The organism is Streptomyces sp. NPDC033216 (assembly GCF_055577115.1).
Genome location: NZ_JBVIQK010000012.1, coordinates 1 through 111575, shown reverse-complemented (window position 1 = coordinate 111575; position 111575 = coordinate 1). Strand labels below are relative to the sequence as shown.

96 protein-coding genes, 4 tRNA genes and 2 pseudogenes (1 of these 102 running past the window's edge) are annotated in these 111575 nt (G+C 71.2%); 53 read left to right on the top strand and 49 right to left on the bottom strand.

Annotated features, from left to right (window positions below):
- Together ACZ5Y0_RS22420 and ACZ5Y0_RS22415 are read right to left on the bottom strand one after the other, a co-directional pair.
- On the bottom strand, positions 1-512 hold the start of the coding sequence (locus ACZ5Y0_RS22420) for an FtsK/SpoIIIE domain-containing protein (RefSeq protein WP_469130458.1). The gene continues 829 nt to the left of window position 1, outside the view; the window shows 512 of its 1341 coding nt (coding positions 1-512); it begins with the start codon at positions 510-512; its stop codon lies beyond the left edge, outside the window.
- Between the two features lie 2 nt (positions 513-514).
- Entirely contained in the window at positions 515-844 is a 330-nt protein-coding gene (locus ACZ5Y0_RS22415; protein WP_397647263.1) for an SCO3933 family regulatory protein, read from the bottom strand.
- Positions 845-1034: 190 nt separating this feature from the next.
- Between ACZ5Y0_RS22415 and ACZ5Y0_RS22410 the strand changes: the two genes are divergently transcribed.
- The 6 genes from ACZ5Y0_RS22410 (at position 1035) to ACZ5Y0_RS22385 (ending at position 6564) form a co-directional block, all read left to right on the top strand.
- The gene (locus ACZ5Y0_RS22410; RefSeq protein ID WP_469130457.1) at positions 1035-1355 is read left to right on the top strand and encodes a putative quinol monooxygenase; all 321 of its coding nucleotides are present in this window, start codon (positions 1035-1037) and stop codon (positions 1353-1355) included.
- Entirely contained in the window at positions 1352-2590 is a 1239-nt protein-coding gene (locus tag ACZ5Y0_RS22405; RefSeq protein WP_469130456.1) for a helix-turn-helix domain-containing protein, read from the top strand. Before ACZ5Y0_RS22410 ends, ACZ5Y0_RS22405 begins: the two co-directional genes overlap by 4 nt.
- Before the next feature lie 588 nt (positions 2591-3178).
- Entirely contained in the window at positions 3179-3808 is a 630-nt protein-coding gene (locus ACZ5Y0_RS22400) for a hypothetical protein (RefSeq protein WP_469130455.1), read from the top strand.
- Entirely contained in the window at positions 3805-4848 is a 1044-nt protein-coding gene (locus ACZ5Y0_RS22395; protein ID WP_469130454.1) for a helix-turn-helix domain-containing protein, read from the top strand. Before ACZ5Y0_RS22400 ends, ACZ5Y0_RS22395 begins: the two co-directional genes overlap by 4 nt.
- Positions 4849-5495: 647 nt before the next feature.
- Positions 5496-6080: an ALF repeat-containing protein gene (locus tag ACZ5Y0_RS22390; RefSeq protein WP_469130453.1), complete on the top strand. Its 585-nt coding sequence runs from the start codon at positions 5496-5498 to the stop codon at positions 6078-6080.
- A 211-nt stretch (positions 6081-6291) separates the two neighbouring features.
- A complete protein-coding gene (locus tag ACZ5Y0_RS22385) occupies positions 6292-6564 on the top strand; it encodes a hypothetical protein (protein WP_469130452.1) in 273 nt (90 codons plus the stop codon).
- Positions 6565-6988: 424 nt separating this feature from the next.
- Here the strand turns inward: ACZ5Y0_RS22385 and ACZ5Y0_RS22380 are convergent, their stop codons facing one another.
- Complete coding sequence (locus tag ACZ5Y0_RS22380; RefSeq protein ID WP_469130451.1) at positions 6989-7357, bottom strand: DUF6344 domain-containing protein; 369 nt, start codon at positions 7355-7357, stop codon at positions 6989-6991.
- Positions 7358-7695: 338 nt separating this feature from the next.
- Between ACZ5Y0_RS22380 and ACZ5Y0_RS22375 the strand changes: the two genes are divergently transcribed.
- Positions 7696-7824, top strand: coding sequence for a DLW-39 family protein (locus ACZ5Y0_RS22375; protein ID WP_003999697.1), 129 nt, complete (start codon positions 7696-7698; stop codon positions 7822-7824).
- A 212-nt stretch (positions 7825-8036) separates the two neighbouring features.
- Positions 8037-9407, top strand: a complete 1371-nt coding sequence (locus ACZ5Y0_RS22370; protein WP_469130450.1) for a hypothetical protein — start codon at positions 8037-8039, stop codon at positions 9405-9407.
- Here the strand turns inward: ACZ5Y0_RS22370 and ACZ5Y0_RS22365 are convergent.
- Together ACZ5Y0_RS22365 and ACZ5Y0_RS22360 are read right to left on the bottom strand one after the other, a co-directional pair.
- Positions 9371-11032, bottom strand: coding sequence for a serine/threonine-protein kinase (locus tag ACZ5Y0_RS22365; RefSeq protein ID WP_469130449.1), 1662 nt, complete (start codon positions 11030-11032; stop codon positions 9371-9373). The genes ACZ5Y0_RS22370 and ACZ5Y0_RS22365 overlap by 37 nt on opposite strands.
- Positions 11033-11232: 200 nt before the next feature.
- Positions 11233-11781 (bottom strand): helix-turn-helix domain-containing protein, encoded by a 549-nt coding sequence (locus tag ACZ5Y0_RS22360; RefSeq protein WP_469130448.1) that lies wholly within the window; start codon positions 11779-11781, stop codon positions 11233-11235.
- Between the two features lie 183 nt (positions 11782-11964).
- On the opposite strand from ACZ5Y0_RS22360, the gene ACZ5Y0_RS22355 reads away from it, so the two are divergent.
- A tRNA-Ala gene (locus ACZ5Y0_RS22355) sits at positions 11965-12037 on the top strand.
- Between the two features lie 124 nt (positions 12038-12161).
- Here the strand turns inward: ACZ5Y0_RS22355 and ACZ5Y0_RS22350 are convergent.
- The gene (locus ACZ5Y0_RS22350) at positions 12162-12863 is read right to left on the bottom strand and encodes a DUF5324 family protein (protein ID WP_469130447.1); all 702 of its coding nucleotides are present in this window, start codon (positions 12861-12863) and stop codon (positions 12162-12164) included.
- 339 nt (positions 12864-13202) lie between these two features.
- Between ACZ5Y0_RS22350 and ACZ5Y0_RS22345 the strand changes: the two genes are divergently transcribed.
- The gene (locus tag ACZ5Y0_RS22345; protein ID WP_469130446.1) at positions 13203-13730 is read left to right on the top strand and encodes a peptidylprolyl isomerase; all 528 of its coding nucleotides are present in this window, start codon (positions 13203-13205) and stop codon (positions 13728-13730) included.
- A gap of 160 nt (positions 13731-13890) precedes the next feature.
- Entirely contained in the window at positions 13891-14784 is an 894-nt protein-coding gene (locus ACZ5Y0_RS22340) for a rhomboid family intramembrane serine protease (protein ID WP_469130445.1), read from the top strand.
- 260 nt (positions 14785-15044) lie between these two features.
- Here ACZ5Y0_RS22340 and crgA read toward each other — a convergent pair whose 3' ends face one another.
- Entirely contained in the window at positions 15045-15299 is a 255-nt protein-coding gene (crgA, locus tag ACZ5Y0_RS22335; protein ID WP_073495143.1) for a cell division protein CrgA, read from the bottom strand.
- A 142-nt stretch (positions 15300-15441) separates the two neighbouring features.
- Between crgA and ACZ5Y0_RS22330 the strand changes: the two genes are divergently transcribed.
- The 6 genes from ACZ5Y0_RS22330 to ACZ5Y0_RS22305 are packed head-to-tail and all read left to right on the top strand — an operon-like array spanning position 15442 to position 19602.
- Entirely contained in the window at positions 15442-16230 is a 789-nt protein-coding gene (locus tag ACZ5Y0_RS22330) for a DUF881 domain-containing protein (protein WP_469130444.1), read from the top strand.
- 29 nt (positions 16231-16259) lie between these two features.
- Entirely contained in the window at positions 16260-16952 is a 693-nt protein-coding gene (locus tag ACZ5Y0_RS22325; protein WP_469130443.1) for a class E sortase, read from the top strand.
- 16 nt (positions 16953-16968) lie between these two features.
- On the top strand, positions 16969-17166 hold the full coding sequence (locus ACZ5Y0_RS22320) for a hypothetical protein (RefSeq protein ID WP_451529612.1): 198 nt from the start codon (positions 16969-16971) through the stop codon (positions 17164-17166).
- A complete protein-coding gene (locus ACZ5Y0_RS22315) occupies positions 17163-17801 on the top strand; it encodes an aminodeoxychorismate/anthranilate synthase component II (protein ID WP_469130442.1) in 639 nt (212 codons plus the stop codon). The genes ACZ5Y0_RS22320 and ACZ5Y0_RS22315 overlap by 4 nt, the downstream gene beginning before the upstream one ends.
- A complete protein-coding gene (locus tag ACZ5Y0_RS22310) occupies positions 17720-18811 on the top strand; it encodes a class E sortase (RefSeq protein WP_469130574.1) in 1092 nt (363 codons plus the stop codon). The genes ACZ5Y0_RS22315 and ACZ5Y0_RS22310 overlap by 82 nt, the downstream gene beginning before the upstream one ends.
- Positions 18812-18840: 29 nt before the next feature.
- Entirely contained in the window at positions 18841-19602 is a 762-nt protein-coding gene (locus tag ACZ5Y0_RS22305; protein ID WP_469130441.1) for a class E sortase, read from the top strand.
- Positions 19603-19708: 106 nt separating this feature from the next.
- On the opposite strand, the gene pknB is transcribed toward ACZ5Y0_RS22305, so the two are convergent.
- From pknB to ACZ5Y0_RS22275, 6 genes are all read right to left on the bottom strand, one after another.
- Positions 19709-21718, bottom strand: coding sequence for a Stk1 family PASTA domain-containing Ser/Thr kinase (gene pknB, locus ACZ5Y0_RS22300; RefSeq protein WP_469130440.1), 2010 nt, complete (start codon positions 21716-21718; stop codon positions 19709-19711).
- Positions 21719-21887: 169 nt separating this feature from the next.
- Entirely contained in the window at positions 21888-23360 is a 1473-nt protein-coding gene (locus ACZ5Y0_RS22295; RefSeq protein WP_469130439.1) for a peptidoglycan D,D-transpeptidase FtsI family protein, read from the bottom strand.
- On the bottom strand, positions 23357-24796 hold the full coding sequence (locus ACZ5Y0_RS22290) for an FtsW/RodA/SpoVE family cell cycle protein (RefSeq protein WP_469130438.1): 1440 nt from the start codon (positions 24794-24796) through the stop codon (positions 23357-23359). Before ACZ5Y0_RS22290 ends, ACZ5Y0_RS22295 begins: the two co-directional genes overlap by 4 nt.
- 27 nt (positions 24797-24823) lie before the next feature.
- Positions 24824-26371, bottom strand: a complete 1548-nt coding sequence (locus ACZ5Y0_RS22285) for a Stp1/IreP family PP2C-type Ser/Thr phosphatase (RefSeq protein WP_469130437.1) — start codon at positions 26369-26371, stop codon at positions 24824-24826.
- Positions 26372-26503: 132 nt separating this feature from the next.
- The gene (locus ACZ5Y0_RS22280) at positions 26504-27019 is read right to left on the bottom strand and encodes an FHA domain-containing protein FhaB/FipA (protein WP_401467569.1); all 516 of its coding nucleotides are present in this window, start codon (positions 27017-27019) and stop codon (positions 26504-26506) included.
- Positions 27020-27029: 10 nt separating this feature from the next.
- Positions 27030-27911: an FhaA domain-containing protein gene (locus ACZ5Y0_RS22275; protein ID WP_469130436.1), complete on the bottom strand. Its 882-nt coding sequence runs from the start codon at positions 27909-27911 to the stop codon at positions 27030-27032.
- Between the two features lie 536 nt (positions 27912-28447).
- On the opposite strand from ACZ5Y0_RS22275, the gene ACZ5Y0_RS22270 reads away from it, so the two are divergent.
- From ACZ5Y0_RS22270 to ACZ5Y0_RS22250, 5 genes are all read left to right on the top strand, one after another.
- Positions 28448-28531: transfer RNA gene (locus tag ACZ5Y0_RS22270), tRNA-Leu, on the top strand.
- 1287 nt (positions 28532-29818) lie between these two features.
- Entirely contained in the window at positions 29819-31279 is a 1461-nt protein-coding gene (locus tag ACZ5Y0_RS22265; protein ID WP_469130435.1) for a DUF2252 domain-containing protein, read from the top strand.
- A 21-nt stretch (positions 31280-31300) separates the two neighbouring features.
- Positions 31301-31771 carry a hypothetical protein gene (locus ACZ5Y0_RS22260; RefSeq protein ID WP_469130434.1) on the top strand — a complete coding sequence of 157 codons (471 nt, stop codon included), beginning with the start codon at positions 31301-31303 and terminating at the stop codon, positions 31769-31771.
- 17 nt (positions 31772-31788) lie between these two features.
- Complete coding sequence (locus ACZ5Y0_RS22255) at positions 31789-32613, top strand: J domain-containing protein (RefSeq protein ID WP_469130433.1); 825 nt, start codon at positions 31789-31791, stop codon at positions 32611-32613.
- Between the two features lie 276 nt (positions 32614-32889).
- Positions 32890-33219, top strand: coding sequence for a rhodanese-like domain-containing protein (locus ACZ5Y0_RS22250; protein ID WP_469130573.1), 330 nt, complete (start codon positions 32890-32892; stop codon positions 33217-33219).
- Between the two features lie 85 nt (positions 33220-33304).
- Here ACZ5Y0_RS22250 and ACZ5Y0_RS22245 read toward each other — a convergent pair whose 3' ends face one another.
- From ACZ5Y0_RS22245 to paaA, 6 genes are all read right to left on the bottom strand, one after another.
- Positions 33305-34438 carry an acyl-CoA dehydrogenase family protein gene (locus ACZ5Y0_RS22245; protein ID WP_469130432.1) on the bottom strand — a complete coding sequence of 378 codons (1134 nt, stop codon included), beginning with the start codon at positions 34436-34438 and terminating at the stop codon, positions 33305-33307.
- 103 nt (positions 34439-34541) lie between these two features.
- Positions 34542-35597: a 2Fe-2S iron-sulfur cluster-binding protein gene (locus ACZ5Y0_RS22240; RefSeq protein ID WP_469130431.1), complete on the bottom strand. Its 1056-nt coding sequence runs from the start codon at positions 35595-35597 to the stop codon at positions 34542-34544.
- A complete protein-coding gene (gene paaD / locus ACZ5Y0_RS22235) occupies positions 35597-36118 on the bottom strand; it encodes a 1,2-phenylacetyl-CoA epoxidase subunit PaaD (protein ID WP_469130430.1) in 522 nt (173 codons plus the stop codon). The genes ACZ5Y0_RS22240 and paaD overlap by 1 nt, the downstream gene beginning before the upstream one ends.
- Entirely contained in the window at positions 36112-36834 is a 723-nt protein-coding gene (paaC, locus tag ACZ5Y0_RS22230; RefSeq protein WP_469130429.1) for a 1,2-phenylacetyl-CoA epoxidase subunit PaaC, read from the bottom strand. The genes paaD and paaC overlap by 7 nt, the downstream gene beginning before the upstream one ends.
- Positions 36831-37118, bottom strand: coding sequence for a 1,2-phenylacetyl-CoA epoxidase subunit PaaB (gene paaB, locus ACZ5Y0_RS22225; RefSeq protein ID WP_469130428.1), 288 nt, complete (start codon positions 37116-37118; stop codon positions 36831-36833). Before paaB ends, paaC begins: the two co-directional genes overlap by 4 nt.
- Entirely contained in the window at positions 37115-38146 is a 1032-nt protein-coding gene (gene paaA / locus ACZ5Y0_RS22220; protein ID WP_469130427.1) for a 1,2-phenylacetyl-CoA epoxidase subunit PaaA, read from the bottom strand. The genes paaB and paaA overlap by 4 nt, the downstream gene beginning before the upstream one ends.
- A 391-nt stretch (positions 38147-38537) precedes the next feature.
- Between paaA and ACZ5Y0_RS22215 the strand changes: the two genes are divergently transcribed.
- Genes ACZ5Y0_RS22215 through ACZ5Y0_RS22205 form a run of 3 tightly spaced genes read left to right on the top strand, consistent with a single transcriptional unit; the run spans position 38538 to position 41385 of the window.
- Positions 38538-39401 carry a DUF5819 family protein gene (locus ACZ5Y0_RS22215; protein ID WP_469130426.1) on the top strand — a complete coding sequence of 288 codons (864 nt, stop codon included), beginning with the start codon at positions 38538-38540 and terminating at the stop codon, positions 39399-39401.
- Positions 39398-40615, top strand: a complete 1218-nt coding sequence (locus ACZ5Y0_RS22210) for an HTTM domain-containing protein (protein ID WP_469130425.1) — start codon at positions 39398-39400, stop codon at positions 40613-40615. The genes ACZ5Y0_RS22215 and ACZ5Y0_RS22210 overlap by 4 nt, the downstream gene beginning before the upstream one ends.
- Positions 40612-41385, top strand: coding sequence for a TrmH family RNA methyltransferase (locus ACZ5Y0_RS22205; protein WP_469130424.1), 774 nt, complete (start codon positions 40612-40614; stop codon positions 41383-41385). The genes ACZ5Y0_RS22210 and ACZ5Y0_RS22205 overlap by 4 nt, the downstream gene beginning before the upstream one ends.
- A 16-nt stretch (positions 41386-41401) precedes the next feature.
- Here the strand turns inward: ACZ5Y0_RS22205 and paaN are convergent, their stop codons facing one another.
- The gene (gene paaN / locus ACZ5Y0_RS22200) at positions 41402-43093 is read right to left on the bottom strand and encodes a phenylacetic acid degradation protein PaaN (RefSeq protein ID WP_469130423.1); all 1692 of its coding nucleotides are present in this window, start codon (positions 43091-43093) and stop codon (positions 41402-41404) included.
- Positions 43094-43253: 160 nt separating this feature from the next.
- Between paaN and ACZ5Y0_RS22195 the strand changes: the two genes are divergently transcribed.
- Together ACZ5Y0_RS22195 and ACZ5Y0_RS22190 are read left to right on the top strand one after the other, a co-directional pair.
- Entirely contained in the window at positions 43254-44768 is a 1515-nt protein-coding gene (locus ACZ5Y0_RS22195) for a 3-hydroxyacyl-CoA dehydrogenase (protein ID WP_469130422.1), read from the top strand.
- Positions 44765-45352: a TetR/AcrR family transcriptional regulator gene (locus tag ACZ5Y0_RS22190; protein WP_469130421.1), complete on the top strand. Its 588-nt coding sequence runs from the start codon at positions 44765-44767 to the stop codon at positions 45350-45352. The genes ACZ5Y0_RS22195 and ACZ5Y0_RS22190 overlap by 4 nt, the downstream gene beginning before the upstream one ends.
- A 2-nt stretch (positions 45353-45354) precedes the next feature.
- Here the strand turns inward: ACZ5Y0_RS22190 and ACZ5Y0_RS22185 are convergent, their stop codons facing one another.
- Positions 45355-45951 carry an Lrp/AsnC family transcriptional regulator gene (locus tag ACZ5Y0_RS22185; RefSeq protein WP_469130572.1) on the bottom strand — a complete coding sequence of 199 codons (597 nt, stop codon included), beginning with the start codon at positions 45949-45951 and terminating at the stop codon, positions 45355-45357.
- A gap of 190 nt (positions 45952-46141) precedes the next feature.
- Between ACZ5Y0_RS22185 and pdhA (ACZ5Y0_RS22180) the strand changes: the two genes are divergently transcribed.
- From pdhA (ACZ5Y0_RS22180) to ACZ5Y0_RS22160, 5 genes are all read left to right on the top strand, one after another.
- Complete coding sequence (gene pdhA, locus ACZ5Y0_RS22180) at positions 46142-47275, top strand: pyruvate dehydrogenase (acetyl-transferring) E1 component subunit alpha (protein WP_469130420.1); 1134 nt, start codon at positions 46142-46144, stop codon at positions 47273-47275.
- Positions 47275-48279 carry an alpha-ketoacid dehydrogenase subunit beta gene (locus ACZ5Y0_RS22175; protein WP_469130419.1) on the top strand — a complete coding sequence of 335 codons (1005 nt, stop codon included), beginning with the start codon at positions 47275-47277 and terminating at the stop codon, positions 48277-48279. Before pdhA (ACZ5Y0_RS22180) ends, ACZ5Y0_RS22175 begins: the two co-directional genes overlap by 1 nt.
- Positions 48279-49670, top strand: coding sequence for a dihydrolipoamide acetyltransferase family protein (locus ACZ5Y0_RS22170; protein ID WP_469130418.1), 1392 nt, complete (start codon positions 48279-48281; stop codon positions 49668-49670). The genes ACZ5Y0_RS22175 and ACZ5Y0_RS22170 overlap by 1 nt, the downstream gene beginning before the upstream one ends.
- A 138-nt stretch (positions 49671-49808) precedes the next feature.
- Positions 49809-50744, top strand: coding sequence for an NTP transferase domain-containing protein (locus ACZ5Y0_RS22165; protein ID WP_469130571.1), 936 nt, complete (start codon positions 49809-49811; stop codon positions 50742-50744).
- A complete protein-coding gene (locus ACZ5Y0_RS22160) occupies positions 50741-52129 on the top strand; it encodes a molybdopterin molybdotransferase MoeA (RefSeq protein ID WP_469130417.1) in 1389 nt (462 codons plus the stop codon). The genes ACZ5Y0_RS22165 and ACZ5Y0_RS22160 overlap by 4 nt, the downstream gene beginning before the upstream one ends.
- 129 nt (positions 52130-52258) lie before the next feature.
- Here the strand turns inward: ACZ5Y0_RS22160 and ACZ5Y0_RS22155 are convergent, their stop codons facing one another.
- Entirely contained in the window at positions 52259-53374 is a 1116-nt protein-coding gene (locus tag ACZ5Y0_RS22155; RefSeq protein WP_469130416.1) for a potassium channel family protein, read from the bottom strand.
- A 120-nt stretch (positions 53375-53494) separates the two neighbouring features.
- Here ACZ5Y0_RS22155 and ACZ5Y0_RS22150 point away from each other — a divergent pair.
- A pseudogene (locus ACZ5Y0_RS22150) lies at positions 53495-54154 on the top strand (potassium channel family protein); the annotation flags it as partial.
- A gap of 15 nt (positions 54155-54169) precedes the next feature.
- On the opposite strand, the gene ACZ5Y0_RS22145 reads toward ACZ5Y0_RS22150, so the two are convergent.
- Both ACZ5Y0_RS22145 and ACZ5Y0_RS22140 read right to left on the bottom strand, forming a co-directional pair.
- Positions 54170-55015 (bottom strand): ABC transporter permease, encoded by an 846-nt coding sequence (locus ACZ5Y0_RS22145; RefSeq protein WP_469130415.1) that lies wholly within the window; start codon positions 55013-55015, stop codon positions 54170-54172.
- Positions 55012-56016 (bottom strand): ATP-binding cassette domain-containing protein, encoded by a 1005-nt coding sequence (locus tag ACZ5Y0_RS22140; protein WP_469130414.1) that lies wholly within the window; start codon positions 56014-56016, stop codon positions 55012-55014. The genes ACZ5Y0_RS22145 and ACZ5Y0_RS22140 overlap by 4 nt, the downstream gene beginning before the upstream one ends.
- Before the next feature lie 148 nt (positions 56017-56164).
- Between ACZ5Y0_RS22140 and ACZ5Y0_RS22135 the strand changes: the two genes are divergently transcribed.
- Positions 56165-57145 (top strand): NAD(P)H-quinone oxidoreductase, encoded by a 981-nt coding sequence (locus tag ACZ5Y0_RS22135; protein WP_469130413.1) that lies wholly within the window; start codon positions 56165-56167, stop codon positions 57143-57145.
- An 18-nt stretch (positions 57146-57163) separates the two neighbouring features.
- Here the strand turns inward: ACZ5Y0_RS22135 and ACZ5Y0_RS22130 are convergent, their stop codons facing one another.
- Positions 57164-57973 (bottom strand): hypothetical protein, encoded by an 810-nt coding sequence (locus ACZ5Y0_RS22130; protein WP_469130412.1) that lies wholly within the window; start codon positions 57971-57973, stop codon positions 57164-57166.
- A 164-nt stretch (positions 57974-58137) separates the two neighbouring features.
- Between ACZ5Y0_RS22130 and ACZ5Y0_RS22125 the strand changes: the two genes are divergently transcribed.
- On the top strand, positions 58138-58686 hold the full coding sequence (locus tag ACZ5Y0_RS22125) for a bacterial proteasome activator family protein (RefSeq protein WP_469130411.1): 549 nt from the start codon (positions 58138-58140) through the stop codon (positions 58684-58686).
- Between the two features lie 84 nt (positions 58687-58770).
- On the opposite strand, the gene ACZ5Y0_RS22120 is transcribed toward ACZ5Y0_RS22125, so the two are convergent.
- Positions 58771-60405: a protein kinase domain-containing protein gene (locus tag ACZ5Y0_RS22120; protein WP_469130410.1), complete on the bottom strand. Its 1635-nt coding sequence runs from the start codon at positions 60403-60405 to the stop codon at positions 58771-58773.
- Positions 60406-60750: 345 nt separating this feature from the next.
- On the opposite strand from ACZ5Y0_RS22120, the gene ACZ5Y0_RS22115 reads away from it, so the two are divergent.
- A complete protein-coding gene (locus ACZ5Y0_RS22115; protein ID WP_469130409.1) occupies positions 60751-62349 on the top strand; it encodes a protein kinase domain-containing protein in 1599 nt (532 codons plus the stop codon).
- A gap of 92 nt (positions 62350-62441) precedes the next feature.
- On the opposite strand, the gene ACZ5Y0_RS22110 is transcribed toward ACZ5Y0_RS22115, so the two are convergent.
- A complete protein-coding gene (locus ACZ5Y0_RS22110; RefSeq protein WP_469130570.1) occupies positions 62442-63446 on the bottom strand; it encodes a phosphotransferase in 1005 nt (334 codons plus the stop codon).
- Positions 63447-64061: 615 nt separating this feature from the next.
- On the opposite strand from ACZ5Y0_RS22110, the gene pdhA (ACZ5Y0_RS22105) reads away from it, so the two are divergent.
- The 3 genes from pdhA (ACZ5Y0_RS22105) to ACZ5Y0_RS22095 are packed head-to-tail and all read left to right on the top strand — an operon-like array spanning position 64062 to position 67780.
- Entirely contained in the window at positions 64062-65315 is a 1254-nt protein-coding gene (gene pdhA / locus ACZ5Y0_RS22105) for a pyruvate dehydrogenase (acetyl-transferring) E1 component subunit alpha (protein ID WP_469130408.1), read from the top strand.
- Between the two features lies 1 nt (position 65316).
- The gene (locus ACZ5Y0_RS22100) at positions 65317-66294 is read left to right on the top strand and encodes an alpha-ketoacid dehydrogenase subunit beta (RefSeq protein ID WP_469130407.1); all 978 of its coding nucleotides are present in this window, start codon (positions 65317-65319) and stop codon (positions 66292-66294) included.
- Between the two features lie 10 nt (positions 66295-66304).
- Positions 66305-67780 (top strand): dihydrolipoamide acetyltransferase family protein, encoded by a 1476-nt coding sequence (locus ACZ5Y0_RS22095; RefSeq protein WP_469130406.1) that lies wholly within the window; start codon positions 66305-66307, stop codon positions 67778-67780.
- Between the two features lie 163 nt (positions 67781-67943).
- Here ACZ5Y0_RS22095 and ACZ5Y0_RS22090 read toward each other — a convergent pair whose 3' ends face one another.
- From ACZ5Y0_RS22090 to ACZ5Y0_RS22070, 5 genes are all read right to left on the bottom strand, one after another.
- On the bottom strand, positions 67944-70259 hold the full coding sequence (locus ACZ5Y0_RS22090) for a hypothetical protein (RefSeq protein ID WP_469130405.1): 2316 nt from the start codon (positions 70257-70259) through the stop codon (positions 67944-67946).
- 3 nt (positions 70260-70262) lie between these two features.
- Positions 70263-70334 (bottom strand) — tRNA-Arg (locus ACZ5Y0_RS22085).
- 5 nt (positions 70335-70339) lie between these two features.
- Positions 70340-70411: transfer RNA gene (locus tag ACZ5Y0_RS22080), tRNA-Pro, on the bottom strand.
- Positions 70412-70634: 223 nt separating this feature from the next.
- Positions 70635-71930 carry an MFS transporter gene (locus ACZ5Y0_RS22075; RefSeq protein ID WP_469130404.1) on the bottom strand — a complete coding sequence of 432 codons (1296 nt, stop codon included), beginning with the start codon at positions 71928-71930 and terminating at the stop codon, positions 70635-70637.
- Positions 71927-72589, bottom strand: coding sequence for a GntR family transcriptional regulator (locus ACZ5Y0_RS22070; protein WP_469130403.1), 663 nt, complete (start codon positions 72587-72589; stop codon positions 71927-71929). Before ACZ5Y0_RS22070 ends, ACZ5Y0_RS22075 begins: the two co-directional genes overlap by 4 nt.
- Positions 72590-72899: 310 nt before the next feature.
- Between ACZ5Y0_RS22070 and ACZ5Y0_RS22065 the strand changes: the two genes are divergently transcribed.
- Positions 72900-73802 carry a D-alanyl-D-alanine carboxypeptidase family protein gene (locus tag ACZ5Y0_RS22065; protein ID WP_469130402.1) on the top strand — a complete coding sequence of 301 codons (903 nt, stop codon included), beginning with the start codon at positions 72900-72902 and terminating at the stop codon, positions 73800-73802.
- Between the two features lie 83 nt (positions 73803-73885).
- Here the strand turns inward: ACZ5Y0_RS22065 and ACZ5Y0_RS22060 are convergent, their stop codons facing one another.
- Positions 73886-74710: a maleylpyruvate isomerase family mycothiol-dependent enzyme gene (locus ACZ5Y0_RS22060; RefSeq protein WP_469130401.1), complete on the bottom strand. Its 825-nt coding sequence runs from the start codon at positions 74708-74710 to the stop codon at positions 73886-73888.
- 217 nt (positions 74711-74927) lie between these two features.
- Between ACZ5Y0_RS22060 and ACZ5Y0_RS22055 the strand changes: the two genes are divergently transcribed.
- A complete protein-coding gene (locus tag ACZ5Y0_RS22055; protein WP_469130400.1) occupies positions 74928-75725 on the top strand; it encodes a carbon-nitrogen family hydrolase in 798 nt (265 codons plus the stop codon).
- A gap of 258 nt (positions 75726-75983) precedes the next feature.
- Here ACZ5Y0_RS22055 and ACZ5Y0_RS22050 read toward each other — a convergent pair whose 3' ends face one another.
- Complete coding sequence (locus ACZ5Y0_RS22050; protein ID WP_469130399.1) at positions 75984-76478, bottom strand: LURP-one-related/scramblase family protein; 495 nt, start codon at positions 76476-76478, stop codon at positions 75984-75986.
- 87 nt (positions 76479-76565) lie between these two features.
- Between ACZ5Y0_RS22050 and ACZ5Y0_RS22045 the strand changes: the two genes are divergently transcribed.
- Positions 76566-78383, top strand: a complete 1818-nt coding sequence (locus ACZ5Y0_RS22045; RefSeq protein WP_469130398.1) for an NHL domain-containing thioredoxin family protein — start codon at positions 76566-76568, stop codon at positions 78381-78383.
- A gap of 13 nt (positions 78384-78396) precedes the next feature.
- Here the strand turns inward: ACZ5Y0_RS22045 and ACZ5Y0_RS22040 are convergent, their stop codons facing one another.
- From ACZ5Y0_RS22040 to ACZ5Y0_RS22030, 3 genes are all read right to left on the bottom strand, one after another.
- On the bottom strand, positions 78397-78648 hold the full coding sequence (locus ACZ5Y0_RS22040) for a DUF6458 family protein (RefSeq protein ID WP_469130397.1): 252 nt from the start codon (positions 78646-78648) through the stop codon (positions 78397-78399).
- Positions 78649-78750: 102 nt separating this feature from the next.
- Positions 78751-80049 (bottom strand): M18 family aminopeptidase, encoded by a 1299-nt coding sequence (locus tag ACZ5Y0_RS22035; RefSeq protein ID WP_469130396.1) that lies wholly within the window; start codon positions 80047-80049, stop codon positions 78751-78753.
- A 170-nt stretch (positions 80050-80219) separates the two neighbouring features.
- On the bottom strand, positions 80220-82061 hold the full coding sequence (locus tag ACZ5Y0_RS22030; RefSeq protein ID WP_469130395.1) for an acyl-CoA dehydrogenase: 1842 nt from the start codon (positions 82059-82061) through the stop codon (positions 80220-80222).
- Positions 82062-82239: 178 nt separating this feature from the next.
- Here ACZ5Y0_RS22030 and ACZ5Y0_RS22025 point away from each other — a divergent pair, with 178 nt between their 5' ends.
- Together ACZ5Y0_RS22025 and ACZ5Y0_RS22020 are read left to right on the top strand one after the other, a co-directional pair.
- Entirely contained in the window at positions 82240-82713 is a 474-nt protein-coding gene (locus ACZ5Y0_RS22025) for an SseB family protein (RefSeq protein ID WP_469130394.1), read from the top strand.
- Between the two features lie 166 nt (positions 82714-82879).
- Complete coding sequence (locus tag ACZ5Y0_RS22020; RefSeq protein WP_469130393.1) at positions 82880-83857, top strand: pirin family protein; 978 nt, start codon at positions 82880-82882, stop codon at positions 83855-83857.
- Positions 83858-83936: 79 nt separating this feature from the next.
- On the opposite strand, the gene ACZ5Y0_RS22015 is transcribed toward ACZ5Y0_RS22020, so the two are convergent.
- The 3 genes and pseudogenes from ACZ5Y0_RS22015 to ACZ5Y0_RS22005 form a co-directional block, all read right to left on the bottom strand.
- Positions 83937-84071: a helix-turn-helix domain-containing protein gene (locus ACZ5Y0_RS22015; RefSeq protein WP_469130392.1), complete on the bottom strand. Its 135-nt coding sequence runs from the start codon at positions 84069-84071 to the stop codon at positions 83937-83939.
- 76 nt (positions 84072-84147) lie between these two features.
- Positions 84148-84282 (bottom strand): annotated as a pseudogene (locus ACZ5Y0_RS22010) (BRO-N domain-containing protein); the annotation flags it as partial.
- Between the two features lie 219 nt (positions 84283-84501).
- Positions 84502-86697 carry an ATP-binding SpoIIE family protein phosphatase gene (locus tag ACZ5Y0_RS22005; protein WP_469130391.1) on the bottom strand — a complete coding sequence of 732 codons (2196 nt, stop codon included), beginning with the start codon at positions 86695-86697 and terminating at the stop codon, positions 84502-84504.
- 144 nt (positions 86698-86841) lie between these two features.
- On the opposite strand from ACZ5Y0_RS22005, the gene aspS reads away from it, so the two are divergent.
- The gene (gene aspS, locus ACZ5Y0_RS22000) at positions 86842-88605 is read left to right on the top strand and encodes an aspartate--tRNA ligase (protein WP_469130390.1); all 1764 of its coding nucleotides are present in this window, start codon (positions 86842-86844) and stop codon (positions 88603-88605) included.
- A gap of 220 nt (positions 88606-88825) precedes the next feature.
- On the opposite strand, the gene ACZ5Y0_RS21995 is transcribed toward aspS, so the two are convergent.
- A complete protein-coding gene (locus ACZ5Y0_RS21995) occupies positions 88826-90286 on the bottom strand; it encodes a VCBS repeat-containing protein (RefSeq protein WP_469130389.1) in 1461 nt (486 codons plus the stop codon).
- 340 nt (positions 90287-90626) lie between these two features.
- On the opposite strand from ACZ5Y0_RS21995, the gene ACZ5Y0_RS21990 reads away from it, so the two are divergent.
- Entirely contained in the window at positions 90627-91970 is a 1344-nt protein-coding gene (locus tag ACZ5Y0_RS21990) for a pectate lyase family protein (protein WP_469130388.1), read from the top strand.
- A 66-nt stretch (positions 91971-92036) separates the two neighbouring features.
- On the opposite strand, the gene ACZ5Y0_RS21985 is transcribed toward ACZ5Y0_RS21990, so the two are convergent.
- The 4 genes from ACZ5Y0_RS21985 to ACZ5Y0_RS21970 form a co-directional block, all read right to left on the bottom strand.
- Positions 92037-92402, bottom strand: a complete 366-nt coding sequence (locus ACZ5Y0_RS21985; RefSeq protein WP_469130387.1) for a PH domain-containing protein — start codon at positions 92400-92402, stop codon at positions 92037-92039.
- 90 nt (positions 92403-92492) lie between these two features.
- Entirely contained in the window at positions 92493-92975 is a 483-nt protein-coding gene (locus tag ACZ5Y0_RS21980) for a hypothetical protein (RefSeq protein ID WP_469130386.1), read from the bottom strand.
- 138 nt (positions 92976-93113) lie between these two features.
- Positions 93114-94844: a methionine--tRNA ligase gene (gene metG, locus ACZ5Y0_RS21975; protein WP_469130385.1), complete on the bottom strand. Its 1731-nt coding sequence runs from the start codon at positions 94842-94844 to the stop codon at positions 93114-93116.
- A gap of 128 nt (positions 94845-94972) precedes the next feature.
- Entirely contained in the window at positions 94973-96898 is a 1926-nt protein-coding gene (locus tag ACZ5Y0_RS21970; protein ID WP_469130384.1) for a VWA domain-containing protein, read from the bottom strand.
- A gap of 253 nt (positions 96899-97151) precedes the next feature.
- On the opposite strand from ACZ5Y0_RS21970, the gene ACZ5Y0_RS21965 reads away from it, so the two are divergent.
- Complete coding sequence (locus tag ACZ5Y0_RS21965) at positions 97152-99227, top strand: PhoX family protein (protein ID WP_469130383.1); 2076 nt, start codon at positions 97152-97154, stop codon at positions 99225-99227.
- Between the two features lie 19 nt (positions 99228-99246).
- Here ACZ5Y0_RS21965 and ACZ5Y0_RS21960 read toward each other — a convergent pair whose 3' ends face one another.
- Entirely contained in the window at positions 99247-101229 is a 1983-nt protein-coding gene (locus ACZ5Y0_RS21960) for an FUSC family protein (protein WP_469130382.1), read from the bottom strand.
- A 163-nt stretch (positions 101230-101392) separates the two neighbouring features.
- Positions 101393-102178: an alpha/beta fold hydrolase gene (locus tag ACZ5Y0_RS21955; RefSeq protein ID WP_469130381.1), complete on the bottom strand. Its 786-nt coding sequence runs from the start codon at positions 102176-102178 to the stop codon at positions 101393-101395.
- A gap of 80 nt (positions 102179-102258) precedes the next feature.
- Between ACZ5Y0_RS21955 and ACZ5Y0_RS21950 the strand changes: the two genes are divergently transcribed.
- Both ACZ5Y0_RS21950 and ACZ5Y0_RS21945 read left to right on the top strand, forming a co-directional pair.
- The gene (locus tag ACZ5Y0_RS21950; protein WP_469130380.1) at positions 102259-103629 is read left to right on the top strand and encodes an aminotransferase-like domain-containing protein; all 1371 of its coding nucleotides are present in this window, start codon (positions 102259-102261) and stop codon (positions 103627-103629) included.
- 961 nt (positions 103630-104590) lie between these two features.
- Entirely contained in the window at positions 104591-105289 is a 699-nt protein-coding gene (locus tag ACZ5Y0_RS21945; RefSeq protein WP_469130379.1) for an SH3 domain-containing protein, read from the top strand.
- Positions 105290-105359: 70 nt separating this feature from the next.
- On the opposite strand, the gene ACZ5Y0_RS21940 is transcribed toward ACZ5Y0_RS21945, so the two are convergent.
- Positions 105360-105821 (bottom strand): hypothetical protein, encoded by a 462-nt coding sequence (locus tag ACZ5Y0_RS21940; RefSeq protein ID WP_469130378.1) that lies wholly within the window; start codon positions 105819-105821, stop codon positions 105360-105362.
- Positions 105822-105955: 134 nt separating this feature from the next.
- Here ACZ5Y0_RS21940 and ACZ5Y0_RS21935 point away from each other — a divergent pair, with 134 nt between their 5' ends.
- Entirely contained in the window at positions 105956-107173 is a 1218-nt protein-coding gene (locus tag ACZ5Y0_RS21935; protein WP_469130377.1) for a PP2C family protein-serine/threonine phosphatase, read from the top strand.
- 83 nt (positions 107174-107256) lie between these two features.
- Positions 107257-108528 carry a hypothetical protein gene (locus ACZ5Y0_RS21930; RefSeq protein ID WP_469130376.1) on the top strand — a complete coding sequence of 424 codons (1272 nt, stop codon included), beginning with the start codon at positions 107257-107259 and terminating at the stop codon, positions 108526-108528.
- A gap of 148 nt (positions 108529-108676) precedes the next feature.
- Here the strand turns inward: ACZ5Y0_RS21930 and ACZ5Y0_RS21925 are convergent, their stop codons facing one another.
- Positions 108677-108847: a hypothetical protein gene (locus tag ACZ5Y0_RS21925; protein WP_469130375.1), complete on the bottom strand. Its 171-nt coding sequence runs from the start codon at positions 108845-108847 to the stop codon at positions 108677-108679.
- 177 nt (positions 108848-109024) lie between these two features.
- On the opposite strand from ACZ5Y0_RS21925, the gene ACZ5Y0_RS21920 reads away from it, so the two are divergent.
- Both ACZ5Y0_RS21920 and ACZ5Y0_RS21915 read left to right on the top strand, forming a co-directional pair.
- Positions 109025-110368: a helix-turn-helix domain-containing protein gene (locus ACZ5Y0_RS21920; RefSeq protein ID WP_469130569.1), complete on the top strand. Its 1344-nt coding sequence runs from the start codon at positions 109025-109027 to the stop codon at positions 110366-110368.
- Positions 110369-110666: 298 nt separating this feature from the next.
- Positions 110667-111383, top strand: a complete 717-nt coding sequence (locus tag ACZ5Y0_RS21915; protein WP_469130374.1) for a GAF and ANTAR domain-containing protein — start codon at positions 110667-110669, stop codon at positions 111381-111383.
- Positions 111384-111575 lie beyond the last annotated feature (192 nt).

Sequence of the window (111575 nt, the reverse complement as noted above, 5' to 3'; positions counted from 1 at the left end):
GCGGTCGCATCCTCCCGCAGCGCCACCGGTACGACCATGCCGTGCGGGCGGGCCTTGCGCGGCATGCGCACCTTGCGCAGTACGTCGTAGCCGGTCATCCGCAGTTCGACGAAACCGGGCTTCTTCTCCACCACGGTCACTGAGTGGACGCCCCAGGCGTGACGCAGCCGCTCCGAGGAGGCCATCAGGTCGGCGGGCTCCAGGCCGGCCGGAAGCCGCAGGGTCACCCGCAGCCCGGTCGACGTGGCCCGCACCCGGCGGATCTTCGGCGGTACCGGCTGCACCTCACGGCGGGCGACGTTGCGGGTCATGAACGCCCGCAGACCGGACGGCTGCACCGTCAGACCACACACGTCCATCGTCGACCGGTACGAGAAGACGAACCGCCCCCAGGTCACAGGCAGCCCGACCAGCGACCAGTACACCCGCGGAGCGCGCACCTTCGCGTAGCCGAGACCACCGCCACCCGCTAAGGCTCCCGTGGCCTCCAGCCACATCGTCAGGTTGGTCATGGTCAGGCCGCCGCCGTGATCGCGACCGCGCGGAACGAGATTCCGTGCCGCTTCTCGCCGTTGAACGTGTTCTCCCAGTCCCGCGCCTTGAGGCCGACCACGCGCACAGGCATGCCCGGCGCCAGGCCCTCCGGGTAGCCCGTCTCCGGGACGGTCACCTGGTAGAGGTTGCCCTCCCCCTCGTCGGAGACGAGCAGGCCCACGGTCGAGAGACTCGCACCGGTCTCCCGGTCGATGGCCCGCTCGCCGGTCTTCTTGTTCGCCATCTTCGGTTCCGGCGCGGTCGCCACGAACACCACAGCGGTGGAGAGGTCAATCTTGAACGACGGCATTATGGAGTTCTCCCTTGAGGGATGAGCCCCGGACTGCGTTGTGATCTTGGCGGATGGCACGTAGTCCGGGGTGCCTTGTTTTCTGACACCACCGAAGCTACTCGCAGTTTTTCTGCGGGTCAACAGAAAATCTGCGAGTAGCAGTAAAAGTCTGACTCTGCCAGACTGAGCATGAGAAGAAGGAGGAGTTATGGCTAATTTTGGCCTTTTCGTCCGATTCACTCTGCGCGAGGGCATGACGGAAGCTTTCGACGCCCTCGTGAAGGAGACCGAAGCCGGAATCCAGGCGCACGAGCCGGGGACGCTGGTCTACGCCTGCCACACAGTCGAAGGTGCCCCCAATGAGCGGGTCTTCTTCGAGATCTACGCCGACCGAGCCGCGTTCGACGAGCACGAGCGGCAGCCGCACACGCTGCGATTCCTCAGCGAGCGAACGCGGTACGTCGAGAAGACAGAGGTGGACTGGCTCCAGACGTACGCCGGCAAGTACCCGCACGAGGCCGCCCAGTGACCACCCCCACACCAACAACTGGGCAGCGGATCAAGGAACTGCGGCGGGCAACCGGCATGTCTCAAAGCGACCTCGCTGCTGCCATGGGCCGGTCCGAGAGTTGGGTGTCCCAAGTCGAGCGCGGTGTTCAGCCTGTGGAGCGCCTGTCCATCCTTCAGGCCCTTGCCGACGCCCTGGGTGTTTCGGTACGCGAGGTTCGCCCCGACGCGGCGTCCTCCCCGGCAGATGCCGCGGAAGAGATCCCCGAACCAGAGAGCAACGACCTAGACGGACTACGCGTCGCCCTTACCGGGCATCCAGCGTTGGCCAGCCTCTTCGACCGCGAACCCAGTTCCCCCGTCCCCACGCTCGCCGAGTTCCGCGCCCTCGTCGACGAGGCATGGGAGTTCGTACATGCATCGAGCTTCGCGGCTCTGAGTGACCATCTCGCCAAGTTGTTGCCAGCCATCGAAGTGGCAGTTCGTCACGCGCCAGCGGCCGACCGAGCTGAATTGCACTCACTCCGTGCGCGCACCTACCAGGTAGCTGCCGCGAGCTTCACCAGGCAGGACCAAGCAGACGCCGCATGGGTGGCCGCAGACCGCGCGCTTCAGGCTGCCGAGATGGCCGGCCAGCCGCTGGAGGTGGTGGCCAGCCTCTTTCGCATGGCTCACGCATTCATGCGGCAACAGCACATGGACCAGGCCGAGCAGGCTGCCGAGTCGGCCGTCAGGGTGCTGGACCCGCGGGCCGAAGACCCCGCCTGCCCACCAGAGGAACTGTCGCTCCTCGGCGCCATGAACCTAGTGCTTGCCGTGATCAATGCGCGCGAAGGCAACCGTGCGGAGACCCACCAGCACCTCAGCCGAGCCGAGGGGATCGCAACGCGACTGGGCGAGGACCGCAACGACTTCGACACCGAGTTCGGCCCCACAAACGTCAAGATCCATGCGGTGAGCACCGCCGTGGAGCTGGGAGATGCAGGTCTCGCGTTGGAGATCGCGACAGAGGTCGATGCCGACGGGCTCTCTGCCGAACGGCAAGCGCGCTTTCTGCTTGATGTGGCGCGTGCCCATTCGCAGCGCCGGCACGTCGGTGAGGCAACCGCAGCCCTTGTGGACGCCGAGACCCTCGCACCCGAGCAAATCCGTGACCACCACTTGGCCCGCGAGATCGTTCGCGAACTCATCCAGCTTTCGGGGCGCCGCGTGCCCGATGCGCTGCGGGAGCTGGCCGACCGATGCGGCGTGAGCTGAGCTGTTACAGGTTTCTCTACCTCATCAAGCCCCGGCTGCGCTCCGCTCCGCCGGGCGCGCTTCCCGGCTCTGGCTGCGCCCGCGCTCCTGCCTTCGGCCCGCTCGGCGCTGCCGCCGCCGACGCGCGCCCACATGTGGATAGGGCCGGAAGCCATGAGTCGATCCCCGTACAGAGCGGCCCACGGTCAAGACGGATGCCTCCGGCGGGGGATCGGCCGGCACCGGGATGGAGGGGGCGCCGTTCCCGGCTGCGGGTTCGTAGTGGCGTGCGCGGGGTGCTCCCATCCCGTCCACCATCGACCCAGGCAGAGCCGAGCAGACGCGGCCCATGGCGTCCAGGTCGTTCGTACAGTGGCGCGCTCCACCTGGACGCCATGGACCACGCCCGCTCCACGGTGTGTGGGTCGACGGCGGACGGGATGGGAGCTGGGGAGTGGTGGGTGTGAGGGGGCAAGGCGGCTGACCGTCACCCCGGAGGCCCCGAGGGTTGTCAGTGCCACCCGGTACGGTCCAGCAGACCAGAACGCCACGAAAAGCTGACCGTGAACGCTGGACATCAGGCGTCTTGCAGGCGGTATATTTTCTGGCATGAAATCCTATCCAGGTTCGGAGGATGTGCTTGCTGACCTCGGTGACAAGGTCACCGGCGGTCTGGCTCGCGCCGTCACGAAGACGCGTAAAGATCTCGCTGACTATCGCGAGAGCCACACGTCATGGGTTTCCGACAGCAGTGAGCGCGGTCTGGCGAACTGGATCCACGACAGACTGTGGGCCAACCTGTGCGCTGAGTTCGACGACCTGCCTGGCATCGGGCTCAGCGACCGTGAGCCGACGCGTGAGATCACCGTCGGATTCAACTACCGGCTGCGAGTGAAGAGGCACCGTCTCGACGGCAGGGTCAGCAGCTACGCTACGCAGACGGCGTTGGAGTTCTACGCTCAAGGCGAGCAGGAAACGTTCTCTGGCCTGGAAGAAGTCCGCTTGATCGCGGGCTACGAGTGGGATGCTGACAGCCGTTCCATGGGAGACGCGGTTCTGTCGCTCCGAGATGGCGAAGAGGATGTCATCTGGCTCGTCACATTGCCGGATGCGGGCACAGGCACCATCGGTGTACCTGCTCAGCCGATTCGTCCCACCGAGCCCGAGCCGGGTCTTCCCATCATCGACCTGCCCGACGCAGGTTCTGGCACCAGCACTAAGGGAGAAGTGGGCACATGACCGCCCTCGGCGAAGCGATCACTACTGCTCGCCGGGCACAGGGACTGACTCAGGAAGAGTTGGCAGCGGCGGCCGGCGTGACGCAGGCCGCCCTGTCTCGCTACGAGAACGGCATGCGTGAGCCGGACGAGGATGTTCTGGCCCGCTTGGCCGCAGCACTTGGACTGACACCTGCCTTCTTGCGGGCGGCAGGCTCTGTGCGCGGTGCGATGGCAGTAGACGCGCACATGCGGCGACGAGCTACCGCAAAGGCCACTACGTGGCGCCAGCTTGAAGCAAAGCTCAACATGTACCGGATGCACGTGCGCCACCTGATGGAGGAAGTCTCGCTTAAAGCGAATCAGCAAGTGCCGCGCTTCGACCCAGTCGAGACGGATCCTGCTGAAGCTGCCCGGATGGTACGGATGCAATGGCGTATGCCCATCGGGCCTGTGCGCTCAGTGGCCCGGTGGATGGAGGCTGCTGGGTGCATGATCTTGGCGGAGGACTTCGCGACATCACGGGTCGATGGGCTCTCGCAATGGGTTGATGACTACCCCATCGTCCTGATCAACCTGACAGCCCCGACCGACAGGCTCCGCCTCACGTTGGGGCATGAGCTTGGCCACCTGTGCCTGCATGCATACGAGGTCACCCCTGACATGGAGGATCAAGCGACGCGCTTCGCCGCAGAGTTCCTGATGCCGGAAGAGGTCATCCGTCCGCAGCTTCGGAACCTCACTCTGGGGCGCCTCCATGATCTGAAGCGCGAATGGGGTACATCTATGCAAGCGCTGATTGAGCAGGCATACCGGCTCGATACGATCACTGCGAGCAAACGCGAGTACCTGTACAAGCAGCTCAGCAGCAAGGGGTGGCGGACACGCGAGCCCTTGAGTGACGAACTCGTGCCGGAGACACCTGCTCTTGCTCAGTCCATCGGCGATGCCATGGTGGACAAAGGACTCACCGTTGACGAAATTGCCCAGATGGCTGGCTTCGCTGAAGCTGCACAGAACACGATCTTCGTGCCGAAGAGTCGACGCCTGCGCGCTCTATGAGGTCAGCCTGTCAAGGCCAAGGGCGCAAGCTGACATCAGCCTCTGACACCAACAGCGCCGAACGCTGCCGATCAGTTACGTACCTGCGCGACCCCTCGTGCTGGTTGTTTCTAGGGTCGAGCGAGGTTGGATGGTCGCGGTGATCGACCTGATAAGGATGAGGCCACAGGTTCAAATCCTGTTAGCCCCACCAGCGAAAGACCCCCGGTCCTCTTGGGCCGGGGGTCTTTGCGATCTGCGGGTGACATCGACCGATGAGCGGGCTTCGAGCAGGTCGGCGAGCGTCGTCACGGCCTCGCGCTCCCCGTCGCCCACCAGGTGGGGGTGGCCATCCGTAGCCAGGCCGGTGCGTGTGTGCAGGAGTTGAGCGGCGATGGCGTCTGTCATCGGTGCGGGCAGGCCGAGCCGGGCCGATACGGGGCCCATCCCGACGCAGTCGACCCAGGCAGAGCTGAGCGGACGCGACCCAGGGCTGCAAGGTCGTTCGTGCGGTGGCACCGAGCGTCCTGCCTCGGAGCAGCCACAGTGATGCGAGCCACTGGCGGGCGTGATCGGCGAAGGTCGTCTGGTCGGGGCGATGCACCAGCCCATCCCCTTCTGAGACAATCCCAGCTCCGCACTCCTTGTACATGACAAAGGATGACCTCATGAGATCGACTCGCGTGATCCTCGCTGTGGCCGCAGGCGCTCTTGCCCCGGTGGTGTTACTTGCCACGCCGTCCATGGCCGCCTCCGTTGCCCCCGCCGTCGCCGTCGCGCTGCCCAGCTCGCCCTACGACGAGATGGGTGCGGACGACCTGCGTGTGGCGATAGCCCGTGTCCTCGCCGCTCCCGGCAGCGGCAAGCGTGTGATCCAGGAGGCGAACGCGCTGCTGGACAGCGGCACGGTGGAGGAGATGCGCGCTTGGTTGGAGACGGGCCACCGCCTCGCTCAGGCCGAGGACGACCAGGTCGCGCTCGCCAGGATTCTCTCCGACCCGGACAGCGGCAGACGCGTCATTGCGGAGGTCAACCGGCTCCTCGACAGCGGCACCGTGGAGGAGACGCGCGCTTGGTTGGAGACGGGCTACCGCCTCGCTCAGGCCGAGGACGACCGGGTCGCTGTTTCCCGGCTCCTCGCCAGCCCCGGCATAAGCGACGCCCTTCGCGCGGCGGCCGGCGCTGCCCTCGACGACAACACCCCGGAAGCGCTGCGCCACTTCTTGGAAGTCGGCCAGTACGAGGTCGGCTAGGACGCAGGCCGCGTAGTGGCGGTGGGCGCGTGTCGGGCGAAAGAAGGTGATCACTTCCCGCGGCGGTGCAGGCTGCGCCCTTGTCCTTGCTCACCTGCCGTAGGGCGGCAGCACGGCCGTTGGTGATCGAGTCGCAAAACCCTCGCTGTACTGTCCCCGTAGATCACGGGGAGGGGCGCGAATGATCAGCCGGTGGCCGACGGCCTTGGGGGTGAACCTGCTCCTTGGCATACCGGGGGTCGTGCCGATCTGGCTGCTGTGGTTCCTGGCAGCCGGCTGGCACAACCCGGAACCGACGGAGAACGACGGCATGGCGCTGTGGTTGGTGATCGTCGTACCCGTCGTCGGTCTGTACGCGATGCTGTGGTGGTCTGCCAACAGTGCCCTTGTCCACCGGACCTCGCTCCCTGCCCGCACCTACTGGCTGCTCAGCGCGGTAGGCACGTTCTTGCCCACTCTCACACTCATCCTGCTCGCTCCTTGAGCTGCCTGGTCCGGGCATGACCTAGCCTCAGCCGAGACGACCTCGACGGGGTCGATGCGGATGCCGTCGCGGGACCGCCGATGGACGGCCACGGGTCAGCCCACCTGTCGCAGGCTGCGGCCGGGGGACTTGGCGAGGATTCGATCCGCAGCGACGGGGCGGGGTGCGGTGCTGGACGCCGGCTCGGAAAAAAGGCGGGTCAGGGGGCTGGGCGCCGGGCCTTCGGCATGTCCTGGGCCTTGACCGTCTCCCGCGTCCCGCCGCCCTCGATCCTTCGGCGGAGGCGTGGGTGCCCGTCGCCGGAAGTGGGCATGGCGAAGGCCCGGTTGCTCCGGGGGAGCTGCCGGGCCTGCATCATGCGGCTGTACGCAAGTTCGCCGTTACGTCGTGATCGTGGTGGGGTGCGGCACGGTGTGCCGGGGTGTCAGCGCTGGAGGGGTGCGGCGGGCTCGGCGGCCGGTTCGGTCTCGGTCTCGCAGGGGGCCGTGAGGTGGTCGTCCGGTTCCGTCTCGGAGAGGGGGCGCTGGCGGCAGCTGGGGGACTTGCCGTGGGCCTCGGCGTGGATGCGCTGCTTCATCGTGGGGGGCAGGGACCGTGCCAGTAGCGAGGTCCAGGGGGACGCCGCCGCCACGTTCGCGGGTACGGCGCTGTCGCTCTCGCTGCTGTTGCGCGTCGGCTCGCTCTGCGCTACCGCGGTCGCGGCGGTCGTGGTGACGAGTCCGAGCGCCGTGCACAGCGCGAGGAAGGCGGTGATGATGGCGGTCCACAGCTTCATGACCCGGTTGTCGGTCATGGCCCCTCACTTTCGGGTTGGGCGATTTGCGTACTTTCCTCATGATGTGTATGGGGACCGCGAAGTGGTGGACCGACGCTCGTGGCGTGGCGTTGTTCCGATGAACACCACCCGTATGGGCGCAAGAGGGTAGATAACTCACCGAAGCGGGGCGAAGTCACCGTCCGTGCGGATGTGATCACCCTCCGGTCCGGAGGTTGTTCCCCTGCCGCGAGGTCGGCTACTGGGCTGTCGAGCGGGGCAGTTGAGGGAGCCGACGCAGGTCACCGATCGGTATCGGCCGTGTGTATAGTCGGGCGCCAGAGGTCCCCTACGTCAAGGAAAGACGAGGTCGCGCGGTGAAGAAGCTTCTCCTGGTCGCACTGGCCGCCATCGGCGGGCTCCTCGTGTACCGCCAGATCCAGGCGGATCGCGCCGAGCAGGATCTGTGGACGGAGGCGACTGACTCCGTGCCCACGGGTTCGTGAATACCGATACCGAGAACTGATCAGGCCCCGACCGCTCCGCGCGGTCGGGGTTTTGTGTTGCGGGGGACGCCGACCCGGTCAGGGGCAGCCGTTTCGGACGTTCGTACGGGATGCGGGGCGGCGCGAGGGCCGGCAGGGCAGGATGACCCACGGCCGGGTCCGGACGGGACCGCTGCCGACGAGACGAGGGGCGAGGGGCGAGGGGGCGTGTGATGGGCCGGCGTACGGGGCGGGTGACCGCACTGCGCGGGGCTGTGGTGCGGACGGTCGCAGCGTGGGCCGTCGCCGTGGCGGCTGCGTTCTGCGTGGACGCGGCCGGCCTGCCGGGGGCCGTGGCCGAGGCCACCGGTGCGGCGGACGCACCCGCCTACGCCTTCGACCGGAACGCCCGCGGCATCGCCGCCGCCAGGGGCACCACCGATGCCTTACGCCTGGAGCCGGGCACCACCTACCGCAGCGTCCTCGCGGGCCGCGAGAAGGTGTTCTACCGGCTGGAACTCGACGACGCCTCGAACGCGTACGTCTCCGTCACGGCCGTCCCGCCCGCGGGCGCCGCGCTCGCCGGCGGCGACGGCATCAAGGTGTCCGTGCAGAACGCCGACAGCGGCAGCTGCTCCTTCGACACCGTGACCGTGGGAGCCTCCAGGGACCCGCACCCGATCACCGCCTGGGGGGCGCGCGAGATCCTCGCGGGCAAGGGGCTGTGCCGGGAGGCGGGCACCTACTTCCTCGTGGTCGAACGCACCGAGACCAGCACCGGGGCCGGGCAGCCCTGGGAGCTGGAACTGACGCCCGTGTCCGAGCCGCCGTTGGCCGGGGCCGGCGCGACGCGCGTGCCCGAGGTGTGGAACTCCGCCACGCCGGCGCCCCTCGTCGGGGAACCCGTGGACCGGCCGGGCGGCGAGGGCTTCTCCGGCGCGACCGCCGTGGGGCAGGGCGTCTGGCGGGACGAGATCGTCCCCGGACAGACCCTCTTCTACAAGGTGCCGGTCGACTGGGGACAGCAGCTGTACGCCACCGTCGACCTGGACAGCGCGGGCACGGACTCCGGATTCGTGGTCCCCGCCCTCGACCTGACGGTCTACAACCCGGTGCGCGCCGAGATCGCCGACACGAGCATCGGCTACGGCGGCACCCAGAAGTCGACCTCCCTCCCCCTTCTGCCGCCGGTCCGGTACGTCAACCGGTACGCCCCCACGAACCCGACCCAGAGCCTGCGGTTCGCGGGCTTCCACTACCTCTCCGTGTACCTCTCGGCGCAGGTCGCCGAACGCTTCGGTGACGGGCCCTACGGCGTGAAGCTGCGCGTCCGGATCGACGGGGCCGCGCAGGTCGGACCGGGGTACGAGGGCGGGTCGGTGCCCAGTGGCGTCTTCGACACCGCTTCTCGGGGCGGGAGGAGCATCCCGGTCGGTGGTGCGGCCGACGACGGCGCCGGGGGCGACGCCGCGATGACGGCGGTCGCCGTGGGCGGCATCGGTACCGGCAGCGCGCTGCTGCTGGTGCTCGGCGTGTGGACGGTGACGGCCCGGCGCCGCGTCTCCGCTCAGATCCGGGCCAACGCCCAGAACCCGACGGCGTAGCAGACCAGGGCCAGTAGCAGGAGCGGCAGCGCGACCTTGGCGGACGGGCCGGGACGCCGGGCCGCCCGGGCACGGCGGTGGCCGCGACGACGGACGCGCTCCGGTGGTGCGAGGGCAGGGCCCGTGGAAGGGCGGACCTGGGGGTCCTGAGCTGTGTAGGAAGCGGTGGAGGTGTCGGCGCGCCGGGCGGGCGGCAGCACGAAGGTGGAGTCGCTCGGAGCGCCCGGAGCGGCGGCCTGGTGCGGGGTGGGGGCGCCCGGGTGCAGAGGAGGCGGGAGAGGGAAGCTGCCGGTGTCCGACATGGAGCGGAGCGGACCGGCGGACGGGGCCCGCACCGGCTGACGTTGATCGCCCGGATCGCCAGGATCGCCCGGATCGCAGGGGCGCGGCGCGGTCGGTGCCGGCGCCGGTGCCGGAAAGCCCTCCGCGTCCGGCCCGCCGGACAGGGGCGGTCCGGCCGGTACGGCGTGGTCGGCGTCGGCCCCGCGTGGTAGGGCGCCTTCCCCCGGCCCCGGCCCGCCCTGAGGGGCGGGAGCCCCTTGCGGCGGCGCCGGAGGCCGCACGGCGGGCGGCACGGAGGGTGGTGCGAAGGGCGGGGCCGGGGTTTCGGACGCCACGGAACCCGTGCCTGGCCACGCCGGGAACGGATCGAGACCCGGCTCGCCGGGCGTGGACCCCGTGGTGTCCCGCCGTGCGGAGATCCGCCCGAACGACGAGGATGCCCCGGCGACCCCCGGCGCCGTTCTCAGGGGACCCTGTGGCCCGAAACCCTCTGGCAGAGGACCGAGTTGGTCGAAGATCTCGATCTGCTCGTCGTCCGGGCCGGGAGCGGGGAGCAACTCGGCGGCCGCGGCCAGTGCCTTGCGGGCCCCCGTGGCCGTGCGGAAGCGAGCCTGGGGATCCGGTTGCAGCAGTGTGGCCACGACCTGCCACAGCGGCTCGGGAACTCCCCTGGGCGCGACCGGAGTTCCATGCTCCGCGAAGAACTGGACGAGCGCCTTGGCGTCCGGCTTGGCGCCCTCCAGGAGGTACAGGGCGACCAGGCCGACGGCGAAGAGGTCGGCGGGGAAGTCGGGTTCGGCGCCCATCATCTGCTCGGGGGCGAGATAACCGGGCGTTCCCACCACCAGGTTGGTCTCCGTCAGCCGCGGTTCGCCGAGCCGCATCGCGATGCCGAAGTCGGACAGCCGCAGCCGAGGGCGGGCCGTGCCGGTGGCCTCCAGCAGGATGTTGGCGGGCTTGATGTCACGGTGGACGACGCCCTCCGCGTGGACGGCGGAGATCCCGGACAGCAGCTGGTCGAGGAGGGTGCAGACGAAGAGGGGTGGCAGTGGGCCGTAGTCGCCCACGAGGTGGACCAGGGAGCCGCCGGCCACCAGGTCCATGGTGAAGAGGACCTTGTCGTCGTCGGCGGCCCAGCTGGCGGGGGCGAGGACATGGGGATGGTCGATGCGCAGTGCCTGCTCGCGCACGAAGCGGAGCAGCGCGTGGGCGTCGCTCTGCTGGAGCACCTTGGCGGCCACATAGCGGCGGCGGCGGTGGTCCCAGGCGCGCCAGACGGCGCCGACCCCTCCGCGGCCGATCGGGTCGGCGAGTTCGTACCGTGCGGCGAAGACCTCACCCATGGCGGTGCGTCGCTCCTCCCCCTAGGGATTCCCCCTGTCGTCCCCTCGCTACCCCGGTGATGAGTGATACGACCCCCGTGGCCCGTCACGATCCGGCTCGCGTCATTCCCCCGTGAAGAACGCCACCCCTGCGCTCCTCGCGGTCCCGCACTGTGTCGTCGGCCCGGTCGCCGAACCCCCTTCGGTCACCGGGCCCGGGCTCAGCTCTGGTGGGACTGGTAGTGCGCCACGGCGTCCGAGGTGCGGCCGGCGCCGTAGACCTTGAGGAACTCCGCCAGTTCCGGGTGGGTCGGGGCGAGGGTGTCGGCCGCGTCGATGATGTCGCCGGCGGCGGCCACCGAGCGCAGCAGCGACTGGATCTCGCGGACGACCCGCTTGACCGTCGGCGCCCCCGAACCGCTCGTCGTCTGTGTGGTGGCGTTGAGCACCGAACCCCCTTGCGACCGCTTGATCTCGTCCATGCGGTCGGACGCCTCGGCGGCGCTGACGCTGCCGTCCGCGACCTGGGCCGCCAGCTCCTGCAACAGCTGCACCCGCTGCACGACCGCCGGGTTGCCGATCTTCGCCCGCTGCCCGCTCATCAGCTGGGACAGCATCGGCGCCGACAGCCCCAGTACCCCCGCGAGACGCGCCTGGTTGAGACCAAGATCGTCGATGAGCTTACGGAAGAGCGCCCCCAGCGGCTCCCCGTACCAGTTCCGCTGCAGTTCCCGCGCTCTCGCGGTGGCTTCCTGCTGTGCGGCGTCCATGTGCGTCTCCCCATCGCTTCCCCAAGAAACCGCGGTTCGCTGTAGCGAACCACGCCGAGCATCTTACGGAGAGTGGTCATCCGCGGGGACCCCCAATCTTTTTGCGAGATACGGGGGGTGACCCGGTACTCTTGTCGTCGGCGCCCGCCGGGGTCGTTTTCTCCGGTCGGACGCTTCCTGTGAGGGGCCTTAGCTCAGTTGGTAGAGCGCTGTCTTTGCATGGCAGATGTCAGGGGTTCGACTCCCCTAGGCTCCACAGCGAAAGAGCCCCTCCGTCCGGCGACCGGACGGAGGGGCTCTTCTTTTCGGGCCGCCGGTGCGACCGCTGTGCGGTCCCTGGGCGATCCCGTGGTTGTTTCACGTGGAACGGGGCGGAGACCTCAGCCGCGGTCCTCGCGGTGCGAGGTCTCCTTGTCCTCCTTCGCCTGCACCTCGGGGTCGAGGGCCGAGGCGTCACCGCTGCCGTCGACGGACGTCAGCCCGCCCGCGGCAGGTACCTCGGTGGCGGCGGGCGGCTCGACCAGCCAGTCAGGGTTGGCCTGCTTGTCCCACCACTTCCATGCGGCGAAGGCACCTCCGGCCACCACGCCCACCACGGCCAGCGTCTTGGCGAGCTTGCCCGCCCTGGCCCGGCGGCGGTGTTTGCGCACGAGCTTCTCGATCTCCCTCGGCGTCACCTGACCGCGCAGGGCGGCCATCGCGGCGACGCCGCGCGCGGCAGCCTCTTCCTTCATGGGCCCGGCCGCGGCCACCGCCTGTTCGATCTTCGGCCGGGAGTAGTCGGCGGCCTGCCGGGCGGCCAGGCGGGTACGGAGAGCCGCTTCATGAGCGGCCTGGTCGACCTTCGGCGGGACGTGCGCCAACGCCTGTTCCAGCCGGGGTGCCACCCGGGCGTCGTACTGGACGCGAGCCTGTTCGGCGGCCAGCGACACCTTGGGCGCGAGCCGTACGCGGGCCTCGTGCGCGTAGAGCGCGGCCCTCTCCTTGGCCGTGTCGGCGTAGGGCGCCACCACTTCCGCGGCGTGCAGCACGCTGTCCTTCGCCGAACCGGTCGCGGCGCGCACGCTGTCGATGCGGGTCACGGGTTCCTCCTCCTCGGTGGCGTACGGTATTTCGACTTTCCACCCTTTTCCGGATCATGCCTGCCGACGGCCATGAAGGCATGCGCCGACGGGCATACGGGTGCCGGACGCCCGAGTTGTCTTGATCGGATCTGAGAGCGGATGAATAAGGGGCAACGGGAACGTGTCGCCGACAATGCCACGGATCGGCCCGGCTTGCCCCCGTCCCGGGCGCGTCCGGCGCATTTCCGTAGGCGAAATGGGCGGTTCCGGTGCACGGGACGGTGGTCGGGCGACGCACCGCCGTGGGCGTGCGAGGATCGACGGGTCACAGGAGGACAACGGAAGGCAAGGCAGACCGTGGCCGAGCAGCTTTACGCCACCCTGAAGACCAATCACGGCGACATCGAGGTCCGGCTCTTCCCGGACCACACGCCCAAGACGGTCAAGAACTTCGTCGACCTCGCCACCGGAGGGCGGGAATGGACCAACCCCTCCACCGGCGAGAAGTCCTCGGCCAGGCTCTACGACGGCACGGTCTTCCACCGGGTGATCAGCGGATTCATGATCCAGGGCGGTGACCCGCTGGGCAACGGCACCGGCGGTCCCGGTTACCAGTTCGAGGACGAGTTCCACCCGGACCTGCGCTTCGACCGGCCGTATCTGCTGGCGATGGCCAACGCCGGGCCCGGCACCAACGGTTCGCAGTTCTTCATCACCGTCTCCCCGACGGCCTGGCTCACCCGCAAGCACAGCATCTTCGGTGAGGTCACCGACCCGGCGAGCCAGAAGGTCGTCGACGCGATCGCGGGCGTGCAGACCAACCCGCGCACCGACCGTCCGCTGAACGACGTCGTCATCGAGTCGGTCGTCGTCGAGAAGCGTTAGGCCGCGCAGGAGCGTCAGCTCGCGGAGAAGCGTCCGCTCGCGCGTTGGACGCGGGGCCGCGCACCGGCCGGTGCCCGCTTCCCGGCGGGAACCATTTGCCCCGCTCGTCCGTAGGGACGGTCGGGGCACAGCCTTGTTCACGAAGAGATCGGGGGAGCCCATGGATCAGGCGCCTGGGAGCCGGCCGGACGACACCCAGAACGGTCTGCCGGTCTGTTACCGGCACGCGGGCCGCGAGACCGGCGTGCGCTGCACGCGCTGCGAGCGCCCGATCTGCCCCGAGTGCATGGTGAGCGCCTCCGTCGGCTTCCAGTGTCCGGAGTGCGTGCGGAACGGCTCCGGCACGGGGCACGCACCGGCGGCGAACCGGCCCCGCACTCTCGCGGGCGGCACCGTCGCGGCCGACCCGCATCTGGTCACCAAGGTCCTCATGGGTCTCTGCCTCGCGGTCTTCGTGGTGCAGCTGGCCGTAGGGGACCGGTTCACGGACCGTTTCAGCCTGCTGGGACTGGCGTACGTGCCCGACCTCGGTTCGGTGGAAGGGGTCGCCGAGGGCCAGTGGTACCGGCTGCTGACCTCGATGTTCCTGCACCTGGACTACTTCCACATCTTCTCCAACATGCTCAGCCTCTGGTTCATCGGCCGGTATGTGGAGGAGGCGCTGGGGCGCACCCGCTATCTCGCGCTCTACCTGCTGTCCGGACTGTCCGGCGGAGCCCTGGCCTATCTGGTGGGCGCCCCCAACCACCCCTCGCTCGGCGCCTCTGGTGCCATCCTCGGTGTCTTCGGCGCTCTCGCGGTCCTGATGCGTCGGCAGCGCTACGACATGCGGCCGATCGTCGCGATGCTGGTGATCACGTTGATCATCACCTTCGGCTGGAGCAACGTCTCCTGGGAGGCGCACGTCGGCGGCCTCGTCGGTGGTGCCGTCATCGGCTTCGCCATGGTCCACGCACCCCGCGACCGGCGGGCCCTGGTGCAGTACGGCACGTGCGCCCTGGTGCTGGCCGTGATCGTGGTCCTCACCCTCGTGAGGACCGCCCAGCTCACCTGAGCGTCACGGCACTGGGCGCACCGTTGTCCACAGCGAGTGCCCAATCTTGTGCACACTGTGCGGGAACAACTGTGCCCCCTGTCACTGGCCTGTGTTTCCGCAGGCCAGGCAGGGGGCGAACAGGTTTTCGAATGACGGCCGTTCTTCGCACCGGCGTCAACATCCCAGAGGTTATCCACAGATGGTCGTTCTTTTTCCCCACTGTGGAAAACGGCTGTGGATAACTTGGTGGATACCCCTGGGCAGGGGTGCTCCGGTGGCTACTTCCACTGGGTGGAGACGCCGAAGCCGGCGGCGATGAAGCCGAAACCGACCACGATGTTCCAGTTGCCCAGGGCGTCGATGGGCAGCGAACCGTCGGTCACGTAGAACACGACGATCCAGGCGAGTCCGATGAGGAACAGGGCCAGCATCACCGGCGCGACCCAGGCCCGGCTGTTCAGCTTGATGGCGGTCGCCTGCTTCGCGGGCGGCGGCGTGTAGTCGGCCTTCTTGCGGATACGTGACTTCGGCACGAGGGTCTCTCCTGTCGATGCGCTGCGTGGCCGCGCAGGGCTGCTGGGTCGGGCTCGGGGCAGCGTACAAGGGGACACTGACCGCTCCCCCGGGCGTCCGTTAGCGTAGTGCTTCTACGGCGCCGAAGGAGATAAGGGTACGTTGAGCAATTCTGCCGACTTCCCCGGGACGGATTCAACGGGCTCCGCTCCCGGTCGCCGTCCACGCCTGCGGCCGGTCCGTGTGCTCACCGCAGGTGTCTTCGCCCTCGCGGGTCTCATCTTCTTCACCAGCTTCGATACCGCCAAGGGCACCGACATCCGCACGGACGCCTCCCTGCTGAAGCTGTCCGACCTCATCCAGGAGCGCAGCCACAAGAACGGCGAGCTGGACGAGTCCAACGCGACCCTGCGCGACGAGGTCGAGTCACTGGCCGAGGCCGACGACGGCAGCACCCGGGCCGAGGACGAGAAACTGGCCCAGCTCGAGGACGCGGCGGGCACCCAGAAGGTCAGGGGGCGGGCGGTCACGGTCACGCTCAACGACGCCCCGCCGAACGCCACCGCCAAGCTCCCCGGCTACCCCGAGCCCCAGCCCGACTACCTGGTCATCCACCAGCAGGATCTCCAGGCCGTGGTGAACGCCCTGTGGCAGGGCGGCGCCGAGGGCATCAAGGTCATGGACCAGCGGCTGATCTCCACCAGCGCCGTGCGCTGTGTGGGCAACACCCTGATCCTCCAGGGACGCGTCTACTCCCCGCCGTACAAGATCCAGGCGGTCGGGGACCCGGAGAAGCTCCAGCAGGCGCTCGCGGACTCCCCGGCGATCCAGAACTACATGGTCTACGTCAACGTCTACGGGCTCGGCTGGAAAGTCACCGAGGACGGCACGGTGACGCTGCCCGGCTACTCGGGCACAGTGGATCTGCACTACGCGAAGCCGGTGGAGTAGCCGGACCAGCCGCCTCTCGGGAGTCGCCGGTGCGCGTGATCGTCAGAACCGTCAGCGAACTGTTCATCACCGTCGGCTCCGTGATCGTCCTCTTCGTCGCCTACGTCCTCTTCTGGACCGGGGTGAAGGCCGATCACCTCATGGACGACCAGATCGACAGCCTCCAGCAGCGGTGGGCGCGGGAGCCCGCGGCCGCGCCCCGTGCCTCCACGGGCCCGGCGCCGCCGACGCCGTACACGCCGATGCCGTACACGCGGGGCAGGCCGTTCGCGATCATGTACATCCCGCGGCTGGGTTTCACGTGGAACAAGCCGGTGCTCGAAGGGACGGACGGCGGCACCCTGAAGAAGGGGCTCGGCCACTACGCGGGCACCGCGCGGCTCGGGCGGACCGGGAACTTCTCCGTCGCAGGTCACCGGCGCACCCATGGCGACCCCTTCAAGGACTTCCCGAGGCTGCGGCGGGGGGACGTGGTGGTGCTGACGGACGGCAGGACCTGGTTCACGTATCGGATCGATCAAGGGCCGTACAAAACAGTGCCCACGGACGTCGAGGTGATCGCCCCTGTGCCACGTAAGTCGGGGTATACGCGTCCCGGACGCTATCTGACGCTGACGACCTGCGATCCCGAGTGGGGGCACAGTCACCGGCTGATCGTCTGGGCGCACCTGGACTCCACACAGCCCGTGGAGGCAGGCAGACCGAAGGCCCTACGCCGTTAGTCTGGTGAGGTACGGCGTGAGTCTGGTGCCGTGGTGCGACGGAAGGGACGGCATGTACGGCTGGATCTGGCGGCATCTGCCGGGAAACGCGTTGGTGAAGGCGCTGATCTCGATCGTGCTGGTTCTGGCCGCGGTGTACGTCCTCTTCCAGTACGTCTTTCCGTGGGCCGAACCGCTGCTTCCCTTCAATGATGTGACGGTGGACAACCAGTGAGCGCGCGCATTCTCGTCGTCGACAACTACGACAGCTTCGTCTTCAACCTGGTCCAGTACCTGTACCAGCTGGGCGCCGAGTGCGAGGTCCTGCGCAACGACGAGGTGTCGACGGCGCACGCCCAGGACGGCTTCGACGGAGTCCTGCTGTCCCCCGGCCCCGGTACCCCGGAGGAGGCCGGCGTCTGCGTCGACATGGTCCGGCACTGCGCGAGCACCGGCGTGCCGGTCTTCGGTGTCTGCCTGGGCATGCAGTCGATGCAGGTGGCGTACGGCGGTGTGGTGGACCGGGCGCCGGAGCTGCTGCACGGCAAGACCTCGCTGGTGGAGCACGGCGGCCGGGGCGTCTTCACGGGGCTGCCCTCGCCCTTCACGGCGACCCGCTACCACTCGCTCGCGGCCGAGCCGGCGACGGTCCCGGCCGAGCTGGAGGTCACGGCCCGCACCCAGGACGGCATCGTCATGGGTCTGCGCCACCGGGCGCTGCCGGTCGAAGGGGTGCAGTTCCACCCGGAGTCGGTGCTCACCGAGCACGGGCACCTGATGCTGGCCAACTGGCTGGTGGAGTGCGGCGACCAGGGTGCCGTGGCGAGGTCGGCGGGGCTCGCCCCGGTGGTGGGCAGGGCCACGGCGTGACCGCAGTCCGCCCCGAGCGTGAGGACCTGTACGGCGGTGTGCCGTACGAGCCTCCCATCGACGAGGAGACGGTGGCACTACGCGTGCCGCCGCCGCCCGGGTTCGTGTTCGGCGGCGAGTCCTCATCCCCTTCTGGAGCCTCAACAGCCCCTCCTGGCACGGGAACTCCGGCAGGGGGCCGTGCGGCCCGGAGAAAGGCCGCCAAGGGCCGTCACGGGCGCCACGGAGGTCATGGAGGCGATGGCGAGGCTCATGGCGGCCATGAGCATCCTCCGGAAGCCGCCGCGGCGCGGCCGCTCTCGCGCGTGGAGGCCCGCCGGCAGGCGCGGGCCCGCAAGCCGAGCGCGGCGGTCGTCGCCAGCCGGGCGGTCGGCGAGGTGTTCATCACCACCGGGGTGCTGATGCTCCTCTTCGTCACCTACCAGCTGTGGTGGACGAACGTCCGGGCGCACGCGCAGGCGGACAGGGAGGCCAGCAGCCTCCAGGACGACTGGGCGAACGGCAAGCGCAACCCCGGCACCTTCTCGCCGGGACAGGGCTTCGCGCTCCTGCACATCCCCGAGCTGGACGTGGTGGTGCCGATCGCCGAGGGCATCAGCAACAAGAAGGTGCTCGACAAGGGCATGGTCGGGCACTACGGCGAGGGCGCACTGACCACGGCCATGCCCGACGCGAAGACGGGCAACTTCGGTCTCGCGGGCCACCGCAACACGCACGGCGAGCCGTTCCGGTACATCAACAGGCTCCAGCCCGGCGACTCGATCGTCGTCGAGACGCAGGACCAGTACTACGTCTACAAGACGGCGTCGATGCTCCCGGTGACCTCGCCGAGCAACGTGAGCGTCCTGGACCCCGTGCCGCGGGACTCCGGATTCACCGGGCCGGGCCGGTACATCACGCTGACGACGTGCACGCCGGAGTTCACCAGCAAGTACCGGCTGATCGTCTGGGGCAAGATGGTCGAGGAACGGCCGCGCAGCAAGGGCAAGCCGGATGCGCTCGTCGAGTAGGCGTGCAGTCGAGTAGGGGCAGATTGAACGTGGCAGCGACCACCGGCGACACCGAGCACGAAGAGCACAGCGGCGCGCGGGGCGCCGTGTCCGCGCCCCCGCCCCCGCGGCGGCGCGTCGGCCGGATCGCCCAGGCGGTCGGCGTCTTCGGTGAACTCCTCATCACGGCCGGGCTGGTGCTCGGCCTGTTCGTCGTCTACTCCCTCTGGTGGACCAACGTGGTCGCCGACCGCAAGGCCGACCGGCAGGGCGACAAGGTCCGCGACACCTGGGCGCGGGAGGACACCGGTCCTGGTGCGCTCGACACCAGGGACGGCATCGGCTTCCTGCACGTGCCCGCCATGGGTGGCGGCGAGGTCCTGGTCGAGAAGGGCACCACGTCGAAGATCCTCAACGACGGCGTCGCCGGCTACTACACCGACCCCGTCAAGGCCACGCTCCCCACCAGCGGCAAGGACGGCAACTTCGCCCTCGCCGCCCACCGGGACGGCCACGGCGCCAAGTTCCACAACATCGACAAGCTCGACGAGGGCGATCCGATCGTCTTCGAGACCAAGGACGACTGGTACGTCTACAAGGTGTACGCCGTCCTCGCCGAGACCTCGAAGTACAACGTCGAGGTCCTCGGTGCGGTCCCGAAGGAGTCCGGCAAGAAGAAGGCCGGCAAGTACATCACCCTGACCACCTGCACGCCCGTCTACACGAGCCGCTACCGGTACGTGGTGTGGGGCGAGCTGGAGCGCGTGGAGAAGGTGGACGCGGAGCGGACGCCGCCGGCGGAGCTGCGCTGAGGTCTCCGGATCAGCCTCGCTGAGCATGGGCGAAGGCCTCGGGCCCTGCCGGACGGACGATCCGGCAGGGCCCGAGGCCTCTTCGCGTGTCGGCGGGGCGTTGCCCCTATCCGGAGGTCCCGCCGAAGAAGATGGCCCCTCCGTCGCCTCCGTTGCCGCCGTTGCCTCCGTTGTTCCCGCCGTTGCCGCCGGCGGTGACCAGGTTGACCGTCTGCCCCTTGTTCACCGTGCTGCCCGGGGCCGGGTCGGAGGTGAGGACGACCGAGTTGTCGTCGTCGGAGCCGGCGATGTTGCCGACGTTCAGGCCCACGTCCTGGAGCGCCTTCTTGGCGTCCTTCAGGCTCATGCCTTGCAGGTTGCCCGGCACCTGCGTCTGCTGGTTCGCGGGCGCCTTGCCGATCTGGATCTGGACCTGGGAGCCCTTGGTGGCCTTCGAGTTGGCCTGCGGCGTGGTCCCGATGACCTTGCCGACCAGGTTCGGGTCCTGGGTCTCGACCTCGGTGCAGTTGCCGACCAGGTTGTTGGCCTCCATCTGGACCTTGGCCTGGTCACAGTTCTGGTTGAGGACGTCGGGGACGGTCGCCTTGTCCTCCGCCTTGGCGATGGTGAGGGTGACCTTGGAGCCCTTCTCGACCTCGGCACCCAACTGCGGGTCCTGCTTGAGGACGGTGCCGGGCTCCTCCGTGGAGATCTCCTTCTTGGTCTCGACGACCAACTGGTACTGGTCGCCCTCGAGGAGCGCCTTGGCGTCCTCGATGCTCTTGCCGAGGACACTCGGCACAGCCACCTTCGGCGCCCCCGTGGACACCACCAGGTTGACGGTGGAGTCCTTGTCGACCTCTGTCTTCGGGGCGGGGTCCTGGGCGCAGATGTTGCCCCTGGCCTGGTTCTCGCAGGGCTTCTGCGTGACGGTCCCGACCGTGAGGTCGACGTTGGTCAACTGCTGGGTGGCCTCGGCCTGGGTCTTTCCGATGAGAGTGGGCACCGGCACGGTGTCATTGCCCGCACTGTCACCGTCGAACACCCACATCCCGATCAGGATCGCGCCCACGAGGACCAGCGCGGCGGCGACGATCAGCAGGATCGTCGAGGTGTTGGACTTCTTCTGTCGGCGCCGGTCGGGGCGGTCGTCGTAGCCGAAGCCGCCCTCGTCGGGGTTGATCGGGGGCAGCATCGAGGTGGCGCCGCCGTCCGAGGAGCGCAGCGCGGTGGTCGGCTGGTTGTCCGGGTAGCCGCCGTAGCCGACCGAGCCCATGGCCGCCGTGGCCGCGACGGGCTGGCCGTCGAGGCAGGCCTCGATGTCGGCGCGCATCTCGTCGGCGGACTGGTAGCGGTAGGCGGGGTCCTTGACGAGGGCCTTCAACACGATCGCGTCCATCTCGGGCGTGATCTCGGGGTCGAAGACGCTGGGCGCCTGGGGCTCCTCGCGGACGTGCTGATAGGCGACCGCGACCGGGGAGTCGCCGACGAACGGCGGCCGCACGGTCAGCAGCTCGTAGAGCAGACAGCCCGTGGAGTACAGGTCGGAGCGGGCGTCGACCTGCTCGCCCTTGGCCTGCTCCGGGGAGAGGTACTGGGCGGTGCCGATCACGGCAGAGGTCTGCGTCATCGTCATGCCCGAGTCGCCCATGGCGCGGGCGATGCCGAAGTCCATGACCTTGACCTGGCCGTTGCGCGTCAGCATGACGTTCGCCGGCTTGATGTCGCGGTGCACGATGCCGGCGCGGTGCGAGTACTCCAGGGCCTGGAGGATGCCGATGGTCATTTCCAGGGTCCGCTCCGGCAGCAGCCTGCGGCCGGAGTGGAGCAGCTCGCGGAGTGTGGAGCCGTCGACGTACTCCATGACGATGTACGGGATCGAGACCCCGTCGATGTAGTCCTCGCCCGTGTCGTAGACCGCCACGATCGCAGGGTGGTTGAGCGAAGCGGCCGACTGGGCCTCCCGGCGGAACCGGGCCTGGAAGGAAGGGTCACGCGCGAGGTCCACGCGCAGCGTCTTCACCGCCACGGTGCGGCCGAGGCGGATGTCATGCGCGAGGTAGACCTCGGCCATGCCACCACGGCCGAGCACGTGGCCCAGCTCGTACCGGCCGCCGAGGCGACGCGGCTCTTCCATAGCTACCTACCAGCCCTCTCCGTCGGTCCCGACCGGCACACGTGTGCGGTCGGTGGCTGCCGTCCGGGCATACCGTACCCGGACGGCGCTGTGTGGCCTGGCCAAGCCCGTCACCCGATACAGGACCGGTATCGCAACGTGCACCGATGTGTGGGCGACGTGATGGGGGTCACTTGTTGCTGTCGATGACTGCCTTCATCACGTCCCTCGCGATCGGGCCGGCGAGACCGCCACCGCTGATGTCGTCACGGTTGGCGGCGCCGTCCTCGACGACGACCGCGACGGCGACCGGCGAGCTGCCGTCGGCCAGCTTCGCGTAGGAGATGAACCAGGCGTACGGCTTCTCGCTGTTGTTCAGGCCGTGCTGGGCGGTTCCCGTCTTGCCGCCGACGACGACGCCGGGAATCTTCGCCTTGCCGCCGGTGCCCTGCGGGTCGTTGACGACCGTCTCCATCATGTCCTGGAGCTTCTGAGCGGTCTCCGAGGACACCGCCTGGGACAGCTCCTCCGGCTCGGTCGTCGCGATGGTGTCGAGGCTCGCGGCCTTGAGCTGGTCGACCATGTACGGCTTCATCAGCTTGCCGTCGTTGGCGATGGCCGAGGCGACCATGGCCATCTGGAGGGGAGTGGCCCGGTTGGAGGCCTGGCCGATGCCGTCCATCGCGTTCTGCGGCTCGTTGTCCTTGGGGTAGACGCTCTCGGAGGCGCGGACCGGGGTGTCCAGCTCCTTGTCGTTGTAGCCGAACTTCTGCGCCTGCTCGATCATCTTCTCGTTGCCGACGCTGTCGGCCATCTTCGCGAAGACGGTGTTGCAGGACACCATGAGCGCGTACCGCAGGTTGGCGTTCTCGCACTCACCGTGCTCGTTGGTGAGGTCGGTGGTGGTCTTCGGCAGCTGGTACGGGTCCGGCGTCTTGGTGGCGTCGTCGATGTCGGACACGATCTTGTTCTCCAGCGCCGCGGCCGCGGTGACCACCTTGAAGGTGGAACCCGGCGGGTAGGTCTCGCGGAGCGCCCGGTTCAGCATCGGGTCGTCGGGGTTGTTCTTCTTCTGGACCGCGTTCCACGCCTTGGCGTCCGCGTCGGAGGTCCCCGCGAACTTCGACGGGTCGTACGACGGCGTCGAGACCAGCGCCAGGATCTTGCCGGTGGCCGGGTCGATGGCGGCGACGGCGCCCTTCTTGTTGCCCAGGCCCTTGTACGCGGCCTTCTGCGCGGCGGCGTTGAGGGTGGTGACGACGCTGCCGCCCTCCCTCTTCTCGCCCGTGATCATGTCGAGCGTGTTGCGGAAGAAGAGCCGGTCGTCGTTGCCGGTGAGGATGCCGTCCTCGAGCTTCTCCAGCTGGTTGGCGCCGAAGGCCTGCGAGGAGTAGCCGGTGACCGGCGCCCACATGGCACCGTCGGTCCAGGTGCGCTTGTACTTGTAGTCGCCGCTCTTGTTCTCCACCGAGCCCGTGATGGCCTTGTCGCCGACGATGATGTCGCCGCGCGGGGTGGCGTAGCGGGCGATGTTGACGCGGCGGTTCTCGTCGTCGGTCGCCAGGCTGTCGGCCTTGACGTACTGGAGGTAGTTGTCGCGGAGCAGCAGGGTGAGGATCAGGAGTCCGCAGAAGATCGCGATCCGGCGCAGGGGCTTGTTCATGACGGGCGGACCACCTGGGTCATCTCGGCGTCGGGGTTGGATACGGGGGCCGGAGCCGGACGGCGCGCGGTGTCACTGATTCTGATCAGGATGCCGATCAGCGCCCAGTTGGCGATGACGGAGGAACCGCCGTAGGCCAGGAACGGCATCGTCATACCGGTCAGCGGGATGAGGCCCATCACTCCGCCGGCCACGACGAACACCTGGAGTGCGAACGCGCCGGACAGGCCGATGGCGAGCAGCTTGCCGAAGGGGTCGCGGGCGGCGAGGGCGGTGCGGACACCGCGCTCGACGATCAGGCCGTACAGCAGCAGCAGCGCCATGAGACCGGCCAGACCGAGTTCCTCACCGAAGGTGGCGAGGATGAAGTCGGAGTTGGCGGCGAAACGGATCAGCTCGGAGTGGCCCTGACCCCAGCCGGTGCCGAGGGTACCGCCGGAGCCGAACGCCCACAGTGCCTGCATCGCCTGCTCGGAGTGGCCCGCTTGGCCCTGTCGGGAGAGCGTGTACTCCTTCATCGGGTCGAGCCAGGCCTGGACACGCTGCTGGACGTGCGGCTCGAAGCTGGCCACGCCGACCGCGCCACCCGCCGACATCAGCAGGCCGAAGACGATCCAGCTGGTCCGCTCGGTGGCGACGTACAGCATGATGACGAACATCCCGAAGAACAGCAGCGAGGTGCCGAGGTCCGTCTCGAAGACCAGGATCAGGATCGAGATGAACCAGACGACCAGGATCGGGCCTAGGTCGCGGCCACGCGGCAGGTACAGGCCCATGAAGCGGCGGCTGGCCAGGGCGAGCGCGTCCCGCTTCACCATCAGGTAGCCGGCGAAGAAGATGGCCAGCACGATCTTGGCGAACTCACCGGGCTGGATGCTGAAGCTGCCGACCTGGATCCAGATCTTGGCGCCGTAGATGTTCTTGCCGAGACCGGGCACCAGCGGCAGCAGCAGCAGGAACAGCGCGCCCACCATGGAGATGTAGGTGTAGCGCTGGAGGACGCGGTGGTCCTTGAGGAAGATCAGCACCACGACGAAGAAGGCGATGCCCATCGCCGTGTACATCAGCTGGCGGGGCGCCGCGTTGCCGGCCTGCTGGATCGACTGGAGCAGCTTGGACTGGTCCAGCCGCCAGATCGCCACCAGCCCGAGGCCGTTCAGCAGCGTCGCCAGCGGCAGCAGCAGCGGGTCGGCGTAGGGCGCGAACTTGCGGACGACCAGGTGGGCGACGCCGGCCAGCAGGCCGAGGCCGAGGCCGTAGCTGAGCAGGCCGGACGGCACCTGTTCGTTGAGGGCGAGGCCCACGTTGGCGTAGGCGAACACCGGGATGAGGACGGCGAACACCAGGAGCGCCAGCTCGGTGTTGCGCCGGCTCGGTGTGCCGATCGAGCCGATCGTGGACGTGTGGTGCGTCGGCGTGTTGGTTGTACTGCTCATCGTGTGACGGGGCCTCTCACGGCTTGCCTACTGCTTACCGCACAGCGAGACGACCTTCTGCTCATCCTCCGAGAGGGTGGGGCCGGGGCCGGGAGTGGCGGTCGCTGACGTGGACGGAGACGTGGACGGGGACGGCGCCGATCCCGACGGGGTCGGGGTCGGCGATGCCTTGGACGTGAGGGAGACGGGAGTGGTTCCCGTGGTGCCGCCGGTCTTGCCCTCATCGGCTGTGGGACCGGCCGTACCGGGGGTCGAGATCGTCGACTCCGCCCGCTTGCGGCAAGCGGACGCCTGCACGGCCAGTTCGTCGATCTTCTTCTGGGCGGTGGACCGGCTGCCCTCGGCGATCGTCGCCTCGACCAGCTTCTGCTGGTACTGCGGCAGGTACTTGAGTTCGATCTCGGGGTGGTCCTTCTCCACCTTCGAGAGCGACACCCAGGCCAGGTCCTGGCTGATGCCCCGGTACAGGGCGACGTGCTCGCCCTTGGTGCCGACGTAGTACTGGGTCTGCGTCCAGCGCCAGCCGGCGTACAACCCGCCGCCGACGACGGCGAGCGCGAGCGCGCCGTACAGGGATCGCTTCAGCCACCGGTGGCCCTTGCGGGGTTTGACGAAGTCGTCGTCGGTGTAGTCGCCGAAGCCGTCGGTGGGGATGAAGCCGGTGACGTCGCCGGAGCCGGGCGGGCCGAACTCGCCGCCCCCGCCCTGTCCGCGGTTCTGGCGGCCGAGGCCGGAGGCGCGGCCGGCCGGGGTCTGCATGATGCCATTGTCGTGCGGCTGGAGCTGGTTCTCGGCGACGGCGCCGACCACGACCGGGGTGTCGTGCAGCTGCCCGGCGAGGGTGTCCCCGGTGTCGAGGTCGAGGACGTCGGCGACGATCACGGTGATGTTGTCGGGGCCGCCGCCGCGCAGCGCGAGCTGGATCAGCTCCTGCACGGTCTCCTGCGGGCCCTGGTAACTGGCCAGGGTGTCCTCGAGCGTCTGGTGCGAGACGACGCCGGACAGGCCGTCCGAGCAGATCAGATAGCGGTCGCCGGCCCGGACCTCACGGATCGACAGATCGGGCTCCACATGCTCACCGCTGCCCAACGCCCTCATCAGCAGCGAACGTTGTGGGTGGGTGGTGGCCTCTTCCTCGGTGATCCGGCCCTCGTCGACGAGGCGCTGCACCCAGGTGTGGTCCTGCGTGATCTGGGTGAGTACGCCGTCCCGCAGCAGGTACGCGCGTGAGTCGCCGACGTGCACCAGCCCGAGCCGCTGGCCCGTCCACAGCAGGGCGGTCAGCGTGGTCCCCATGCCTTCGAGCTGGGGGTCCTCCTCGACCAGCGACCGCAGTTGGTCGTTGGCCTGCTGGACGGCCGTACCGAGCGAGGTGAGGACGTCGGAGCCGGGCACGTCGTCGTCGAGGGCGACGATGGTGGAGATGGCCTCCGAGGAGGCGACCTCACCGGCGGCGGCGCCGCCCATGCCGTCGGCGATGGCGAGCAGGCGCGGACCGGCGTAACCGGAGTCCTCGTTGCCCTCCCGGATCATGCCCTTGTGCGATCCGGCGGCGAAGCGCAGTGACAGACTCATGCCCACCTCGCCCGTCGGCCCCGGGTACAGCCGGTCGTGTCGAGCCACACTGCCCACCCTCCGGTCGGGAGCGCGCCGGGGCCCGGGGTGCCGGCCGACCTGGCGCGCTCGCTCCGCTCGCTCATTGTCGTACTACTTCCGCAGCTCGATGACGGTCTTGCCGATACGGATCGGCGCGCCCAGCGGGATCGGTGTGGGGGTCGTCAGCCGCGTCCGGTCGAGGTACGTGCCGTTGGTGGAGCCCAGGTCCTCGACGATCCACTGGCCGTCGCGGTCCGGATAGATCCTGGCATGGCGGCTGGAGGCGTAGTCGTCGTCCAGCACGATGGTGCTGTCGTGCGCACGGCCCAGGGTGATGGTCTGGCCCTGGAGCGCGACGGTCGTGCCGGTGAGGGTGCCCTCGGACACGACCAGCTTCGTCGGGGCGTTACGCCCCCTGCGCCCGCCCCCCGCGGCGGGTTGCTGGCGCTGTTGCGGGGGCGCCTGGCGCTGGGCCTGCTGTGGCCGGGCCGCCTCCCGGCGCGCACCGCGCTGGGTGACGCGCGTACCGAACAGGTCGCTGCGGATGACCTGCACGGCCACGATCACGAACAGCCACAGTACGGCCAGAAAACCCAGCCGCATGACCGTGAGGGTCAGCTCTGACATTGCCCCCGCTTCACCCTTCGGCTTGCCGGTAAATGATGGTGGTGCTGCCCACGACGATCCGCGAGCCGTCGCGGAGCGTAGCGCGGGTGGTGTGCTGCCCGTCCACCACGATGCCGTTGGTGGACCCGAGATCCTGGATCGTCGAGGGCGTTCCGGTCCGGATCTCGCAGTGCCGGCGCGAGACGCCGGGGTCGTCGATCCGCACGTCGGCCTCGGTGCTGCGGCCCAGCACGAGCGTCGCGCGGGAGATCTGGTGGCGGGTGCCGTTGATCTCGATCCAGTGGCGGGTCCGGGAGCCGGGCGCCGGGGCGCCCGCGAGTCCGCCGCCCGCCGCGGGGCGCTGACCGCCGGCCGCCGGGGGGTAGCCGTATCCGCCGGGACGCGCGGACGCTCCGGGCGGGGGCGCGGCGGGCATGGGGGGCGCGGCCGCAGCTCCGCCGACGGCGGGCGGGTAGCCGTAACCGCCGGGCCGCTGCCCGCCGGCCGGTGGGCGCTCGGGCGCCTGCGGGCCGCTGGTGGAGGAGGCGAGGGTCCGGCTTCGCACGCGGTACAGGCCGGTGTCGAGATCGTCCGCCTTCTCCAGGTTGACCTTGATCGGCCCCATGAAGGTGTAGCGCTGCTGCTTCGCGTAGTCGCGGACCATGCCGGCCAGTTCGTCGCCGAGCTGGCCGGAGTAGGGGCTGAGCCGCTCGAAGTCCGGCGTGCTCAGCTCCACGATGAAGTCGTTGGGTACGACGGTCCGGTCGCGGTTCCAGATGGTGGCGTTGTTGTCGCACTCCCGCTGGAGCGCTCCAGCGATCTCCACGGGCTGCACCTCGGACTTGAACACCTTGGCGAAGGTGCCGTTGACCAGACCCTCGAGACGCTGCTCGAACTTCTTCAGGACTCCCATGGGGCACCTCCTCCGTCGTGACTTGCGTCCCGTGTCCTGCTGCTTACCTGGTACTGCTTACTGATCGTATCCACGCGCCGGTGAATCGGCTGGTTCCCCCTGTCGGCCCCGCCGACGGGTGTCGACGGCGTCCTGCCTGCCCGGTTCGGTACGGGTTTCTCCCCGTGCTTCCGGTGCGCGTTTCCGGTACGTGGCTGCGGTGCGGGCATCCGTTACGTGCTCGCGCTCGTACTTCGGCTCGTCCCTCCGCCCGTCCTTCCACTCGTTCTTCTGCCCAGGATCGTAGAGGCGGCCGGGGACCAGTGTCCCGCACCTGACCGTGGAGCTTGCCCGCCTACCGGGGAGACGGCCGCCATAGGTACGAGGTTGATACGTGAACCGGTCGTCGCCGCGACGTACGGAGGTTGCCCGCGGGCCTCTCGCGGTGACCCATGCCCCGCAAGAAGGGATGTGAACGCACCCTGGCCCGCGTGCTAATGTTCTGCGTGTCGGAAGGCGCCAGGCCGCAAGGTCAACAGCCCGAAGACACACCCAATGCGCGGGTGGCGGAATAGGCAGACGCGCTGGATTCAGGTTCCAGTGCCCGAAAGGGCGTGGGGGTTCAACTCCCCCCTCGCGCACAGTTGAAAGCCCCGTAGGTCTTCGGACCTACGGGGCTTTCGCATGTTCGGGGGCGTCTCGCGCGCGTGAGGTATCTCACGGAGGGCGGGTTCGCGAGGCGGGGCTCAGGGACATCGACGCAGTCGGCGATGTGGGGGGGGTGCCCCGCACCCCGCGGGCGGGGGTCTGGTCTCGTGCTGGCGCTTTCACCTGTGCGACCCGGCGTTGGTCGGATGAAGGCCGATCATCCGGTGGGCCGATCATCTGGTCGGTGGGCCGATCATCTGGTCGGTGGGTCGGTGGGTCGGTGGGTCGGTGGGTCGGTGGGTCGGTGGGTCGGTGGGTCGGTGGGTCGGTGGGCCTATGGGGGGCGGGCCGGTCCGGGCAGGCCGGCTGGTCCGGGCGAGTCGGGCTGGTCCGGCGGGCTGGCGGCACCCTGGCCCCTCGCGGCGCGACGCTCTTCGGCACGCTCCCGTACGTCACCGTGCTGCTGCCTGCTGCCTGCTGCCTGCTGCCTGCTGCCTGCTGCCTGCTGCCTACTGCCTGCGGCCGTGGGCACTCTCGGCGACGTCGCCGGCGCGTGGCTGCCGCCGGAGACGGTGCTGCCGGGTTCTGCGGCCCGAGGGCCCCAGTCTGCGGCGCATCGCCCGCGCCGGGCGTCGTCAGGTCGCGGCCCGGACCGGGTGACCCCAGAGGCCCAGGAGCCGCTCACCGGACCCTGCGGGAGGGTCTGCGCACCGCCGTCCGGGACTCCGCCCCTCTCGCCGACCTGCGGTCGCCGGCCGCGCACTGTAGGTACGGTCGGCTGGTCGTCCTGGTCCCGAGGCATTGGTCTCGGTGGGCCGCGGGCACCGGGGGAGGTGGAGACGGCCGTGTACTCCGCCGTGACCCAGGCACGGACGAGTGTCACGAAGCACAAGGGGAGTCGGTGGCGGTGGTGCGGCTGGAGTGGCTCCGGGAAGGGGTGCGGGCCGTGGTGGAGGGGTGAGGGGATGGGCCGGGCCGGCGACGGGAGGCGTGCGGGGGCGAAAGGAATGGGGGCGAGGGGAGGACGGGGTGGCTGGGGGTACTGCGGTGGTTGGCCCGCGTTGGACGGGGTGGTGCGGTGAGCGGCCTGTGTGGGCGGCCCGGCGGTCGTGGTCGTGGGGGTGCCGTGTGCGCGGCCCGGCGATCGTGGTCGTGAGGTGCCGTGTGCGCGGTGAAAGGAGACGGCGTCTTCGAGCGCGGGTGGTGCGCCGCCGACGGTCGTTGTCCACAGGGTCTGACGGGATCCGGCCGTCGGCGGTACGGTCTGCACGAGTTGATTCATGTTCGTTCGTATGCGGGGGGAGGCGGTCCTGGTGACCGAGGTCGGTGCTGGGGTGAGCGGGAGCGCGGATGCGGGGACACGGCTTCCCCGGACGCGGGGGTTCGCCCAGTGGCCCGCCTCGGAGTCGCCGAGGGAGGAGGGCAAGGCCCTGCGCCGCCGGGTGCCGCGCGCGGCGCACGCGGGGCTCGACCTGGACGCCTCCCGTCCGGACGCGGTGACCGCGGTCGAGGAGTCCAACCAGGGCCGCCTCCCCGAACTCACGCCGATTCGAGTGGGGCGGATGGCGGCCGCACCGTTCGCGTTCCTGCGGGGCTCCGCGGGACTCATGGGCCACGACCTGGCCCATACCCCGATGACCCGGATCACCGCACAGATCTGCGGCGACGCGCACGCTGCCAACTTCGGGCTGTACGGCGACGCCCGAGGCGGCCTGGTCATCGACCTGAACGACTTCGACGAGACGGTCGACGGCCCCTGGGAGTGGGACCTCAAGCGGCTCGCCACGTCCCTGGTGCTCGCGGGCCGGGAGGCGGGCGCCGACGAGGACACCTGCCGCCAGGCGGCGCACGGCGCGGTCGGCGCCTACCGCCGCACGATGCGCCTGCTGGCCAGACTCCCGGTGCTGGACGCCTGGAACGCCATCGCCGACGAGGAACTCGTCTCGCACACCGACGCCCACGACCTGCTGGGCACGCTGGAGCGGGTATCGGAGAAGGCGCGGGCCAACACGAGCGGGCGGTTCGCCGCGAAGTCGACCGAACCGACCCCGGAGGGCGGCCGCCGCTTCGTCGACGCCGCGCCGGTGCTGCGGCGCGTCCCGGACGAGGAGGCCGCCGCGGTGGCCGCCTCCCTCGAGCACTACGTGACCACGGTGCCGGAGGACCGGCTCCCCCTGCTGGCCCGGCACGCGGTGCACGACGTGGCCTTCCGCATCGTCGGCACGGGCAGCGTGGGCACGCGGTCCTACGTCGTCCTGCTGCTGGACCACATGGGCGAGCCGCTGGTGCTCCAGGTGAAGGAGGCGCGGCGCTCGGCCCTGGTGCCGCATCTGGCGACCGCCGGCTTCGAGACGCCGGCCGTCGAGCACGAGGGGCGGCGCGTGGTCCTCGGGCAGAAGCGCATGCAGGTCGTCAGCGACATCCTGCTGGGCTGGACCACGGTGGAGGGTCGGCCCTTCCAGGTTCGTCAGTTCCGCAACCGCAAGGGCAGCGTGGATCCCACCGCCCTCGCCGCCGACCAGGTCGACGACTACGGCCGCATGACCGGCGCCCTGCTGGCCCGTGCCCACTCGCACAGCGCCGACCCGCGCCTCATCGCCGGCTACTGCGGCAAGAACGAGGAACTGGACGAGGCGATGGCTGCCTTCGCCGTGGCCTACGCCGACCGGACTGAGGCGGACCACGCGGAGTTGGTGACGGCGGTGCGGACGGGGAGGGTCGCGGCGGAGGCGGGTGTGTGAGCGCGGAATGAGGGGGGGTCGGTGAGGTACGTCGAGCTGGACGGCGGGGCCGGTGACCTCACCGGGATCCTCGATCCGAGACCGTACCTGGAGAGGTTGCCGGTGCTGGGCGCGCAACTGCCTCCGGGGGCGAGAGCGTTCGCCACCGATCCCGACCACTACGACTTCTCGGGCAGGCGATGCGTGAAGGACCTTCTGCCGAGGGAGGCCCGCCGGACCGGGGACGAGGACCTGGAGATCCGCTTCGGCCACAACTGCTGGAAGCACGACGAGGACCTGGTCGTCCGCTACACGGGCGTCTCCCTCTTCCGGGCCGACAGCGTCGACGTCGGTGCCCTCCACGAGCTCGGCGGGGTGGTCCTCGACGAGATCCTTCCGCACCCGGGCGGCTGCACCCACGAACTGGCCTGCCGTCCCGGCACGCTCACCGTGGTCTGCCGGGATCTGGAGGCGGAGTGGGTGGCGGCGGACTGCCCGCAGGAGCAGGGCTGAGGGGGACCGCCACAGGGGTGGCCTACGCTGGTCGGGTGACGACCCCCGAAGCTGAGCAGTCGCGGCCCGAGGAGCGGCTTGAGCAGGCCGTGCGGGCCGCTGAGCAGGCGTTGATCGAGTTCGAGATCGCCGTGGAGACCTTCCGCGTCGAGGTCGAGAACTTCTCGCGGCTCCACCACCAGAAACTCGGTCCGATGTACGCCCGGCTCGATGAGCTGGAGGCGCAGATCGCCGAGGCCACCGCCGCCCGCACCGGCGATCCGGAGGATCTGCGCAAGGCGGCCGAGGCACGGGCCCGGGTGATGCCGATGCCCGGGGTCGAGGAGCTGTTCCACGGCTGGATGGACGGCAACGGGCTGTTCCCGGAAGCCGAGGCGATGCTCACGGACCAGTCGGTTCGGCCCCCGCAGCGGGTGCGCCCCAGTGACGAGGCCCGCAAGCTCTATCGGGAACTGGCCCGCAAGGCCCACCCCGACCTGGCGCAGGAGGATCCGGAGCGGGCGCGCCGCGAGGAGTTCATCACGCGGGTCAACGCCGCCTACGCCCGGGGCGACGAGGCCCTGCTGCGGGAGCTGGCCGAGGAGTGGGCGGCCGGCCCCGCCCCGGCGGAGCGTCGGCCGAGCCCCAGTGAGGAGCTGTACGCCCGCCTGGAGTGGCTCGCCGAGCGCAAGGAGATGCTGGCGCTGGTGGCGCGGGAGCTGGAGGAGGGCGCTATCGGCGCGATGCTCCGGATGGCACCCGACGACCCCGACCGGCTCCTGGAGGAGATCGCCGACCAGCTCCTGGCCGAGGTGGCGAAGCGGGAGGCCGAGCTGGCGGAGCTGACGGAGCTGGCGGACTAGGATCTTCCGTTTGGATCAGCTCCGGTCAGGGCGGGTCAGCCCCCGCCGGACCGCAGCCCTGATCAGGACGGTCAGGAGCGGGGCGTGCGCTGGGTGGCTTCTGCCACGCCTTCTGGGGCGGTGGGGGAGCGACGCGAGGCGGTGAAGGGCGTCAGTGCGGGGCTCTGGTGTTCAGGTCTGCCGTCGCCGCCGAGGCCCGGCTGCCGGGCCCGCGGCGGGTTCGTCGTCGGGCGGGGGGCGTCCGGTAGCGTCGGGGGTATGAGTTTCGGAGCTGGTGTGCCCACGGTCGGGGTCGAAGACGTCAAGGACGGCGACTTCCTGCTGGACGTCCGCGAGGACGACGAGTGGAAGGCGGGCCATGCCGAACGGGCACTGCACATCCCCATCAGCGACTTCGTCGCCCGCTACGGTGAGCTCACCGAGGCGGCTCCGCAGGACGGGCGGGTCCATGTGATCTGCCGCTCCGGTGGCCGTTCCGCCCAGGTCACCATGTACCTCGTCCAGCAGGGCATCGACGCGGTGAACGTCGACGGCGGCATGCAGCACTGGTCCGCCGCGGGCCGCCCGGTCGTCACCGACGACGGGCAGCCCGGTTTCGTCCTGTGACCCTGCGCTCCTGCGGGCGCGCGAGGCCGCGCCCCTTGGCAGGCCGGTAGGCCCGCAAGGCCCGAGACGGGGTCCTGGACGGGCTTCAGCTCAGGGAGTGGGCGGCCAGCAGGTCGCCGAGGGCCTCCTCGTGCGCTGCCGCGGCGCCGAGGGACAGCTCCAGGTGTTTGGCCCACGCGTGGTAGCGGTGCAGCGGGTAGTCGACGTCGGCGCCGAAGCCGCCGTGCAGGTGCTGCGCGGTCTGCACCACCCGCCGTACTCCTTCCGAGGCCCAGATCTTGGCCACGGCGATGTCGCCGGAGGCGGGCAGGGCGCCGGGGGTGCCGGAGTCGAGCCGCCAGGCGGCCTGCCACAGGGTGGCCTCCATCGCGCGCAGGTCGATGTACCGGTCGGCGGCCTGCACGGCGACCGCCTGGAAGGTGGCGATCGGGTGCCCGAACTGCTGCCGCCGCCCCGCGTAGTCGCTCGTCATCCGCAGGACGCGCTCGCCGAGGCCGAGCGCCAGGGCGCAGGTGCCGGTGGCCAGCAGGCCGCGCAGCCACTCCCAGGCGCCGTCGGCGGTGATGACGTCCCGGTCGGGGACGCGCGCCGAGTCGAGGCGCAGTTCTCCCAGGCGTTCGCCGGTGGTGGAGATCTGCTCGGCGAGCGCGGTTCCCGCGTGGCCGCGGGGGACCAGGGCCAGGACGGTCCGGTCGTCCCCGGTGCGCGCTGGCACGAGGACGAGATCGGCGTCGTACGCCCAGGGCACCGCCGTCTGGACCCCGTCCAGCACCCACTCCGTGCCGTCCTGCCGGGCGGTCACGGCGAGTTCGGGGGCGTCGTGGCCGGTCCGGCCGTGCGCGGCGACGGTCAGAACGGTCTCGCCCCGGCCGGCCCGTGCGAGCAGCGCCGAATTCGCCCCGGGCCTTCCGTAGGCCTGGACGGCGGCCGCGGCCGCGCTGCTCTCCAGGAGCGGGACGCGAGCCAGTACCTTCGCCGACTCCCGCAGCACCAGACACAGGGCGACGGTGTCCAGGCCGGCCCCGCCGTACTCCTCGTCGAGCAGCAGGCTCAGCAGGTCCGCTTCGGCGAGCCTGGTCCACAGCGCCCGGTCGAAGTCGTCGGCGACGGCGCCCCTGGTGAGCGCGGGGCTCGGTACGTCGTCGGGAGCGACGTCGGCGAAGACCCCTCGCGCGGCCTCGGCCGCCGCCTGCTGCTCCTCGGTGAAGGTGAAGTCCACGGCCCGTCCTCCCGACGGCTCAGCTGATCTGACGGTCCGTCAAGATAGAACAGGTTCTGGAAGAAGGGAACGGGAACGGTCGGGTGCCATGCCGTTCCGCGGTTCACCGGTCGAAGTCGACCTCCACCGTCTCCGTCAGAGGATGCGACTGGCACGCCAACACATAGCCGGCCTGCGTCTCCTCCGGTTCCAGCGCGAAGTTGCGGTCCATGCGCACCTCGCCGGAGACCAGGAAGGCCCGGCAGGTCCCGCACACTCCGCCCTTGCAGGCGTAGGGCGCGTCGGGCCGGTTGCGCAGCACCGTCTCCAGGACCGACTCGCCGTCCGCCACGGGCCAGCTGCCGCCCCGGCCGTCGAGCCGGGCGGTGACCGTGCTGTGCGCCGGGGCGGGGACGGCGGACGCCGGCGTCATGACGTCCACGTGGAAGATCTCCTCGTGGATGCGGGTGCGGGCGACGCCGATCTCCCGCAGGGCCTGCTCCGCGCCCTGCACGAGCCCGAAGGGCCCGCACAGGAACCAGCCCGCCACGTCCGCCACGGGCAGCAGCGCCGGCAGCAGCGCGGTCAGGCGCTCCCGGTCCAGCCGCCCGGAGGGAAGCCCGGCCTGCTGCTCCTCCCGGGAGAGCACCGTGACCAGGTGCAGCCGCTCTGCATACCGGTCCTTGAGGTCGGCCACCTCCTCCAGGAACATCGTCGACGCGGCCGTACGGTCGCTGCGGATGAGGCAGAAGCTGGCCGCGGGTTCGCGCGCCAGCAGGGTGGAGACGATCGAGAGCACCGGGGTGATGCCGCTGCCGCCCACGATCGCCGCGTACAGCCCGGGCGCGGGATCGAGGGTGAACCGGCCCGCCGGTGTCATCACCTCCAGCTCGTCCCCGACGTTGATCTCCTTGAGCGCGTACGTGGAGAAGGCGCCGCCCTCGACCAGCCGTACGCCCACCCGCAGGGTGCTCGGGCCCTCGTCGCCGGGCGCGGGCGAGCAGATCGAGTACGTTCGCCGGATCTCGGTCCCGTCGGCCCGGCGCCGCAGCGCGAGGTGCTGGCCCGGCGCGTGCCGGTACTCCTCGCGCAGGGCGGCGGGGACGGTGAAGGTCAGGGCCACGGAGTCGTCGGTGAGCCGGTCCACCGCGGCCACGGGGAGCGGGTGGAAGCGGGCCATCACAACTCCTTGAAGTGGTCGAACGGTTCACGGCAGGCCAGGCAGCGCCGCAGCGCCTTGCAGGCGGTGGAGGAGAAGCGGCTGAGCAGTTCGGTGTCGGCCGAGCCGCAGTGGGGGCAGCGGACCGGGTCCTGCTCGGCGGTGCGGGTCGGCCCGAGGGTGATGCCGACCGGTCCCGCCGTACGCTGGGCGCGTGGCGGCGCTATGCCGAACTCCCGCAGTTTGCGGCGGCCTTCGGCGGAGATGTCGTCCGTCGACCAGGCGGGGGTGAGCACCGTGCGCACGGTGACCTCGCGGACACCATGGTCGCGCAGGGCCCGCTCGATGTCCGTGGACATCGCCTCCACGGCCGGGCAGCCGGTGTAGGTGGGGGTCAGCTCGACCTCGACGGCGTCCGTGCCGCGCACATGGACCGCGCGCAGGACGCCCAGCTCCTGGAGGGTGAGCACGGGCAGCTCGGGGTCGGGCACCGAACCGGCGACCGCGAGGAGTTCCGCCTCCAGCGGGGTGAGGGTCACCATGACGCCCCCGGGTGGCTGCGGTGCAGATGCTGCATCTCGGCGAGCATCCGGCCGAAGGACTCGGTGTGCAGGCCCTGACGTCCCGCGCCCGCGCGCCACGCGCCGGTCCGCGGTCCCTCGGGCAACTCCAGTCCGGCCCGGAGCAGCACGGCCCCGACCGATTCCAGCCAGACCGTCTCCAGACCGGCCAGGTCGGCGTCGACGCCCTCCACCGGCTGGAACATCTCACCGGTGAACCGCCACAGGGCGTCGCAGGCCCGGCTCATCCGCTCGTGGCTGACCTCGGTCCCGTCGCCGAGGCGCAGGGTCCACTGCTCGGCGTGGTCGCGGTGGTAGGCGACCTCCTTGACGGCCTTGGCCGCGAGTCCCGCGAACGGCCCGCCGCCCGTGGCCAGTCGGTCGTACAGCAGGTGCTGGTAGGTGGAGAAGTACAGCTGGCGGGCGATGGTGTGGGCGAAGTCGCCGTTGGGCTGTTCCACCAACTGGAGGTTGCGGAAGGCGCGTTCCTCACGGAGGTAGGCCAGTTCGTCCTCGTCGCCGGCCATCGACAGCAGGATGCGGGCCTGGCCGAGCAGGTCGAGGGCGATGTTGGCGAGGGCGACCTCCTCCTCGAGCACGGGCGCGTGGCCCATCCACTCCCCCAGGCGGTGGGAGAGCACCAGGGCGTCGTCGCCGAGGGCGAGAGCGGCGGTGTTCGTGTGCGCCGTCGTGGTCACAGGTGCTTCACCCCGTCCGGGATCTCGTAGAACGTGGGATGCCGGTACGGCTTGTCGGCGGCCGGATCGAAGAACGCGTCCTTCTCGTCCGGTGAGGAGGCGGTGATCTCGGTGGACGGCACGACCCAGATGGAGACGCCCTCGCCGCGCCGGGTGTACAGGTCACGGGCGTTGCGCAGGGCGAACTCCGCGTCCGGCGCGTGCAGGCTGCCGGCGTGGGTGTGGGAGAGGCCGCGGCGGGAGCGCACGAAGACCTCCCACAGGGGCCAGTCGGTGTTCGTCATGCCTGCGTCGCTCCTGTCTCACGGCTTTCGCGCTTCTCACGGCTGTGCTTGGCCGCGTGGGCCGCGGCGGCCTCCCGGACCCAGGCGCCCTCTTCGTGCGCGCGGGTGCGCTGGGTGATCCGTTGCTCGTTGCACGGACCGTTGCCCTTGAGGACCTCTTTGAACTCCGTCCAGTCGATGGGACCGAAGTCGTGGTGGCCCCGCTCCTCGTTCCACCTCAGGTCCGGGTCGGGGAGCGTGAGACCCAGGGACTCCGCCTGTGGGACGCAGATGTCGACGAAGCGCTGGCGCAGTTCGTCGTTGGAGTGCCGCTTGATCTTCCACGCCATCGACAGCGCGGAGTGCGCGGACTCGTCGTCGGGCGGGCCGAACATCATCAGTGAGGGCCACCACCAGCGGTCCACCGCGTCCTGGGCCATCGCGTGCTGTTCGGGCGTGCCGCGGCTGAGGGCCAGCAGGAGTTCGTATCCCTGGCGCTGGTGGAAGGACTCCTCCTTGCAGACGCGGACCATCGCTCGCGCGTACGGACCGTAGGAGCAACGGCACAGGGGGACCTGGTTGGTGATCGCGGCGCCGTCCACCAGCCAGCCGATCGCGCCGACGTCGGCCCAGGTGAGGGTGGGGTAGTTGAAGATCGAGGAGTATTTCTGGCGGCCGGTGTGCAGCTTGTCCAGCAGCTCCTCGCGACTTGTGCCGAGCGTTTCGGCCGCGCTGTAGAGATACAGGCCGTGACCCGCCTCGTCCTGCACCTTCGCCATGAGGATGGCCTTGCGGCGCAGGGAGGGCGCGCGCGTGATCCAGTTGGCTTCCGGCTGCATGCCGATGATCTCGGAGTGGGCGTGCTGGGCGATCTGGCGGACCAACGTCGCGCGGTAGGCGTCGGGCATCCAGTCGCGGGGCTCGATGCGTTCGTCTGCGGCCACCGCGGCGTCGAAGGCGCGCTCGAAGGCCTCCTGCTCGCCGTCGGCGGCTTCCCCGCCGCCGTACCGCTGTGTGCGGGCCGTCTGGTGCGCGGCTGCTGTCGCCATGCGGTCCCCCTCGACCTCGGGCTCTGTCCGAGCCATCTCCCGACCGATCGTTCGGTCCGTGCGATTCCATGGTGAGACGACCGTCGTAAGGTGTCAACCGCTGTGGACAACCTGCGGGCCTCCCTGTGGAAAACTCGGGCGGTCCGTCGGTCACGGGCCCCGCGGCGCACTCGGCCGGATCCGCTCGGGGGGAGGGCTGCGCGGGACGGGCCGGGCTGAGTACCGTTCCGTGCGACGACTGTGCGACGGCCGTACGAAGGCTGTCCGGCCCCGTGCCTCGTGCGCGGGGTGCGCGGGCGCGGGTCGACCGGACGCGGGGACGCGTACGAAAGGGTCGCCGTGGCGCGGCCGAGCAGGCGGAAGACGGACCGGAATCGGGGAACGGGGCGGAATGAACACGTACGACGGAGGCGCCGGCCCCCCGCGGGAGGCCGAGGCGCCACGGGGGCCGCGGGCGTCCGCGGAGGAACCAAGGACGACGGACGGCGTGCCCGACGCCCGCATCGATGCCCACCAGGCCGGTCCCCAGGCCGGTCCCCAGGCCGGTCCCCAGGCCGGTCCCGGTGCCGGTACCCAAGCCGGCCCCCCGGCCGGGTCCGACCCGCGCGCCGGCGTGGCCGCCCTGTCCCCGCGGTACCAGGTCGTCGCCGCTCTGGTGCTCGCCGTCGTCGCGATCGCCGTCTGTGTGCACGTCGGCATGGTCTTCCTGCACGTCGCGCCGTCAAACACGGTCACCAAGACGCACGGCGAGGCGATCGACGAGTACATCTACCCGGAGTTCGAGCAGAACTGGAAGCTTTTCGCGCCCAACCCGCTCCAGCAGAACATCGCCGTCCAGGTCCGCGCCGACGTGCGCTCCGCCGACGGCACGGCGCGCACCACCGGCTGGTACGACCTGTCCGCCCAGGACGGCCGCGGCATCGACGGCAACCTGGTACCGAGCCACACCCAGCAGAACGAACTGCGCCGCGCCTGGGACTTCTACGTGGGATCGCACGACTCCGACAACCGCTCGGCGGGCCCGCGCGGCACCCTCTCCGAGACGTACCTGCGCAACATCGTGGTGCTGCGGTTGGAGCGCGGCGAGGCGGCCGGCCGGGGCGGCGCCATCGAACGCGTCCAGGTCCGCTCCCGCACCACCGACGTGCCGGCGCCCCCGTGGAGCACCGACAAGGACACGTCGAACCGTCCCGTCTACCGTGTGCTGCCCTGGTGGCCGCTGCCCGCCGGCGACACCGAGGGAGGCGCGCGGTGAACCGGTTCTCCCTGTCGATGTCCACCGTCATCGCGCGCGTGACCGAGTCGGCGTTCGGGCCGTACCAGAGTGCCCTGGTCCGCATCGGGTTCAGCCTGACCTGGCTGCTGTTCCTGCTGCGCGAGCTTCCCCACCGTGCGGAGCTGTACGGACCCGACAGCCCGTGGAGCTGGGAGCTGGCCCGGCAGCTGACGGACGACAACGGCGCTTTCACGGCCCTGATGTGGTCGGACGGCCGGGCCTGGTTCGAGGCCGTGTACGCGCTGTCGGTCCTGTCGAGCCTGCTGTTGCTGCTGGGGTGGCGCACCCGCACCATGTCGGTGCTGTTCATGGTGGGCGTGCTCTCGCTACAGAACCGCAGTGTCTTCGTGGGCGACGGCGGCGACAACGTTCTGCACCTGATGTCGATCTACCTGGTCTTCATGCGCTGCGGCCGGGTCTGGTCGCTGGACGCGCGGCGGCAGCGGCGCGCTGCCCGGGCACGCGTGCGTGGGCAGCGGGTCACCGACCGGGTGGGTCCGGCCCTGTGGAGTGTGCTCGGCGCGGTGCTGATCGCGGCGACCGTGGGCGGCAGGCTCGACGGCGACTGGACCGTGCCGGCGATCCTCTGGGGGGTGTGGGCCGCGCTGGGCGTGCGGTGGGCCGTCGATCGCCTCGCGGGGGCCGCGGAACCCCGGGTCCTGCTGGACGTGATCACCGACGTCCTGCACAACGGCGCCCTGTTGGTGGTCATGGCCGAGGCGTGTCTGATCTACGCGACGGCCGGCTGGTACAAGATCCAGGGCTCGCGCTGGCAGGACGGCACCGCCGTCTACTACCCGCTTCACCTGGACTACTTCTCCCCCTGGCCGGCGCTCGGCGACCTGCTGTCCGCGAGCGGCATCATGGTGATGCTCGTGACGTACGGGACGGTCATCGTGCAGGTCGCCTTCCCGTTCACCCTGTTCAACCGGCGGGTGAAGAACGTCCTGCTCGTCGCGATGATCGCCGAGCACACCGCGATCGCCGTGATCCTGGGGCTGCCCTTCTTCTCCCTGGCGATGATCGCGACGGACGCGGTCTTCCTGCCGACCCCGTTCCTGCGGCGGCTGGGCGGATGGGCCGCCCGCGTGTGGGAGGCCTTGTTGCCCCGGCGCGGCGCCACCGTGCCGGAGCAGCGGGGGGCGCACGAGCCCGAGGACGCCGAGCCCAGCCGCGTAGGCTTCACGGCATGACCGACCCCGATCCGCTCGGCCTGTGGCGCCGGCTCGCCGACGGCTCCGTGCTGCTGGACGGCTTCCACGCCGTGAAGCACGCCGTGCGCTTCGGGGCCGACATCCCGGTGGCGGTCGCCGTGGACCGGCGGGCGGCGCTCGCCCTCGCCGACGATCTCGCCCCCGATGTACGGGCGAATCTGGAGGCGCTCCTCACGGAGGTGCCGGAGGCGGCGTACACCTCGCTGGTGCCGCGGCCGCATCCCACCGCCGTGGCCGCGCTGGCCGTACGGCCCTCCCGGGAGGCCAATCTGCGGGCGCTGGCCCGCACGCCCCGCACCGCTCCCGTCGTGGTCCTCGACGACCCGCGCAACCTTGGCAACGCGGGGGCCGTGATCCGGCTGGCCGCCGGTTTCGGGGCGACCGGCGTGGTCACCACCGGCACGCTCGACCCCTGGCACCCGACCGTGGTGCGGGGCGGGGCCGGCCTGCACTTCGCGACGGCCGTGGAGCGGCTGAGCGCCGACGAGCTGCCCGCCGGGCCGGTGTTCGCGCTCGACCCGGAGGGCGAGGACATCCGCGGCGTGAAGCTCCCGGACGAAGCCGTCCTCGCCTTCGGTTCGGAGCGCAGTGGGCTGTCCGGCGCGCTGCGCGCGCGGGCCGACCATCTGCTGGCCCTGCCGATGCGCCCCCAGGTCTCCAGCTACAACCTCGCGACCAGTGTGGCCATGACGCTGTACCACTGGAGCGCGACCGGGGGCGCCACGCGCGCCCACGCCCCGGCGCGCTGAGGCCCTGCGCAGGGCCTCAGGCCTCGCGGCGGACCTCGACGACGCGGAAGCGGTTCGCGACGAACGCGCCGTCGGTGAGCGCCGCGTTGGCCGCCGGGTTGCCGCCCGAGCCGTGGAAGTCGGAGAAGGCGGCCGTCTGGTTGACGTAGACCCCGCCGGTGAGGTTGAGGGAGAGCTGCGCGGCCTCCTCGAAGCAGACCTCCTGGACGGCCCGCTCCACCTCCCCGTCCGTGGTGTACGCGCCGACCGTCATCGCGCCCTTCTCACGCACCGTGCGCCGCAGCAGCTCCACGGCGTCCGCCGCCGAGTCGACCGCGACGGCGAAGGAGACCGGCCCGAAGCACTCGCTCATGTAGGCCGCCTCGTCCTCGGGCTTGGCCCCGTCGAGCTTGACGATCACGGGCGTACGCACCACGGCGCCCGGGAAGTCGGGGTTGCTCACCTCACGGGAGGCCAGCGCGACCTCGCCGAGACCGGCCGCGGCCTCCAGACGGGCCTTCACGTCCGGGTTGACGATCGCGCCGAGCAGGGCGTTCGCGCGCGCGTCGTCGCCGAGGAGGCCGTCGACCGCGCGGGCGAGGTCGGCGACGACCTCGTCGTAGGTCTTGGGGCCCTCGTCGGTACGGATGCCCTCGCGGGGGATCAGCAGGTTCTGCGGGGTGGTGCACATCTGGCCGCTGTACAGGGACAGCGAGAACGCCAGGTTGGACAGCATGCCCTGGTAGTCGGCGGCCGACTCGACGAGCACCGTGTTGACGCCGGCCTTCTCGGTGTAGACCTGCGCCTGACGGGCGTTGGCCTCCAGCCAGTCCCCGAAGGCGGTCGAGCCGGTGTAGTCGATGATCCTGATCTCGGGGCGGGTGGCCAGGGTCTTGGCGATGCCCTCGCCGGGCCGCTCGGCGGCGAGCGCCACCAGGTTCGGGTCGAAGCCGGCCTCGGCGAGAACCTCGCGCGCGACGGCCACGGTCAACGCCAGCGGCAGCACCGCGCGCGGGTGGGGCTTCACGAGGACCGCGTTGCCGGTGGCGAGGGAGGCGAACAGGCCCGGGTAGCCGTTCCACGTCGGGAAGGTGTTGCAGCCGATCACCAGGGCGATCCCGCGCGGGACCGGTGTGAACCGCTTCGTGAGCGCCAGCGGGTCGCGCTTGCCCTGCGGCTTGGTCCACTCCGCCGTGTCGGGGGTGCGGACCTGCTCCACGTACGCGTACGCCACCGCCTCCAGGCCGCGGTCCTGCGCGTGCGGGCCGCCCGCCTGGAACGCCATCATGAAGGCCTGGCCGGAGGTGTGCATGACGGCGTGCGCGAACTCGTGGGTCCGGTCGCTGATGCGCTTGAGGATCTCGAGACACACCACCGCGCGCGTCTCCGCGCCCGCTTCCCGCCAGGCACGCTGACCGGCCTTCATGGCGGGCAGCAGCTCGTCGATGTCCGCGTGCGGATACTCGACGCCCAGCTCGACGCCGTACGGCGAGAGCTCGCCGCCCACCCAGCCGTCGGTGCCGGGCTGGCTGAGGTCGAGTCGACTGCCCAGGACGGCGTCGAAGGCCGCCTTGCCCGCGGCCGCGTCCAGGCTGCCGTCCGCGCCGTAGGCCTTGGGGTGCTCGGGGTGCGGGGACCAGTACGCGCGTGTGCGGATCGCTTCCAGGGCCTGGTCGAGAGTGGGCCGGTGCTTGGCGATCAGATCGTGAGCGGTGAGTTCGGCGGCCATGCGGGACCAACTCCTCGTCTGGAGAACTCTTCGTCGAGCTCTGGACCTGGACGGAAACAAGGACAGCAATGGGCGGTCAGGGTTAGAGTAACCGAACGATCGGTCGGGACAAGGGGGTCCGCCGTATCTGTGGAAAACCCCGTGCGGGAGGATCGCGCACATGACAGCACTCGACCTCAGCAGCCCCGTGGCCGTCGTCGGCACCGGCACCATGGGCCAGGGCATCGCCCAGGTCGCGCTGACCGCGGGCCATCCCGTGCGGCTGTACGACGCCGTCGCGGGACGCGCGGGGGAAGCGGCCGCCGCGATCGGTGCCCGTCTCGACCGGCTCGTCGAGAAGGACCGCCTCACCACCGCCGAGCGGGACGCCGCCCGCGCCCGCCTCACACCCGTGGACAGCCTCGCCGGACTCGCTGACTGCGCGCTGGTCGTCGAGGCCGTCCTGGAGCGGCTGGACGTCAAGCAGGACCTGATGCGCGCCCTGGAGGACGTGGTCGGCAAGGACTGTCTGCTCGCCACCAACACGTCCTCGCTGTCGGTGACGGCCATCGGCGGTGCGCTGCGCAACCCGGGCCGTCTCGTGGGCCTGCACTTCTTCAACCCGGCGCCCCTGCTGCCGCTGGTCGAGGTCGTCTCCGGGTTCGCCACCGACGTGTCGTCCGCCACGCGCGCGTACGAGACCGCCCGTCTCTGGGGCAAGACGCCGGTCGCCTGCGCCGACACGCCGGGCTTCATCGTCAACCGCATCGCCCGGCCCTTCTACGCCGAGGCCTTCGCGGTCCACGAGGCGCAGGGCGCCGACCCGGCCACCATCGACGCGATCCTGCGGGAGTCCGGCGGCTTCCGGATGGGCGCGTTCGAACTGACCGACCTGATCGGGCAGGACGTCAACGAGTCCGTCACACACTCCGTGTGGCAGTCCTTCTTCCAGGACGTGCGCTTCACTCCCTCGCTGTCCCAGCGCCGCCTGGTCGAGTCCGGCCGCCTGGGCCGCAAGACCGGCCAGGGCTGGTTCGACCACCGTGACGGCGCCGAGCGCGCCGAGCCCCACACCGCGGAGAAGCGCCGGCCGCCCGCGTACGTCGTCGTCGAGGGCGACCTGGGGCCCGCCTCGGAACTGCTCGGAATGATCCGCGAGGCCGGCATCCAGGTCCGCGAGGAGGACGAGGACGGCGGCACCCGCCTGGTGCTGCCGAGCGGCGGCCAGCTCGCCCTCGCCGACGGCCAGACCTCGGTGGAGTTCCGGGACGTCGTCTACTTCGACCTCGCCCTGGACTACCGCAAGGCCACCCGCATCGCCGTGTCCGCCTCCCAGGACACCCCCCAGCAGACGCTCTCCGAGGCCATCGGCCTCTTCCAGGCACTCGGCAAGAACGTCAGCGTCATCGGTGACGTCCCCGGCATGATCGTCGCTCGTACGGTCGCGCGGATCGTCGACCTCGCGCATGACGCCGTCGCCAAGGGCGTCGCCACCGAGGAGGACATCGACACCGCGATGCGCCTGGGTGTGAACTACCCGCTCGGTCCCTTCGAGTGGAGCCGCAGGCTCGGCCGGATCTGGGCCCACGACCTGTTGGAGGAGTTGCACCTGCGCGAGCCCTCGGGCCGCTACGCGCCCTCTCTGGCGCTCTACCGCCACGGACATTCCGCCGACAAGCGGGAGGGCACCCCATGACCACGGCCAAGCGCGACACGTACACCCCGGAGACCCTGCTGTCGGTCGCCGTGCAGGTCTTCATCGAGCGCGGCTACGACGGCACCTCCATGGAGCACCTCTCCAAGGCGGCGGGTATCTCCAAGTCGTCGATATACCACCACGTCAGCGGCAAGGAGGAACTGCTGCGGCGGGCGGTGAGCCGGGCGCTGGACGGTCTCTTCGCAATCCTCGACGAGGAGCACGCGCGCGTGGGACGCGCCGTGGAGCGCCTTGAGTACGTCGTGCGGCGCATGGTCGAGGTGCTCATCTCCGAACTTCCGTACGTGACCCTCCTGCTGCGGGTGCGGGGCAACACCGGCACGGAGCGGTGGGCGCTGGAGCGGCGCCGCGACTTCGACCACCGGGTCGCCGCGCTGCTGAAGGCGGCCGCCGCCGACGGGGACGTACGCGGCGACGTGGAGGTGCGACTCGCGACCAGGCTCGTCTTCGGAATGATCAACTCGATCGTCGAGTGGTACCGCCCCGACGGGCGCGGCATGGGCGAGCGCGAGGTGAGCGACGCGGTCGCCCGGCTGGTCTTCTCAGGCCTGCGGCAGGCCTGAGGTCATCCCTGCGGCTCCAGGTCCTCCTCCTCGAACACCAGCAGCGTGCGCGTGCTGAGCACTTCGGGGATCGCCTGGAGACGGGTGAGTACCAGCTCGCGCAATGCCCTGTTGTCAGGCGTGTGCACCAGCAGCAGGACGTCGAAGTCGCCTCCCACCAGGGCGATGTGGGAGGCACCGGGCAACTTCCTGAGCTGCTCGCGGACCGTGCGCCAGGAGTTCTGGACGATCTTCAGCGTGACGTAGGCGGACGTTCCGTGACCCGCGCGCTCATGGTCCACGCGCGCGCCGAAGCCCCGGATGACGCCGTCCTCGACGAGTCGGTTGATGCGCGCGTAGGCGTTGGCGCGCGAGACGTGGACCCGCTCGGCGACCGACCGTATCGAGGCGCGTCCGTCCGCCTGGAGCATCTGGAGGATGTCCTGATCGATGGCGTCGAGCGGCCGGAGCGGGGCTTTGCCTTCCGAACGCGGTGCGGCCGTGTTCCCCGCGCGGGACGGGGCCGTGTTCTCGGCGCGGGACGGGGCCGTGTTCTCGGCGCGGGACGGAGGCGGGTTCTCCGCGCGCGGCGGTGGGCTGCCGTCCGGGTTGTCGGCCATTTGTTCAGGTGTCATGTCCCCCCGCCTCTCCGCCGTGGACGTACTGCGTCCATCTCAGGCTGTGCAGAACCGTTTGTCCACAGCCTGAGGGGGCCAGTAGCCAAAATGTGCCGACGACCGAACAATCGGTAGGTGAGGCGGGTCACAGCCGACCCGCCTCCCGTAGCCACTCCCACGAGGAGGTGCCGTCATGACGGTCATGGAGCAGCGGGGCGGATACCGGCCGACACCGCCGCCCGCCTGGCAGCCCCGCACCGACCCCGCGCCGCTGCTGCCCGAGGCGGAGCCCTACCGCGTCCTCGGCACCGAGGCGGCCGCGCAGGCCGAGCCGGAGCTGCTGCGCCGGCTCTACGCCCAGCTGGTGCGCGGCCGTCGGTACAACGCGCAGGCCACCGCCCTGACCAAGCAGGGCCGTCTCGCCGTCTACCCCTCCAGCACCGGCCAGGAGGCCTGCGAGGTCGCCGCCGCGCTCGTCCTCGAGGAGCGCGACTGGCTCTTCCCGAGCTACCGCGACACCCTCGCGGTCGTCGCGCGCGGCGTGGACCCGGTCGAGGCCCTCACTCTCCTGCGCGGCGACTGGCACACCGGCTACGACCCGTACGAGCACCGCGTGGCCCCCCTGTGCACCCCGCTCGCCACCCAGCTCCCGCACGCCGTGGGCCTCGCGCACGCCGCCCGCCTCAAGGGTGACGACGTGGTGGCGCTCGCCATGGTCGGCGACGGCGGCACCAGCGAGGGCGACTTCCACGAGGCGTTGAACTTCGCCGCCGTCTGGCGGGCACCGGTCGTCTTCCTCGTCCAGAACAACGGCTTCGCGATCTCCGTCCCGCTCGCCAAGCAGACCGCCGCACCCTCCCTGGCCCACAAGGCCGTCGGGTACGGCATGCCGGGCCGGCTGGTCGACGGCAACGACGCGGTCGCGGTGCACGAGGTGCTCGCCGACGCCGTACGGCACGCGCGCGCGGGCGGCGGTCCCACGCTCGTCGAGGCGATCACCTACCGCGTGGACGCCCACACCAACGCCGACGACGCGACCCGTTACCGCGGCGACGCCGAGGTCGAGACCTGGCGTGGGCACGACCCGATCGACCTGCTGGAGCACGAGCTGACCGCGCGCGGACTGCTCGACGAGGAGACGCGGCAGGCCGCACGGGACGCCGCCGAGGCGATGGCCGCCGATCTGCGCGCCCGCATGAACCAGGACGCCCCGCTCGACCCCATGGACCTTTTCGCCCATGTGTATGCCGAACCCACCCCGCAACTGCGGGAGCAGCGCGCCCTGCTGCGGGCCGAGATCGAGGCGGAGCAGGGAGGAACGCACTGATGACCACCGTCGCCGTCAAGCCCGCCACCATGGCGCAGGCCCTCACGCGCGCACTGCGCGACGCGATGGCCGCCGACCCGTCCGTGCACGTCCTCGGTGAGGACGTCGGCACCCTCGGCGGCGTCTTCCGGGTCACCGACGGACTCGCCAAGGAGTTCGGCGAGGACCGCTGCACGGACACCCCGCTCGCCGAGGCTGGCATTCTCGGCACCGCGGTCGGCATGGCCATGTACGGCCTCCGGCCGGTCGTGGAGATGCAGTTCGACGCCTTCGCCTACCCGGCGTTCGAGCAGCTCATCAGTCATGTCGCCCGCATGCGCAACCGCACCCGCGGCCGCATGCCGCTGCCCGTCACGATCCGCGTCCCCTACGGCGGCGGCATCGGCGGCGTCGAGCACCACAGCGACTCCTCCGAGGCCTACTACATGGCCACCCCCGGGCTGCACGTCGTCACACCCGCGACGGTCGCCGACGCCTACGGTCTGCTGCGCGCCGCGATCGCCTCCGACGACCCGGTCGTGGTCCTCGAACCCAAGCGCCTGTACTGGTCCAAGGACTCCTGGAACCCGGAGGAGCCGTCGGCCGTTGAACCCATCGGCCGCGCGGTGGTGCGGCGCTCGGGCCGGAGCGCCACCCTCATCACCTACGGGCCGTCGGTGCCCGTCTGCCTCGAAGCCGCCGAGGCGGCCCGGGCCGAGGGGTGGGACCTCGAAGTCGTCGACCTGCGCTCCCTGGTGCCGTTCGACGACGAGACGGTCACCGCCTCGGTGCGGCGGACCGGCCGTGCGGTCGTCGTCCATGAATCGAGCTCCTTCGGAGGCCCGGGCGGGGAGATCGCGGCCCGCGTCACGGAGCGCTGCTTCCACCACCTGGAAGCGCCGGTGCTGCGCGTCGCCGGGTTCGACATCCCCTACCCGCCGCCGATGCTGGAGCGTCACCACCTGCCCGGCGTCGACCGCATCCTGGACGCCGTGGCGCGTCTGCAGTGGGAGGCCGGGAACTGATGGCACAGGTGCTGGAGTTCAAGCTCCCCGACCTCGGGGAGGGGCTCACCGAGGCGGAGATCGTGCGGTGGCTGGTCGAGGTCGGTGACGTCGTCGCCGTCGACCAGCCGGTCGTGGAGGTCGAGACGGCCAAGGCGATGGTCGAGGTGCCCTGCCCCTACGGTGGGGTGGTCACCGCCCGCTTCGGCGATGCGGGCACGGAACTGCCCGTCGGCGCTCCGCTGATCACGGTCGCGGTGGGCGCACCCACCTCCGGCGGCTCGGCGGACGTCCCGGACACCCCGGAAGCCCCGGACACCCAGGGCACGTCGGCCGCCGCGGGCGGCCAGGGCTCGGGCAACGTCCTCGTGGGGTACGGCACGTCGGAGGCGCCCGCGCGACGCCGCAGGGTACGACCGGAGCGACCGGCCCCCGCCACCGTGCCCATGACGGCGGCCCGGCCGGCGAACGGGGAGGTTCGAACCGCCGAAGCGGCTGACGGCCCCGTGGCGGTGATCTCCCCCCTCGTGCGCAGGCTGGCCCGTGAGAACGGCATCGACCTGAGGGAGCTGACCGGCTCCGGCCCCGACGGGCTGATCCTGCGGGCCGACGTGGAGTACGCGCTGCGGGCCGCCGCCACGCAGGGCCGGACCACGACGGCGACTCCCGAGCCGCACACGGCCCCACAGTCGGCGGTCACCACCGCCACCACCGGACCCTCCGCCGGCACGCGCATCCCGCTCAAGGGGGTCCGCGGCGCCGTCGCCGACAAGCTCTCACGCAGCCGCCGCGAGATCCCCGACGCGACCTGCTGGGTCGACGCGGACGCCACCGAGCTGATGCGTGCCCGTACGGCGATGAACGCGGCCGGGGGGCCGAAGGTCTCCCTCCTGGCGCTCCTGGCCCGTATCTGCACGGCGGCCCTGGCGCGTTACCCGGAGCTGAACTCCACGGTCGACCAGGAGGCCAGGGAGATCGTCCGCCTGGAACACGTCCATCTCGGCTTCGCCGCCCAGACCGAGCGGGGTCTCGTGGTGCCCGTCGTCCGCGACGCCCACGCCCGCGACACCGAGGGCATCGGGGCGGAGTTCGCCCGGCTCACCGAGGCGGCCCGCACCGGTACCCTCACGCCGGCCGATCTGACCGGCGGCACTTTCACGCTGAACAACTACGGCGTGTTCGGCGTCGACGGCTCGACGCCGATCATCAATCACCCCGAGGCCGCGATGCTGGGCGTAGGCCGCATCGTCCCCAAGCCATGGGTGCACGAGGGCGAACTGGCCGTGCGCCAGGTCGTCCAGCTCTCGCTCACCTTCGACCACCGGGTGTGCGACGGCGGCACCGCGGGCGGCTTCCTGCGGTATGTGGCGGACTGTGTGGAACAGCCGGCGGTGCTGCTGCGCACCCTGTGACCGGGTGGGCACTCCGGCGTTCCCCGCGCTCGGAGTGCCGCGCATACTCGGGGGGTGACTCCGAACGAGCCGCGGGCGGTCACCTTCAGTGATCGCCCGGACCGGGACGCCGCCGCCTCCTTCGAACAGGGCGTCGGCGTGCCCCTCGCCCATGATGCCGTCGTGCTCGCCGGTGGCGGTGCCCGCCGGCTGGGCGGCGCCGACAAGCCCGGCGTGCGGGTGGGCGGGCGCCCCCTGCTCGACCGGGTGCTCGGGGCCTGCGCCGACGCGGACACCACCGTCGTCGTCGCGGACCCACGGCCGACCGCCCGGCCGGTGCGCTGGACGCGCGAGGACCCGGCCGGAGCGGGTCCCGTGGCCGCACTCGACGCCGGGTTGCGGCACGCCACGGCGAACCTTGTCGTCGTCCTCTCCGCCGACCTGCCGTTCCTCGCGGCGGACACCGTCAGGCGGCTGCTGGCGACCCTGGACGCCGACCGCACCGAGGGCGCACTGCTCACCGACGCCGACGGCCGCGAACAGCCGCTCGTCGCCGCCTACCGCACCTCAGCCCTGCGCCGCGAGCTCTCGGCGCTCGGCGAACAGCACGGCGGTCTCACGGGGCTGCCCCTGCGCCGGCTGACCGCCCGCCTCGATCTCGCCCGCGTCCCCGACCCCGTCGCGTCCTTCGACTGCGACACCTGGGACGACATCGCCGCCGCCAGAGCACGTATCAGGGAGCATGGCCACGTGTTGGATGAATGGATTTCCGCAGTCAAGGACGAGCTGGGCATCGAACTCGACGTCGCCACCGGCGTCCTCCTCGATCTCGCCCGCGACGCCGCCCACGGAGTGGCCCGTCCCGCGGCCCCCCTGACCACCTTCCTCGTCGGCTACGCCGCCGGGCGAGCCGGAGGAGGCCCGGAAGCCGTCGCAGAGGCGACGCGCAAGGCCACCGCCCTGGCCATCCGCTGGGCCGACGAGATCAACACGGCCGATGAGGCCGACGGGACCACCGGCGCTGCCGGGTCCGCCACCGGACAGCCCGACGCGGTTCCCGGCGCCACGCCCGACGCCCGCCCGGACGCCGGATGACCGCCCCCGGCATCCGGGACGGCCAGGACGCCGAGGACCTCGACGTCGAGGAGGTGCTCGCCCTCGTGAAGGACGGCAACCGCTCCGCCCGACCGGCCGCCGGCACCACACCCGACCCGGCGGCCACGCAGAGCGAAGGCCACGGCTCTCAGGCCGCCCCCGCGGCACGCCACCGGAAAGCCACCGCAACCCCCTGGGCCGACGCCCGCGCCCGCGCCGGCCGTGCCGCCCGCTCCCTCGCCGCCCGCCGGACCCCCGTCTCCGTGGCCCTCGAGGACGCCTTGGGCCTCGTCCTCGCCGTCCCCCTCACCGCCCTCACCGACCTGCCCTCCTTCGACACCTCCGCGATGGACGGCTGGGCGGTCGCCGGCCCCGGCCCGTGGGCCGTTCGGGACAGGGGGCTTCTGGCCGGGCAGGCCGAGCCCGCACGCCTCGTCGACGGCGAGGCCGTCGGGATCGCCACCGGCGCCCGTATCCCCCCGGACACGACCGCGGTGCTGCGCAGCGAGCACGGCCGTACCGACGAGAAGGGCCGGCTGCACCCCGGCCGGGACCTCCAACACGGCCAGGACATCCGTCCGCGCGGCCAGGAGTGCCGTAGTGGGGACCAGTTGCTGCCCGGCGGAGCGGTGGTGACGCCGGCCGTCCTCGGGCTCGCCGCGGCCGCCGGATACGACACGCTCACCGCGGTGCCCCGTCCCCGCGTCGAGGTGCTCGTCCTGGGTGACGAACTGCTCACCGAGGGCCGCCCGCACGACGGACTCATCCGTGACGCGCTCGGCCCGATGCTCCCCCCGTGGCTGCGGGCGATGGGCGCCGAGGTGGTGGCCGTGCGCAGGCTCGGTGACGACGCGGAGGCCCTGCACCAGGCTCTCACCGCATCCGCGGCCGACCTGATCGTCACCACCGGCGGGACGGCCGCAGGACCCGTCGACCACGTTCATCCCACCCTGCGCCGCCTCGACGCCGAACTGCTGGTCGACGGGGTCGAGGTGCGTCCGGGGCACCCGATGCTGCTGGCCGGGCTCACGAGGGACCGGTACCTCGTCGGTCTGCCGGGCAACCCGCTGGCGGCCGTCTCCGGGTTGCTCACGCTCGCCGAGCCCTTGCTGCGCACCCTCGCGGGCCGGTCCGCTCCGGAGCCGTACACCCTTCCGCTGCGGGAGGCGGCGCACGGGCACCCGCATGACACCCGGCTCGTCCCGGTCGTCCTGAGAGGCGATCACGCCCTGCCGCTGCACTACAACGGCCCCGCGATGCTGCGAGGCATCGCGGCGGCCGACGCCCTCGCCGTCGTGCCGCCCGGAGGCGCACGAGCCGGTCAGGAGACGGAACTGCTCGATCTTCCGTGGGCCGCGGCCGGGATCGGAGCCTGTTTCACGTGAAACATCCCAAGAGCGCGAGTCATCCGGTTGTTTCACGTGAAACGCCCGGACAGGCCTGCTCCGCCCTGTTTCACGTGAAACACGGGCGCGAGGCGGCCGGGCCGCCAGGCTCCCCTCCCGGCGGCCTCGTCACGCCTGTTCGGGCGCCTTCGCCCGGCTCACCGTGATCACCCGGTCCCCGGCCTGGAGCTGCGTGAAGCGGGGGTCGGCGAAGTCCAGGAGGTCCTTGCCGCGGACGACGGCCACGACCAGGTCCGTGGAGGCGCGCGGTGACTTACCCGCCTCCTGCCTGGTGACAGGGCGCTCGATGAGGTCCAGGCCGCTGCCGAGGGTCATGAGGTCCTCCAGCGTCCTGGCGACGGTCGGGCTGACCATGGAGACGCCCAGAAGCCGGCCTGCGGAGCTGGAGCTGGTCACCACGGTGTCCGCGCCGCTCTGCTTCAGCAGCGGCACGTTCTCGTCCTCCCTCGCCGCGACGGCGATCGTGGCGCGCCGGTTCAGCTGGCGGGCCGTGAGCGTGACCAGGGCGGCGGTGTCGTCGCGTTGCGGGGCCACGATCACCCGTGAGGCGTGGGCGACCTCGGCCTTGAGCAGCGTCTCCGAACGGGTGGCGTCTCCGATCACCGACACCAGACCGTCGTCCCCGGCCGCGTGGGCGGCTTTGCGCTGGACGTCCACCACGACGATCTGTTCCTTGGGGATGCCCTGCCCGACGAGCGTCTCCACCGCGTGACGGCCCTTGGTGCCGTAGCCGACGACCACGACGTGCCGGTGGGTGCGGCTGCGCCAGCGGTGGATGCGGACCTGCTGGCGGGTGCGCTCGGTGAGGACCTCGAGGGTCGTACCGACCAGGATGATCAGGAACAGCACGCGCAGCGGCGTGACGACGAGGATGTTGACCAGCCGGGCCGAGTCGCTGACGGGGGTGATGTCGCCGTAGCCGGTGGTCGAGAGGGTGACGGTGGCGTAATAGGCGGCGTCGAGGAAGTCGACCGAGCCGTCGGAGTTGTCGTTGTAGCCGTCGCGGTCGAGGTAGACGATCAGGGTGGTGACCAGCAGCACCAGCAGGCCCAGGGCGAGACGTCGCAGCACCTGCTGGAGCGGGGGAAGGGCGCTCTGTACGGGCATCGTGATGGAGCGGCCCGCCTCGGCGTCGTCCCGTGCCTCGGCGCGGGAGCGATACCACAGTGACCGGAAGAGAGAGAGTCGTCCCGGTCCCGCCGAGTGTCGTTCGTGGTCTCGCATCGCGTGGCCCCCTGTGGTGGTGTTCCGATCGGTGGGCACCATGGTTCACGGCGGGGTCGCCCCCGTCAGGGCGCGACACCCGTTGCGTACCGAGCTTTCGCCAGCAACCCGGAGGTCCCCTTGCGCGACCACACTGTCGTCGTCGGCTTCGGCACGAAAGGCCGGTCCGCGATCCGGACCGCCTGCGCGTCGGGGCTGCGGAAGGAACAGGTCATCGTGATCGACCCCGGCGCGAAGATGATCGACGTGGCGACGGCCGAGGGGTACGAGGGCGTGGTCGGCGACGGCACCCGCAGTGACGTGCTGCGGCGGGCGGAGGTACAGCGGGCCGGACGAATCATCATTGCGACGGAACGCGACGACACGGCCGTACTCGTGACGCTGACGGCGCGCCAGCTCAATCCGCGGGCGAAGATCGTGGCCGCGGCGCGCGAGGAGGAGAACGCGCCGCTGCTGAAGCAGTCCGGCGCCGACGAGGTCATCACCAGCGCGGGAGCGGCCGGGCGGCTCCTCGGCCTGTCCGTACTCAGTCCCGCGGCGGGCCGGGTGATGGAAGACCTCATGCAGCAGGGCAGTGGCCTCGACCTCGTGGAACGGCCGGTCACCAAGGCCGAGTCGGGTCGCACCCCGCGCGAGACCGAAGACCTGGTGGTGAGCGTCGTCCGCGGTCACCGGGTGCTGGCCTACGACGATCCCGCCGTCGGCGTCCTCCAGTTGACGGACCGTCTCGTCACCATCGTGCGGGTGCCGCCGGAGCCGCCGAAGGCACTGCGTTTCTGAACCGGTCCGCACGCCCTACTTGCGGTTGTAGAGCCGCATCGTCACGGGGCCGAAGACCAGCACGAAGAGTCCCGCCCAGCCCAGGGACCAGGCGACCTCGGCGGCCGGCCAGTCGCCGGCCATCAGCCCGCGCACCGCGGACGCGAGGTGCGTGACCGGGCTGTTGTTGACGAACGCCTGGAGCCAGCCCGGCATGGTCCTCGGGTCGACGAACACGTTGGACAGGAAGGTCAACGGGAAGATCACCATCATGCTGACGCCCATCACGGACTTCTCGGTGCGCAGCATCAGGCCGAACATCGTCCAGATCCACGAGAACGCGAACGAGAAGACGATCAGCAGGGCGACCCCGGCCAGGATCCCGAGAACCCCGCCGTCCGGCCGGTAACCGAGGATCATGCCGACGGTGAGCATCACCACGGACGCGATGGTGTAGCGCAGGGCATCGCCGAGGAGATAGCCGACCATCGTCGAAGGCCGCCAGATCGGCAGTGAGCGGAACCGGTCGAAGACGCCCTTCTCGATGTCCGTGTTCACCGAGACGCCCGTGTACATGGTGATCATCACGACCGACATCACCAGGATGCCGGGCAGCAGGAACTGGATGTACTCCTTCGGCGACCCGGCCAGGGCGCCCCCGAAGAGGTACGTGTACATCAGCACCATCATGATCGGGAACGCTGTGACGTCGAACAGTTGCTCCGGCACGTGCTTGATCTTGAGGACGGCCCGCCAGCCGAAGGTGAGGGAGGCCGACCAGGCACTGGGCCGTGGCGGACGCTCCTCGGCGACCAGCAGTGCCGCGAGGGAGTCGGCGCGGACCGGTGCGAGCTGGGTCTCGTTCGTCGTCGCGGTGCTCATGCGGCCACCTCGTTCTTCACGGCGTCGTCCGCCTGGGTGTCGTGTCCGGTGAGGGCGAGGAACACCTCGTCCAGGCTGGGCTGGCCGAGCGAGAAGTTGTCGACGGTGACACCGGTCCTGGCCAGCTCGCCCAGAGCCCGCGCGGCCTGCTCCGCGGCCGTGTCGCCGGCCGTCGCGGCCAGCCGGGCCGTCAGGGCCACCGGGTCGGCGTCGGGCTGTACCCGCGCGTCCAGCACCCTGGTCAACACCTTGGCCGCCTGCGGACGCTGCTCGGCGTCCCGCAGCCGCAGATGGACGGATCCGGCACCCACGGAAGCCTTCAACTCGCCCTTCGTGCCCTCGGCGATCACCTTGCCGCGGTCGATGACGGCGATGCGGGACGCCAGCTGATCGGCCTCGTCCAGGTACTGCGTGGTCAGCAGCACGGTCGTGCCCTGCGCGACCACCGCCCGCACGATGTCCCACACCTGGTTGCGGCTGCGTGGGTCGAGCCCGGTCGTCGGCTCGTCGAGGAAGAGCAGGTCGGGGGTGCTGAGGATGGACGCGGCGATGTCGATACGGCGGCGCATGCCGCCCGAGTAGTGCTTGACCTGCTTCGATGCCGCGTCGGTGAGCCCGAAGGCTTCCAACAGCTGTCCGGATCGCTCGCGCGCGGCCCTCTTGGCATGCCCGAGGAGCCGGGCCAGCAATACCAGGTTCTCGGCGCCGGTGAGGTCCTCGTCCACGGACGCGTACTGCCCGGTGAGGCTGACCAGGCCGCGTACCGTGTCCGCCTCGTGGACGACGTCGTGGCCGAAGACGTGGGCCTGGCCGCCGTCGGGCCGCAGGAGGGTGGCGAGCATCTTCACCGTGGTCGTCTTGCCGGCGCCGTTCGGGCCCAGGACGCCGTAGACGGTGCCGGTGGGGACGGCGAGGTCCACGCCGTCCACGGCCCTGGTCTCGCCGAACGTCTTCACCAGGCCCGCGGTCTCGATCGCCAGGCCGGCGGTGTGCTGGCTCATCGTGGGGTGTCCTTCCGCGCATGTGGTCTACGCATGGGAAGACCCTCACCGTCGCGCGAACTCATCGGTCGCGCACAGGGTTCTCGCCACGGACCTCACCCACGACGGAGGCGGCTGCGACCAGGGACCGCGGGGTAGCGTCCCTCTCATGCATGCGATCACGATTCCCGAACCTGGTGGTCCCGAGGCGCTGGTGTGGGACGAGGTCCCCGATCCCGCATACGGCGAGGGTGAGGTCCTGGTCGAGGTGGTGGCCAGTGCCGTCAACCGCGCCGACGTCCTCCAGCGGCAGGGCTTCTACAACCCGCCCCTTGGCGCCTCGCCCTACCCCGGCCTGGAGTGCTCCGGCCGGATCGCCGCGCTCGGCCCCGGCGTCTCCGGGTGGGCCGTCGGCGACGAGGTGTGCGCTCTGCTCGCGGGCGGCGGATACGCCGAGAAGGTGGCCGTACCGGCCGGACAGCTGCTGCCGTTGCCCGAGGGCACCGATCTCGTGCGGGCCGCGGCACTGCCGGAGGTGGCCTGCACGGTCTGGTCGAACGTCTTCATGATCTCCCATCTCCGCCCCGGCGAGACGCTGCTGGTGCACGGTGGCTCCAGCGGCATCGGCACCATGGCGATCCAGCTGGCCAAGGCCGTCGGCGCCACGGTCGCCGTGACCGCGGGCAGTGCGCAGAAGCTGGAGCGGTGCGCCGAGCTGGGCGCGGACATCCTGATCAACTACCGCGAGCAGGATTTCGTCGCCGAGATCAAGAAGGCCACCGACGGCGCCGGCGCCGACGTCATCCTCGACAACATGGGCGCCAAGTACCTGGACCGCAACGTCCAGAGCCTCGCCGTCAACGGCCGGCTGGCGATCATCGGCATGCAGGGAGGCGCCAAGGGTGAGCTGAACATCGGCGCGCTCCTCGGCAAGCGCGCCGCGATCAGCGCGACCTCGCTGCGGGCGCGTCCTCTCGGGGAGAAGGCCTCCATCGTCGCAGCGGTACGCGAACATGTCTGGCCCCTGCTCGCCGCCGGTCATGTCCGTCCCGTCGTGGACCGTGAACTGCCGATGAGTGACGCGGCCGCCGCCCACCGGGTCGTCGAGGACAGCGGACACATCGGCAAGGTCCTGCTGGTCACGCACTGACACGACCCCGCTGTCCCGCTAGCCGCGGCGCAGCCGCAGGCCGAGGAAGGCGAGACCGAGGCCCAGGCCGATGAGGACCAGTCCGCTGCCGAGGGGCAGGACCCGCAGCATCCGTCCGACGGGCCGCTCCTCGGCGGAGTCGGCCTGCCGCACGGTCCGCGGCGAGGTGGAGGGGGCGAACCCGGCCTCGCGCGGGGCCTCGTCCGGCGCGGCCGGCTCCTCGGCCGGTCGCTCCCCGAAGCCCTCTTCCTCGCCGGCGTCCGTCTCCTCGTCGAGAACCTCCGGGTCCTCCTCCACGGTCCCCCCGGTGCGGCCGGGCCGCACCCGCCCCTCGCCGGCCCGGCTCCCGGCCCGGTCGGGGCCGCCGGGAGACACGGAGGGCGAGGGGGACGCGGCGTAGGCGGCGGACGAGGCGGCCGCCGACGCGGTGGGGGACGCCGAGGCGGGGGCGTACGGCGGCACCCTGGGATACGACGGGACGCGGTCGTGCCTCGTCCCCTGCGAGGGCGTCGAACCGGTACGTCCGTGCGCCGGACCAGGCCCGTGCGTGGTGCCGGGGCCGTGCGCCGGACCAGGCCCGTGCGTGGTGCCGGTGCCGTGCGCCGGACCAGGCCCGTGCGTGGTGCCGGTGCCGTGCGCCGCACCAGGCCCGTGCGTGGTGCCGGGGCTGTGCGTGGTGCCCCGGTCGTGGGCCGGTCCGCTCTCGTACGCCGTGGAGCCATATGCCGGTACCGCCGCGTCCGCCGACACACCCCCGTAGGGCAGCACGGCCACCAACAACCCCGTCCCCACACCCACCCCGCACAGCCCCCGCCGCCATGGAGTCACGTCCGTGACCTCCTCCTGGTGTTGAGCCATCACAGAATGAGGCCACAAGCCTCACACGACGGAATGATCGCCGCATTCCGGACTGCTCCGGACGGAAAACGGTGGATCACCCTTCACGGGGGGCACCACGGTGATGAGGTGTGGGGGTGCGAGACAATGGCGGCATGGAGATGCCGAGGAACGAACGGTCGCCGGAGAACGCCCAGAAGATCCTGGTCGTGGGCCAGGACGGCATGGCACTCGGCGGCATCGACGCGGAGGACGATTCCCGTGAGATCCCCGTGACCGAGCAGGTCGAGCAGCCGGCGAAGGTCATGCGGATCGGCAGCATGATCAAGCAGCTGCTCGAGGAGGTGCGTGCGGCCCCTCTCGACGAGGCCAGTCGCGTCCGTCTCAAGGAGATCCACGCCAGCTCGGTGAAGGAGCTGGAGGACGGCTTGGCGCCGGAGCTGGTCGAGGAACTGGAGCGGCTCTCCCTGCCGTTCAACGAGGAGTCGACCCCGAGCGACGCGGAGCTGCGGATCGCGCAGGCCCAGTTGGTGGGCTGGCTGGAGGGCCTGTTCCACGGCATCCAGACCACGCTGTTCGCCCAGCAGATGGCCGCGCGGGCCCAGCTGGAGCAGATGCGTCGTGCGCTGCCGCCGGGCGTGGGCGGTCAGGAGGGCTCCGACGACCCGCGCGCGGGCGGCCGTTCGGGGGGCCCCTACTTGTAAGCCGCGTCCGCGAACCCGTACCGACTACCGGAACAGAAGGGCCAGGCGACCGACGCCGGGCCCTTCTCGGTCGTTCGGGGTTTGTCAGGACGGCGGGTTGCCCGTGGAGACGCTCAGCTCGATCTCCGGCATGTCCTTCGGGTCGACGTCCGTCCCGGCGGACGGGAACTGGTTCATGACCGTCCCATCGCCGTAGGTGTTCTCGTCCTGGTCCTTTTCCTTGATGTTCCAACCGGCCGCCTGGAAGCAGGCCTTGACCGAGTCGATGTTCTTGAACTTGAAGTCGGGAAGCCGGATCTTGTCGGGGTCGTTGTACGACTCCTGCGGCTCGGTGCACTCGGACGTGTCGATCGTCTTGGACGTGTCCGGACCGCGGTAACCGGCGGCCTTCGTCGGCGACGAGGAGGTGGTGGCGGGGTCGCCGCCCTTGTCGTCGTCACCGCTGCCGCCGGCCGCGAGGGTCCCGATCAGTGCGCCGACGGTCGCGAGGGCCACGATCGCCGAGCCGACGAGCACTCCCCTGTTGTTCCCGCGGCCGCCGCCCGGCGCTCCCGCGGCCGGGGCCTGCGGGCTCAGGTTGTACGCGGGCGGGGTGTTCGACCCCTGCTGGTGGCCGTACGCCGGAACGGGCGTCTGGTAGCCCTGCTGCGGATAGCCGTAGGAGGGGGCGGGCGTCGAGGGGGTGCCGTACGGGTTGGGCGTCGGAGCCGGCTGGTACGGCGTCTGGACGTTGCCCACGGGGGTCTGGGGGCTCTGGCCGACCGGCGGGAACACCGCGGAGCCGACACCCGAGCCGCTCTGCGAGGGGTTGCCCGGCACGATGCTCGGCGGGGCGGGCTGGAAGGAGGCCGCGACGCGCAGGCACTCGTCGCGCATGGCGACGGCGGTGGGGAAGCGCTCGTTCGGGTTCTTCTTCAGCGCGCGGGCGACGAGCGCGTCGACGGCCGGCGGCAGCGCGCGGTTGATGGAGGAGGGAGCCACCGGCTCCTCCTGCACATGGGCGTAAGCGATCGCGAGTGGCGAGTCGGCGTCGAAGGGCAGCCGCCCGGTCACCAGTTGGAACAGCATGATGCCGACCGAGTACAGGTCGGAGCGGGCGTCCACAGCGCGGCCGAGGGCCTGTTCGGGCGAGAGGTACTGCGGAGTGCCGACGACCATGCCGGTCTGCGTCATCGAGGTGACACCGGACTGCATGGCGCGCGCGATGCCGAAGTCCATCACCTTGACCACGCCACGCTTGGTCATCATCACGTTGCCGGGCTTGATGTCGCGGTGGACCAGGCCCATCTCGTGGCTGATCTCCAGGGCGGCCAGCACGTCCGCGGTGATCTTCAGCGCCTTGTCGGCGGGCATCGCGCCCTGCCGCCGTACGTCCTCGTCGAGCACCGAGCCGAGCGGGCGGCCCTCGATGTACTCCATGACGATGTACGGGGTGGTCATGCCGTCGACATCGTCCTCGCCGGTGTCGAAGACCGAGACGATGTTGGTGTGGGTGAGCTTCGCCACGGCCTGGGCCTCGCGGCGGAAACGCTCGCGGAAAGCCTGTTCGCGGCCGAGTTCGGTGTGGAGCGTCTTGACCGCGACCTGCCGGTCGAGGACAGAGTCGTAGGCGAGGTGCACCGAGGCCATGCCGCCCTCGCCGAGCAAGTCGCGCAGCTGATAGCGGCCGCCGGCGAGCGCCCGCCCCGCGTACCGGCCCTGCGCGCCGTCCTGGCTCATTCTCTGCGTCCCCCGTCAGGCCCTCGGCGCTGCCGCTCGCCGTGGCTTGCTCATTGATCGAAAGTGCTATTCCCGGCCAAGTCTGCCCCAGGGCACCGACACGTCAAGCTCGGTGCCCGTTCCGTGACCGTACGCGAAAGAAGAGTCGCGCAAGCGTTACAGGTGCCGTACTGCCGGTACACAGAATTTGCACGCCGACGCGGACTGCGGGTTTGATGGCCGATCCGTCTCCGACCGATGCCCGGGCTCGTCCCGGACCGGCGGCTTGCGCGGAGGCTGTAGCGTGGCCGACGGAGACCGTGACAACACCGCGCGCACCGCGGGCAGAAACGACGGCGAGGACTGATGGCACCACAGCAGCGCGCTCAGGGCCCGTCCGACCCCGAGGCGACTGGCGGCGGTATGTCAGATGCGCCGGAGATGTGGGGTAACGGCGGACTTGTCGGAGACGGCCGGTACCGGCTGACCGGCAGACTCGGGCGGGGCGGCATGGCGGAGGTGTTCGCCGCCGAGGATGTGCGTCTCGGCCGCACCGTCGCGGTCAAGCTGCTGCGCGCCGACCTCGCCGAGGACCCGGTCTCCAAGGCCCGCTTCACGCGCGAGGCCCAGTCGGTGGCCGGCCTCAACCACCACGCGATCGTCGCCGTGTACGACTCCGGCGAGGACGTCGTCGGCGGCCAGAGCGTGCCGTACATCGTGATGGAGCTGGTCGAGGGGCGGACGATCCGTGACCTGCTCCTCAACGCCGAGGCGCCGGGCCCCGAGCAGGCCCTGATCATCGTCTCGGGGGTGCTGGAGGCGCTCGCCTACTCCCACCAGCACGGCATCGTGCACCGGGACATCAAGCCGGCGAACGTGATCATCACGGACAACGGCGCGGTGAAGGTGATGGACTTCGGCATCGCGCGCGCCCTGCACGGGGCGTCGACGACCATGACGCAGACCGGCATGGTCATGGGTACCCCGCAGTACCTCTCCCCGGAGCAGGCGCTCGGCAAGGCCGTCGACCACCGCTCCGACCTGTACGCCACGGGTTGCCTGCTGTACGAACTGCTCGCGCTGCGGCCGCCGTTCACCGGTGAGACCCCGCTGTCGGTGGTCTACCAGCATGTGCAGGACATCCCGGTGCCGCCGTCGCGGATCTCGGAGGGCGTGTGCCCGCCGGAGCTCGACGGCCTCGTCATGCGTTCCCTCGCCAAGGACCCCGACGACCGGTTCCAGACCGCGGAGGAGATGCGCGGCCTCGTCCAGTACGGGCTCCAGATGCTGTACGACGAGGGCGCGCACACCGGCACCTGGAACACCGGCCTCGTCGAGGCGGGCACCGGCGCCGGTGCCGCCGCGGTGGGCTTCGCGAGCACGAGTGTGCTGCCGCAGGGCGCCGACGGGTCCCACACCTCGCAGATCTCGCAGCCGATCCTGCCGGGGTACGGCAACGGCGACGACGGCGGGTTCGAGGGGCGCGGCAACCGGGGCAACGGCCGCGGCAAGCTGTGGATCCTCGCCGTCCTCGCGGTGATCGCCGTCGCCGCGGGCGTCGCGCTCGCCCTGAACAAACAGGGCGCGAGCGGTGGCGGGAGCGAGACCACGAAGTCGCCGAGCGCCACACCGTCCGCCTCGGCCGACCGGACGAGCCCGCCGCCGAGCGAGAAGGCGACCGACAAGTCGACGGAGGACACCTCCGACGGCAGCACCGGTTCGAACTCCGGGTCCAACTACACGCCCCGGTACACGCCCTCGTACTCGCCCTCGCCGAGCTACAGCAGCGAGCCGTCGGACGAGCCGTCGGATCCGGTGACGAGCGATCCGGTGACGGAGGAGCCGAGCGACCCGGTGTCGAGCGATCCCGGCACGGCGGACGGGGGCACCGGCGACGGCGGGACGTCGCAGGGCGGCACCATCTCCGGCGTCACCAACGGCGGCACCGCCGGCGACGAAGGCTGACCGACGGAACGGCACCACGCACGCGCGCGTGAACCCTTCGACGGGGCTTCCCGCGCGCGTGGTCGTTTCCGAGGCCCGCCTTCCGGGCCCCGTCACTCCGTGAACGCGTCGCACACCGCGTCGTACTCCCGTGTCCACCACACCGCGAGGGCGGACGCGGCCGGGAACTGGGGGTCGGCACGGGTGTCGCCGCGCTCGTAGTGCCAGCGCAGCATCCAGAAGTCGTTCAGGCGCTCCCACCACACCCGGTGCACGGCGGCCGCCAGCTCGCTGGGCGTGGCACCGGCGGCGGGCCGGTACGCGCGCGCGTACGCCCGAGCCCTCGCCAGGTCGAGGGTGCCGTCGGGCCGGAGGAAGAAGATCGCGGCGGCGCGTACGGCCTCCTCCGCGCGGGGCTGCACGCCGAGCCGGTCCCAGTCGACGATCGCGGCGGGGGCCTCCCCGCGGTAGAGCAGGTTGAAGGGGTGGAAGTCACCGTGCACCCAGCCGGCCGGACCGGCGTGCGGAGGGCGCCGGCCGGCGTGCCGCTCCAGCAGGGCGCGGCGTTCCAGAAGCCGGTGACGGGCCAGTTCGTCGAAGGCGTCGCAGGGGCGGTGCCGGCGTACGAGCGCGAGGAGGTCGTCGATCAGGGCGAAGGTGTCGGCGGGGGCGGGGCTCTCGGCGGGAGTGGCGCGTGCCCTCACGTGGGCCGGCATCACGCGCTCCAGGCAGGCGTGGACCACCCCCAGCAGCGTCCCCAGGCGCCCGCACGCGTGGGGGGTGAGCTGGGTGCCGTGGCGGTGCCGGCCGTCGACCCACGGGTGCAGGGCGTAGAAGTGGCCGCCGACGACGGCGACCGTGCGCCCGTCGCGGCCGGGCAGCGGGGGTGCGACCGGGACTCCCAGGTCGGCCAGGCGCTGGGTGGCCCGGTGCTGCCGGACGATCGAGTGCGGGTCGGCGGTGTCGGGGTCGAAGTGGTGTTTGAGGAAGTAGCGGCCGCGGGTGGTGCGCAGCCGGTAACCGCGGTTCAGCAGCCCTTGGTCGACGGGCTCGCACGAGAGCGGGGAACCGGCGGCATAGCGTCGGAGCAGGGCGGCCAGAGGGGGCGCGTGGGGCAAGAGGGGTGGTACACAGGAGCGCGGCACGCGCAGATCGTAGGGCACGCGGCGACGCTGTGAGCTGGGTGTTGTCACACACCGTCACCTGCTGTCACAAGTGATCCCGGACGGTCGTCCTGGGGTGTGCCTCGGCCGCGAAGTGGTCCGGACGGGCGAGGCCCGCCGCGGCTAGGGTCGCGACGCGGGGTGACCGTCCGGTGGCCGACGGCTGGAAGGGGGCGCCGCCGCTCACTGTCCGGGGTGCGGCTCCGAGTGGTGCCAGTGGAAAAACAAGGCGAATTGTCCCTTCGTGTTCGCGGTGGTGCTCCTGCGCGGAAACTCTTCCCGTGACCTGGGTGCGCGGGATAACGTGCCGTTGCTCCGGCCTCCTGCAAGGCTGTGACCAGGCTCCTTCCCGACTTTGCCGATTTACTTGGAAATCCAAGCAAAAACGCAGGTCAGGTGGGGTTGCACAGAAATGTGGCGCACTGGGTAACGTGAGGCTTGCAGGGCGCTCGCCGGGGCACCTGTCGCCTGTTCCGGCCGAGGGCACCCACCCCGTGCACGGGTTTCGGAACAGGTGAGCCGCACTGGCCACCCGGCAACCCCGGGGGCCGGACCGACGGAGGAGCACACGTGACCGTGGAGAGCACTGCCGCGCGCAAGCCGCGACGCAGCGCCGGAGGCAAGGCCGGCGCCACCGGCACCGGGACGGCGGCCGAGGCCACCGACGCGGCGACCAAGGCCACCGGTACCAAGCGCACCACTCGTACCACCCGCGCCGCCGCGCCGAAGGGCACCGCCGAGCCCCAGCTCGTGCAGCTGCTGACGCCCGAGGGCGAGCGCGTGAAGAACGCCGAGTACGACCCGTACGTCGCCGATGTCACGCCCGAGGAGCTGCGCGGCCTCTACCGCGACATGGTGCTCACCCGCCGCTTCGACGCCGAGGCCACCTCCCTCCAGCGCCAGGGCGAGCTGGGCCTGTGGGCCTCCCTGCTCGGCCAGGAGGCCGCCCAGATCGGTTCCGGCCGGGCCCTGCGCGACGACGACTACGTCTTCCCGACCTACCGTGAGCACGGCGTCGCCTGGTGCCGCGGTGTCGACCCGGCGAACCTGCTCGGCATGTTCCGCGGCGTCAACAACGGCGGCTGGGACCCCAACGGCAACAACTTCCACCTGTACACGATCGTCATCGGTTCCCAGACGCTGCACGCCACGGGCTACGCGATGGGCGTGGCCAAGGACGGCGCGGACTCGGCGGTCATCGCCTACTTCGGCGACGGTGCCTCCAGCCAGGGCGACGTGGCCGAGTCGTTCACCTTCTCCGCGGTGTACAACGCGCCGGTGGTGTTCTTCTGCCAGAACAACCAGTGGGCGATCTCCGAGCCGACCGAGAAGCAGACCCGTGTGCCGCTCTACCAGCGCGCCCAGGGCTACGGCTTCCCGGGCGTCCGCGTCGACGGCAACGACGTCCTCGGCTGCCTGGCGGTCACCAAGTGGGCCCTGGAGCGGGCCCGCAGGGGCGAGGGACCGACCCTCGTCGAGGCGTACACGTACCGCATGGGTGCCCACACCACCTCCGACGACCCGACCCGCTACCGCCACGACGACGAGCGGGCGGCCTGGGAGGCGAAGGACCCGATCCTGCGCCTGCGCCGGTACCTGGAGACCTCAAACCACACGGACGAGGCATTCTTCGCGGAACTCGAGGCCGAGAGCGAGGCGTTGGGCAGGCGAGTGCGCGAAGCGGTCCGTTCGATGCCGGACCCGGACCGTTTCGCCATCTTCGAGAACGTGTACGCGGACGGGCATGCGCTCGTCGACGAGGAGCGGGCCCAGTTCGCCGCCTACCAGGCGTCGTTCGCGGACTCTTCCGAGGGGGGTAACTGAGATGGCGGAGAAGATGGCCCTCGCCAAGGCGATCAACGAGTCGCTGCGCAAGGCCCTGGAGTCGGACCCCAAGGTCCTCGTCATGGGTGAGGACGTCGGCAAGCTCGGCGGCGTGTTCCGGGTGACGGACGGCCTTCAGAAGGACTTCGGCGAGTCCCGCGTCATCGACACCCCGCTCGCCGAGTCGGGCATCGTGGGCACGGCGATCGGCCTGGCCCTGCGCGGTTACCGCCCGGTGGTGGAGATCCAGTTCGACGGCTTCGTCTTCCCGGCCTACGACCAGATCGTCACCCAGCTCGCGAAGATGCACGCGCGTGCGCTCGGCAAGATCAAGATGCCGGTCGTCATCCGGATCCCCTACGGCGGCGGCATCGGCGCCGTGGAGCACCACTCGGAGTCCCCCGAGTCGCTCTTCGCGCACGTGGCAGGCCTGAAGGTGGTCTCCCCGTCGAACGCCGACGACGCCTACTGGATGATGCAGCAGGCCATCCAGAGCGACGATCCGGTGATCTTCTTCGAGCCCAAGCGGCGCTACTGGGACAAGGGCGAGGTCGACCCCGAGGCGATCCCCGGCCCCCTGCACAAGGCGCGGGTCGTCCGCGAGGGCACCGACCTGACCCTCGTCGCCTACGGCCCGATGGTGAAGCTCTGCCAGGAGGCCGCCGCCGCGGCCGCCGAGGAGGGCAAGAGCCTGGAGGTCCTGGACCTGCGTTCGGTCTCCCCGCTCGACTTCGACTCCATCCAGGCCTCCGTGGAGAAGACCCGCCGTCTGGTCGTCGTCCATGAGGCGCCGGTCTTCTTCGGTTCGGGCGCGGAGATCGCCGCCCGGATCACGGAGCGCTGCTTCTACCACCTGGAGGCCCCGGTGCTCCGGGTCGGCGGTTACCACGCCCCGTACCCGCCGGCGCGTCTGGAAGAGGAGTACCTGCCGGGCCTGGACCGGGTGCTCGACACCGTCGACCGTGCCCTGGCGTACTGAGGAGAGGGTCGTGACGACGATGACGGAAACGTCCGTACGCGAGTTCAAGATGCCCGACGTGGGCGAGGGACTCACCGAGGCCGAGATCCTCAAGTGGTATGTCCAGCCCGGTGACACGGTGACCGACGGCCAGGTGGTGTGCGAGGTCGAGACGGCCAAGGCCGCCGTCGAACTGCCCATCCCCTACGACGGTGTGGTGCGCGAGCTGCGGTTCCCCGAGGGCACCACGGTCGACGTGGGCATGTCGATCATCGCGGTGGAGGTGTCGGGCGGATCGGCGCCGGCCGCCGCCCCCGCCCCTGCCGCCGCCCCCGCCGTGGAGCAGCAGCCCGAGGAGCCGAAGGCGCAGGGGTCCGGCCGACAGCCGGTCCTCGTCGGTTACGGCGTGGCCGCGTCCTCCACCAAGCGCCGCCCGCGCAAGAGCGCCGAGATCCCGGTCCAGGAGGCGGCGTCCGTCTCCGCCGCCGTCCAGGCGGAACTGAACGGACACGGGACGGTCCCCCCGGCCACCCCCGCTCCCTCCGCGGTCACCGCCGTCCCGTCCGTGGCGGCCGACCGGCCCCGCCCGCTGGCCAAGCCGCCCGTGCGCAAGCTGGCCAAGGACCTGGGGGTGGACCTCGCCTCGGTGGTCCCGTCCGGCCCGGACGGCATCATCACGCGCGAGGACGTTCACGCCGCCGCGGCCCCCGCGCAGGCACCGGACCGGCCGGCGGCACCGCGGCCCACGCCGGCGGCCACCCCGGCGCCGGTCACCACCTCGGCTCCGGCCCCCTCGTACGACACGGCACGCGAGACCCGTATCCCGGTCAAGGGCGTCCGTAAGGCGACGGCGGCGGCGATGGTGGGCTCGGCGTTCACGGCGCCGCATGTCACCGAGTTCGTGACGGTCGACGTCACGCGCACCATGAAGCTCGTCGAGGAGCTGAAGCAGGACAAGGACATGCGGGGCCTGCGGGTGAACCCGCTCCTGCTGATCGCCAAGGCGCTGCTGGTGGCCATCAAGCGCAATCCGGACGTCAACGCCTCCTGGGACGAGGCCGGCCAGGAGATCGTGCGCAAGCACTACGTCAACCTGGGCATCGCGGCCGCGACCCCGCGCGGGCTGATCGTGCCGAACATCAAGGACGCCCACGACAAGACGCTGCCGCAACTGGCCGAGGCGCTGGGCGAGCTGGTGGCGACGGCGCGCGAGGGCAGGACGTCCCCGGCGGCCATGCAGGGGGGCACGGTCACCATCACCAACGTCGGCGTCTTCGGCGTCGACACCGGTACGCCGATCCTCAACCCCGGCGAGTCCGCGATCCTCGCGGTCGGCGCGATCAAGCTCCAGCCGTGGGTCCACAAGGGCAAGGTGAAGCCACGGCAGGTGACCACGCTGGCGCTGAGCTTCGACCACCGCCTGGTCGACGGCGAGCTGGGCTCCAAGGTGCTCGCCGACGTGGCGGCCGTCCTGGAGCAGCCGAAGAGATTGATCACCTGGGGCTGAGTCCACGGCACCCCGTCCGGAGGAGCCGCGTATCGGAGTGAAGCCGACGCGGCCTCTTCCGGAAGGCGAGGCCGGGGAGAGCCGCGTATCCGAGTGACGCGGACGCGGCCTCCCCCGAAACCGCAGGCGAGGCCGGGCGGGTCTGCCGGGGGCCCCACCCGTCTCATCCCCCCGCCGCGCCCCCCGGCCCCCGCATCCAGTGCCCCCCGGTGCTCCACCCCAACAGCCGACGGCCTGTTCCGGAGTCCGCCGAGCCGCCCTCCGCGACCTGGCGCAGTCCGGTGAGTGCCGGGGCCAGTCGGCCCTCGACATGCCCCGGCCGTCGCCGGGCCTCCTCTGGCAGCCAGTTCAGGGTGCGGGTCCGCTCCTCCGGTGGGCAGAGGGACAGGTGGAACAGCATCTGTCGCCAGGCGTAGGCGGCGTCCTTGATGGTGGTCAGGGGCCACGGGTGGCCGTTCATCCGGGCGGTCAGCCGGCACACCGTGCCGAAGCTGCGCCGGGCCAGGTTCTCCCAGCCGGTGGTGGGGACGATGCCGACCCGGTGGACCAGGGTGGCGAGGTTGTGCGTGGTGAGGATCTGCGCCTGCTCGATCACCATGCCGTTCGCGGCCGTGGAGCCGTCGTACCGGTGGCCGGGCGAGGACGCCGCGGCCCGTTCGGCGCACAGCTTCGCGAACCCCGGGGAGGTGCGCGGCCGGAGCTGCCGGGTCTGTGCCCCGGCGACCTCGGTGATCGCCATGTCACGGATCGCGCGGTAGTCGATGGCGTAGTAGCGCTCGTACAGCGAGCCCCCGCCGAGCAGTTCCGCGGCCACACGGGCGGCGGCGAGGAACTTCGGGGTGAACGTGCCCATGAAGATGTCCGCGGCCAGCTCCTCCACCAGGGGAGCGCCCAGCTCGGCCTGGCGGGCCAGCACGGACAGCTCGCGGACCAGCGGGTTGGGCAGCACGGTGGCCGGGAACGCCTGCACGGCCAGCTCGCCCAGCTGCCGCAGCGCGAGGGCGGACTCCGTCCCCGCCTCGGCGTCGGAGCGCTGCCCGGCCACGGCCTTCACCCAGGGCAGCTCCTCCGCCCGCACCTGCCGTTCGAGGTCGAGCAGCAGCAGCGACCGGCGGTAGCGGAAAGCCCGGTATCCGGCGGCGGCCAGGGTGCGCAGGGCCTCGTCCGGGTAGGTCTGCGCGGTGGTGACGGCGACGAGTTGCGGAACCAGTGCGGCCAGCACCTCCGCGGACGGGACGAGACCCTGCTCCACCAGCGTGGCGACGGGCGCGCTCAGCGCGGCCTCGACGGGCCGCCGCAGGGCGGCAGGGATCACGGCGCCCGCGGGCAGTCCGGTCTCCCGGGCCTCCTGCTCGCTCACCGGAACCAGCAGTGGTGCGACCTGCGCGGCCCCCACCTCCTGCGGCAGTCCGGCCAGCCGGCGCAGCACCAGCTGCGCGAGCGCGTGGTGCGAGGGCAGCGCCGTCTGGACGGCCTGCTCCCGGCGCAGCGCCGTCAACCGTGGGGAGCCGGGACGCCCCCGCCGACGCACCATGGACGTGACGGCGTGCCGCAGCAGCCCGGACCGGCGCGCGTCCAGCTTCCGCCCGGCGACGGTCTCCTCCAGCGCGCTCCGCAGGATCGCCAGGTTCTGCTTGGGGTCGAGGTGCTTGGTGCAGTACGTGTGACGGCGGGCCAGGTCGGCGTATCGGCGCAGCAGTTCGCCGCTCCGCTCGCGCCAGTCGGCGCCGGGGGTGCGGCCCGGGACGCGCCCGTCCTCGTCGGCCGTCTCCAGCCAGTGCGAGAGCAGTTCGTCCCCGAACGGCTGCCAGACGGTCAGCGCCTCCCGCTGTGTCTCCACGGCCCGGCTGGGCGTGCGCCGGTCCAGCGTGCCGATGGCCTCGCCGACGGTACGGCGGTGCACGGCACCGGGGTCGGGAGCCGGCAGGTCGGAGGGCCGCGGCGTGAACCGCAGCCGGTCGGCGAACGGGGCGATCTCCTCGACGAGGTCGACGGCCGCGTCCGTCTCCCCGGCCCGGACCAGCCACGCCACCGTGAGCAGGGCGGCCTCCTCGGGCAGGGTCACCTCGTACCGTCCGGTCTCGAGCAGCTCGCCGAGCCGGCCGAGGCCCTCCTCGGACAGCCAGTACGCGAACAGGTCCCGTCGGTTCTCCGGGACGCCCGCCCGGCGCGCGGCCTCGGTCTCCTGGGCGAGCAGGGGTCCGCCGGCGGCCGGTTTCCCGGTGGCGAAGCCGCCGCGCACGACCTCGGGCGTGACCCAGGCGGGCAGGCCCGCGACGGGGGTGCGGGAGCCGATCGTCAGCAGTCCGCCCGTCATGCCCGACAGCACGTCACGCCAGCGCCGCCCCCGTTCCTCCGCGCGGTGGCGGGCCTCGGGGTCCGGGTGGGTCCGGGCGGTCGTGAGCGCCCTGGCCAGTTGGCCGGACGCGTAGCCCGGGTTCGCCTCTACGAGGTGCTGCTGGTCAGCGTCGTGGTTCATAAGCCGGCGTGACGGGCTCTGCCCCCGTGCCCTCCGGGACAGGAGCCCGGTGCTCTGCTGCTGAGCTACACGCCGATGCGCCGACGTGGCGGGTTCCGCCCCCGCGCCCTCCGGGTCCCGAGCCCGGTGCTCTGCTGCTGAGCTACACGTCGTAGGCGACGACGCTAGGTCCCGAACGAGTGTGCGGGCAAACCGGTTTCGGCCGCCGGGCAAGCGAATCGACCTGTCAGGCGCTCGAGGACGAGGCCCGTTCAAGAGCCGCAGCGGGGAGCCGAGGGGGCAGCCCGGGCAGCCCCCGGCACGGGCAGACCCGGCAGCCCCCGGCACGGGCAGACCCGGCAGCCCCCGGCGCGCGCAGCGCGGCAACCGTCCACGCTACGCAGGCACATGCACGGCGGACACCCGGCTGGTGACCAAACGCTCCCGCTCCCGACGAGCCGCGCGCGAACGCAACCGCAGGATCTGGCTGACCCCGAGCGCCTGGAGCACGAACACCGAGGAGAAGGCGATCCGGTAGTCGTCGCCGGTCGCGTCCAGCAGGACCCCGACCGCGAAGAGGGTCGTCATGGAGGCGACGAACCCGCCCATGTTGGTGATCCCGGAGGCGGTGCCCTGTCGCTCCGGCGGATTCGCGGGACGCGCGAAGTCGAAACCGAGCATCGACGCCGGTCCGCAGGCGCCCAGCACCGCGCACAGCACGACGAGCAGCCACATCGGCGCGTGCTCCTGGGGGTAGGCCAGCGTGACCGCCCACAGCAGCGCGGTCGCCCCGACCGTGCCGAGCGCCAGCGGCAACCGCGCTTCGTGGTGCCGGGCGACGACCTGGCCGTAGACGAGTCCGACGGCCATGTTGGACAGGACCACCAGGGTCAGCAGTTCGCCGGCCGTGGCGCGGCTGAGGCCCTGCGCCTCGACCAGGAACGGCATGCCCCACAGCAGCAGGAACACCATCGCGGGGAACTGGGTGGTGAAGTGCACCCACAGCCCCAGCCGCGTCCCCGGCTCCCGCCAGGACTCGGCGATCTGCCGCCGTACGTAGGCGGCGCCCTGGTGCGGGAACGGCTGGGGCTCGTGGCCCTCGGGGTGGTCCTCGAGGAACAGCAGGAGCAGGACGAGTACGACGACTCCGGCGAGGGCGCTGCCCGCGAACGCGGCCGTCCATCCGATGCCGTGCAGCAGCCGGGCCAGGAGCAGGGTGGAGACGAGGTTGCCCGCCATGCCGGCCAGTCCCGCGAGCTGCGCGACGAGGGGTCCGCGGCGGGCGGGGAACCAGCGGGTGCCGAGCCGCAGCACGCTGATGAACGTCATCGCGTCGCCGCAGCCGAGCAGCGCGCGCGAGGCGAGGGCGGTGCCGTACGTGGGGGAGAAGGCGAAGCCTAGTTGTCCGGCGGTGAACAGGACGACGCCGATGGCCAGCACCTTCTTGGTGCCGAGCCGGTCGACCAGCAGGCCCACGGGTATCTGCATGCCGGCGTAGACGAGCAGTTGGAGGATGGAGAAGGTCGACAGGGCCGAGGCGTTCACGTCGAAGCGGTCGGCGGCGTCGAGGCCGGCCACCCCGAGGGACGTACGGAAGATGACGGCGACGAAGTAGACGGAGACGCCGGTCCCCCAAACGGCTGCCGCGCGCCGTCCGCCGGGCGGGTCACCCGGCAGGGTGATGTTGCTCATCGGACCTCACCCCGCGCCAGGTGCGAGAACCAGCCGACGTGCCGGTGGACGATCCGCACGGCCTCCTCGGCGTCCCCGGAGCGCAGAGCCTGGAGGATCTCCTCGTGCTCGGCGAGGGTCTTGGCGATCCGGTCGGGGTGGGAGTGCATCACGGCGACGCCCATCCGCAGCTGGCGGTCGCGCAGCTGGTCGTAGAGCCGGGACAGGATCTCGTTGCCGCCGCTGCGGACGATCTCGGCGTGGAAGCAGCGGTCGGTGACGGCGGCCCCGGCCAGATCACCGGCGGCGGCCTGCGTCTTCTGCTGCTCCAGCAGTTCTTCGAGCCGTCGGAGCAGTCCGGCGGGGGCGGGGACGGCCTTGCGCGCCGCGTGTTCCTCGACCAGCAGCCGGGTCTCGACGACGTCCTTGATCTCCTGGGCGGAGACCGGCAGGACCAGGGCGCCCTTCTTCGGATAGAGCTTGATCAGTCCTTCGGTCTCCAGGCGCAGCAGCGCTTCGCGTACCGGCGTGCGGGAGACTCCGACGGCCTCGGCCAGCTCGCCCTCGGTGAGGAGGGTGCCGCCCTCGTAACGGCGGTCGAGCACACCCTGCTTGACGTGCGTGTAGACGCGGTCGGCTGCGGGGAGCCGCTTGACGGGCGCGGGCGCGACGGAAGGCATGCGGACAGGATAGATACAACACGTACGCAAGGGTGGGACGGGTCCACCATGCGGAACGGGCGGCCGTGCCGCGTGGCGGCGGCCCCTCTACCGGTACCGCGGCGGCCCCTCGCCCGGTGTCGCGGCGGCCCCTCGACCGACCCCTCGGCGGCCCTGGGGTGACGGGGGTGACAGGGGAGGGCCGAGAATTCTCCGCAGCGGGCGCACAACCATCTGTGCTACTTACGTGTCACACACACGCGGCCCCTTCTGCCTTCCCCTCCAACTCGGCCGCATCGCAGGGGCATTCGACGTAATCGGGGTATTTCAGTTGATAACCGCCACCAAGGGCTTCCGGGTTCGCAGAGCCGCCGCCGTGGCCGTGACGGCCGGTGCGATGCTCTCCACGGGAGTTCTCTTCGCGGCACCCGCACAGGCTGTCACGGTGCCCACGATCACCGCCAAGAGCGGCTTCGTGATGAACAACGCCACGGGCGCTTCCCTCTACGCGAAGGGCGCCGACACCAGGAGGCTCACCGCCTCCACGACGAAGATCATGACCGCGAAGGTGGTGCTGTCGCAGGCGAACCTCAACCTGGACGCCAGGGTCACGATCCAGAAGGCGTACAGCGACTACATCATCGCCAACAACTACGCCTCCAACGCCAAGCTGATCGTCGGCGACCGGGTCACCGTCCGTCAGCTGCTCTACGGGCTGATGCTCCCGTCGGGCTGTGACGCGGCGTACGCGCTGGCCGACAAGTTCGGCACGGGCACCACGCGCGCCGCTCGGGTGAATTCGTTCATCGGCAAGATGAACACCACGGCCAAGGCCCTGGGCATGAAGAACACGCACTTCGACTCGTTCGACGGCATCAGCAAGGGCTCCAACTACTCGTCGGCGCGCGACCTGACGCTGCTCGGCCGCAGCGCGATGAAGAGCTCCACCTTCCGCGCCGTGGTCAAGGCCAAGTCGTACACGGCCAGGACGATAACGAAGACCGGCTCCGCGCGCACGATGGCGCCGTGGGTCAACACCAACACACTGCTCGGCTGGAACGGCACGCTCGGCATCAAGACCGGCTCCGGCACCGAGGCCAAGTACTGCCTCGTCTTCGCCGCCACGCTCAACGGCGAGTCGGTGGTGGGTGCTGTCCTCACGTCGTCCTCGGCGGCCAACCGCACCGCGGACGTGCAGAAGCTCATCAAGTACGGCTACGCGAAGATCAGCTGACGCCGGGAACGACACAGGGACGAGTCCGCCGCGATCCTCGCGGCGGACTCGCTCGTTCCCGACACCTGGTCGGCGTCACCGCGTCACCGCGTCACCGCGAAGTTCCGCAGGATCGCCGCCACCAGTTCCGGCTCGCCGTCGGCCTTCACCCGGTCGGCCACCGCCGCCGGCGTGACCCGGCCGCAGGCCAGGCGCACGTACGTCTCCCAGTCGAGGGCGAAGGAGGCGGCGGGCCCGAGCGCGGGGGCGGTCTCCAGGGTGCCGCGGCCCTGGATGTCGACGCGGATCGTGCGCAGGAACTCGACGGGTCCGTGGACGTCGAAGACGATGGCCGAGCTGCGCGGCGCGTCGGCCCTCTCGGCGACGACGGCCGGCAGCGCTTCGAGCAACACGTCGCGGGTGATGTGGGCGCCGGGGGAGTCGAGGTTGCCGGGGCGGCCGAGGGCCGCCCGCAGGTCCTGCTCGTGCACCCACACGGCGAACGCGTGGTTGCGCATCGACTCCTCGAGGGTCAGCTCGGTACCGAGGGGGCCGCGGACCATGGTGTCCGGCTGACGGGTCTCGTTCCGCAGTTGGCGGTTGCGACGGATGATCATGAGTTCCAGCTCGGAGGTCATCTCCGGCGCCGTGTGGTGGCGGCGGACGTCGACCTGCATCTCCATGTAGCGCTGGAAGTCGTTGGTGACGTGGAAGAGGTCGCGCGGGAGCGTGTGGATGGGACGCGGATCGCCGTACATCTCGCTGTCCAGGCCGATGACATGTGAGACGAGGTCGCGGACCGACCAGCCCGGGCACGGTGTCCGCCTGTTCCACTCGCCCTCGACAAGCGGCTGAACCAGCTCGGATATAGCTTCGATGGAGTGGGTCCAGGCGTCGGCGTAGGGCTGGAGGGTGGGATGCAGACTCACGGAACGGGACCCCTCGGCGGTCGGTACACGGGCGGGTGGTGGCGGGTTCGCCAGCGGGAGGCGGCTCTCGGCGGGTGTCTTGGAACTCCCCCAATTCTCGACTGCGCTCGAGGCTGGGGGGACCCCCAAGCTACGCTGCTGTGAGGCACCCCGGCAGTGCTTTCGTGTGACGATCGTAGGCCCGTGTGAACGGCTCGAATGCCAGGACGGTGGTAGTGTGCGCGCCTCTCTGCTCCAGATTGCCGTGGATGAGGGTGAATCGGTCGCATCGCGGCGGGGGCGGGTCGCGTCTCTGGTACGGGACCAGGCCGGTGCCGCCGATCTGGTGGTCCTGCCCGAACTGTGGACGACCGGTGCCTTCGCCTACGAGGAGTTCGCCGCCGAGGCCGAACCGCTGGACGGCCCGACGCACGAGGCGATGGCCAAGGCCGCGAGCGACGCCGGTGTGTGGCTGCACGCGGGCTCGATCCCCGAACGAGACCCTGACGGACCCCTCTACAACACCTCGCTCGTCTTCTCCCCGTCCGGTGAACTGGCCGCCGCCTACCGCAAGATCCACCGCTTCGGCTTCGACAAGGGCGAGGCCGTGCTGATGGGCGCGGGCCGGGACCTGGTGACGGTGCGTCTGCCTGGGACGACCCTGGGCGTGGCCACCTGCTACGACCTCCGTTTCCCCGAACTCTTCCGCGGTCTCGTCGACGCCGGCGCCGAGACCCTGGTCGTCCCCGCGGGCTGGCCGGAGCGCCGCCGGGCGCACTGGACGCTGCTGGCTCAGGCGCGGGCGGTGGAGAACCAGGCGTTCGTGCTCGCGTGTGGAACGGCCGGGAAGCACGCCGGAGTTCCTCAGGCCGGTCACTCGATCGTGATCGATCCGTGGGGCGAGGTGCTGGCCGAGGCCGGACCGGGCGAGGAGGTCCTCACCGTGGACTTCGACCCGGCGAAGGTCGCGACGACGCGGGAGCAGTTCCCGGCCCTGAAGGACCGGGTACTGGGACTTGAACCGCCCCGCCGCTGAGACCCTCGGCTCCCGCGGCCCCTGGGGGGCTTGCCGTCCCCAAGGCCCGCGACCTCCTCTGAGGCCTGCGGCGTCTCGGGCGCCGGGCCGGCCGCCCCTCAGCCCCCGTCCCTCAGTCGGTCCGCCCGTCCCGGTGGGTCCGCCCGTCCCGGTGGGTCCTCCCCGTCGTCGGTCCTCCCCGTCGTCGGTCCTCCCGTCCCAGTCGGTCCTCCCGTCCCAGTCGGTCCTCCCGTCCCAGTCGGTCCTCGCGCCCCTCGGTCAGCCCTCCCGTTCCTTCTCCGCCAGGTGGATCACGCACACGGCGACGGCGATCAGCAGTGCCGGATCGGCGTCGTCCCGGACCACGTCGACCCCGTACGTCTCGCGCACGTGCAGCCGGCGCCGGGAGATGACGGCGAGCAGCTCACCGTCGTACTCGACGGCGAACTCCCGGTCGAGGATCTTGCCGCTGACGTCCAGCTCGGTGCGGCCGTCCGCGAGGGAGACGCGGTAGTGGTTGCGCAGCAGGGACAGTCGTTTGCGGCGGATGGTGGCCAGGGGCTCGCCGTCCCGCTCGATCACCATCGTGTCGCGCAGTGCGAACATCTTCTGGCGGATGTCGATCAGGACCCGCCCATGGGTGTCCTTCAACTCGAAGGTGTCCCGGAGCCGGATCGCCTTGCCGTCGACCAGGAAGACCCTGTTGCCCTGGTCGTCCTCGATCCAGTAGTCGTCTCCGAAGCCGAGAACGCGGTCGCGCACGAGGAATCTCATGGCTCTACGGCTTCCCCGCCGCGCCGCGCGGAACGCCGCCACTAGCCCGTCGGGCCGAGTGTCCCGGCCGGGTGGCACCCTTGTTCCATGACCGACTCCGCGACTCGTCGCGTTCGTGTCCGCGCCCCCGAGCTGGTCGGCAAGGGCGGCTGGCTGAACACGGGCGGTAAGCAGTACAGCCTCGCCGACCTGCGGGGACGCATTCTCGTGCTGGATTTCTGGACGTTCTGCTGCGTGAACTGTCTGCATGTCCTGGACGAGCTGCGGGCGCTGGAGGAGAAGCACCCGGACACCGTGGTCGTCATCGGGGTGCACTCGCCGAAGTTCGTCCACGAGGCGGAGCACGAGGCCGTGGCCGACGCCGTGGAGCGGTACGGCGTGGGGCATCCGGTGCTGGACGATCCGGAGCTGGCCACCTGGAAGCAGTACGCCGTGCGGGCGTGGCCGACGCTGGTGGTGGTCGACCCGGAGGGGTACGTGGTCGCGCAGCACGCCGGTGAGGGACATGTGCATGCCATCGAGCGGCTGGTGACGGAGCTGGAGACGGAGCACGGTGCGAAGGGCACACTGCGGCGCGGTGACGGGCCCTACGTGCCACCGGAGCCGGAGCCGACGGACCTGCGCTTCCCCGGCAAGGCGGTGCTCCTGCCGTCCGGGAACTTCCTGGTCAGCGACACCACAAGGCACCAGCTGGTGGAGCTGGCGGCCGACGGGGAGAGCGTCGTACGGCGGATCGGGTCGGGTGCGCGGGGCTTCGTCGACGGCACGGCGCGGACCGCGGCCTTCAACGAGCCGCAGGGCCTGGCCCTGCTGGACGACGCCTCCGTGGTCGTCGCCGACACCGTCAACCACGCCCTGCGGCGCCTAGACCCGGAGTCGGGCCGCGTCACCACCCTCGCGGGCACCGGCAAGCAGTGGATGCGGGGCGAGCCGGCCGCCGGTCCGGCGCGCGAGGTCGACCTCTCCTCCCCCTGGGACGTCGCCTGGTGGCAGGGCAAGGTGTGGATCGCCATGGCCGGCATCCACCAGCTGTGGACGTACGACCCGGTCCGCACGACGGTCTCCGCCGCCGCCGGCACCACCAACGAGGGGCTGGTGGACGGCCCCGTCGCCGAGGCCTGGTTCGCGCAGCCCTCTGGGCTCGCGGCGACCGCCGACCGGCTCTGGCTGGCCGACTCCGAGACGTCCGCCCTGCGCTGGGTGGACCGGGACGGCGTCGTCCACACCGCTGTCGGCACCGGGCTGTTCGACTTCGGCCACCGTGACGGTGTCGCCGGTGAGGCCCTGCTCCAGCACCCGCTGGGCGTGACCGCGCTGCCGGACGGCTCGGTAGCCGTCTGCGACACCTACAACCACGCCCTACGCCGCTACGACCCGGCGACCGGCGAGGTGACCACGTTGGCGACCGATCTGAGGGAACCCAGTGACGCCGTCCTGGTCGGCGGCGACATCGTGGTCGTCGAGTCGGCCCGGCACCGGCTGACCCGGCTCGGACTGCCGGAGGAGGCGGTGAAGGTCGCCCCCGTCGCCCACCGCACACGGCGCGCCGCCACGGAGGTGGCGCCGGGCAGCCTGCGGCTGGACGTGGTCTTCGACGCGCCGACCGGTCAGAAGCTCGACGCGCGGTACGGCCCCGCCACCCGTCTGCTGGTCTCCGCGACCCCGCCCGAGCTGCTGCTCGCCGGCGAGGGCGCGGACATCGACCTGTCGCGCACGCTGGAGCTGAACCCCGCCGTGCCGGAAGGGGTGTTGCACGTCTCCGCGATGGCCGCGTCCTGCGACGACGACCCGTCGATCGAGTACCCGGCCTGCCATGTCCACCAGCAGGACTGGGGTGTTCCGGTGCGACTCACCGAGAGTGGCGCCGACCGCCTGCCGTTGGTGCTGGCAGGGCTGGACGCCTGACCCCGGGGAGCGGTCACACGCCGTACCCGTCGCTGTATCCGTCGCGGTGGTGGTGGCGTTCCGTCTCGACCACGGTCGTCGAGGTCGGGGGAACCATCACGCGGCGGCGCCGGGCGATGCTGCTGAAGGTCGTCACCCCGATCAAGCCGACGATCATCAGGATGACGCCGACCAGATCGAGGTTGACGCCCTGCATGTGCCAGTCGGTCGCGAACGTGAGAATGGCTCCCACGGCGATGAGGATGATGCACCCGCCGAGGCCCATGAGTGTCGCCTCCCTGCTCGGTGTACCGGTCGTTCCGGTCGCCTCATCCGGGTACCCCGGCGCGCAACTTCCATGCGGGGACGACCCCTTGCCGGTCGGTGACTAGCCCTCCAGGAACGCCACCAGCGCGTTGGCCAGCAGGTACGGGTCGTCCGCGCCGCTCAACTCCCGTGCGCTGTGCATCGACAGGATGGCGACGCCGATGTCGACGGTGCGGATGCCGTGCCGGGCCGCGGTGATCGGGCCGATGGTGGTGCCGCACGGCATGGAGTTGTTGGAGACGAACGACTGGAAGGGCACGCCCGCCTTCTCGCAGGCGGCGGCGAAGACGGCCCGTCCCGAACCGTCCGTGGCGTACCGGTTGTTGACGTTGACCTTGAGGATCGGGCCGCCGTTGACCCGTGGGTGGTGCGTCGGGTCGTGGCGCTCCGCGTAGTTGGGGTGGACCGCGTGCCCGGTGTCGGAGGACAGGCAGACGGTGCCCGCGAAGGCCCTCGCCCGGTCCTCGTACGACCCTCCGCGCGCGAACACCGAACGCTCCAGCACCGTTCCCAGCAGCGGTCCGTCGGCGCCGGTGTCCGACTGGGAGCCGTTCTCCTCGTGGTCGAAGGCGGCGAGTACCGGGATGTACGGCAGGTCCGCGCCGCCCGTCGCGACGGCCGCCAGCGCCGCCGTACCGGCGTGCACGGACAGCAGGTTGTCCATGCGCGGGCCGGCCAGCAGCTCCTCGTCGCGGCCGAGGTAGGCGGGCGGCTCGATGGAGTGCACCATGAGGTCCCAGCCGGTGACCTCGCCGGCGGCCAGCCCGGACTCCTCCTCCAGGAAGGCGATCAGGTCGCCGTCGCGCACATCGCTGCCGAGGCCCCAGATGGGCTGGAGGTGCCGCTGCTTGTCCAGCTTGAGGCCGTCGGTGTTGACCGCCCGGTCCAGGTGGATGGCGAGCTGCGGCACTCGCAGCAGGGGCCGGCCGATGTCGACGAGGTGGGTGGAGCCGTCGCGCAGGGTGAGACGGCCGGCCAGGCCCAGGTCGCGGTCGAGCCAGGAGTTGAGCAGCGGTCCGCCGTAGATCTCCACGGCGACCTGGCGCCAGCCGTGGGCACCGGTGTCGGGCAGCGGCTTGACGCGGAGGTTGGGCGAGTCGGTGTGGGCGCCCACGATCCGGAAGGGGGTGTGCGGCGCGGCGCCCTCGGGGACGTACCAGGCCACGATCGCGCCCCCGCGCAGCACGTACTTTCCGCCGCTCGTCCCTTCCCAGGCGTCCGTCTCGGCGACCTGCCGGAACCCGGCCTTCTCCAGCCGCTCGGCGGCGGTCGCCACGGCGTGGTACGGCGATGGGCTCGCCGTCAGGAAGGACATGAGGTCGTCGGTGTGGCCGCGGTCGAAGCGGGAGGGTGCGCTCATGGGGTTCACCTTAACGACGTACGAGAGCCCGCTCCCGGTCATCGGGGGCGGGCTCTCGTAAGGACGGTGTGGAGGTCGGTGCGGCTGACCGGATGTGTCCTGGAACGCGGCTTCGGACGGGTGCGCTACGCCGCCTCGGCCGTGTCCTGGAAGGCGGCCTCGGCCGTCTTCTAGAACGCGGCCTCGTCCAGCTCCATCAGGTCCAGCTCGACGCCGGTGGCGATCTTGCGGGCCAGCGTGACGCCGGGCAGGACGTTGGCCGCGAAGAACTTCGCCGCGGCGATCTTGCCCGTGTAGAAGGCCACATCCTTGGCGGACACGGCCTTGGCGGAGGCCGCCTCCAGCTTCTCGGCGGCGACCGCGGCGCCCTTGAGCAGCAGGTAGCCGACGATCACGTCACCGGAGGCCATCAGCAGACGGGTCGTGTTGAGGCCCACCTTGTAGATGTTCTTGACGTCCTGCTCGGTGGCCGCGAGGTCGGTCAGCATCAGGCCGACGATGGCCTCCAGCTCGACGGCGGCCTTGGCCAGGTGCTCGCGGGCGCCCGCCAGCTGCTCGCCGCCGGTGCCGAGCGCCAGGAACTTCTTGATGTCCTCGGCGAGGGAGTTCAGCGCGGCGCCCTGGTTGCGGACGATCTTCCGGAAGAAGAAGTCCTGGCCCTGGATCGCGGTCGTGCCCTCGTAGAGGGTGTCGATCTTGGCGTCGCGGATGTACTGCTCGATCGGGTACTCCTGGAGGAACCCGGAGCCGCCGAAGGTCTGCAGCGACTGGGCGAGCTGCTCGTAGCCCTTCTCGGAGCCGTAGCCCTTGACGATCGGCAGGAGCAGGTCGTTCAGCGCGTGCTCGGTCGTGCTGTCCTCGCCGTTCGCCTCCTTGACGGCGATCGCGTCCTGGATCGAGGCGGTGTAGAGGACGAGGGCGCGCATGCCCTCCGCGTACGCCTTCTGCGTGATCAGCGCGCGGCGCACGTCGGGGTGGTGGGTGATGGTCACCTTGGGCGCGGTCTTGTCCATGAAGTTCGCCAGGTCGGGTCCCTGGACGCGCTCCTTGGCGTACTCCAGCGCGTTGAGGTAGCCGGTGGAGAGGGTGGAGATGGCCTTCGTGCCGACCATCATCCGCGCGAACTCGATGATCCGGAACATCTGGCGGATGCCGTCGTGCTTGTCGCCGATCAGCCAGCCCTTGGCGGGGTGCTGGTCGCCGAAGGTCATCTCGCAGGTGTTGGAGGCCTTCAGGCCCATCTTGTGCTCGACGTTGGTGGCGTAGACGCCGTTGCGCTCGCCCAGCTCGCCGGTCTCGAAGTCGAAGAGGTACTTGGGCACGAGGAAGAGGGAGAGGCCCTTGGTGCCCGGACCCGCGCCTTCCGGCCGCGCGAGGACGTAATGGAGGATGTTCTCCGACATGTCGTGCTCGCCGGACGTGATGAAGCGCTTCACGCCCTCGATGTGCCAGGAGCCGTCCTCCTGCTGCACGGCCTTGGTGCGGCCGGCGCCCACGTCCGAGCCGGCGTCCGGCTCGGTGAGGACCATCGTGGAGCCCCACTGCTTGTCCACCGCGATCTTCGCGATGTGCTTCTGCGTCTCGTTGCCCTCGTCGAAGAGGATGCCGGCGAAGGCCGGACCGGAGGAGTACATCCACACGGCCGGGTTGGCACCGAGGATCAGCTCCGCGTACGCCCAGATCAGCGACGGCGGCGCGGTGGTGCCGCCGATCTCCTCGGGCAGGCCGAGGCGCCAGTACTCGGAGTCCATGAAGGCCTGGTAGCTCTTCTTGAAGGACGCGGGGACCGGCGCGGTGTTGGTCTGCGGGTCGAAGACCGGGGGGTTGCGGTCGGCGTCCGTGAAGGACTCCGCCAGCTCGTTCTCCGAGAGGCGGGTCAGCTCCTCGAGGACGCTCTTCGCGGTCTCGGTGTCCATCTCCTCGAAGGGGCCGGTGCCGTACAGCTTGTCGCGCCCGAGTACCTCGAAGAGGTTGAACTCGATGTCGCGGAGATTCGACTTGTAGTGCCCCATGGCGACTGCGCTCCGTAGAGAGAGATCGGCGAGGCACTTGATCCTCGCGCTAGTTCACGTACCGACAAGTAGCTCCGATGATGCTACCCGTCGGTAATAAGGCGCAACCCCCATCCGGCCAAGTGTGAGAAGGGTCTACCCACGGACGGTGGGGCCACCTCTCGGTACGCTTGCGCGCATGTACGGCTACGACCAGAACGTTGGCGCCCAGCAGCAGTACGCCCAGCCGCAGCAGCAGATGCCCGGCGGCCTCGGCGGATACGGTCAGCAGCCGCCTCTGTACCCCGAGCCGTCCCCGCCCTCGCTCGCGGACGCGGTGCGGGCTTTCACCACCGGGCAGATGGCCGCCGAGGACTTCCAGCAGGTCTTCGCCACCTCCAAGGTCTACTGCCCGCGCGGCGACAACCCCGGTTTCCTCGCCCTCCACAACACCCAGCAGCCGGTGATCCCGATGTTCACCACGCTCAAGGAGTTGCGCCGGTACGCGGGCAAGGAGTCCAAGTACTTCGTCATCACCGGCGCCGAGGTGCTCGACCTGCTGCCCACCGGCTACGGCTTCGTCCTCGACATGGAGGGGGAGCACCGGATGGTCTTCGACGCGAAAGCGGTCGAACAGATGGTCGACTTCGCGATGCGCCGGATGTACGGCTGACGCTCCCGTCACGACCGACACGTACGCAAGCCCCTGCATTCAGCGACTCACGCCGCCCAGGCGTGCGGGCCCGGAGGGAATGTCCTCCGGGCCCGCGTCGTTCTGGGTGGCAGAAAGTTCAATGCTCAACTAAACTCGGACGTACGCCGCCCAAGGAGGTACGGACATGCCTGCAGTGACCGTCGAGAACCCGCTGACCCTGCCCCGCGTGGCCGCCCAGGCCGACGCCGTGGCGCGTCCCGTGCTCAGCGTCACGACCGCGCCCAGCGGTTTCGAGGGCGAGGGCTTCCCCGTGCGCCGGGCCTTCGCGGGGATCAACTACCGCCACCTCGACCCGTTCATCATGATGGACCAGATGGGCGAGGTGGAATACGCGCCGGGCGAGCCGAAGGGCACCCCGTGGCACCCGCACCGCGGTTTCGAGACCGTCACCTACATCATCGACGGGATCTTCGACCACCAGGACAGCCAGGGGGGCGGCGGCACCATCACCAACGGCGACACCCAGTGGATGACGGCCGGTTCCGGCCTCCTCCACATCGAGGCGCCGCCGGAGCAGCTGGTGATGTCCGGCGGCCTCTTCCACGGCCTCCAGCTGTGGGTGAACCTGCCGGCCAAGGACAAGATGATGGCCCCGCGCTACCAGGACATCCGCGGTGGAAACGTCCAGCTCCTCACCTCTCCGGACGGCGGCGCGCTGCTGCGCGTCATCGCCGGTGAGCTGGACGGCCACGCCGGGCCCGGCATCACCCACACCCCGATCACGATGATCCACGCGACGCTGGCACCCGGTGCGGAGATCACCCTGCCGTGGCGCGAGGACTTCAACGGTCTCGCGTACGTCATGGCGGGCAAGGGCACCGTCGGCGCGGAGCGCCGCCCGATCCACCTCGGCCAGACCGCCGTCTTCGGAGCGGGCTCCTCCCTCACCGTCCGCGCGGACGAGAGGCAGGACTCCCACACGCCGGACCTGGAGGTCGTGCTCCTCGGCGGACAGCCCATCCGTGAGCCCATGGCCCACTACGGCCCGTTCGTCATGAACACCCGCGAGGAACTCCAGCAGGCGTTCGAGGACTTCCAGAAGGGGCGCCTGGGCACCGTCCCGGCGGTCCACGGGATGTCCGAGGGCGGCCCGCAGGCCTGAGGGTCCGGGTAAGGTCCGGGCACGGCCCGAAGCCGCAGGCTGGTTCTGCGACTTCGGGCCGGTCCTCGTCGGTGCGCCGCTACGGCAGTACGTAGACCGGCGCCCCGCCGGTGGCGCAGCCCGTCTGCCGCATGCAGCCGCGTTCGAGCAGCGTGCGCAGGCAGTCGTGGACGCGAGCGGGGGAGAGCCCGGTGCGCGTGGCGGTGTCCTCCACGCGGTAACTGGCCTCGCCCCGGACGAGTGCGGGCGCTCTCGACTCTGGCGAAGTTGCTGGTGTCGGCTACGTTGCGCAGAGCCGAGCCCACATGCGAGTAGTCCGGGTTTCTGCACACATCCACGGCCGGAAACCAGTGTGTCCCGTCCGGCGTGGTCAGCCTCCGCACCCGTGCGCCTGTGGCCGCGTACACGAAGTCGCTGATCTCGATCGCGTCCTGCTGCCGTGCTGCCGTCGGGTCCGACGCATGCCGTTCTGCTCGTACATCGAGCCTCACCTCCAGCTCGGAAGGTAGGCAGGTCGAGGCCCGACTGATGTGCGAGGAAAGCACGTTCACCCTTTGGTGGATGACGCATCGATTCTGCTGAGCGCCGCGCCCGGATGACGGCGCGTCACCCGAGCGGTCCCGGGCGCACGAGCCGCGGGAGCGTCACGCCGCCCCCGGTTCCTCGGGGACCTCGGCCGCGCCGCCGCCGTCGCCGGACACTTCGCGGCCGCCGCGCTCCGCCGGCTCGTAGAGCTCGAACCAGATGGTCTTGCCCTCGCCGCGCGGGGCCACCCCCCACTCGTCGGCGAGCAGCTCGATCAGGATCAGGCCCCGGCCGGACGAGGCCAGCTCGCCCGGCCGGCGCTTGTGGGGCAGGGCGTCGCTGGTGTCGGTGACCTCGACCCGCATCCGGCGTTCACCGGAGCCGCCGGCCACCTCCGCCACCAGCAACGCGTCGTCATCGGTGTGTACGAGGACGTTCGTCAGCATCTCGGAGACGAGGAGGACGGCCGAGTCGACCTGGTCGTCGCTGGGCCAGTCGTGCAGCAGCTCGCGCAGTTGGGCGCGGGCCTCGGCGATCCGCTCGGGTTCGGCCTGCGCGATCGTCAGCATGGAGCGCCGTACGGTCGGACGGGGCGGTACGGCGGCGCCCAGGCCGCCGCAGTCCGCGCCGCCGTGGCGGCAGACGAGCAGCAGGGCGATGTCGTCCTCGCGGCGGTCGGCCAACGGACCGGTGGTGTGGTGCGAGGACGGCCCGTGCACCGCCTGGACCAGTGCGTCCGCCAGCTCCTCCAGGTCACCCTCGTGTGTCTCCAGGGTCTTGCGGACGCGCCGCCAGCCGGTGTCGAGGTCGTGGCCGCCCGTCTCCAGCAGCCCGTCGGTGCACAGCATGAGCGCCTCGCCGGGCTCCAGGGCGAGGCGGGTGGTGGGGTAGTCGGAGTCCGGGTCGATGCCGAGGGGCAGTCCGCCGGCCGTGGCGTGGACGAGGACCGTGCCGTCGGCCATCCGGATCGCGGGGTCGAGGTGGCCGGCGCGGGCGGCCTTCAGGACCCCGGTGACGGGGTCGACCTCGACGTAGAGGCAGGTCGCGAAGCGCAGGTCGGCGTGGGCGTGGGCGTCCTCGGTGTGGGTGAGGCCGTAGAGGAAGCGGGAGGCGCGGGAGAGGACGGCGTCGGGGCCGTGGCCCTCGGCGGCGTACGCCCGCAGGGCGATGCGGAGCTGGCCCATGAGGCCGGCGGCTCGCACGTCGTGGCCCTGCACGTCCCCGATGACCAGCGCGAACCGTTTGTCGGGCAGCGGGATCATGTCGTACCAGTCGCCGCCGACCTGGAGCCCGCCGCCGGTCGGTATGTAGCGGGCGGCGAGGGTCATGCCGGGGATCTCGGGGCCGAGCGTGGGCAGCATGGAGCGTTGCAGCCCGTCCGTCAGCTCACGCATGGTCTCGGCGGCGCCGGCCCGGGTGAGGGCCTGGGCGAGCATGCGGGCGACGGTGGTGAGCACGGACCGCTCGTCGGGGGTGAACGCGACGGGGTAGGCGAAGGCGGCCATCCAGGCGCCCATGGTGCGTCCGGCGACCGTCAGCGGCAGGAACGCCCAGGAGTGGCGGCCGAACTGCGCGGCCAGGGGCCAGGTGAGGGGGTAGCGGGCCTTGTACTGCTCGGGTGAGGAGATGTAGACGGCCTTGCCGGTGCGGACGACCTCCGCTGCCGGATAGTCCGTCTGGAGGGACATCTGGGTGAAGCGGTCCTCGTCGCCCGGCTGCTGTCCGTGGTGGCCGATGATCGTCAGGCGGTCGCCCTCGACGCCGAAGACGGCGAGCCCGTCCGGTGAGAAGCCGGGCATCGACAGACCGGCCGCGACCCGCAGCACCTCCTCCGTGGACCGGGCCTCCGCCAGGGCCCGGCCCGCGTCCAGCAGGAACGCCTCGCGGGAGCGCCGCCAGTCGCCGGTGACGGCGCTGCGGCCCGCCGGGGTTCCCGGTGAGGGCTCGGTGACCTCCTGGAGGGTGCCGATCAGCTCGTACGCCTTCTTGGCCGGGTCGAAGGACGGTTTGGAGCGGCTGCGGACGACTCGGACGACCCGCCCCCGTTCGTCCATGATCCGGATGCGGACCTCGGCGAGGGTGCCCTCGGTGACCGCCAACTGGACCACGCCGGTGATCTCGTTCCAGTCGACGGGGTGCAGCCGGGCCCGGGTCTGGGCCTCCGTGAGGACGGTTCCCTCGGCGGGCAGGCCGAGCAGCCGGGCCGCCTCGGCATCCACCGTGACCAGCCCGGTGGCGGTGTCCCAGTGCCACAGACCGGTCGCGAGGGATGCCAAGACATCCCCCACCGCGGGCAGAGGCTCGCCAGTGCGCATTGCCCCACTTTAAGAACATGCGATCGAAGAGTGCCACTGATCGCCGGGCCCGTAAGGGTGGGAGCCGATCATGGGGCGCCCGGTACCCTGGGGGTTGTTTCACGTGAAACACGCCCCCGATCCGCGAAGACTGGATGAACGACGATGCATCGGTACAGGTCCCACACCTGCGGCGAGCTCCGCGCCTCTGACGTCGGCACCGACGTCCGGCTGAGCGGCTGGCTGCACAATCGGCGCGACCTGGGCGGCATCCTCTTCATCGATCTGCGCGATCACTACGGCATCACCCAGCTCGTCGCCCGTCCCGGCACGCCCGCGTACGAGGCCCTCGACAAGCTGACCAAGGAGTCGACGGTCCGCGTCGACGGCAAGGTCGTCTCCCGCGGCGCCGAGAACGTCAACGCGGACCTGCCCACCGGTGAGGTCGAGGTCGAGGTCGGTGAGGTCGAGCTGCTCGGCGCCGCCCAGCCGCTGCCCTTCACGATCAACACCGAGGACGGGGTCAACGAGGAGCGGCGCCTGGAGTACCGCTTCCTCGACCTGCGCCGCGAGCGCATGCACCGCAACATCATGCTGCGTACGGCGGTCATCTCGGCGATCCGTCACAAGATGGTGGCGCTCGGCTTCAACGAGATGGCGACCCCGATCCTGACCGCGACCTCTCCCGAGGGCGCGCGCGACTTCGTGGTCCCCTCCCGCCTCCACCCGGGCCGCTTCTACGCCCTTCCGCAGGCCCCGCAGCAGTTCAAGCAGCTGCTGATGATCTCCGGCTTCGACCGCTACTTCCAGATCGCGCCCTGCTTCCGCGACGAGGACGCCCGCGCGGACCGTTCGCCGGGCGAGTTCTACCAGCTCGACGTCGAGATGAGCTTCGTCGAGCAGGAGGACGTCTTCCAGCCGATCGAGAAGCTCATGACCGAGCTGTTCACGGAGTTCGGCGGCGGCCGCGAGGTCACCTCGCCGTTCCCGCGGATCCCGTTCCGTGAGTCGATGCTGAAGTACGGCTCCGACAAGCCGGATCTGCGCGCCCAGCTGGAGCTGGTCGACATCACCGACATCTTCGAGGGCTCGGAGTTCAAGGCCTTCGCCGGCAAGCACGTGCGCGCGCTGCCGGTGCCGGACGTGTCGGCGCAGCCCCGCAAGTTCTTCGACCAGCTCGGCGACTACGCCGTCTCGCAGGGCGCCAAGGGCCTGGCCTGGGTCCGGGTCGCCGAGGACGGCTCGCTCTCCGGCCCGATCGCCAAGTTCCTCACCGAGGGCAACGTGGCCGAGCTGACCAAGCGGCTCTCGCTGGCCGCCGGTCACGCCGTGTTCTTCGGTGCGGGCGAGTTCGACGAGGTCTCGAAGATCATGGGCGCGGTGCGCGTCGAGGCCGCCAAGCGGTCCGGGCACTTCGAGGAGAACGTCTTCCGGTTCTGCTGGATCGTCGACTTCCCGATGTACGAGAAGGACGAGGAGAGCGGGAAGATCGACTTCTCGCACAACCCGTTCTCGATGCCGCAGGGGGGCATGGACGCCCTGGAGAACCAGGACCCGCTGGACATCCTGGCCTGGCAGTACGACATCGTCTGCAACGGTGTCGAGCTGTCTTCCGGCGCCATCCGGAACCACGAGCCGGACATCATGCTCAAGGCCTTCAACATCGCGGGCTACGACGACGAGACCGTGGAGCGCGAGTTCGCCGGCATGCTGCGCGCCCTCCGCTTCGGCGCCCCGCCGCACGGTGGCATCGCTCCCGGCGTGGACCGCATCGTCATGCTCCTCGCGGACGAGCCGAACATCCGCGAGACGATCGCCTTCCCGCTCAACGGCAACGCCCAGGACCTCATGATGGGCGCGCCGACGGAGCTGGAGGAGGCGCGTCTGCGTGAGCTGCACCTGACGGTGCGCAAGCCGCAGCCGAAGTAGGCAATAGGCAGTGGACGCGAGTGGCCCGGAACCGGCATCGGTTCCGGGCCACTTCTCGTTGCTCGGCCTCACCTTCGGCGAGCTGACGAACCGCGTGCTGTTGGTTGCCGCTCCGTTCCGGTGGCGGCCGGGCCACTCCCGGGAAGGCCCACCGTCACCCCACCGGAACTCGGGAGCCCAGCGCGTGGCCGTACGCCCCGAGGCATCGTGGGGGGCGGGCTCAGATGACCCAGCCGAGCCCGATGCCTCCCAGCAGGACCTGGTCCGGCTGGGTGAGGCCGACGGACGCGGCGGTGAACACGCGGCTGCGGGCGGCCGTGGGACCGCTGGTGAAGCCGGGGAAGGTCCAGACGGCGCCCGTGTGGTCGTTCTCCCCGGCCGCGCCGACGAACAGCTCCGGCCTGCCGTCCCTGTTGACGTCCCCGACGGAGGCGGTCGTACCGAAGCCGTCCTCCGTCTCCGAGACGTCCGGGACGTTGGCCGTGTCCTGGTTGAGGGAGTACGACCCGGTGCCGAGGGCGCCGGTGCGCCGGCCGGGCACGACGGTCACCTGGCCGGCCCGCGCCGTCGTGCCGAGGGTCTCGCCCGGCGCCCCGACCACGATGTCCGCCGCCCCGTCCCGGTTGAGGTCGGCCACCGCGAGAGCGGCTCCGAAAGCGTCGCCCTTCTCGCTCGCGTCGGGCACGCCGGTGGTGTTCTGCGTGAGCTGCTCGGGCACGGCGTCGGGCGCGATGCCGGCCGCCGAGCCGTACCAGACGAGGATCCGGCCGCCCGAGGCGCCGTCCACGCCCGCGGCCTCGGGTTCCTCCGGATCGCCGACCACGAGGTCGCCGTAGCCGTCGCCGTTGACGTCACCGGCGGAGGCGATGTGTCCGTTGCCGCCCGTGAGGCGGGGCGGGAGCTGCCCGCTGTGGTCGTGGTCCTGGGGGTCGATGTAGACGAAGCCGCCGGTCTCCCCGCCCTGGCCGTACGTGATGTTCACGTGCTCGGGGGAGCCGTCACCGTCGAAGTCGCCGAGCGTGACGGAATCGCCCCAGGAGACGTCCGCGGCGACGCCGGTGGCGCCGTAGCCGCCGGTCCGGGTGAAGGGGCCGGTGAAGCGGACGGAACCCGACCAGCCCGCGACCATCACCTCGGTGCGGGCGGCGGACGGCCCGCGGGAGACGGCGAGGTCGAGGCCGTAGTGGTAGGGGGTCATACCGGGGGTCGCCGAGGCGGGCAGGTCGGTGCCGGTGGTGAGCCCGCTCCTGCTGCCCCACAGCACGGTCACCGACCCCGCTTCGAGACCCTTCGCGGTGCTCTCGTACGGCGATCCGACGACCAGGTCGGCGTACCCGTCCCCGTTCAGATCGGCCGTGGCGGTGGCGGCGCCGAAAGAGTCGCCGGCCTCGGACGTGTCCGGTATGCCCGTGCTGTTCTGCGTGACGACCGCACGGCGGCTCGCCGTCAGCCCTTGCTTCGATCCGTACAGCACGACGACGGCTCCGGCCCGCTCCTTCCCCGCCACGTCGGCGCCGGGTGCCGGCAGGACGGCGTCGCGGTAGCCGTCCCCGTTGAAGTCACCGGGTACCGCCCCGTGCACGGCGGCCGCGGGGCCGGCGGGCATCGTGGCCGCCCCCACCAGGCCGGCCACCACGACCACGGCGGTTCTCCAACCGCCCCTGGACACAAGCCGCTTCATACGTTCCTCTCGCAGAGCATCTTCAGAACACACCCTGGTGAGCGCCCCAGGCCGTGCCGACCTCGATCCGGGTGCCGAAGACGCCCCTGCCGGTGCCGGGAAAGCGGTACCGACGTCAGGGCCGGTCTGCCCATGTGTGGTGTTCCCCTCCCCAAGGGGGGCGTTGCTCCGCCCTCCGGCGAACCTTAGAGGGACGGTGGGGACATCGTGAAGGCGTTTGATCGTGTGGCGGAGACGGGGGGACGCGGGCGGCGAGAAAACCTCCCGGCGCACGGCAACCTCTCGCGCGCCGGCGACCACTGACAGGGCGTCATACCGATCTACCCCGTAAGGATCCCCCGTGGCAGCTCCCTCCCACCGCCGGTCCCTCCGCTCGCGCCGTGCCCTCGTCGTCTCCGCCGCCGTCGTGGCCGCGGGTGTCGGCGCCGGTGTCGTCGTGATGAACGCCAACGCCGGGACCGTCGACCTGTACCACCAGACGCTCGCCGCCAAGGACGGCTGGGCGTCCTCCGGTACGGGCACCACCGGTGGCACGAAGGCGGACGCCGCTCACACCTTCACCGTCTCCACCCGCGCCCAGCTCGTGCGGGCGCTCGGTTCCGCGACCGACACCACGCCCCGGATCATCAAGGTCAAGGGCATTATCGACGCCAACACCGACGACGCGGGCAAGAAGCTGACGTGCGCCGACTACGCGGCCGGCACCGGCTACTCGCTGTCGGCCTACCTCAAGGCCTACGACCCGGCCACCTACGGCCGCTCCAAGCTGCCCTCCGGCACCCAGGAGAAGGCGCGCGCCGCCGCGCAGTCCGAGCAGGCCAAGAACATCGTCTTCAGGGTGCCCGCCAACACCACGATCGTGGGCGTCCCCGGCACGAACGCGGGCCTGGACGGCGCCATGCTCCAGGTGCAGAACGTGGACAACGTCATCGTCCGCAACCTGACCTTCGCCGCCACCGAGGACTGCTTCCCGCAGTGGGACCCGACCGACGGCGACGACGGCAACTGGAACTCCAACTACGACTCGGTCACCCTGCGCGGCGCGACCCACGTGTGGGCGGACCACAACACGTTCACCGACGCGCCCCACCTGGACGGCGCCAACCCGAAGTACTACGGCCGCGAGTACCAGATCCACGACGGCGCCCTCGACATCACCAAGGGATCCGACCTGGTGACCGTCTCGCGCAACCAGTTCACCAACCACGACAAGACGATGCTGATCGGCAGCAGCGACACCGACAGCGTCGGCAAGCTGCGCGTCTCCCTCCACCACAACGTGTGGAAGGGCATCGTCCAGCGTGCTCCGCTGGCCCGTATCGGCCAGATCCACATCTACAACAACTACTACGACGTCACGACCCTCAACGGCTACGCGTCGCAGTACAGCATCAACTCCCGCGCGAAGGCCCAGGTCGTCGCGGAGAACAACTACTGGAAGCTCCCGTCCGGCGCGAAGGCCGCCAAGCTCCTCAGCGGCGACGGCACCGGCTCGGTCAAGGGCTCCGGCAACCTCGTCAACGGCACGGTGACCGACCTCGTCGCCGCCTACAACGCCGCCTCGTCGAAGGACCTGAAGACGTCGGTCAACTGGTCCCCGGCCCTCACGACGGGCCTGGAGGCGTCGGCGAAGGACCTGCCGGCCTCGCTGGCGGGGACGACGGGGGCGGGCGTGCTCAAGTAGCACCCGAGACACGCGAGGGCCGGGTGACCACGAGCCCCCGGCCCTCGCGTCCCCATGCCGTGCGGTCTACTGCGCCACGAACTGGGTGAGGATCGCCTGCACCTCGTAGATGTCCACGCCCTTGGTGAACGTCTTCTGGATCGGCGTCGGCGTGCCCGACACCCAGATCTTCAGTTCGGCGTCGAGGTCGAAGGTGCCGGCGGTCTCGACCGCGAAGTGCGTGATGCTGCGGTACGGGACGGAGTGGTACTCCACCTTCTTTCCGGTGATCCCCTGCTTGTCGACCAGCAGCAGCCGCCGGTCGGTGAACAGGATCGTGTCCCGGATCAGCAGATACGCGGCATGCACCCGCTCCCCCTGGCCCAGCAGCCGCGCGTAGTCCTGCTGGGCCGTCGCCGAGTCGATGGTGTGCGCGTTGCCGAACAGCGCCATGAAGGTCCCCCACTGTGTCGTCGGTGTCGCAGTGAGGGACGCGCCGGGATGTCTGACAGTTGCGTGGTCGACTCGTCCGGGTGGTCCTCGTCAGGTGTCGTACGTGCCGTCCCACGGTGCGCCGAAGCCGAGCTGGTCCGGGTACAGCTCGGCCCAGTCCTCGTCATCGTCCCCGTCCTTACGGATCACCAGTCCGAACAGGACGTTCTCGTAGGTGAGCTGGAAGGGGCGGATGGCGATGTCCGTGTAGGAGCGGCGGGGCAGGCTGCGCAGGAGGAGGGCCAGGCGGGCGCGGGCCTGGGTGAGGACCGAGTCGTCGCCGTCGGGGTTGCGCCGCTGCTGCGCCCAGGTGCCCGCACACCAGATGTCCGAGTCCCGGTGGCGGCCCTCGGCGTCGAAGGTGTGCAGCACGGTGTAGAGGCGTTTGTGTTCTTCCCAGCCCTCGTCGAGCCGGAAGCCCTGCGGGAAGGCGTAGGTGACCGATGCGAGGAACTGACCGTGCGCGTACCGACCGATGGACTCGGTGCGGTGCTTCCGCTGGTAGGCGATCGGGATGACCTCGGGGACTGCCATGGCGGAAACCATACGGCTTGGCGGGAACACGACGAAGAGGGGGACCGTTGCGTCCGTTCCTTCCGGCCCTGTCCTGCGCGGCTTCCGCTCCGGGCGCGGGAGGAGGGAGCCGGTCCGCCCCTCCTCCCGCGCGGTGCGTCACTCCTCGACGCCGCCGAAGCGCTCCTTGTACGTGGCCAGGTCCTCGTCCGTGAGCTTGGCGAAGAGGACCGGCGGGACCGTGAACGGGGTGCCGGCCGGTACCGCGGTCAGGGCCTTCGCCTCCGCCTCGGTGACCCAGGTCGCCGTGTCGGAGGTGAGGGAGAACGCCTCACGCATCACCTTCGCCGTCGCCGGGATGAACGGCTCCGACACCACCGCGTACAGGTGGATCAGGTTCATCGCCGTACGCAGCGTCAGCGCCGCGGCGTCCTTGTCGGTCTTGATCTCCAGCCAGGGGGCCTTCTCCTCCAGGTAGGAGTTGCCCGCCGACCACAGCGCGCGCAGCGCGGCGGCCGCCTTGCGGAACTGGAGCGCCTCCATCTGCTCCTCGTACTCGGCGAGGAGACGCGCGATCTCCGTGCCGAGCTTCGTCTCCGCCTCGCCGGGCGCGCTGCCCGCCGGGACCTCCTCGCCGAAGCGCTTCTTCGAGAACGACAGGACGCGGTTGACGAAGTTGCCGAGGGTGTCGGCGAGGTCCTTGTTGACCGTCGCCGTGAAGTGCTCCCAGGTGAAGGACGAGTCGTCCGACTCGGGAGCGTTGGCGATGAGGAAGTAGCGCCAGTAGTCGGCGGGCAGGACGTCCAGCGCCTGGTCGGTGAAGACGCCGCGCTTCTGGGAGGTGGAGAACTTCCCGCCGTAGTACGTCAGCCAGTTGAAGGCCTTGACGTAGTCGACCATCTTCCACGGCTCGCGCACGCCCAGCTCGGTCGCGGGGAACATCACCGTGTGGAACGGGACGTTGTCCTTGGCCATGAACTCGGTGTAGCGCACCGGGTTCTCACCGGAGTCGGCCTCGTACCACCAGGACTTCCAGTCGCGGACCTCGCCGTCGGGCGCCGCGTCCGCCCACTCCTTCGTCGCGCCGATGTACTCGATCGGGGCGTCGAACCAGACGTAGAAGACCTTGCCTTCCGCCGCCAGCTCCGGCCAGGTGTCGGCCGGGACCGGAACGCCCCAGTCCAGGTCACGGGTGATCGCGCGGTCGTGCAGGCCCTCCGTCAGCCACTTGCGGGCGATGGAGGAGGCCAGCTGCGGCCAGTGCGCCTCGTGCCGGGACACCCACTCCTCGACCTCGTGCTGGAGCCTCGACTGGAGGAGGAAGAGGTGCTTGGTCTCGCGGACCTCCAGGTCCGTGGATCCGGAGATCGCGGACCGGGGGTTGATCAGGTCCGTCGGGTCGAGGACGCGGGTGCAGTTCTCGCACTGGTCGCCCCGTGCCTTGTCGTAGCCGCAGTGGGGGCAGGTGCCCTCCACATAGCGGTCCGGGAGGAAACGGCCGTCGGCGGGCGAGTACACCTGGCGGATCGCCCGCTCCTCGATGAAACCGTTCTCGTGGAGGCGGCGGGCGAAGTGCTGGGTGATCTCGACGTTCTGCGGGGAGGAGCTGCGGCCGAAGTAGTCGAACGCCAGCGCGAAACCGTCGTAGACCGCCTTCTGCGCGTCGTGGGCCTGCGCGCAGAACTCCGCCACCGGCAGGCCCCGCTCCTTCGCGGCCAGCTCGGCCGGCGTGCCGTGCTCGTCCGTCGCGCAGATGTACAGGACGTCGTGGCCGCGCTGGCGGAGGTACCGGGAGTACACGTCCGCCGGGAGCATGGACCCCACCATGTTGCCCAGGTGCTTGATTCCGTTGATGTACGGAAGGGCGCTGGTGATGAGGTGTCGAGCCATCGGGGGCTGCTCCCAGGTTGCTATGTACGGAACCTGGAAATCGTAGCCGACACGGGTACGCCGCCCGCTTCCCTTTTCACGGGGTGAGAAGCGGGCGGCGGTGGGATGACATGGGGGCTCCCCCGCGCCTACGGGCGCCAGGTGGCCAGTACGCCCTCGTACAGCTCCTGGTCCGTCAGCTCCCGAGGGGTGGGGCCCGCGTGGAAGAACGCCGTGTTGCCGGTCTTCAGCTTGCGGAGGTAGTCGAACGCCTTGTTGTCGTGCTCACCGAAGGCGACGAAGGAGAAGAAGAGGGTGGGGTGTTTCTCCGCCGCGTCCGCGAGGGACTGGGTGGCGGGGGTCTTGGCGTCCGGGGCGCCGTCCGTCTGGAAGACCACCAGGGCCGGGGACCCGGGGGACGCGGCGTGCTGCTCGTGGTGCGCCACGACCGCCTCGACGGCGGCGTGGTAGCTCGTACGGCCCATGCGGCCCAGCCCCGCGTGCAGGTCGTCGATCTTGTTCTCGGGGTCGGTGAGAGTGAGGTCGGCGGTGCCGTCCAGCTCGGTCGAGAAGAAGACGACGTGGACCGTGGGGGGCTGGTTCCGGGAGAGGTGTGCGGCGAGGGCCAGGGTCTGGTCGGCCAGAGCCTGGACGGAGCCGTCCTTGTAGTACGCGCGCATGGACGCGGAGCGGTCCAGGACGAGGTAGACGTCCGCGCGGGCGTCGGCGAGGTTCAGCTTGGTGAGGGTGGCCGCGGCTGCCCGGTGGGCGGTGGTGAGGTGGGACGGGGTGGGGAGGGGGAGTGGCTCCGCCGGGTCGGTGGCTTTCGCCTCGGCGGCGGGCTCCGCCGTGTCGGTGGCTTTCGCCTCGGCTTCGCCTTCGGCGGGGTCGTCCCCACCCGCACCGCCCGTGCGGGATTCGTCGTCGTCCGCGGGTGACCCCTGCGGGGCGTCCTCGCCGTCGGCGGCCGCGGGCTCCGTGGGCTCCGCCGGCTCCGCCTCCGGCGTCAGCTCCTCCGCCTCGAGCTCCTGGACAGTCTCCGGCTCCTCGATGACCGGCTCGGCCGCGGCCTCGGTCGGCTCCTCGGCGACGGGCTCCGCGGACGGCGTGGGCGTTTCCGTGGCGGGTTCCTCCGCCTCCGCAGCGGCCTTCTCCGTGAGGGGTTCCACCTCCGCCGTGGCGGGCTCCGTGACGGTCTCCTCCGCCTCGGCCTCCGGTGCGGGCGTCTCCGTGACGGTCTCCTCCGCCTCCGCCCCAGCCTCGGCCTCCGGTGCGGGCTCCGTGACGGTCTCCTCGGCCTCCGGTGCGGGCGTCTCCGTGACGGTCTCCTCCGCCTCCGCTGCCGGGGCCTTCTCCGTGGCGGGTTCCACCTCTGCCGTGGCCGGCTCCGTGACGGGCTTCGCCGCCTCGGCCTCCGGTGCGGGCGTCTCCGTGACGGTCTCCTCCGCCTCCGCCCCAGCCTCCGCCTCCGGTGCGGGCGTCTCCGTGACGGTCTCCTCCGCCTCCTCCTCCGCCTCCGGTGCGGGCGTCTCCGTGACGGTCTCCTCCGCCTCCGCCTCCTCCTCCGCCTCCGGTGCGGGCGTCTCCGTGACGGTCTCTTCCGCCTCCGTTGCCGGGGCCTTCTCCGTGGCGGGTTCCTCCGCCTCCGCCGTGGCCGGCTCCGTGAGGGGTTCCGTCTCTGCTGCCGGTGTCTCCGGGACGGGAGGGGTCGGCTCCTCCGTGGTCGCCGGGTCCTTCGAGGTGACCGGCTGTTCCTTCTCCGTCTTCGGCGGATCCACCGGGGCCGGGGCCCGCGGCGTCTGCGGGACGGTGATGTTGTCGAAGGCCGCTGCCACCAGTTCGTGTTCTTCGGCTGCCGTGCGGGGCTCCGGTACCTGAGCCGTCGGCTCGGACGCGGGCTGCTCGGACGGGGAGGCGGGGACGACCGCTGTGGGGGTCGTCGGTTCGGTCGGCTGCGGCTCGGGGTGGTTCGTGGGTTCCGTCTGCGAAGGAATCCGCGCCGCACCCTCCGCCTCTGCGGTCCGCCCCTTGCGTGAACGGCCGAACGCGTTCCGCAGGAGAGTGAGAATGCCCATGTGCGCAACCCTTCGCGTGAGTTGTTCCCGTCAATCCCTGGCCAGGACGGACACGTAAGGTTAGCGGCCCCTGGGGGTGATCTTCGGCAGGGGTGAGTGGGCGTACGGCGGGTGTGTCAACACCGCCTTGCGGCGCCGCGAACACCTCTGTGGCAGCCGGGGATTCACCCGCCGTTCACTCAGCGTCAGCGCCTCCGCACATACGTACCCCTACCGTCACGCTCATACCAAGGGCACACAAGGGGAGATCAAGGTGCGCAAGCTGTTGCCGCTGCTCGGAACGCCGTCCCAGTCGCATCCGGGCGGACGATCCGCCATGACCTGCCGTTTCCGGTGTGGTGACGCCTGCTTCCACGAGGTGCCCAACACCAGTGACAACGAGTACGTCGGTGATGTCATCGCGGGAGCCCTCAGCCGCCGCTCGATGATGCGCGCCGCCGCCGTCGTCACCGTGGCGGGGGCCGCGGGTGCCGCCGGTGTCGCCGGGGCGCGTCCGGCGACCGCCGATTCGGCCGCGGCCGGCCACGGAAAGCCGTCGAAGCCCTCCGGCGGCGCGCGCGGGCTGCGCTACGGCAGCGTCCCGCCGAACACCGTGGACGCCGTCGTCGTACCGGACGGATACACCCAGAACGTCGTGATCCGCTGGGGTGAGCCCATTCTGCGCGGTGCGCCCGCCTTCGACCCGGAGAACCAGACCGCGGCCGCCCAGGCGGGTCAGTTCGGGTACAACAACGACTTCCTCGCCCTGCTGCCGCTGCCGGGCGAGCGCAACCGGCAGTTGCTCGTCGCGAACCACGAGTACACCGACGAGGTGCTCATGTTCCGCGGCTACGACGCCGCCCGTCCCACCCGGCAGCAGGTCGAGGTCGCCTGGGCCGCGCACGGCCTGTCCGCGGTGGTGGTGGAGGGGGACCGCAGGACCGGCAGGCTCGTCGCCGTTCCGCGGCACCACCTGAACCGGCGGGTCACCGCCACCACCGAGTTCCGGCTGACCGGGCCCGCCGCCGGGTCCGATCTGCTGAAGACCTCCGCCGACCCGACCGGCACCACGGTGTACGGCACGCTCAACAACTGTTCCGGCGGCACCACCCCGTGGGGTACGACGCTGCACGGCGAGGAGAACTTCAACCAGTACTTCGCCAACAGCGGCCGGGCGACGGACAAGCGCTACGGGATCGGGACCGGCGCCACCGAGCGCAAGTGGGAACGCTTCGACAAGCGTTTCGACGTCGCCCAGGAGCCGAACGAGGTCCACCGCTTCGGGTACGTCGTCGAGTTCGACCCGTACGACCCGGCGTCCACGCCCCGCAAGCACACCGCGCTCGGGCGGTTCAAGCACGAGGCGGCGACCGTCCGGCTCACGCACGACGGCCGTCCCGTCGTCTACTCCGGTGACGACGAGCGCTTCGACTACTTCTACAAGTTCGTCGGCAGCAAGCGGATGAGGCACGGCAGCGGCCGGTCGGTGCGCGAGCACAACCTCTCGCTGCTCGACGAGGGGACGCTTTACGTCGCCAGGCTGACCGGCGACTCCCCCGCGATCGAGATCGACGGCACGGGCAAGCTGCCGGCCGACGGCGAGTTCGACGGTGGCGGCGAGTGGATCCCGCTGGCGACCGCCACCGCCAAGGGCGCCGTGTCGCACGTCGAGGGCATGACCGCCGAGGAGGTGTTCGTCTTCACGCGGCTCGCCGGGGACAAGGTCGGCGCGACGAAGATGGACCGTCCCGAGGACATCGAGCCCAACCCGGTCACCGGCAAGGTGTACGTGGCCCTCACCAACAACAGCAACCGCGGTGTCGGCGCCAACGCCAAGGCGGACGAGGCCAACCCGCGCAACGCCAACAAGCACGGGCACGTCCTGGAGCTGACCGAGCGCTGGAACCGGCCGGAGTCGACGAGGTTCGCCTGGTCGCTGTTCCTGGTGGCCGGTGACCCGGCGGACCCGGCGACGTACTTCGCGGGCTTCCCGAAGGACGCCGTCAGCCCGATCTCCTGCCCGGACAACGTGGCCTTCGACCCCTACGGCAACCTGTGGATCTCCACGGACGGCTCGCAGCTCGGCTCGCACGACGGTCTGTTCGGGGTCGCCACCCGCGGCCCGCGGCGCGGTGAGCTGAAGCAGTTCCTGACGGTGCCGACCGGCGCCGAGACCTGCGGTCCGCTCATCCAGGAGCGGCGCGTGCTGGTCGCCGTGCAGCACCCGGGCGAGCTGGACGGCGCCTCGGTCGAGAACCCGAGGAGCACCTGGCCCGACGGTCCCGGCAGGATCGTCCGCCCGGCGGTCGTCTCGGTGTGGCGCGAGGACGGGGCGGACATCGGCGTCTGAGGCCCCCGCCCGTGACGGGTCACGGCCGGTGCGGCGAGGCGATCGTCCTCGCCGCCGCCACCTCCTGGCGGAGGGGTTCCAGCACGCTGTCCGGCGGTCCTGTGAGGTCCGTGCGGACGGGGTGGAGGACGTCGGTCTCCCGCAGGCCGTCCGACAGCTCCCGCAGCTGCCGGACGACGTGGGTGATCTCCACGTCGGACGGCGGCTCGGCTCCGTGCTTCACGCGGACCCGGGCCGCCGTCGTCGCGTCCACGATCCGTTCGACGGCGACGACCAGCGGCCACCAGGCGGCGGCACGGGCCCCCGTGGGCGGCGGTTCGGTGAGGGCGCGCTGGAACTCCGTACGGATGACGGACAGGTCGCGGTAGAGGCGGCGGCGCATCCGGGCGCGGGCCGGGGGGTCGATGTGGCTGCCGAACGCGGCCTCCGCGTAGCGGGCCGTGTCGGCGACGGCGTCGGCGAGGCGGTCGCCCACACGTGTGTGCCAGGACTCCGGCCACAGCAGGTAGCCGGCGACCAGGGCGATCGCGCAGCCGATGAGCGAGTCCACCAGGCGGGGCAGGAGCAGGGCCGTGCCCTGGTGGTTGAGGACGTCGGAGAGGAGCAGGATCACGGGGGTGATCGCCGCGGTCTGGTAGCCGTAGCCGCGCGGGGTGAGGGCGGGGATCAGCGGGGCCAGCAGCAGCATCACCGGTACGTCCCAGCCGCCGCGCGGGACCTGTGAGAGCACCGCCGCCGCGACGACCAGCCCGGCGACCGTGCCGAGGGCGCGCAGCAGGGCGCGGGAGAAGACGGAGCCGAAGTCGGGTTTGAGGACGAAGGTGATGGTCAGGGCGACCCAGTAGGAGCGGGGCACGGGGACGAGCGACACGAGGACCTGGGCGAGGCCGACGCACAGCGCGAGGCGCAGGCCGTAGCGCCAGGACGCGGCGGAGAGGATGACGTCGTGGGCCGCGCGGGCGGCGCGGACGCGGAGCGCGGCGGGGTGCCCGAGCCGGTCGACGGGGGCAGGGGGGTCCTCCCGCTCGGGCGACGGGAGTGGGGAAGGGCCGACGTCGGGGGCGGCGACGACGTCGGCGGCGTGGCGCAGGGCGTGGTCGACGGCGCGGCCGGTCTCCTCGGTGGGCGTGGGCAGGCCGAGGCCTATGGGTCCGGTGAAGCCGGTTTCCACGGCCTGCGCGAGATGCCGTACGGCCGCGGGGACCTCGGGCGGGAGGGGCCGACCGGCGAGGTGGGCGGCGGGGGCGGCCTCGACGACCGGGGTGATCGCGTTCAACTGGGCGAGCAGTCGAGTCAGTTCGGGGCTGCGGCCGTGGTGACGGGCGCGGTGGGCGAGGACGAGGTCGTACGACTGGTTCAGGGACTGCGTGACGGCGTACCGGGCGTCCTCGTAGGCGCCGGGGGTGGCGTCGCCGGAGGCGGCGAGGAGGCCGGCGACGGCGCGGTAGGTGCCGGCTACGGCGGCGCGTTCGGGGACGCCGGAGCGCAGTGGCCAGGCCAGCAGGGCGAGGAGGAGGACCAAGAGGCCGCCGCCGGTCATCAGGACGGGCGCGAGCCACCAGGCGCCGGGCATGGTCAGGCCGGCTCCGACGACCGTGTTGAGGAGCAGCAGCAGCCCGGACACGGAGGCGACGGCGCCGATCGTCGAGATCATCCCGGAGACGAGCGCGACGGCGGTGACGGCGGCCACCGCGATCCAGCCGTGGCCGTACACGGCCGCGCCGAGGGTGATGCCGACGGCCCCGAACGCCTGCGGGATCGCGATGTTGAGGATGCGCAGCCGGTAGGCGTCGGCGGTGTCGCCGATGACGCCGGACAGGGCGCCCATGGAGGCGAGCGCCCCGTACGCGGGCTGTCCGACGGCCAGTCCGATCAGCAGGGGGAGTGTCATGGCGAGGGCGGCGCGGGCGACGGCCGGTTTGTTGACGGGGGCGCGCTGGGGCCGCAGGTTCCGCACCAGCCAGTCGGGAGGGGTGAGGCCGATGGGAAGCTCGCTGGACATGGGTTCATTATCGGCGAGCGCCGCCGGACCCTCCGGGGCCGGTGGAGGGTGACGTCGACGAGCAGGGAGTGGTGGCCGGTGCCGGGGAGGCCGAGGAGGCGGGCGCGGCTCGCGGAGCACTCGTCGGAGACGAGGACGTGGTCGAGCCGCGCCACCCGCCGTGTCAGCCCCCGTCCACCCGCCTCAGGAACTCCCCCAGCGCCGCGTTGAACTCCCGCGGGCTTTCCAGGTTCGGCAGGTGGCCGCAGTGGTCGATCACGCGCAGGGTCGAGTCGGGGAGGAGGGCGTGCAGGGTTTCCGCGTCGTGGACGGGGGTGAACTCGTCGTCCGCGCCGACGACGACGAGGGCGGGGACGGTGACGCGGCGCAGGAGCGGACGGTAGTCGGGGCGTTCGGCCCGGCCACGGAGGGCCGCCGCGGCGCCCTCGGGGGGCGTGGACGTCATCATGCGGTGGACGTGGGCCTTGACGGCGGGCGGGGCGTGCGGGGCGACCATCTTGAGGAGGACCTCGTCGGCGTAACCGCCCATGCCCTCGGTCAGGAGGCGGTCGGCGAGGGTGGTGCGGGCGGTCCGGCCGGCGGGGGTCTCCGGTTCGGCGAAGGTGTCCGCGAGGACCAGGCCCCGGACACGTTCGCCGAGGCGGGCGTGGCACTCCATCGCGATCTGCCCGCCCATCGACAGTCCGGCCAGCACGAAGGTGTCCACCGACAGGTCGTCGAGGAGGTTCTCGACGTCCTCGGCGAGGCGGGAGAGGAGGGTGGTGCCGGGGGTGACCGGAGACGCGCCGTAGCCGCGCAGGTCGGGGGCGATGACGCGGCGTGTGGGGGCGAAGGCCTCCAGTTGCGGGGCCCACATCGTGTGGTCGAAGGGGTGGCCGTGGACGAGGACCAGGGGGATACGTCCGGCGGTATCCATGCCCTTGTCCTCATATGAGAGGAAGGGTGCCATGTGTCGACCCTAGGTCCGCCCAACTCCTCGGTGCAATAAGATCTTTGCCCTCGGTGCAATATCGAGGGACGGGGGCCGTCGTGCACGACTACCGGGTGATCGCGGATCGCGTCGCCGACGACATCGCGTGCGGGCGGCTCGTGCCGGGGCAACGGCTGCCGCCGCAGCGCCGGTTCGCCCGCGCGCACCGGATCGCACCGTCGACGGCCGGGCGCGTCTACGCCGAACTCGTGCGGCGCGGACTGGTGGTGGGCGAGGTCGGGCGCGGCACCTTCGTGCGGGCGGCACCGCCCGTCCCCCAGGGGCGGGCCCTGGTCGAACCGGCCACGGCCTCGCCGGTCAACCTCGAACTCAACTACCCGACCGTGCCAGGCCAGTCGGAACTTCTCGCGCCCGGACTGGCGTCGCTGCTGCGGGCCGACGTGCTGGCCGAGGCGATGCGTACCGCCGCGGCCGACGGGACCGCCGCCGTCCGCGCCGCCGCGGCCCGGCTGCTCACCGTCCCCGGCTGGCGCCCCGAGCCGGCACAGGTCCTCTGCACGGGCAACGCCCGCCAGGCCATCGCCGCCGCGCTCGCCTCCCTGGTCCGGCCGGGTGGCCGCGTCGGCGTGGAGGAGTTGACGTATCCGCTGGTCAAGGAGATCGCCGGCCGGCTGGGCATCGTGCTCGTGCCGATCGGCGGCGACGGCGAGGGGCTGCGGCCGGAGGCCCTGCGCGCCGCGCACCGGGCCGCTCCCCTCTCCGCACTGTACGTCCAGCCCGCCCTGCACAACCCGACCTCGCTGACGACGACCGAGCGCCGCGTGCGCGAACTCGCCGCTACAGCGGTGGACCTGGGGCTGCCCGTCGTCGAGGACCGCGTCTGGTCCTTCCTCCGGCCGGACGCCGCCCCGCTCGCCGCCCACGCCCCCGGTCTCGCCCACGTCGTCGACGGCCTGTCCAAGCGGGTCGCGCCGGGACTGACGGCCGGCTTCCTCGTCGTGCCGCCGGACCGGGTGGAGGCGGTGGCCGCCGCCGTGCGGTCCGGGGGGTGGAGTGCGGGGAGGTTCGCGCTGGAGGCGGCCGTGCGGTGGGCCGGGGACGGGACCGTGGAGCGGTTGGTGGCGGCGAAGCGGGCGGACGCCGTCCGGCGGCAGCGGATCCTCGTAGCCCATCTGGGCGCGTTCGCCGTACGGACCGACCCGCACTCCTGTTTCGCCTGGTGGGAGCTGCCCGCGCCGTGGCGGGCGGACACTTTCACGGCCGCCGCCGCCGCACACGGCATCGCCGTCACCCCCGGCACCGCTTTCACCGTCGGCCCGCACCGCACCCCGGACGCGGTCAGACTCGGCCTGGCGTCCCCGACGGAGGGGGAGTTGGAGCGGGCGCTGCGCCGACTGGCCCGGCTGGCAGGGGAGTCGGATCCGACCGGCGGCGGCGGACCAGGCGGCCCACCCGCACGTACCGCGTGAGCCACACCCCCGCCGCCACCGCCAGGCCGACGCCCAGCAGGAACCAGGACGCGGTGCGCAGGGTGGCCGTGAGGGCGTCGTAGACGGCGGCCGCGGCGGGGCGGCGGGACGGGTCGGGGAGGTCCGTGAGGGTGAGGTGGCGGGCGAGGACGATGGCGAGGCCGAGGAACGCGCCGCCCAGGGCCGTGCCGAGGGCCGCCGCGGTGAGGGCGCGGCGGCGGCAGGCCGCGACGGCGATCCCGGACACGGCGAGGACGACGGCGGCGAGGGGCAGCCAGAAACCGGCGAGGTCGAGCACGTGGTATCCCTTCCGGAGGGTGGTCAGCTCAGCGGCCGGGAGCAGTGCGACGCGGGTGGGCGCGAGCGGTACCCGGTCGGCGAACGGCACCTGGTCGGCGATCATCCGGGCGCGTACGCGGGCGGCCACCGGGGCCAGGTCGACGGTGACCTCGCGGCGACGCTCGTCGCGCAGGGCCGACATCAGGGCGGTGTGCGCGGCCGCGTTGCCCGCGTCCCACGCGGTGCGGTAGGCGCGGGTGCGGGTGAAGGAGCGCAGCGCGTCCCGCACGAAAGTGGTCGTCTCGGGCCCCAGCGGGGCGCGTTCGGCGGACGCCCTGCGCAGGATGCCGTCGCCGACCGTGTCGACCACGGCGTCCCGTACGGCCGGGTCGGAGGCGAGCGGCGCCATGGTGGCGACGTACCGGCCGGTGTCCGTGAGGCCGTGAGCCGCCCAGGCCGCCACTGCGCCGAACGGCGTCAGGAGGCAGGACAGGGCGATCAGGGCGGCCGACACGGCGGTCCGCAGGCCTCGGGACACGTCTCCAGGCAAGTGCGTACGGACCGGAGGCGCGAGCGGGGACGGCCAGTCGGGTGGCCGGCCGGCCGGAGCTGCGGATTCCGTCCTCAGGTGGAGCGTTCATCCGAACGGGTGTCTCATGGGTCTGGGGAGAAGGAGGCGATCATGCGCACCACTCCGGCCCTGCGGACTCCCGCCACGCGGACACCGGCCACGCGGACTTCCGCCACGCGGACACCTGCCCTGCGGACACCCGTCAAGCGGACACCGGCCACGCGGACTTCCGCCACGCGGACACCTGCCCTGCGGACACCCGTCAAGCGGACACCGGCCCTGTGGACCGCCGCCGCGGCCCTGTTCGCCGGTGGCACGCTCGCCTTCACGGCGCTCGGTACCACGGCGTCGGCGGCCGCGCCGACCTCCACCGAAGCCTCGGCACAAGGTGGCGACGTCGTGCTGGGCACCATCACCTCCCGCACCGACCTGACGCTGCGGCAGGCGCCCACCACGCACGCACCCTCCGCCGGCACGCTCGCGCCGGGCAGTCGGGACCGGGTGGAGTGCCGGGTGCTGGGGCAGAGCTTCAACGGCGACGCGCACTGGTACCGGCTCGTCGGCGCGCGGGCCTGGGCGAGCGCCGCCTTCGTGCACACCGGCGGCCAGCGGGTGCCCGACTGCGTCGACCCCTGCCCGCGCTGGAAGGACGGCGACCGGACCGGCCGGCACCAGGCCCGGGAGGGCGAGCCTAGGAGCCTCACCGGGTCCGGCACCGCCGGCTTCGGCTTCACTTTCTCGGGCTCCTGGAGCTTCAGCGCCACCGGAACCTCCTCGGACGGCCGGGAGTGGGTCCCGCCCGTCCGGTGAGTGGAGGGATGAGGGAAGCCGTGGGCCCCGGCGAGAACCGCCGGGGCCCACGCACGGCAGGGGACGGGAGCTACCCGATGCGGTGTCCCCGCGCGTCCTCGTGCGTGTAGTAGCGGTAGAACATCGCCGCGAAGAAGCCCGCCGCGACCACCAGCGAGACACCCGCGGAGTACAGCGCGCTCGCTCCGCTCTGGTTGATGAGGAAACCGATCGCGCAGCCGGCGAAAACGGCCCACAGCAGGGCGTGCGCTTCGCGCCGCAGGCGCGGGGCCACGGCGCGGACGGCGACGTACAGCGCGATGAACGCGAGCGCGGCCACGAAGCCGAACAGGATGTTCCAGCCGGTGATCGGCCCGGCGCTGCGCCGGTTCGCCGCGGCCCAGTAGCCGTAGACGAGCCCGAGCGCCACCGGCACCGCCCACTTCATGACCAGGTGGGTCCGTTCGCCGAAGACGTCGGGCGGGTCGCCCGCACGGGACCCGGAGGTGATGCCCGGTGTCCGCCTGCCCGGTGTGGGTTCCGCATGAGCCATGGGAGCACTCCTCTCTCCTCGCCCCCCGCTTCCAGGGCACACCGGGGCAGGGTGGGTGGCAAGTCGGTGGGACGCGGTCCGCGCGCGTGGCGGGCCGGGATGCGGACGGTGCGCGAGCGTGTTTCGCTGAAGCGGTGAGCGACCGAGGGGGCCAGGGGCTGCTCGCCCGGTATCCGCGCGCCCGGCGCCGGGACGTGCTGGAGCGGCAGAAACTGCTCCAGGTCCGCGGCCACAGCGTCACCTGGCTGGTGCCGCTGCTGACGCTGGTCGCCATCGCCGTCGTCGACTTCAACACCAGCGGAGAGTTCCGCGTCGTCTCCTGGTGCGTGTTCGTCGCCGCGCTCGCCGCCGCGCTGTGCGGGGTGTGGACGACGGCCCTCTTCGCCGTGCTGGCGGTCGTCACCTACGTCGCTGCGGACGCCGCCTGGCCCTACCAGTACCGGGAGGGCCCGGCCGACCTCGTCCTCGTCCTGGTCGGCGGGGTCCTCTCCGTCCTGGCAGCCGGGGTCCGGGTACGCGGAGAGCGGCGGATGCTGCACATGCGGCACATCGCCGAGACCACCCGCCGTACGGTGCTGCGCCCGCTGCCGTCCGGCTGGGGCGACCTCGACCACGCCGCGGTCTACCTGGCCGCCGACGCCGACGCGCGCGTGGGCGGCGACTTCTACGACATCCAACCCGGACCGCACGGCACCCGCGTCCTCCTCGGCGACGTACAGGGCAAGGGGCTGGGCGCGGTGGAGGCGGCGGCCGCGCTCCTCGGCACCTTCCGGGAGGCCGCCTACCACGAGGCGGACCTCGCGACGGTCGCCGAACGGCTGGAGATCCGCATGCGGCGCCACCGCGTCCACACCGTCGCCCTCGGCCGCGCGGACGGGGACCGTTTCGCCACGGCAGTCCTGCTGGGGTTCCCCGAGGGGGAGCAGGCCGTGGTCGAGGTCGTCCTGTTCGGGCACGAGGCGCCGCTCGCCGCCGGTCCCGGCGGGGTACGGCCGCTGCCGCACGGCGGCGGACTCCCCCTCGGCCTCGCCGAACTCGCCCCCGGCGGCCTCCCGCCGGTGCTGCGCGCCGCCGTCGCCCCCGAGGAGACGCTGCTGCTCGTCACCGACGGTGTCACCGAGGCGCGGGACCGCACCGGCGCCTTCTATCCGCTCGCCGAGGACGTCGCCGAAGGCCTCGCCCGCGACCCGCGCACCGCCGTACCCGGCCGCCTGGTCTCCTACGTACGCGACCGCACCCTGCGGCACTGCGGCGGCCACCTCATCGACGACACGACGATCTTCGCGGTACGGAGGCGGTGGGCGGGGAGCACGGAGGGCGAGCCGGCCACGGACGGCGCGAAGGCCCCGTAGGGGGACGTTTGCGGACCTGGGGCCCCCGTTCGCGGCGGCAGCGGTTACCGTGCTGACGTACGTGATCGACAGGGGGAGGGACCATGCCCGGAACCGTGCTGCTCCTCGCGGCCTCACCCGTGGGCAAGGGGTGCCTGGTGGACGCGGCGTCCGTGCTCCCCGTGCTCGCGGCCGTGCCGCCCGCCGTCCTGGCCGGCACCGACACGGCGAACGTCGTCGAACTCGCCGACCCGCTGGAGCCGCAGGCCGTGCTGACCCGGCTGCGGGCCGCCGCGGCGGCGCCCGGACCGCTGACCGTGTTCGTCACCGGTCAGATCCAGCTCGACCGCAAGCAGCGGCTGCCGCATCTGGCGCTGGCCCGTACGACGCCGTCGACCGTCCGCTACACCGGCTTCCCCTGGCACTGGTTCCGCGAGGAGCTGCGGCTGCGGGCGGCCGGGACGACGACGCTGCTGCTCGACCTGCACGCGGACGCCGAGGCGTGGGGGTGGCTGCGCGGCCGGGGGCTGGAGTGCGGGTCGGGGGTCGCCGTCTACGGGAGGGTCGCGCCTCCGGTGGGGCGGCGGAGGCTGGCCGCGCCCACGTACATGAAGGCGGTGGCGACCGTGCTGCGCAGTGGGGGGCGGCCGGGGCTGGAGCAGTTGCATCAGATGGCGTTGGCGCGGATCGCGGGGGAGGGAGAGGTGGGGGATCTGGTGCTGTGGGGGCCGGGATCGGGATCGGGTCCGGGTGCAATGCCGGGTGCGGGTGCGGGTGCGGGTCCGGGTCCCGGCGTGGGCGCGGGTCCCGGCGTGGGTGCCCCAGGGGGTTTCGCCCCTGCCGCCCCTGCCCTTCCCGTCCCCGGGGGCGCTGCCCCCGGACCCCCGCTTCCGGCCGTGCAGGGGCCTCGACCGCAAGCTCCCTCGAAGGGGGTGCGCCAGGAGGGGTTGGTGGGTGACCCCCACGCCGGCATCACGGCGGCCGTCCAAGCCGGTGATCACTCCGCCGCCGACGCTCTCGCGGCCCGCTGGGAGCAGGCCGCGCTCGTCGCGCACGGGGCCGGGTCGGAGGAGGCCCTGCACTGGTCCGAGGTGCGGGCGGATCTGGCGATGTTCGCGGGGGACGCCGAGCGCAGTTGCCGTACGTGGATGGCGGTCGCGGTGGCCCGGCTGGCCGCGGGGCAGCCGCCCGACGCGGTGCCGGTCGAGGCGGCCGTGGACCGGGCCCACCACCAGTGGGGGCGCATCACGGACCGGAGCCGGGCCCGCGATCTCGGCCCCGCGCTCGCGGATCTGCGCGTCCGGGTGCCGGGCCGCCGGCAGGGTGCCCTCGACCACGTCCGCGAGCAGCTCCGCCAGCTCCAGACGCAGGGCTAGGGCCTCTTCGTTCGGATCAGGCCGGATCGCGCCGGATCAGCCGGATCAAGGGCGGTGCCGGGGCCCGCATGCCAGCGTGATCGCGGCCCTCAGGGCCTGTCCTCCTCGCCTCCGGGTGCCGGACACTCCTGTCAGTGTCCGTCGCCTCTCACCTGCCGGCCCGCTCCACGCCGGTCGACAGGTGGGGGGTGTCCGTGGCGCGGGCCGGGACCGCGTTGGCGGCGGTGATCAGGGCCGCCACCGCGATGACGGCCGCCGCCACGGCTCGCGCGTACCGCTGGGAGGGGCGCCCGTAGGGTGCGGATGTGCGTTCCTGCACGGCGACCTCGCAACGTCGGCGGCGACAGCGGACACAGAGCGACGGCGGACAAAAAGCGACAACAACAGGCGCCCGTTACGTCAACCGTGTATTAAGCATGCTTAACACGCCGTTTAACCTAGAGGCTGCGCGAGCCGAACGGCAAGAGGCTCAGGGGGAGTTGGGGTGATTCGGGCCGTGGGTGAGCGGGACGAACCGGAGGTCATCGGACGCCGGGTGCAGCGCATGCGGGTCGAACAGGGTCTCACCCAACGCCAGTTGGCGGAGCCGACCTACACCCCCGCCTATGTCTCGACCCTGGAGGCCGGCCGGGTGCGGCCCTCCGACGAGGCCCTCAGGCACATCGCGGATCGGCTCGGCGTCGACTTCGAGGAGCTGGCCACCGGCCGCTCCGCGCGGCTCGTCACCGATCTGCGGCTGCGCCTCACCGAGGCCCAGCGGGCCCTGGCCACCGGGGAGGCGGAGCATGCGGCACGGCAGTACGCGGAACTGCTCGCGGAGGCCGAGGAGCACGGCCTCGTGGAGGAGCAGGCCACCGCGCTGCTGGGGCTCGGGGAGTGCGGGATCGACACCGGCGAGCTGGAGACGGCCCGTCGGCACTTCGAGCGGGCGGAGCGGTGCCTGGCGCACGCGCCGCTCCCGGCCAGGGTCCCCGCCCTGCGCGGCCGGGCCGTCGCCCACTACCTCGCGGGAGAACTCCGGTACGCCGTCTACCTGCTGGAAACCACCCTCGACGAGCTGAACCGCGGCGGTCTGCACGACCCCGACGCGCTGCTGCTGCTGTACGCCTCCGTCATCGGCCCCTACATGGACATGGGTGCCCAGGCCCGCGCCGCCCAGGCCGCCGAGTTCGCCCTCGCCCTCGCGCCCCAGGTGGGCGATCCGGCTCTCGTCGCCCGGATGCACCGCTCGGTGGCCCGTACCCTCCTCGCCGAGGGCCGTCTCGCCGAGGCCGACGCCTCCCTCGCCAAGGCGGCCGAGCTGTACCGCCAGCTCCACCTGCGCACGGAACTCGCCAACTGCCACTGGATGCGCGGCTACGTCTACGCCCAGAACGACCAACTGGAGCATGCCGAGGACGAGTTGAAGCAGGCGCAGGCCATGCTCTCGGCTCAGCGCGCCGCCCTCTACATCAGCCAGGTCGCCGTCGAGCTGGCCGACGTCCTGCACCGCCGCGGCAAGTCCGAGGAGGCCGCGGCCCTGCTGCACGAGGTGCTCGGCGACCTCTCCTCGGAGCGCGGCGCCGTGCACGCGGCCGGTGCGCACCGCCTCCTCGGCATCATCGCCGAGGACGCCCGCGACACCGACTCCGCCGAGGAGCACTACGTCCGCGCCCTGAGCCTCCTGGAACGCGCGGGGGCCGCCGGTGACCTCGCCGACCTGTGCCGTCTCCTCGGCGACCTGCTGCGCCGCACCGGCCGGGTGGAGGCGGCCCTGGACGCCTACCGCACGGGCCTGGGACACCGTACGGCCCCGGGTACGACCACACTGGGCCCGGCGCCCGCGCAGCCACCGCTGTAGCGCCCTGCGCGGCGGGCCCTTCCCCCGTTCCCGGCCGTCACAGGCCGCTCTCCGCCGAAGCCGGGCTCGCGCACAGCCGCCTTCCCGCACAGCGGGCCGACCGGCGGGGCGCGGCCTGGCCGCCGGTCCTCGACGCGGTGACTGACGCGCTGGCCGTCCCGCGGGTGGACCGGCCCGCGGATCCGTTCGAGAAGGCCTGGGCCCGGCCGGTTTCCGGTCCCCGCGAGGGCGGTACCCGGCGGGCCAGGAAGGGACCCGGAAGGGACGGACCCGACATCCGCGGACGGAGGTGATCACCATGACCGACCGGAACCGCGAACGGGTCGCCCAGGTGATCGCCCAGGAGGTGCGCGGCGTCGAACCCCGGGACGTACCGGAGCGGCTGTGCGCCGCGGCGGTACGGCTGCTGCCGGTGATCGGCGCCAGCGTGTCGCTGCGCGGCGAGGGGATGCCGGTCCCGCTGAGCGCGAGCAGTGAGCGGGCCGCGCGTCTGATGGAGATACAGGCCACGCTGGGCGACGGGCCCTGCCTGTGGGCGGCCGAGACCGGCGCGCCGGTGTTCGCGGCCGACCTCACGGCCGGCCGGGACGCGTCCCGCTGGCCGGTGTTCGCCCAGCAGGCGGCCGCCGCCGGGGTCCGGGCGGTGTACGCCCTGCCCCTGGGCGACCGCGCGGTGTGCGTGGGCACCCTGGACCTCTACCGGGACGTCCCCGGCGAGCTGGCCGCCGACGAGGTCCGCACGGCGTGGCTGGTGGCGGACGTGCTGACGGTGGCCCTCATGGCCCTGCCCCACGACGAGGGCGCCGGCCGGTACGGCGACGGCATCTGGCTGAGCCCTCTGGCCACCGGCCACGACGGCGTGCACCAGGCGGTCGGCATGGTCATGGCCCAACGGGGAGTGCACCCCGACGAGGCCCTCGCCCTCCTCCGGGCCCACGCCTTCGTGGAGGGCCGCACGGTCACGGACGTGGCCCAGGAGATCGTCGACGGCACGACCCGCTTCGACCCGGACTGAAGAGAGCCCTTCCGGACGTCCCCGGCCACCACGGCCGGGCCCGACCCGCCGCCGATCACCCGCCGGGGCACGCGTCCGGACAGGCTGGGCGGGGTGGGGGGGGGGGGGGGGGGGGGGGGGGGGGGGGGGGGGGGGGAAAAAGAACCCACGGACGCTACTGAGGAGGAGGAGAAAGTGGTTGGTTTTGACCTC

What these genes read in the sequence shown, in the direction of transcription:
- ACZ5Y0_RS22125 (WP_469130411.1), top strand. Translation starts at nt 58,138, where the DNA reads ATGGAGATGCCGAGGAACGAACGGTCGCCGGAGAACGCCCAGAAGATC.
- ACZ5Y0_RS21970 (WP_469130384.1), bottom strand. Translation starts at nt 96,898, where the DNA reads ATGGGCATTCTCACTCTCCTGCGGAACGCGTTCGGCCGTTCACGCAAG.
- ACZ5Y0_RS22370 (WP_469130450.1), top strand. Translation starts at nt 8,037, where the DNA reads ATGGGCCGGCGTACGGGGCGGGTGACCGCACTGCGCGGGGCTGTGGTG.
- ACZ5Y0_RS22265 (WP_469130435.1), top strand. Translation starts at nt 29,819, where the DNA reads ATGTTCGTTCGTATGCGGGGGGAGGCGGTCCTGGTGACCGAGGTCGGT.
- ACZ5Y0_RS22280 (WP_401467569.1), bottom strand. Translation starts at nt 27,019, where the DNA reads ATGTCAGAGCTGACCCTCACGGTCATGCGGCTGGGTTTTCTGGCCGTA.
- paaD (WP_469130430.1), bottom strand. Translation starts at nt 36,118, where the DNA reads ATGGTGACCCTCACCCCGCTGGAGGCGGAACTCCTCGCGGTCGCCGGT.
- pdhA (WP_469130420.1), top strand. Translation starts at nt 46,142, where the DNA reads ATGACGGTCATGGAGCAGCGGGGCGGATACCGGCCGACACCGCCGCCC.
- metG (WP_469130385.1), bottom strand. Translation starts at nt 94,844, where the DNA reads ATGGCTCGACACCTCATCACCAGCGCCCTTCCGTACATCAACGGAATC.
- ACZ5Y0_RS22195 (WP_469130422.1), top strand. Translation starts at nt 43,254, where the DNA reads ATGACAGCACTCGACCTCAGCAGCCCCGTGGCCGTCGTCGGCACCGGC.
- ACZ5Y0_RS22040 (WP_469130397.1), bottom strand. Translation starts at nt 78,648, where the DNA reads ATGGGCCTCGGCGGGTGCATCATCCTCATCGCCGTGGGAGCCATTCTC.
- ACZ5Y0_RS22140 (WP_469130414.1), bottom strand. Translation starts at nt 56,016, where the DNA reads ATGAGCCAGCACACCGCCGGCCTGGCGATCGAGACCGCGGGCCTGGTG.
- paaB (WP_469130428.1), bottom strand. Translation starts at nt 37,118, where the DNA reads ATGACGAACACCGACTGGCCCCTGTGGGAGGTCTTCGTGCGCTCCCGC.
- ACZ5Y0_RS22365 (WP_469130449.1), bottom strand. Translation starts at nt 11,032, where the DNA reads ATGGGTGAGGTCTTCGCCGCACGGTACGAACTCGCCGACCCGATCGGC.
- ACZ5Y0_RS22100 (WP_469130407.1), top strand. Translation starts at nt 65,317, where the DNA reads ATGGCGGAGAAGATGGCCCTCGCCAAGGCGATCAACGAGTCGCTGCGC.
- ACZ5Y0_RS22175 (WP_469130419.1), top strand. Translation starts at nt 47,275, where the DNA reads ATGACCACCGTCGCCGTCAAGCCCGCCACCATGGCGCAGGCCCTCACG.
- paaA (WP_469130427.1), bottom strand. Translation starts at nt 38,146, where the DNA reads ATGGCGACAGCAGCCGCGCACCAGACGGCCCGCACACAGCGGTACGGC.
- ACZ5Y0_RS22120 (WP_469130410.1), bottom strand. Translation starts at nt 60,405, where the DNA reads ATGAGCCAGGACGGCGCGCAGGGCCGGTACGCGGGGCGGGCGCTCGCC.
- ACZ5Y0_RS22410 (WP_469130457.1), top strand. Translation starts at nt 1,035, where the DNA reads ATGGCTAATTTTGGCCTTTTCGTCCGATTCACTCTGCGCGAGGGCATG.
- ACZ5Y0_RS22025 (WP_469130394.1), top strand. Translation starts at nt 82,240, where the DNA reads ATGTACGGCTACGACCAGAACGTTGGCGCCCAGCAGCAGTACGCCCAG.
- ACZ5Y0_RS22135 (WP_469130413.1), top strand. Translation starts at nt 56,165, where the DNA reads ATGCATGCGATCACGATTCCCGAACCTGGTGGTCCCGAGGCGCTGGTG.
- ACZ5Y0_RS21940 (WP_469130378.1), bottom strand. Translation starts at nt 105,821, where the DNA reads ATGGCTCATGCGGAACCCACACCGGGCAGGCGGACACCGGGCATCACC.
- ACZ5Y0_RS22360 (WP_469130448.1), bottom strand. Translation starts at nt 11,781, where the DNA reads ATGGACGCCGCACAGCAGGAAGCCACCGCGAGAGCGCGGGAACTGCAG.
- ACZ5Y0_RS21985 (WP_469130387.1), bottom strand. Translation starts at nt 92,402, where the DNA reads ATGGCGCTGTTCGGCAACGCGCACACCATCGACTCGGCGACGGCCCAG.
- ACZ5Y0_RS22075 (WP_469130404.1), bottom strand. Translation starts at nt 71,930, where the DNA reads ATGAGCAACATCACCCTGCCGGGTGACCCGCCCGGCGGACGGCGCGCG.
- ACZ5Y0_RS22145 (WP_469130415.1), bottom strand. Translation starts at nt 55,015, where the DNA reads ATGAGCACCGCGACGACGAACGAGACCCAGCTCGCACCGGTCCGCGCC.
- ACZ5Y0_RS22155 (WP_469130416.1), bottom strand. Translation starts at nt 53,374, where the DNA reads ATGCGAGACCACGAACGACACTCGGCGGGACCGGGACGACTCTCTCTC.
- ACZ5Y0_RS21930 (WP_469130376.1), top strand. Translation starts at nt 107,257, where the DNA reads ATGCCCGGAACCGTGCTGCTCCTCGCGGCCTCACCCGTGGGCAAGGGG.
- ACZ5Y0_RS22295 (WP_469130439.1), bottom strand. Translation starts at nt 23,360, where the DNA reads ATGAACAAGCCCCTGCGCCGGATCGCGATCTTCTGCGGACTCCTGATC.
- ACZ5Y0_RS21995 (WP_469130389.1), bottom strand. Translation starts at nt 90,286, where the DNA reads ATGAAGCGGCTTGTGTCCAGGGGCGGTTGGAGAACCGCCGTGGTCGTG.
- ACZ5Y0_RS22285 (WP_469130437.1), bottom strand. Translation starts at nt 26,371, where the DNA reads ATGAGTCTGTCACTGCGCTTCGCCGCCGGATCGCACAAGGGCATGATC.
- ACZ5Y0_RS22070 (WP_469130403.1), bottom strand. Translation starts at nt 72,589, where the DNA reads ATGCCTTCCGTCGCGCCCGCGCCCGTCAAGCGGCTCCCCGCAGCCGAC.
- ACZ5Y0_RS22400 (WP_469130455.1), top strand. Translation starts at nt 3,179, where the DNA reads ATGAAATCCTATCCAGGTTCGGAGGATGTGCTTGCTGACCTCGGTGAC.
- ACZ5Y0_RS22115 (WP_469130409.1), top strand. Translation starts at nt 60,751, where the DNA reads ATGGCACCACAGCAGCGCGCTCAGGGCCCGTCCGACCCCGAGGCGACT.
- ACZ5Y0_RS22205 (WP_469130424.1), top strand. Translation starts at nt 40,612, where the DNA reads ATGACCGACCCCGATCCGCTCGGCCTGTGGCGCCGGCTCGCCGACGGC.
- ACZ5Y0_RS22190 (WP_469130421.1), top strand. Translation starts at nt 44,765, where the DNA reads ATGACCACGGCCAAGCGCGACACGTACACCCCGGAGACCCTGCTGTCG.
- ACZ5Y0_RS22050 (WP_469130399.1), bottom strand. Translation starts at nt 76,478, where the DNA reads ATGAGATTCCTCGTGCGCGACCGCGTTCTCGGCTTCGGAGACGACTAC.
- ACZ5Y0_RS22045 (WP_469130398.1), top strand. Translation starts at nt 76,566, where the DNA reads ATGACCGACTCCGCGACTCGTCGCGTTCGTGTCCGCGCCCCCGAGCTG.
- ACZ5Y0_RS21955 (WP_469130381.1), bottom strand. Translation starts at nt 102,178, where the DNA reads ATGGCACCCTTCCTCTCATATGAGGACAAGGGCATGGATACCGCCGGA.
- ACZ5Y0_RS21980 (WP_469130386.1), bottom strand. Translation starts at nt 92,975, where the DNA reads ATGGCAGTCCCCGAGGTCATCCCGATCGCCTACCAGCGGAAGCACCGC.
- ACZ5Y0_RS22380 (WP_469130451.1), bottom strand. Translation starts at nt 7,357, where the DNA reads ATGACCGACAACCGGGTCATGAAGCTGTGGACCGCCATCATCACCGCC.
- ACZ5Y0_RS22005 (WP_469130391.1), bottom strand. Translation starts at nt 86,697, where the DNA reads ATGCGCACTGGCGAGCCTCTGCCCGCGGTGGGGGATGTCTTGGCATCC.
- ACZ5Y0_RS22390 (WP_469130453.1), top strand. Translation starts at nt 5,496, where the DNA reads ATGAGATCGACTCGCGTGATCCTCGCTGTGGCCGCAGGCGCTCTTGCC.
- aspS (WP_469130390.1), top strand. Translation starts at nt 86,842, where the DNA reads ATGCATCGGTACAGGTCCCACACCTGCGGCGAGCTCCGCGCCTCTGAC.
- ACZ5Y0_RS22340 (WP_469130445.1), top strand. Translation starts at nt 13,891, where the DNA reads ATGGATCAGGCGCCTGGGAGCCGGCCGGACGACACCCAGAACGGTCTG.
- ACZ5Y0_RS22020 (WP_469130393.1), top strand. Translation starts at nt 82,880, where the DNA reads ATGCCTGCAGTGACCGTCGAGAACCCGCTGACCCTGCCCCGCGTGGCC.
- paaN (WP_469130423.1), bottom strand. Translation starts at nt 43,093, where the DNA reads ATGGCCGCCGAACTCACCGCTCACGATCTGATCGCCAAGCACCGGCCC.
- ACZ5Y0_RS21945 (WP_469130379.1), top strand. Translation starts at nt 104,591, where the DNA reads ATGCGCACCACTCCGGCCCTGCGGACTCCCGCCACGCGGACACCGGCC.
- ACZ5Y0_RS22170 (WP_469130418.1), top strand. Translation starts at nt 48,279, where the DNA reads ATGGCACAGGTGCTGGAGTTCAAGCTCCCCGACCTCGGGGAGGGGCTC.
- ACZ5Y0_RS22395 (WP_469130454.1), top strand. Translation starts at nt 3,805, where the DNA reads ATGACCGCCCTCGGCGAAGCGATCACTACTGCTCGCCGGGCACAGGGA.
- ACZ5Y0_RS22090 (WP_469130405.1), bottom strand. Translation starts at nt 70,259, where the DNA reads ATGAACCACGACGCTGACCAGCAGCACCTCGTAGAGGCGAACCCGGGC.
- ACZ5Y0_RS21915 (WP_469130374.1), top strand. Translation starts at nt 110,667, where the DNA reads ATGACCGACCGGAACCGCGAACGGGTCGCCCAGGTGATCGCCCAGGAG.
- ACZ5Y0_RS22185 (WP_469130572.1), bottom strand. Translation starts at nt 45,951, where the DNA reads ATGGCCGACAACCCGGACGGCAGCCCACCGCCGCGCGCGGAGAACCCG.
- ACZ5Y0_RS22215 (WP_469130426.1), top strand. Translation starts at nt 38,538, where the DNA reads ATGAACACGTACGACGGAGGCGCCGGCCCCCCGCGGGAGGCCGAGGCG.
- ACZ5Y0_RS22035 (WP_469130396.1), bottom strand. Translation starts at nt 80,049, where the DNA reads ATGAGCGCACCCTCCCGCTTCGACCGCGGCCACACCGACGACCTCATG.
- ACZ5Y0_RS21960 (WP_469130382.1), bottom strand. Translation starts at nt 101,229, where the DNA reads ATGTCCAGCGAGCTTCCCATCGGCCTCACCCCTCCCGACTGGCTGGTG.
- pknB (WP_469130440.1), bottom strand. Translation starts at nt 21,718, where the DNA reads ATGGAAGAGCCGCGTCGCCTCGGCGGCCGGTACGAGCTGGGCCACGTG.
- ACZ5Y0_RS22275 (WP_469130436.1), bottom strand. Translation starts at nt 27,911, where the DNA reads ATGGGAGTCCTGAAGAAGTTCGAGCAGCGTCTCGAGGGTCTGGTCAAC.
- ACZ5Y0_RS22240 (WP_469130431.1), bottom strand. Translation starts at nt 35,597, where the DNA reads ATGGCCCGCTTCCACCCGCTCCCCGTGGCCGCGGTGGACCGGCTCACC.
- ACZ5Y0_RS22160 (WP_469130417.1), top strand. Translation starts at nt 50,741, where the DNA reads ATGACCGCCCCCGGCATCCGGGACGGCCAGGACGCCGAGGACCTCGAC.
- ACZ5Y0_RS22290 (WP_469130438.1), bottom strand. Translation starts at nt 24,796, where the DNA reads ATGAGCAGTACAACCAACACGCCGACGCACCACACGTCCACGATCGGC.
- ACZ5Y0_RS22415 (WP_397647263.1), bottom strand. Translation starts at nt 844, where the DNA reads ATGCCGTCGTTCAAGATTGACCTCTCCACCGCTGTGGTGTTCGTGGCG.
- ACZ5Y0_RS22030 (WP_469130395.1), bottom strand. Translation starts at nt 82,061, where the DNA reads ATGGGGCACTACAAGTCGAATCTCCGCGACATCGAGTTCAACCTCTTC.